This window comes from Candidatus Roseilinea sp. NK_OTU-006, assembly GCF_012931985.1.
Lineage (GTDB): Bacteria > Chloroflexota > Anaerolineae > J036 > Brachytrichaceae > JAAFGM01.
In genome coordinates this window covers 57672-170623 of record NZ_JAAFGM010000003.1, presented here as the reverse complement: position 1 = coordinate 170623, position 112952 = coordinate 57672, and the positions used below count along the sequence as shown (strand labels likewise).

Sequence of the window (112952 nt, the reverse complement as noted above, 5' to 3'; positions counted from 1 at the left end):
GCGCCCCACAAGAACGCAGCGATGAGGTACTTGGCAGGTTCCTGTTCGAAGCGATCTATGCCGTGCACCAGGCGCGCATACCCGTAGGTGGGAATCGCGATGAAAAGAGCCGAAAGCCAGACCGGCACAGCGCACCCATTATACTGAGCATCGCCCGTACTCGCATTTCGCTATCTCTGAATCTCTGAGGTTCCTTGTGTCTGACTTCCGTCAACAGCACGTGATCCGGGCCAGCGACATCGGCCAGTATGCCTACTGCGCGCGCGCGTGGTGGCTTATCAGCGTGGTCGGCGCGCCTTCGGCGAACGCGGCCGAGCTACAGCGCGGCGCAGCGATGCACCGCCGCCACGGACGGGCGACGTGGCTATCCGGCGTGTTAGTCATCGCCGCAGCGGCGCTAGCCGGGCTGGCGCTCCTCATCCTCATCGCCAGCATCATCGCCCGATGAGCCTTCGGCCTATGCTCCCCCGTCGGATGGCGATGCGGGTCGTGCTCATCGCCACGGCGATCGCGCTGCTGCCGGCGCACGCCCAATCACCTGCACCGACGCGATCGGCGCGCCCCCGCGTCATGGTCGCGCTGGTTTTCGGCCAATCGAACGCCGGCAACTGGGGCGAGAGCCGGCGCACCGCCGGGCCGCGTGTGCTCAGCTTCTTCCGCGGGCGCTACAGCCGCGCCCGCGACCCCTTGCCCGGCGCAGACGGCAACGGCGGCAGCGTGTGGACTCGACTCGGCGATCGAATCATCGCCGCCAGGCTCTACGATCGCGTGGTGTTCGTGCCGGCCTCGATCGGCGCGACAGAGATCGCGCAGTGGGCGCCGGGGGGCATCTTGCACAAAGACTTGCTGCGCAACGTTCGCGAAGCTCAGCAGGCCCGGCTGGTCTTCACCCACCTGCTGTGGCATCAGGGCGAGAGCGACGCTGCGTTGGACACGCCGGCAGAGGACTACCAACAACGCTTTCGGGCCATGCTGAAGGCCATCCGCGCGCTGGGCGTGGATGCGCCGGCGTTCGTGGCAATCGCTACGCGCTGCGGCCAGTATCTCCCCCACGAGACGATCCGCACCGCCCAGATTGGGCTGGCCGATCCCAAGCTGGGCATCTTCCCCGGGCCGGACACCGATCAGCTTGGACCAGAATATCGCTACGACGGCTGTCACTTCTCCGACGCCGGTTTGGAAGCACATGCCGAGATGTGGCTGCAGGTGATTCGGGAGCACAAGGGCAAAATGGAAGCGACGCAACGCCGGCCCGGCTGACACGCGGGTGTGATTAGAATCGCCCCGCAATGCGCCTGAAGACTCTCACGCTCAACGGCTATAAAACCTTTGCCAGCAAGACGCGCTTCGAGTTCGGCGAAGGCATCACCTGCATCATCGGGCCCAACGGAAGCGGCAAGAGCAACATCGCCGACGCCATCCGCTGGGCGCTGGGCGAACAACAGTTCTCCTTGTTGCGTGGCAAGAAGACCGACGACATGATCTTCGCCGGCAGCGCTCGGCGCCCCCGCGCTAGCATGGCGGAGGTCATCCTCACCTTCGACAATAGCGATGGCTTCTTCCCGATCGAGTTCAGCGAGCTGGAGATCGGCCGGCGGGCCTACCGCGATGGCACCAACGAATACGTGCTCAACGGCAACCGCGTGCGCTTGCGCGACGTGACCGATCTGCTGGCCCACAGCGGTTTAGCTGAACGCACCTACACGGTGATCGGCCAGGGCCTGGTAGACGAGGCGCTGGCGCAAAAGCCGGAAGAGCGCCGGGCGCTGTTCGAAGAAGCCGCCGGCATCGCCGGCTATCGCGACCGGCGCGAGGACGCCCTGCGTAAGCTGGAAGAGACCAACCACAACCTGGCGCGCGCCCGCGATATCCTCAACGAGATCACGCCGCGCCTGAAGCAGCTCGAACGGCAGGCCGAGCGCGCGCGCCAGCATCGCGCGCTGGCCGACGAATTGAATCAGCTTGCCCGCATGTGGCTGGGCTACCACTATCGGCGCATCCGATCGGCCATCGAAATGGCTGCCGCCGCCCAACGCGACGCGCAACGCGCTGTCGCCGAGGCGCTGGATGCGATCCGCACACTGGATGAACGCAGCGTCGCATTGCGCGAGGCGCGCCGGACGCTCCAGATGCGCTTGGCCGAGATGCATGCCCGGCGCGACGCGACGCGCCAGGCCGCCGAGGTTGCATCGCGCGAACTGGCCGTGATGCGCGAGCGCGTCGCCGCGCTGGGAGGGCAGGCCGCCGAAGCCCAGCGCGAACTGGACGAGTCGGCTGCTGCAGTGGATGCGCTCACCGCGCGCGTTGACGAGGCGCAGGCCGCCCTGGCGGCGGCGCAGGCCGCCTGCCGGGAGCGTCAACGTGAGCTTGAACTCGCTGAGATGGCTGCGTCTGAGCAGCAGCACGAGCGCGCCGTGCTGGAAAGAGGACGCGCCGAGGCGGAGCAGCGCCTGAGCGAAGCCGGCGACGCCGTGCAGGCAGCGCGCGACCACATCGCCGGCCTGCGCGCCCGACAAGATGCACTGCGACAACAACTCGACACGCTGTCCAGGCGCGCGGCCGACCTGAGCGCACAGCGCGAAGCGGAGTTAGCCGCGCTGGACGAGATGCATTCGGCCATGGAACGCGAGGCATCGCAGATGAACCTGTTCGAGGCGCAGTACGAGTCGGCGGTGCAAACGCTTGAGTCGGCGCGGGCATCGTTGGAACAAGCGCAGTCGGTTCTGGCCGCGGCAGAGGCAGAAGAGCGGTTGACCTCGCGCATGACGCTCTTCGCCGACATGCGCGCCCGGGCTGCCCGCAGCGCCGATGAGCTGGCCGCCATGGCAGCGCAGGCCGATCTGCCCGGCGCGCGCGGCGCGCTCTCGTCGTTCATCCAGATCGCGCCGGATGACCAAAAGGCTGTCGAGGCGGCGCTGGGCGAGTTGCTCGGCGCTGTCGTCATCGCGTCCGACCGGCCGGAGGAGGGCGAAGCCGGCTTGACGCGCCTGCGCGCCTGGCTCGTCGAGCAAGCATCCGGCCGGCTCGCCGTGATCCTGACCCACGCGCTGCGCGCCTTTGACGACGAACCGGATGCAGAGGATCGAATCTTGAGCGAGCGCGCCCGCGCATGCCACGCCCGCCCACTGCTCGACGCGATCGGCGCCCCGGCGTGGATAAAACCGGCCCTGCGCATCATCGCCGGCCGAATGTTCATCGCGCGTGACCTGGACGCCGCGCGCACGCTGGCCGCGCAGTTGCCCGCCGGCTGCCTATGCGTGACGCGCGACGGCGAAGTAGCCCACGCCATCGGCACGTTGTCGCTATCGGCCGGCGCGCGCTCGCCCATCGTCCCCAGCATGGAAGGCGAGGCGCTGACCGCGCCGGACTACGAAACCGCGCTGGCCAACCTCGAGCGCGCCCGACAACATCGCGACCAGGCGCAGCACGAATTTGAAGCGGCGCGTCGCCTCTTGGCACAAACCAGCCAAGCGCGCGACCTCTTCAACCGCGAAAGCGCCAACCGGCGCAACCGCATCGAGGCGATGCAGCGCAAGATCAGCTTGTTGGAGGAATCTCTGGCTGCGCTGGCCGGCGACATGCAACGCCTGACCGAAGAGGTCGAGTCGCTCGACCGGCAACTGACGGAGGCCCGCGACGCGCTCGCCCAGCGCGAAGCAACCCTCGCCCAAGCGCAGCAGGCGCTGCGCGAACTGGACGCCCGCCTGAACGAGCAGCTCCAAAGCGGCTGGCTGGAGTCGCTCACGGCCGCACAAGCGATGCTCGCGGCCGCGCAAGGCGCGCTGCAAAACGCCGAATCGCTCAGCCGTGAACGCGCTACGGCGCACGCCGAGGCGCTGGCGCAGCGCGAAACACGCGCACGCCGCCTGGCCGAACTGACCGCGCAACTGCAAGCGGCTGAGGCTACGCTTCAACACATGGCCGACACGGTCGCTCAGACAGAAGCCGCTTGGCGCGAGGCCGACGCCGAGATCGCGCCGTTACAAAGCGAGATCGCCGCAGTCGAGGCGCAACTCGCCGAGTTGGATGAGCACCGGCGAGCTGCCGAACGCACGCTGCGCGAGCGCGAATCCCACCTGAACGCGATCACGCTGGAACTGGCGCGACACAACGATGAGTTGGAGAATTTGCGCCAACGCGCCCTAGTCGAAGTTGAGCACGAAGCCCCGAAACCGGAACAAGCAGAGGACGCCGCAAGCGCCGACGGGATAGCCGCAAACCCGGCGCACATCCTGGAGACGTTGCCTTTCGTCGAAGCATTGCCCACCGGCATCGAGGAACGCATCGCCCAATTGCGCGGTCAGATCAAACGCCTGGGCGCAATCAACTACGAGGCGCAGGCCGAGCTCGAGGCATTGAGCGAGCGGCACCGCTTCATCACCACGCAATGCGACGACCTGGAGAAAGCCTCGGCGTCGCTGCGGCAGGTGATCGCCGAGCTGAACGACGTGATGAAAGACACCTTTCGCCAGACGTTCGAGGCGATCGCCAACGCCTTCCAGAACACATTTAAGACGTTGTTCGGCGGCGGCCAAGCGCGGCTCGCGCTCGTCAACCCAGACAACATTGACGAATGCGGCGTGGAAATCCACGCCCAACCGCCCGGCAAGCGCCCGCAATCGTTAGCGTTGCTCTCTGGCGGTGAGCGCTCGCTCACCGCGACGGCGCTCCTGTTCGCCATCCTACAGGTGAAGCCGACGCCATTCTGCGTGCTAGACGAGGTGGACGCCGCGCTGGACGAGTCGAACGTCGGGCGCTTCCGTGCGATGCTGGAGAGCCTGAGCAACGGCACGCAGTTCATCATCATCACCCATAACCGGCGCACGGTGGAAGCTGCGACGACGATCTACGGCATCAGCATGGGCGCCGATGGCGCCAGCACCGTGCTGAGCCTGCGGCTGGACGAAGTCAAGCTCGCCGACGGACACCGCACATGAAGACGGACGTTATCGTCATCGGCGCCGGCATCGGCGGGTTAAGCGCCGCCATCCGGCTGGCCGCACACGGCTACCGGGTCACGCTCCTCGAAAAGCTCGATCGCCCCGGCGGCAAGATGGGCGAGGTGCGCGCAGAGGGATTCCGCTGGGACACCGGCCCGTCGGTCATCACCATGCGACACGTCTATGAGGGACTGTTTGCCGATGCCGGGCGCGACTTGCGCGACTACCTCGATCTCGTCCCGCTACAGCCGATCACGCGCTACTTTTGGCGCGATGGCGCAACAATTGACGCCGTGGCTGACGAGGAAGCCATGTGCGAGAACATCCGGCGCGCCTTCGGCCCGCGCGATGTGGATGGCTACCGCCGCTTCATGCGTTACACCCGGCGTCTTTACGAGGTGGTGAGCGGTCCCTTCCTCTATCGGCAAAAGCCCACGCTGCGCGACTTAGCATCGCTGCCGGTGGGCGATGTGCTGAGGATTGATGCGCTGCGCACGATGCACCAGGCCATCCGTGCGCACTTCCGCGATCCGCACCTGGTGCAGCTCTTCGACCGCTTCGCCACCTACAACGGCTCATCGCCCTATCGCGCGCCGGCCACGCTCAACGTGATCGCCTACGTGGAGATGGCGCAGGGCGCATGGTATCCGCGCGGCGGCATCTTCCGGCTTGCGCGAGCCTGGGAACGGTTGGCCAGCGAGCTGGGCGTGGAGCTGCGCTACAACAGCCCGGCGCAGGAGATCTGCATCGCATCCGGCAGGGCCTGTGGCGTGCGGCTGATGAGCGGAGAGACCATCCGCGCCGACGCAGTCGTATGCAATGTGGACTACACCTGGGCGCGTGAGACGTTGATTCCAGACCGCGCGCGCCGCAAAGACACGCCCGAACCCTCCTGCAGCGGCTTTGTGCTCCTGCTCGGCATCCGCGGAGCGCACGACGCGTTGGCGCACCACAACATCTTCTTCACCCCAGATTACCGGCGCGAGTTCGACGACATCTTCGTCCGGCGCATCGCGCCGCGCGATCCGACGCTCTACGTGTGCATCACCAGCAAGACCGACCCCGATCACGCGCCGCCGGGCTGCGAGAACTGGTTCGTGCTCATCAACGCGCCTTACCTGAGCGAAGCCTATGACTGGCGAGCCGAGGCCGAGCGCTACGCGCAGCACATCAAAGGATTGCTGGTGGCCAACTTGGGGCGCATTGCTCCGCTATCGGACGCGCAAGGGCTGGTGCAGGTGGAACGCCGGCTCACGCCGTTAGACTTGCAGGCGACCTACGGCGGCCATCAGGGCGCGATCTATGGCTTCTCATCAAACACGCGCACAGCGGCATTCATGCGGCCGGGCAACCGAGACGGCACGATCGGCCGGCTCTACTTCGCCAGCGGCAGCGTGCACCCCGGCGGCGGCGTGCCGTTGGTCACGCTGTCGGGCATTGCAGCGGCGCAGTGCGTCGAAGAGGACTCGCAATAAGCAGCCGCCGGCCTGGCTGAGCGCTAGAAGCGCACTCGATCGTCCCGCAGGTCGTCTCCGACGGCGCTCGGTTCAAGCGACGCCTCGATCTCCTGCGCCTCGCCCGACTCGCCGATGAGGTAGAAGCGGCGCTGTGTTGCGGGCAACACATACTCCGGCGCAGCATCGGGCGCGCGAAACTGCGGGGCCGGCGATGGCGTGCGAATGTCGTAGGACACATCGGACGGCGTCGGCATCACCCAATACGGCGGCGGGCTAGGCGGCATATAGGCGTACCGTGGCCGGTCATAGCGCTCGCGGCCGGCGTCATCGCGCTGCCGGAAGATGATGATGACGACCAGCAGCGTAAGCGAAGCAAGCATGAGCAGGGCGATGAACATGCCGAACAAGAGCGAGACGGCGAACAAGTCGATGCGCGAGCCGACGAACGCCGCGAGGACAGCCGAAAACGTCACCAGGCTTACAGCGGCCGCTTTGTTGAGTCTATCCATGTCGCCCTCTCAGATTGGCATCGCTGCTTGGAAGCGGATCACTCGCCCGGACGCGACTGCGATGAAATCGCCGTTGCCCATCAGCTTCTCCGCGCCGGTGGCGGGCATCCCGGCCGCCACGCGCGCGTCGTCCGCCGACACGACGCGCCCCACCAACCGCAGCGGCAGATTCGCCTTCAACAATGTGCCGATCACCCGCGCGGAAGGCTTCTGCGTGCAAGCGATCAGGTGAATCCCGGCTTCGCGCCCGCGCTGGGCGATGCGTGTAAGCAGATCGGTGATGCGCGCGCCGCCCGCCTGCACCAAGTCTGCCATCTCATCCACATAGACCGCGATGCGAGGCTGTGGGTCGCTCAGGTTCGTCCGCCGCTCCATCACATCCACCACGCGCATCAGGGCCGCGTTTGCCTCGTCCGGCGTGTGCGCCACGCCGAGAAGCATGTGGCGTTCCACCGCTCGCGAAAACGCCGCATCGTGGCTGCGCTTGGGATCCAGGATGACCAGGCCGAATTGGCTGGGACGATGGAATCGGCAGAGGCTGATCAAGATGCTGCGCGCGAGCGAGGTCTTGCCCGAACCGGTGGCGCCAGCAATCAGGATGTGAGTCACCTCGGGCGAGGACAGACAAGCCATCAACGTTGCGCCGTCCTCGGCCAGGCCGAGCACGGCCGTATACGGCGGAACATCCCTGACCGACGCCATCAGCGTCGTCAAGCGCACCGGCGCGCGCGTCTCGCGCGGAATCTGGATGGCCAGATGAGCGCCGCTCTGCGTAATGCGGACGTTTGCGTTACCCAGGGCCAGGGCCAGATCGGCCTGGAGGGCTCTGACCTGGTTCACCTTCGTCCCCGGCGCAGGCTGCAACAGCATCTCGACGAAGCCGGGCAACACTTTGCCGCCCACAACGGCAACCGGCGCTTTGCGTTCGCGCAACACCGCTTCGATCTGATCGGCAGTCTGGTATAGCTTGCGATACATCCCGGAGCCATCCTGTAAATTGAGTGTTCTTCACATCAAATTATCTAGAACATGTGTTCTAGCGTCAAGTGTCACCGGCGAAATCCTCGAATTTTGGAAAAGCCGCGCACAGGTTGCGATTTCGCGCCGGACGCCCAATACAATTGCCGTATGCCGCGTGCAACTGCTCGCCACCCGCTTATCGTGGATGCGCATCTCGACATCGCCTACAACGTGCTCTACAAACAGCGCGACTACCGTCGCTCGGCCCTCACGACGCGCGCGATCGAGCGCAACAGCCCGGTCGAGAAACAATCCGGCCAATGCACGGTCGGCCTGCCGGACATGATCCGCGGGCGCGTCGGGCTATGTTTTGGCACAATCTTCGTCGAGCCGTATTCGCGCAAGCTGGGCGAAGGCTGGCCGGCCTATCGCGACGCGCGCGAAGCGCACACCTTGGGCATGGCACAACTGGATTTTTACCGGCGCTGGGCCGAGGCGTACCCCTCTGTGACGCTGGTGACGACGCAGAGGGAGCTGGCGGCCGTCTGCCGGCGATGGGGTGTCGAGGAGAGCCGTGAGGCATCTTCGGTCGGCTCCCGATTCTCGACGCCCCACTGCGTCGGCATCGTGCTGCTCATGGAAGGCGCCGACCCGATCTTGGAGCCGAAGGAGCTGGAGCGCTGGTACGAGCGCGGGCTGCGCATCGTCGGGCCGGCTTGGGACACGACGCGTTACGCCGGTGGCACGTGGAGCGGCGGGCGGCTGAGCAAGCTTGGCCGTGAGCTGCTGGATGTGATGGCGCAATTCGGCGTCATCCTCGACGTCAGCCACATGTCACACGCGTCGCTCTACGAAGCGCTGGACGCCTTCGAGGGCCGCCACGTCATCGCCAGCCATAGCAACCCCTACCGCTACGCGCCGACGCCACGCCACCTGCCAGATAGGGCCATCGAGATGATCGCTGAGCGCGGCGGCGTGATCGGCGTGGTGCTCTACAACCGCTTTCTCAAGAAGGATTGGAGCGGCAAGAAGGAAGATGTGACGCTCGATGACGTGGTGCGCATGGTTGATCACATCTGCCAGGTGACCGGCAGCGCCGACCACGTCGGCATCGGCAGCGATTACGACGGCGGGCTGGGCTACAACGATATCCCGCGTGAGCTGAACACCATCCGCGACCACTACAAGATCGGCGACGCACTGCTCGAACGCGGCTTCACCGAGCAACACGTGGCACAGATCATGCGCGGCAACTGGCTGCGCATCCTGCGCGAGGCGCTGCCAACGTAGGGTAAATTACGAATCATCAGTCGTGATTGATGATTGACGACTGGGGATTAGAGATTGGAGATTGAAGGTCGCCTCGATTACATCATCGCCGGGGCAGGCGCCGCGGGGCTGAGCCTAGTCTATTACCTGAACCAAGTCGGCCTGACCGACCGGCGCATCTTGCTGCTCGACCGCGCGCCGAAGACGGCAAATGACCGCACGTGGTGCTTTTGGGAAGTCGGCGAGGGCATCTTTGAGCCGATCGTCTTCCGCCGATGGGAGCACCTGGCCTTCCACGGCGAAGGCTTCTCCACCGTGCTGGAGATCGCGCCCTATCGTTACAAGATGATCCGCGGGACAGACTTCTATCGCTTCATGGACCAGTGGCTGGACGCGCAGCCAAACGTTGCGCGTGCCTACGCCGAAGTGACGAGCGTGACCAGCGATGGTGATGAAGCCATCGTGCGCACGCGCGACGGACACACCTATCGCGCCGCGTGGGCCTTCAACAGCATCTTGTTCGATCCACCGGTTCGGCGAACAACATACCATTACCTGCTCCAGCACTTCCTGGGCTGGGTGATCTACACGCCGGCGCGCGCGTTCGATCCGCAGATTGCGACGCTGATGGACTTTCGCGTGGATCAAGCAAGCGACACGCGCTTCGTCTATGTGCTGCCGCTCGATGCGCATACGGCGCTGGTGGAATACACCGTGTTTTCGGGTGAGCTACTCCCCCGCGCCGAATATGTCCGGCAACTGGCCGGGTACATCAACGACCGCTTGCGAATCGCCGACTACGAGGCGCAGCACGAAGAGTTCGGCGTGATCCCGATGACCGACGCGCCCTTCCCCGCCCGGCACGGCGCGCGTGTGATCAACATCGGCACGGCCGGCGGCTGCACCAAGCCCAGCACGGGCTATACCTTCCAGCGCATCCAGCGACACGCGCGGCGCATCGCGCAGGCGCTCAAGGCAACCGGCCGTCCCCACGTCGCAACGCCGCTGCTCCACAGGCGCTATGAGTTGTTCGATAGCGCGCTGCTGAACGTGCTGGACGAGGGGCGCGAACGCGGCCGGCGTGTGTTCACCGACCTGTTCGCGCGCAACCCGCCCCAGCGCGTGTTTCGCTTCCTGGATGAGGACACGACGCTGCTGGAGGACCTACAAGTGATGAGCAGCGTGAACATCCCTGTATTCATGGCCGCGACGGCCGACGCGCTGCGCCGCCGGCTTGCCCCGCCTAGAAGTCACCCGCTTTCACATACGGATAGCTCCACAGGATGACCTGCACGATCACCGATTTCAGCCAGGCTTGATACATGCCCTCCACGTCGGCAGGGCTGTGACCTTTCTTGGCCAGGAAGGGCTTGAGCGTGAAGGTGATCGGGTAGATGAACGCCGGCAGGTAGCGATAGCTGACGTTCTCTACCGAGCGTGCGCCGTCGGTCTTGTTTTTAGCCGAGCGATGATGCCGCCGGCCGATCTCGAACTGATAGTCCAGCCAGGCTTGATCGTAGTTGGCAGAAGCGGTATCGAGGATCCACCGGCCGAATCGCTTGCGCACGGCAGCCAAGTAATCACCTAGCGGCGCGCCAGTGGCCTTGTCCGTGAAGTAGTACACCAGGTGCGGATGCGAGGCGACGAACCCATACCACACGTCCAGCACGGCCTCGATCTGATCGGCCAGCACGTCGCGCGACATGCGCAGGTATTTCACGTCCTCGTCGGAGAACAGGACGGCGGTTTTGATCTTCTCGAACTCCTCCAGGCTGATCGGCGCGCGCGGCACAGCCGGCGTGCCATAGGTGTAACCGGCAATGGCAGTTTGCGTCATAGCGTTCACCCCTGTTGTTAAAATCTCCGTGCAATAGCTTAACGAGATGTGCCGACGATTCAAGCAGGCACAAATCGGTAACCTAGGCACAAAACGGTAAGGATTGGCCAGATGAACACGACCACGACCGCGAACCCCACCCAGCACACGCCGGTCAGCCGGATGGTGGAGGATGTCGTCGGCTGCAAATGGTCGCTGGCGATCTTGCAGCACGTGCGCCGAGGCGTATGCCGGCCAGGTGCGTTGGAGCGCAACATCCCCGGTCTGACGACCAAGGTGATGAACGAGCGGCTGAAGAAACTGGTCAGCTACGGCATCCTCGAACGGTCGGCGTATCCGGAGGTGCCACCGCGCGTCGAGTATCGCCTCACGCCGTTCGGTGAGAAATTCATGGTGATCCTCGATGCCATTGAGCAACTGGAGGCGGAGACGCAATGAAACGCGTACAAAGCGATCACCTGCACTTGCCAAGTTGCCATAGGTCAACTAAAAGTATTGTGCTATGGCAACCATCACGAACAAACGGCCCACCCTCGGTGTCATCGTCGGCAACCGCGGGTTTTTCCCCAAACATCTATGCGTCGAAGGCCGCAAGGCCGTGCTCAACACGCTGAGCGAGCTGGGCATCGAGGCGGTGATCGCGCCGGAGGATGCGACGGCTTACGGCTCAGTGGAGAGCATGAACGAAGCGCGGCTCTACGCCGACCTGTTCCGGCAACACCGCGACGACATTGACGGCATCCTGGTCACCCTGCCCAACTTCGGCGACGAGCGCGCCGTCGCCAACACGATCCGCTGGGCCGACCTGGGCGTGCCGGTGCTGGTGCACGCGTTCAACGACGACGCCGCCAAAATGACCATCGCCGACCGGCGCGATAGCTTCTGCGGCAAAATGAGCGTGTGCAACAACCTGGCGCAGTACGGCATCCCGTTCTCGCTCACAACGCTGCACACGTGCGACCCAACCAGCGAGCACTTCAAGGCCGACCTGCGCAACTTCGTCGGCACGTGTCGGGTGGTGAGGGGCTTGAAGCACGCCCGCGTGGGCGCGCTCGGCGCGCGCCCGCAAGCATTCAACACCGTGCGCTACAGCGAGAAGTTGTTCGAGCGGAGCGGCATCAGCGTCGAGACGCTGGACCTGAGCGAAGCCTTCGGGCGCATTGCCAAGCTGCGCGACGACGATCCGGCGGTGAAGGCGTATCTCGACCGCATCCGCGCCTACGCCAAGGTCGGCCCGAACGTGCCGGCGGAGGCGCTGACCAAGATGGCCAAGCTCGGCGTGGTCATTGAGCGCTGGATGGACGACACGCAGCTCGACATGACGGCCATCCAATGCTGGACCGCGATGGAGGAATACTTCGGCGTGGTGCCATGCACAATCATGAGCATGATGAGCGACCGGCTACAAAGCAGCGCATGCGAGACCGACGTGGCCGGCGTGGTCGGCATGTATGCCATGGCGCTGGCCAGCGGCAAACCCAGCGCGCTGGTGGACTGGAACAACAACTACGGCGAGGATCCCAACAAGGCGGTGGTCTTCCACTGCTCCAACTTACCCGCGCAGGTGTTCACCGACATCCCGGTGATGGATTACCAGGAGATCATCGCCGGCACGGTGGGTGCCGAGAACACCTACGGCACGATGTATGGCCGGGTGAAAGCCGAGCCCTTTACTTTCTGCCGTGTGAGCACCAACGACGCCAAGGGGCGCATCGAAGCCTACGTAGGCGAAGGCGTGGCGACCGACGATCCACTCAACACCTTCGGCGGCTATGGCGTCGTGCAGGTGGAGAACTTGCAAGCGCTGCTGCGCTATATCTGCGAAAACGGCTTTGAGCACCATGTGGCCATGAACATGAGCCGCTGCGCCGACGCTGTCGCCGAAGCGCTGGGCAAGTATCTCGGCTGGAGCGTATACCGGCACCGGTAGGATTGGATTGGAAAGGGGCGATCGCGTGCGATCGCCCCTAGTCATGATCCTCGGCCAGCAGCATCATATTGCGGAATTTGAGCGCCTCGATGTTGCGCTCGATGTTGCCGCAGCCGCCTTCGCCGCTGGGCCGCACGTGCGCCGCCACGCGCTCTTCGATCCCCTTCCACGCATACGGGTCCACTCCCGCAATCATCACGATGTCGCGATAATCAAGGCCGGCGATTGAGCCGTAGGGCTTGTCGCCCCAATGCCAGGGCAACAGCGACTCGGCGCTCATGTAGTGGTTCACCAGCGCGCGCCGGTAGCCGCTGCGGGCATAGTTCGGCAACGAGCGGTGCAGGAGATAACCGTTGAAGAACACGATGCTGCCGGCCTTCACCTCGACCGGCACGGCGTCGGCGTCCGTATAGGGAAACATGGTCGCCTCGCCGGCGCAGTCGAAGCGCGGGTCGCGCTGTTGATGCTGTGGCCAGAGGATGCCGTGCTTGTGCGAGCCGGGGATCACCCACAGGCAACCGTTCTCGACCGTGGCGTCATCCATGGCGATCCATGCGCCGGTCAGCGAACGATCGCGCGTAGGGATGTAGAACTCGTCCTGGTGCCAGGCCTGGCCTGGCTTGCCGCTGGCCTTGATGAATAGCATGCTCTGCATGCACTTGACATTCGGGCCGATCACGCGCGTGAGCACCTCGACGATCGCCGGCAACGACAGCGCGTCATACATCACCCTGGATAGCTTGTGCGGGAAGTGGATGCACAAGTAGCGGCGCATGACATCGTCGTCGCTTTCATTCGGATCGGCCGGCGTGACGCCCTTGATCGGCCCTCGATCGCCACGGCACAACGCAACGGTCTCGCGGATCAGACCGTGCAACACATCGGGATTGGCGCCGTCCTCGATCACCAAAAAGCCGTTGTCCTTGTAAAACTGCGCCTTGTCGGGCGTCATCGGTAGGTTGAACCAGCCCGCCGGCTGCCCGGCTTGCCACGAGCCGAAGGGCGGGAAGGGCAGGCGTGGGTCGAGCGAATCGGTTTGTGTTTCTCGCATGGACATGCGAGACTTAATAGCGCGTTTCCCACTCGTGCGCCATGTCTGCGCTGATTCAGAATTTATCCAGCGTTCATCGCATCTGCACCACGGGCACGGTCACGTTTGGAGACGTGACCTACCGGCCGGGCGGACAGTGCGGGCCGCGCGTGCAGCAGGACTTCCAACTGGTCGCCGTCTACGAGGGCGAAGCTTACATCCAAGTGGATGACGCGCTGCGTCACTTGCCCAGCCAGCACATCGCCCTGATGCAGCCCGGCCACGCCGAGTGGTTTCGATTCGCTGTTGCGACACGAACCCATCACACTTGGTGCGCCATGCACCCGTCGCTGGTCGAAGCGCCATTGCGCGAGGCACTGACCGCAGCGCCGTTCTGCCTGCCCATCACGCCGCGTTTGCACGGTTTGATTGAGATGGGACTCTCGTTTGCGCCAAGCGACCTGCCCTCGGCTCAGGCGCTGCTGACACAACTGGGGCTGAGCGCGCTGCACGCCTACGCTTTCGAGACCGAATGCGCTACGCTGAATTCGCTCACGCCCGAAGTCATCGTGAAGGCACAACGATTCATCGAGTCCAACCTGTCGCAACCGATCACACTGGACGAAATCGCTCGCGCGGCCAACGTGTCGCCCGCTCACCTCATTAAGCTCTTCCGCCGGCACCTACACACCACGCCGATGCGTTACGCGTGGGACACGCGCGTCCGTCGCGGCGCGCAATTGCTCATCCAGAGCGGCCTGCCGGTGTGTGAGATCGCCATGCAGTGCGGCTTCCGGACGCCGTTTCACTTCTCGCGGCTCATCAAGCAACGCTATGGCTGCGCACCGCGCGAACTGCGCCGACGCGCCTGGAGGTGAGCTGCTCACAGGGGAGATCGCCGCGGGTGAAGGCGGCGGCAAGCACACCCTCGCCGATGCGTTGCGCAACGCAGATGCCGCCGGACGACGGAACCTATCTGCAATGCTTCTGCAATGTTGCGATGCTATGATCCGAGCGCGCTTTCCAGGTGTGACGCTATGATCCAGGCCGATATCAAGACCATCCCGAACGCCAAGAGTCTGCGCACCTACACCGTAACGTTGACCTATCCGGCCTTTCGCTGCCGCTACGAGATGGAGCCGGAGAAGACGAACTTCGCTGTGATGACGATCACTTACGCGCCGAACGAGGTGATCTTCGACTTCCCCAGCTTCATGGCGTACCTGCGCTCATTCGAGGACACGCCCATCTCATTGGAGAGCGCCGCCAACCGGGTGCTCGATGACATGTTCGAGCGCCTGCGGCCGATCTGGGCGCGGGTGCACGTGCGCACCGAGCGCGAACACGGCGTGGTCATCGAGATCGCGGCTGAACATGGGCAACCGGTCCGGTGAAAGGGTACGCCGATGCTCCCTCCCCTATTCAAATCCATCCTCCGGCACCCAGGCAATGGCCACCTGGTTGACGAAGATATCGCTCTTCTTGGGCGCAAGCGGCACTTCGACCACGTCGCCGAGCGCACGCATCCACTTGTCGCTCACTTGCCCCAGGGCAACCTTGTAATCCTGCGCCAGCGCCTCCAGGTCGGCATTCAGTTTGGCGATCGCTTCTTCTGATTCTCGCACTTCGCGTTCGGCAGACTCGACCTCGCGCCGACGGCGCGCGCCAAACGCCACCGCATAGCTCTGCCGGCGACCGACGAGCAGATTGAACAGCGATTCGACGCCGCCCAGCAGCTCCTCGCGCTTGCGCGCGCTGAGCTCCACCCGGTCGGACTCCAGCTCACGATGCTCGCGCGCGAGTTTGTCCTGCAGCGCCTGCATGCGCCGATCGAACTGGGCATGCAGCTTGAGCGCTTCGGCGTCGCGCCGCTCGCGGGCTACAGCTTCGCAGCGCCGGCGGAAGTCGAGTTGGGTCTCACCCGGCTGGCCATACACCTTGAGCGTCCGATTGAACAGGATGGGAGTTGCGCCGCGAAGGTAGATGTGCTCGATTAAGGCGCGTTCCGCGCGTTTCATCCAGCGCGCATCAATGCCCGGCGGCATCGGCGCAAACTGCGCGCCGGCGACCGGCTCGCGCGCAAACGCCGCCGGCGACAGCTCGGGCATGATGCGCGCCGACGTGAAATCCGGCACGTAGGCTGCGGCGTCGAGCGGCAGCAGATAGGTGTAGCGCTCGTCGTGATTCACGCCGCTGGCGCGGTCGGCAATGCGCACCGAAGCGCTGGCAAGCAGATACGGCACATATCGCATGCGCCGCCCTGCACTCAGGGCGCGCCCGATGTTGTTCAAGAAGACTTCGTTCACGCCGGGCGGCAACGCGGGGCGCGCATCGCCGGATGCGAAGAACGGCGCGTCAATCGAACTGCCGCCTGAGATCGCACCACCTGAGACGAAGGGGGGAGCCGAGGACGGCCGCGGCCTATCTTTGCCGACCAGGATCGCCACCTGGTCGCGCGTGAGCGGGCCGCGCAGGAAGCTCATCGCCCAGCGCGAGTGGAAGAAGCGCGGATCGCCGGCCGCGCTTTGCAACAGGAAGACGCGCGGCGGCAGCGTGCTCAGCGGGGCTTCAAAACGCGCGCGGTCGAAGCCGGCGCCCGCGCCTTCCAGCCCTTCGAGCGCGCGGTCGCGGTCGCGCCCCGTGCGCAGGCGCCCGATGAACCACGTGCCGATGTTCGCCAGGCCTTTGTAATCCAGATCGGCTGGGTTCTGCGTAGCAAGGAAGGCCCCCAGGCCGGCGGCGCGCCCCTGTTTGATGATCGTCATCAGCGGCGTCTTGGTCGGCGGATTGCGCGGGAAGGGCGGCGCATAGCCGAACACCTCGTCGAAGTACACCAGGGCGCGCAGCAACGAGGTGCCGGCCTGCGCCCGCATCCACAATACCAACTGCGAGAGCAACAACGCGACGAAGAACTGTCGCTCGGCTTCGCCCAGATGGGCAAGGTAAAAGATCGCGGCGCGCGTTTTGCCGATGGGGGATGTCCCGCCGGCGCTGCGGTCGGGTGCGATCATGCCGGCGATGTCGAGCGGGACGCCCCGCGTCCACGCAGCAAACGACGGCGATGCGACCAGGTTGTTCAGCGCCATCGCCAAACGGAAGCGCTCGGCGCGCGGATAGAACACCTCCATATCAAACGCGCCAATGCGACGGACGGGCGGGTCTTGGACTTGGCGGATGAGCGAGGCGATGTCGAGGGATTGGCCGGCGCGCCATGACGCCTCGAAGACGTTGGCCAGCAAGATGTGCTCGCGACTCTTCAGCGGGTCGGCCTCGAACCCGGCCAGGCTCAGGATGGCCTGGACGACCTGAGCGATGCGCTCACGCAGGACCTCGGCACTCCTAGTCCAGGTCAGGCTGGGGTCGTTCGGTGGGGCGAGGCTCTGTAGCACGTTCACCGAGATACCGGCATCGCTGCCCGGCGTGTAGATGTCGAACGTCACGCGGTCGCGCAGCATCGCGATGCGCTCCGGCGCAATGCCCCATTGGGCCAGCCCGGCCCGCCACCGCTGCGCCGTTGCCGCAGCCATCTGATCACGCGTCATGTCCTGGCGCGTTGCTTCCTCGGCATCCAGCCAGGGGTAAAAGTCGGCTGGCTGCATCTGGGGGAAGCTGAGCGCAAGGTTGGTGATGTCGCCCTTTGGGTCCACGATGATGCACGGCACACCCTGCAGCAGCGCCTCTTCCAGCACGACGACGCCCAGGCCAGTCTTGCCGGTGCCGGTCATACCTAGGCATACCGCGTGCGTGGTCAAATCGCGTAAGCTGAGAAAGAGGGGGTCGCCGGTCGGCTGACCGGCGTCGAAGTCGAATTCACGGCCCAGATACAGTTTTCCTGGCCGGTCGAATGCTGAAAGCGCCTGGGGCATTGTATGCAGCATTGTAGCGCCCGTGGAGCGTTATGGCTTGGGCGCAAGCGTAATCTCGAACAATTTGGGCCAGAGCTTGCCGGTGACGAACAAACGACCGTTCTGCGCGTCGTAAGCAACGCCGTTGAGCACATCGGCGCTCCGGCGCTCCTCGGGCGCGAGCAAGCCGCTCAGGTCAATCCAACCCAACACGCGTCCGGTTTTTGGGTCAATGCGCGCTATCCGGTCCGTCTGCCAGACATTGGCGAACACCTCGCCGTTGACGTATTCCAATTCATTGAGCCAGACGACCGGCCGGCCACCATCGGTCACCAGCACTTCACGCTGTACCTGGAAGGTAGTCGGATCGAGGAAGCGCAGCCTGGCGCTGCCGTCGCTCATGATCAGGTGCGCGCCATCGTGCGTCAACCCCCAGCCCTCGGTGGGATACGTCCACGTCTGCTGTAACGCGAACGACGCAGCGTCGTACACAAAGCCGATGTGGTTCTGCCAGGTGAGTTGGATCAGCCGGCCGTCGAACAGGGTCAAGCCTTCGCCGAAGTATTCCGCGGGGAGGTCGTGGTGTTGCAGCACCTCGCCGGTTTCCAGGGCAACGCGGCGCAGGCTGGAGCGCCCATACAGCCCGGTGCTCTCGTAGAGCACGCCATCGGCATAGACCAGGCCCTGGGTAAACGCGCCGGGGTCGTGTGGGTAGGCGTTGACGACGGCGTAGGTGTAGGTGACGACGGCAGGCGACGACTCTGGGGTGGGCAGCGGCGAGGCGAGCAGTGGTTCGGCCGGCGCAACCGCAGACGTGGAGGTCGCCAAGGGAGTGACAACAGTCATGGATCGCATATCGGGAGGCGCGGCGCAGGCTGCCAGCGCGACAGTCAAGACCAACCCCATACCGACCCAGATACGCTTAGGACCAATCATCGGACTCCAGCACCTGCTTGAGCTTGCGCAGATCGTTCTCGAACATCGTAACGAGCACCTGGCGCGCTGTCGGCTCAACCATGAAGAGCAGCGGCGGGATGACCACCTCACCGCTCTGCGTCACGCGGGCGCCGGCGTCCACGGGATCGAAGCGCAGCCCGCTGTGAAAGGGGATGCCGAACATCTCGCCGCGGAAGCTGAGGCGCACCGGCGGCTCGAAGTGCACCATCTCGAACAGCAGGTCGAAATGCCGGCCCAGCGCCCGCCGGGTGATGCGCGCCCGCGTCCCCACGCCGACGCGCCGACCGTTCAGCAATTCGGCCTTCACCACATCGGTAGACCAGCGCGTGAAGTTATCAAAGTCCGACACAAACGCGAACACTTCCTCCACCGATCGCGCAATCATGATGTCCCGCTCCACCTTCAACATAGCGCGAATGATGCCACATGCGCGTGTTGGCGGATCGCGGCGGAGGTCCTCGCGAGGATAGTGCAGATCGCCTAGCCCCAGCCAATCGCGCCGGCCCACGGCTACATCCCGCGCGAGCGCAGCGTACTGCGGGATGAAACGCCGGTTGCCGAAGGTCAGCCGCCACTTCACGTTCTCCCCGCCATGCCGGCAGATCGCGCGCCCTTACAATTCGACCCATGACGCTCGCGCCGCGCGTCTCGCTCGTCATCTACAACCCGATCCTCGAAGCCGAGGGAGACAGACGGCTGAACCGCGCCCTCGGCTGGAACGACCCCGACCGGCTCTGCGCGCAATACATCGCCGACGTGGAGGAAGCCAGCCATGGCTACGTGCGCTATCAGGTCGTCGAGCGCATCGAGTTGGACGAGTATCCGATCAAGCAAGATGGCTTTCGCTACGACGACGCCAGCTACCTGAGCGCTTGGCGCGCCCGCAGCGGATTCCACCAACCTGACACGGCCAACTATCTGGCGATCCTGCAACGCTGCGACTTCGTGCGCAAGCTGGAGGCCGGCTTAGTGGACGAACTGTGGATCATGGCCTTCCCCTACGCTGGCCTGTACGAGTCGTGTATGGGCGGGCGCGGCGCGATCTGGTGCAACGGCCCGGTCATCCCCAGCACAGCGCAGGTCGCGCGTCGCTTCGTGGTGATGGGCTTCAACTACGAACGCGGCGTAGGCGAGATGCTGGAAGACCTCGGCCATCGCGCCGAGAGCATCATGGAGCATGTCTTCAGCGATATTCCGGATGAAGCCGGCGCCCCCGGAAGCGAGGAGGGAGAGTCGCGACACGGTCGGTCGTGGTGGGATCGGCTGCTCGGGGCAATCGACCGGCGACGATCGGCGATCGTCAATCGGCCGTCGCCCGCCGTCAACTTGTCAGGGAACTTGTGGAAGCAGTTCACACGCTATGACAAACTTCACCCCGGCAGGGCAGCGTGCGGCAACGTGCACTTCGCGCCCAATAGCGAGACCGACTACGATTGGGGCAACCGCCGGCCAGTATGGAGCAATGCCGACGACTGGTTGAATTACCCTCATTTCACCGGACAGATGCGCGAGATGAGTTGCGCCGATTGGGGCAACGGCGACATTCGCCAGCATCACCTGTGGTGGATGAAACGCTTCCCACACGTCGAGGGGACGACGCCCACGGGCAAGCTGAACAACTGGTGGCGCTATATCGTCGGGCTGGAATTTTGAATCAGCCGCCGGGGCGCAGCCGGCGTTCCAGCGCATCCAACTGCGCGCGGTATTCGGGCGTGTTGAAGTGGACGATGGTCATCAGCAGCGCATCTTCGCGATTGTCTTGATAGTAGGCTTTGCGCCGGCCGACTTCCTCGAAGCCATACTTGCGATACAGGTGCTGTGCAGCGACGTTACTCACGCGCACCTCCAGCGTGACGATCTCGGCGCGGCGGCGCTGCGCTTGGCGCAGCAAGTTGATGAGGAGGCGCTCGCCGATGCCGCGCCGGCGCCAGCCGGGATGCGCGGCGATCGTGGCGATGTGCGCCTCGTCCACATGCATCCACATTCCGGCAAATCCCACAACCGCATGGGGCGCACATCGCACCGGGGCGCGGCTCCGCAAGCCCAGACGCTGCGCCAGGCGTTGCCAATGCGAGCGCGCCGACGCCGGCGTCGCCTCAACCTCATACGCTCGCGCGACGACGAAATAGGCTTCGGGGTTCTCGCTCAACTCGTAGCGGTAGGCGTGCTCCGGCCAGGGCCGTGGGAAGGAGGCACGCTCAATCGCCATGACGGCCGGGATGTCGTCCAAAGCCATCGGCATGACGACGACGGAAGCGATTCGCTCCGACGCGCTCGGTGCCTGGAGCGGATTGAGGACGACTTGACTACTCATCTCGTCTCGATCCAGCGCGATCAGCCAACACGATCATGCCTCGGGGGGATAAATGGCGGTCAACGTCATCACGTCGTCCACTTCGCCACGTTCCCAGCGAGCCATCCCCAATTCTGCCAGAAATCCTGCCCGCCGCAGGTTGAGCGCCGCCGGCGCGACCGTGACCTTCGCGCGCAGAGCAGCGATCCAGGCCGGTGGGAGGTCGCCGCAGACGTAGAGCGGCGGCTCGACGCGTTCCACCAGCTCCGCCCAGCTATGGATTTGCCACTCGCCGGCGACCGATGGCGCCCCCTCATGCCATTCGTAGGGGCAAGCAGCGACTCGGTTGCGCCCAATTTCAAGCAAGGCCAACATCGGCGCCGGCTGCCGCGGCTGCGCATGGGCGATCACGTCGAAGGCTGTCACGCCGATCATCGGCAAGTTGCGCGCCACGGCTATCCCCTTGCCGATGGCCAGGCCACAACGCACGCCGGTGAACGATCCTGGGCCGATCGCTACAGCGACACATCCGATATCCTCCGGCGCGATGCGGCACGCCCGCATCAGGTCGCGGATGCGCGCGGCGATGGCAGCCGTCTCATGCCGTTGCGCTTCCCAGGTCATCTCGGCGCGCAGCGTCGTCCGGTCGCGCAGGGCGATGCTGGCGCGCGCAGTGCAAGTGTCGAGGGCAAGCAAGACAACGGACATAGGTCACACCCCAAATGCGCTCTTTCGGAAGGCGAGCAACACCTGCCAGGTTTGCGCATCCTGTGTGGAGAAGGTCAGTTGGCGGCGCGTGTCGCTCACCAACGCCAGCTTGACATGGATCGCCTCCGGCGGGATCAGCCCGGGTGCGCGCTCCGGCCACTCGATGAGGCACGCGCTGTTCTCGTCGTCCAGGATCTCCTCCAGGCCCAGGCTAGCCAAGTCGCGCTCGTCCTCGACGCGATACAGGTCAATGTGATACAGCACGGCGTCGTCGCGCCGGCGATGATGTGCCTGCACCAGGGTGAAAGTCGGACTGCGCAGCGGCTGTTCTGCGCCCCAGCCGGCGCCCACCCCGCGCGCAAAGCTGGTCTTGCCCGCGCCCAGCGGCCCGTGCAGGGCGATCACAGCGTGGCGCGGCAGCAAGGCGCCCAGCCGCGCGCCCAGCCGCTGCGTTTGCGTCTCGCTGTGGCTGGTACACTCGATCGAGAGGGGTTCGAGGATGGCCATGCTAGGCGCAGCGTTCACATCAGCGGCGATGCTGATAGAAGAAGCCGATGGCGGCCAGGCCTAGGGTGATCACCGTGCTGACGCCACTCGGCAGTGCCATGAACGAACCCCACCCGTTCACAATTAGACTTGCGCCCAGCAAGCTGGTGAGGAGGATGATGCCGAGGTCGAAGAAGCGCGCCATCAGGCCGAAACCGATCAGCGCGCCGATGAAGGCGATGCCCCATGCCATCGGGCCGGATGCGCTGCCAAGCCACTGGACCAGCCCTAACGCGATGCCTGCGCCAGCTACGGCGCCCATAATTTGCAGCACCAGCCGCGTCCCGCTGCGCGCCAAGGCAACCAAGACTAAGCCGATGAGCGCCGCAACCACGGCGACGATCAACGCCGTCGCAAGCTCGCCAGGGATGACCCGTTGGGCGAGGCTGAAGCCAGCCAGAAAGCCGGCAGCCGCAGCGAACAGGGGCACGTTCCTACCCCACAGCAGCACAGCAACGCCCAGCGCGATACCGGTCAGGCCGCTCGTTATTCCTTCCACGCGATTTCTCCTCGATGTTCAAACGCCTCGTGTAACGGCGCGGCGCGCTTGGCGTCGAACCTGGCTTATTCTATGTGAGTCGCGGCGGGGAGACTTTCTTCAGGCTTCTCGCCATCCCCGGATCCCAGGTTACCTGCGCGCGCTGAGCGTGTAGAGCTTCACATCCCTGCCGCCGAATTTGTATTTGTATTCCTCATTGCCCTGGAGGAAATCGAACTCGCGGCAGCCGTCCTGGATGGCTTTCTGGATCAGCCGGGCGATCAGCACCTGGCCAGGGCTGAGGTAGGCATACTTCTCCGGGCGCAGGCCGGAGTTATAGACCATCACGGCGCCTTCATACACGAAGTTCATATATGCCGCCGCGCGCACCCTTTCGACCTCCAGGAAGGCGAGCTGCAACCAGCCGGCCTCAAACATGGCGCGCGCGATCGCGTGGAAGAAGCACGTCATGCGCGGCGTCATGAACGCCGCCTTATTCGGCGACGAGGCTTTCATCAACGCGATGAAGTCATCCATGTCACGCGCCAACGTCGCGGCGTCGGTGGTGAAGGTAACCGCGACGTCTCCGCTCGCCCGACGCAGCTTGCGCTGCAACTCGCGGCGCTCCTTGCCGTCCAGCATCGCCAGATAAGCATCGAACGTGTCCGGCAGCGCTATGACCGGGCAGACATCCTCGAAGACAACCTGCGCCCGCCAACCCTCAGCATTCAGCAGCTCGACGAACACGCCCAAGGTGGGCGAAGTCTCGATGAGGTTGCACAGGCTGATGGCCTGCCACGCAGGCGCGTCGCTGCTCTTGAGGAAGTCCACGACAACGCGAAAGCACGCCGGCTCGCAGCCACGAGCAAAAATGAAATCTAGGTAGTCCGACACTTCCTTGCAGCCGACCAGCGCCACTTCCACCGCACCGAGCGCATTCGTCGCGAAGAAGAGCGGCGCGATGCCGACCAACGCGCCATCTTCGCGCATGGCCAACACGCGCAGTTCGCCATCGCCCAGCTCACGCCACCACGTCTGCTGCCATTCGCGGGTGAGGAAGAGCGTGTTCGACGCCGATCGCTTCAGCAGCGCGTTCCATTCACCGGCCAATCGCTCAAACGCTTCCGGGGTCGTGTAAACATCGGTGCGCATCATTCGAGGGCTTCTGTGGCTTCTTCCTTGACCCGCCAGACGCGATCGGGCGAAACCAGCTTGTCAATATAAAGCACGCCGTCCAGATGATCAATCTCGTGGAGGAAGGCGCGCGCCACATGGCCTTCGACTTCGAACTTGACCCGGCGGCCATGGCGGTCGAGCGCGCGCACGACGATGCGATAAGGGCGCGCCACGTCGCCACGCCAGCCTGGGATGGATAGGCATCCCTCCTGGTGCTCCCATGTCTCCTCCGACTGTTTGACGACTTCGGGGTTGATGAGCTCGTAGAGCACGCCGCTGCCCGCGATGTCGTCGGCCTTTGGCACCTCGATGATGGCCACGCGCTGCGAAACGCCCACCTGCGGCGCGGCCAACCCCTGGCCATGCGCCTGGCGCATCGTCTCCACCATGTCGTCGAGAAGCCTCCACGTGTCGCGAGTGATCTTTTCGACCTTCTTCGCTTTTTTGCGCAGGATCGGATCGCCGATTTTTCGGATTTCCCTAACCATAGCTTCGTTGTGCATTGTCGCCTTTGTACGGCATAAGGATGCCGGCGCGTGAGCGCGCACGCGCCCGACGCCGGTCGCACCTGAAGCGATCGCGTTCAGCCAAGCGGCCGTCTCTCGTGGATGCGGGTCAGCTCGTCGTAGATGCCGATCCACTCGATGAACTCGCGTCGGCGGCGCGCCGCCTCCTTATCGCGTTGAGCGGCGCGATAGGCCTCCAGCCGCATCACCAGCTCGCGCTGTACGCTACGCGGATTCCACACGCGCGCGAAATTCAACTCGTTATCTACGCCGCCGGTGCGAACGACCACATCGCCTACGTTGAACAGGTTGTCCACGAGGCCTTTGGTCACTGCGGTCACATTTTGCACGTTCGCCAGGCTGGCCGTGCGTTGTGAAACGCCGAGCAACCCAAACGGCGAGCGCTTGTATTCGATTAAGCGCTCGGCCGTGAGCATATACAGGTCGTTGCGCCAGTCCTCATATTGCCAGACCCACCAGAATAACAGGACGAATCCGAGCAAGGCGACGACGGCAATGGCTGGCGTCTCGAACAGCAACCGGCGCAGCGAGGACGCACTGAACCAGACGAAGACCATCGCCGCGAAGTAGAGCAGCAGCAATAGAAACGGCATCATCGTCGCGCTGATCAACGTCAACCAGTGCTTGCGATAGACGATAATATCGGGCGCGCGCACCAGGCGCATGCGCGGCAACAACTCATTGCGCAAGTTGGCCAGCCCAGCGCCCACGCGACGCACGAAAGGCAGCCCTTGCGTCCCCTGATTCGCCTGCGCGGCACGCCGGGGTGGTGGCGCGGGCGCCGGCAACGGTTTTATCCCCACCTCCATTTCCCGGCGCAGTTCGCTGCGCACTTTCGCACGTTCGATTGCCGCGACCTCGACGCGCGCGCGAGCTTGTTGGTCGAGGATGAGCTTCGAGACCTTATTCGGCTCGGCCACCCACTCGAACCGAATGTTGGCGTGCGCGCCCATCGTCTCGATCAGGAGCGTGCCGGTGTCCAGCGCTGTGCTGACGAAATTCGGCCGTTCGACCGTCACGTTCTGCACCGCGCTGATGGGCGCTTCGTCTTGAGAATCGTAGACGACGAGGATGCGCTCGCGATGAATCACACGCTGATCGGTCACAACATAGTAGTCATTCCACCAGTCAATCAGGAACCACAGGAAGCTGGCGAAGGCCACAAATAGCAACGCCCCCACAAAAGCCGCGCCGAATGGGCCGCTGAAGATCGGACGAACCGGCGGCAGGAGAGTTGCTGCAGCGAAGACTAACATCAACACAGTCAACCATTGGCTCTGCAGGAGCACCCACCAGTGCTTGCGCCCGAACCACAGCACCAACTCGCCCGGCCGTTGTGTGTCGAAGCGCCGACGCTGCTTGATGTACTTCTCCACCTCGGGGGTGTAGGTCAGATGCTCACGAATGTGGCCCTCGCGCGCGATCAATTGCTGGAATTCGCCTCGCGGGATGTACCACAACTGCGCCGGCGTCACCGTTTCGATCGTCACCTCGCTGGGATGGCCGGTGACGAACGGCAATTCGTTCAGGATCTCGCCTGGCTTCACGAACCGAATGACCGGGTCTTTGCCGCCCTTTTCCGGCGCGCGGATGAGCATTTTCCCGCGGCGGAGGATGTAGAGGTTGGTATCTTGTGCGCCGGCCAGGATCAGAATCTGGCCCTCGTCCATCGCGCGTGCGCGCATCAAGCCGAGCACAGCCTTGAACTCCGCATCGGTGAGGCGCGAGAAGAGCGTGGATTCGCGCAATTGGCGCACCAGGGCATCCGGCGTGAGGGGTGCCTGGCCGTTGGTCGCGTCGCCAACTTCCTGAGCCATTCAACGAGATTCTAGCATCGCAGCCAAGGCGAAGCTGATGAGCGCCATCTGGCGCCGCCAACGCCATGGCTGTCGCAACAGCCGGTATAGCCACTCGAGATTAGCGCGTTGCATCCAGTCCGGCGCGCGCTTTTGCACACCGGCGATGAAGTCGAACGCGCCGCCCACCCCCATGCCGACGATCCCGCTCGCGCCATCCGTCGCAGCAGGCGCCAAGAGCGGCAAGTTGCGCGCCAGCCACTTGTCCTGCGCCGGCGCGCCGTAGGCGACGAACAGGAGCTGCGGCCGCGCCGCACGCACGCGCGCGACGAGCGCCATCTCCTCCTCGCGTCGCGGTGAACCGGCATAGGCGCCCGCCACCGTCAATCCTGGGTAGGTCAGCACAAGCGCCGCCGCCACTCGCTCGGCCACGCCGGCCTGTGCGCCCAGGAAGAATACCCGCCAGCGATAGCGCGCCGCCCAGTCGCACAGCTTCAGCATCAGGTCCACGCCGGCCACGCGCTCGCGCACGTTTAACCCGCGCCGCCGAGCGGCCCACACCACGCCGGCGCCGTCCGGAACGTTGAGCGCCGTAGCGGCCAGCACCGCCCGGAACTCCTCATCGCGCCTGGCCGTCATGACGAATTCGGGGTTCACCGTGGCGAACTGGTGCGCGCCGCCCTGCTGAATCAGCGCTGCGGCGATCTCGCACGCTTCGCGATAGGTGACGCCATCCACCCGCACGCCCAAGACCTCAACCGACTGTGGCCTCATCGTCTCTGTCATCCAATCCTAACCTTACCGCTTTACAATCGCGCTCATGAGCACGACGCGCAGGCCAATATATCTGGATTACTCAGCCACGACGCCTGTCGCGCCCGAGGTAAGCGCAGCCATGCAGCCCTACTGGAGCGACCTGTTCGGCAATGCGTCTTCGCTGCACCACTTTGGGCGCGACGCAGCCGCCGCGCTGGACGAAGCACGCGCTGTGATCGGCTGCGCGCTCGACGCGCGCGCCGGCGAGATTGTATTCACCGGTTGCGGCACCGAGGCCGACAACCTGGCCTTGCGCGGCGTTGCCTTCGCCGCGCGCCGCGCCAACAGCGGCTCGCCTGGCCACATCATCACCACGCCCGTCGAACACCACGCAGTCGAAGCGACCGCGCGCCAACTGCACACGCTATTCGGCTTCGACTTGACGCTGTTGCCAGTGGACGGCTGCGGACAGGTCAACCCCGACGACGTGCGGCGCGCCATCCGCCGCGACACCGTGCTCGTCAGCGTGATGCTGGCCAACAACGAGGTCGGCACGCTCCAGCCCGTGAGCGAGATCGGCGCGATCTGCCGCGAGCACGGCGTGCCCTTCCACACCGACGCCATCCAGGCGCCGGCTTATTTGCCCATTCACGTCGGCGAACTGAACGTGGACTTGCTAGCGCTTTCGGCGCACAAATTCTACGGCCCGAAGGGCGTCGGCGTGCTCTATATTCGCGAGGGCACGCCGTATGTGCCGCCGATGACCGGCGGCGGGCATGAGCGGGGACGACGCCCCGGCACCGTCAACGTCGCCGGCGCGGTCGGTGCCGCAGCAGCGATCCAATACAGCGCGCGCCAGCGCGACGCGCAGGCTGCGCGCCTGACCCGGCTGCGCGACCGGCTGATCCAAGGCGTCTTGGCCAGCGTGCCCGACGTTCGGCTCAGCGGCCATCCCACCGAGCGGCTGCCCAATCACGCCAGCTTCGTGTTCAAGCACGTGGACGGCGAGTCGTTGTTGATGGCGCTGGACGTCGAGGGCATCGCCGTCAGCACCGGCTCGGCCTGCACGAGCGGCAATCCTGAACCCTCATCGGTGCTGTTGGCGATGGGCATCCCACGCGAGTGGGCGCTGGGCAGCCTGCGCGTGACGCTGGGATACCACACCACAGAAGAAGAGATCAACATTTTGTTGGACGTGTTGCCCCGCTGCGTCGCGCGCGCGCGCGCAGCGAGCCTGGAGTTTTGAACCCGTTCACGTCTCGACAGGGAAAGGCGGATGGAGAGGGTGCGCGTAGTGGTAGCCATGAGCGGCGGCGTGGATTCGTCGGTCGCGGCAGCCTTGCTGGTGCAGCAAGGCTACGACGTGATCGGCATTATGATGCGCCTATGGGCCGAGGAAGCGCGCGCAGATGCGGAACACAACGCCAATCGTTGCTGCGCGCCGGAAGCCATCGCCGATGCGCGCGCCATCGCGAAGTTGCTCGGCATTCCCTTCTACGACATTCACGCCGAGCATGTCTTCAAGCAGCGCGTCGTGGACTCGTGGATCGCCGGCTACGCCGACGCCACCACGCCCAATCCGTGCTTCACCTGCAACCGCGCGATCCGCTTCGGCTTCCTGATGCAGAAGGCGCTCACCCTCGGCGCGGACTATCTGGCGACCGGCCATTACGCGCGCGTGGATCAAGCGACGACAACAGCCGACGCCGCGCCTCTGCTACGAGCACGCTATCGCCTTCTCAAAGGGAAAGACGCGCAGAAAGACCAGAGCTACGTCCTGCACGTCCTGGGCCAGAAGGATTTGGCGCGCGTGATGTTCCCGGTCGGTCAGTACACCAAGGAAGCGGTGCGCCAAATGGCGCGGGACTTCGGCCTGCCGACCGCCGAACGCCCGGAGAGCCAGGATCTGTGTTTTCTGACGCAGGGGGACTATCGCGGCTTTTTGATCCGCAACGCGCCAGGGGTCGCCCGGCCAGGGCCGATCGTGAACACGCGCGGGGAAGTGATCGGCCGGCATGAGGGGCTGCCCTTCTACACCGTCGGTCAGCGCAAGGGCCTGCATCTGGCGACGCGCTCCGCCCACAGCGCGCCGCTCTACGTGCTGCGGCTGGACGTGACGAATAACGCCCTCGTGGTCGGCAGCGCTGATGAGTTGGGCGCGCGCGTCGCGCGGACGCGCAAGATGCACTACGTCGGCGGCGAGCCGCCAACCGAGCCATTGCGCTGCACGGCCAAGATCCGCTACAAGGCCAGGGAGGCCCCTGGTTGGCTCAGGCCGCTGCCGGATGGCGGCGCCGAGTTCATATTCGACACGCCGCAGCGCGATGTGACGCCCGGCCAGGGGCTGGTGTGCTACTTGGGCGATGAGGTGATTGGCGGCGGGGTGATCGCGCGCGAATGACGCTCTGCTCACCGCTGCGCCAGGGGAATGAAAACCTCGCCCTGTTTAGGCAGAAGGGCGATCGCTTCGTTCCACCCCCCTGTAGTGGACCACAGGCCAATCTCGCGCAGCGCCGGCAGCCACGCCCCCTCCTGCGGCCACGCTTCGAGGCGGTAATCGCCCAACGGCAAAGTCAACGATACCCCCCACTGACTGCCCAAGGTCGGCGAAACCACCTCCAGCCCTTGGGCATTGCGCAATCGCAGCCACGACGCTACGGTTGTCTCATCCTGGTCCTGGATGCCGTTGCGGTTTTGGTCGCCGAAGACGGCGGAGACGGTCAACTGCAAGCTGACCTGCGGCGTGGCGCACTGCGCCGGCGTCCAATCGCTCAGTTGGCCGGTGCGATCCCAGGCGCGCACGCGGAAGCACCGCGCGCCGGGTTGTGGGGCGCGCAACACGGCCGCAGTCGCTGGAGTGCGGGTCAGCCAGGCCGTCCAGGCCGATTCGGGCGGCGCGCGGTGCTGCACATCGTAGCGCCACACGCCAGATGTGGCGTCGGCGCCCGCCCACCGCACGGTGAACGTCACTACGCCGGTTGGCGTCACTTCCAGCAACTGGGCGATGGGCGAGTCGGCGTCATGCTCGATCAACAGGTAGGTTCGGCCGCCGATGATGTAGTCGGCATTCGACAAGCCATTGTTCGCCGTGGCGCCGGGCAAAAGCAGCGCGTAGTTTCCCCCGGCATCGGGCGTGATCACCTGAGCGTATCCATCTTGCGCGATCAGTGTGGCCGTGGGTACCACCAGCGGATACACCACCGTCGTCGGCGTCGGCTGAGTGTTCCACAGCACGCTCACCTTGCCGCGCGGCGTGCCCCAGAAGGAGACTCGGCGTCCGCCGCCGGTGTAGTTCCAGTAACTCACCCAGGTGGGCGAGATGAGGTATTGCGTCGCCAGTTGATAAGCGGCGTAGGCCGGGCGGGCCGAGAGGTTGTCGCGCACCAGGCCATACATCTCGTGCATACCGGCATACGGGCCGTCGTCGGCGCACGAGCCGTTGCCGTTTTTATCACACCAATCGTCATGGGCGCGGAAGAAAATGTAGCGCTCAATGCCCATCAGCCGCGCATTGGCAAACGACTGCAACACGAACGAAGCCGCTTCCGCTTGCCGAGCGGACCAGATATACGGCGACGCGCTCGGGTGAACGCTGAAGTCATCCCACACCGGCACGCCGGTTTCGGTCAGCCAAATCGGGCGTTCGACGGACAGGCGCTGGCGCATGTCGGCGCGCACGACGTTCGTCACATCCACAATGCTGGATGGCCGGCTGTAGAGGTGCAAGCCGAGCGCATCGAAGAAGTAATTGTGCTGCGGCGCTGTAGGGTCGTTGGCGATGGCCGTGAACGCCTGGCGATAGAAATCCGGATTCGCATAGAACGCCACCCCCCCGAACAATACGCGACATTCCGGGCAGGCCGACTTGATCGCCTGATAAGCCACCTGGAGCAATCGCGCGTATTCGGCGGGTGAACCGCTCCAGAACCAGGTCAAATCCGGCTCGTTCCACACCTCCCAGTGCCGTATCTGCCCGCGATAGCGGATGGCCAACTCGTAGGCAAAGCGCCCCCAGTAATTGGCCGGGTCGCCGTCCGCCTCACTCCAGTCGTCCCATGCTTCCGACAGGCCACGCGGCGGTCGTGTAGCGCAGGGCGCCAACGTCACCGACTGAGGGCTGGGAAGAATTTGAAACCGGAGGCTGAGCGGCGGCCGGCGCAGCTCGGCAAGCTGTTGGTAGGAGTACAGGTTGCAAGCGCCCTCTGCGGCCCAGGTCGGCGTCCAAAGCAAAATACCGAGGATATCCAGGCCGGCCTGACGCACGTCCTGCACCAGCGCATCTTGCGCCATCCAAGACCACTGCCCCGGCGCAGGCTCAAGTTGCGACCAGGGAAAGTCGAGGCGCTCCCAGCGCGATCCGGCAGTGTGCATGAGCGGCAACAACGGACGTGTGGGAGCGCCCGGAGGCAACGGGTAAAAGGTGTAGGCTGTGCCGGCAAAGCCATCGTTGCCAGCAACGGCGGCGCCGGGACTCGCCAGCAGCGCACCGAGGCAGGTGAGGGCAATCACCGCCGCCCTGAGCCCGTGCACTTGGTTAGTCTAGCGCCGATCCGGCAGCACGGCAATTCCCGGCAGCGTCTTGCCTTCGAGGAACTCCAGCGAAGCGCCGCCGCCGGTGCTGATGTGGGTGATCTTGTCGGTCAGGCCGGCTTGTTCGATCGCCGCCACCGAATCGCCGCCGCCGATAATGCTGATCGCGTTCGACTCGGCCACGGCTTGGGCGATCGCGCGTGTGCCCGCCGCAAACCGATCGAACTCGAACACGCCCATCGGGCCATTCCAGATGATCATACGCGCGTTGCGCAGCTCGTGACGGTACTTCTCCACTGTGTGCGGGCCGATGTCGAGCGCGCGCCAGCCTGGCTTGATCTGCCCAACGGTCACCGTTTCGCTGCGCGCGTCGTTGCTGAAGGCGTCGGCAACAACGACATCCACCGGCAACATGAGCTTGCCGCTGCAGCACAACAGCAGCTCACGCGCTTGTTCGATCGCGTCTTCCTCCACCAACGAGTCGCCCAACTCATAGCCCTCCGCTTTCAGGAAGGTGTTGGCCATGCCGCCGCCGATCATGATCTTGTCGGCCAGCGACATCAAGTTGTTAATCACCGGCAGCTTATCGCTAATCTTGGCGCCGCCGAGCAACACCACCACCGGATGTTCAGGGTCGGTAAACACTTTGCCCAGGAACTTGATCTCCTTCTCCATCAAGAAGCCGGCTGCGGCAGGTAGGAAGTGCGCCACAGCCTCGACCGAGGCGTGCGCGCGGTGGGCGCTGCCAAACGCGTCGTTCACATACACATCGCCCAGCGCTGCCAGTTGCTTGGCAAAATCCGGGTCGTTTTTCTCCTCCGCTTTGTGGAAGCGCAGGTTCTCCAGCAACAACACGTCGCCGGGCTTCAGCGCGCGGGCCTGCGCTTCTACCTCAGGTCCGACGCAGTCGTTCGCAAATTGCACCGGCCGCTTGAGCAACTCACTCAGGCGCCCGGCGGCAGGTCGTAGGCTCTGCGAGGGATCAACGCCTTTGGGCCGGCCGAGGTGCGACATCAGCACCACCGACGCGCCCTGGTCGAGCGCGTACTGAATTGTGGGCAACGCTGCACGAATACGGGTATCGTCGGTGATGGCGCCGTCCTTGAGCGGCACATTAAAGTCCACACGCATCAACACGCGTTTGCCGTTCAGCGAAGGGAAGTCTCGAATGGTCCGTTTGTTGAACACGTTTTCTCTCCTCGGTGTCATCCGCCGCTCGCTTGGGCGACCGGCGACCTTTCCGCGCGAATTGTAGCGGTTGAGATGCGGTATCGTCTGACGCGCCACAGGAGATGACGGAGAACGAGATACAAGACGCCGCGCGCCGGCTGGGCGTCGCGCTGGACGCTCGGCAGGCCCGCGCGCTGTTGCGCTTTCGCGACCTGTTGGTGGAAGCGAATCAGCGCTTCAACCTGACCGCCCTCACCGATGATGCTTCCATCCTCGCGCTGCACTTCCTGGATTCGCTAACCGCGGTCCAGGTCATTCGCGGCCTCCAGGCCAACCACAGCGCTGCGCTGGAGTTGATTGATGTCGGCGCCGGCGGCGGCTTCCCGGGCATCCCACTCAAGATCGCTCTGCCTGAGCTACGCGTGACGCTGATGGATGGCACGGCGAAAAAGGTGCAGTTCTGCGCCGAGGTGATTCGCACGCTGGCGCTGCAACATATCCGCGCCATCCAAGACCGCGCCGAGGAAGCCGGCCACCGCCCGGAGCACCGCGAGCGCTACGACGTGGCGATCGCCCGGGCCGTCGCGCCGATGCCGACCCTGGCCGAGTATCTGCTGCCGCTCACGCGCGTGGGCGGAACGTGCATTGCCATGAAAGGCAGCGACGCTCAGGCCGAAGCCGCGCGCGCCGCGGGCGCGATCGCCAGGCTGGGCGGCGCGATCGCCGCCGTCACGCCGGTTACCCTGCCCGGCCGCGATGAGCGGCGCGCGTTGATCGTGATCAACAAGCTGCACCCCACGCCCCAGGCCTACCCGCGTCGCGGCGGCGCGCCGCGCAAGTCGCCCCTGCCGTGACCCTCGCGCCGACAACCCCAATTGCCGCTAAAATCTAAGTATGACGCCAACGCCCGAAGCGACACGTCCGCTGCGCATCTTAATCGCCAAGCCCGGCCTGGACGGTCACGACCGTGGCGCCAAGGTGATCGCACGCGCGCTGCGCGACGCCGGGATGGAGGTGATCTACACCGGCCTGCGTCAGACGCCGGAGATGATCGCCGCGGCTGCGTTACAAGAAGACGTGGACGCGGTCGGCCTGAGCATCCTCAGCGGCGCGCACAACACCTTGCTGCCGCGCGTGGTCGAACTGTTGCGTCAAAACGGCATGGGGGATGTCCCCGTGTTCGCGGGCGGCATCATCCCCGACGAAGATGTGCCCGGCCTCAAGGCCGCCGGCATCGCCGCAATCTTCGGGCCGGGCACCCCCCTGTCGGAGATCGTCGCATTCATCCGCGAACACACGCCGTCGCGGCATCCGATAGCCAATCGCGATTCTTGAGCGACTACGGATGACCAGCGATACGCGCCCCCCTCGCCTCACCAAGCGCGATTTGGCGCGCTTGATCACCGGCATTGAAAACGGCGATCTCAACGCATTGCGCACGTTGCACGAATGGTATGGCCACGCGGGCGGCGCGCATATCATCGGCGTCACCGGTGCGCCTGGCAGCGGCAAAAGCACGCTGATCGCTGCGCTGACCCGACTGGCGCGCAGCCGTGGTCAAACGGTGGCCATCGTCTCAGTCGATCCGAGCAGCCCATTCACCGGCGGGGCGATCCTGGGCGATCGCATTCGCATGCGCGAACTGTTCGAGGACGACGGCGTGTTCATTCGCAGCATGGCCAACCGCGGCGCGCTGGGGGGGATCGCCCGCTCGACGGCCGACATCGTCACGGCGCTCGATGCCGCGGGCTACGACCTGGTGTTCATCGAGACGGTCGGCGCGGGCCAGGCCGAGGTCGAAGTCGCGCACGTGGCCGAGACGGTCATCGTCGTCGAGGCGCCTGGGCTGGGCGACGACGTTCAGGCCATCAAAGCCGGCATCCTGGAAATCGCCGATATCCTGGTCGTGAACAAAGCCGACCGCGAAGGCGCAGAGCGCGCCGTAAGCACGCTGCAAGCGGCCCTGGAGCTGGCCGTGCCATCGGCCGGTGCCGCCGGCCATCATGGCTACGGCGCGCTGCATCGCGTCGAATCGCCGGCGATGGCTCCCCCCGACTGGCGCATCCCCATCTTGAAGACGATCGCAACCGAAGGCGATGGCGTTGCAGCCGTGCTCGATGCCATCGCGCGTCACCGGCAGTATCTGGAGCAGGGCGCCGGCGCACGACGTCGGGCGCAACGCCTGGAACACGAAGTGACGCTCCGGCTGCGCGACCTTCTCTTGAAGCGCGCGATGCAACAGATCGGGCCAACACGCTATCACACCTTGATCGAGGCGTGCGTCGCTCGCAAACTTCATCCTCAGGAGGCGGCTCAGGAATTGTTGAACGCGTTGGTGCGCGACGACGGCCACGCACCGGCCGAGTGACGAACGCGGACAACCCCACCTTCACCGACCACCGCGCCATGCTCACCGCCTACCTCGTCCGGCACGGACAAACCGCATTCAACGCCGAGGGCCGCATACAAGGCTGGCTGGATGTGCCGCTGGACGACGTCGGCCAAATTCAGGCGGAATGCCTGGCCCGCCGCTTCAGCGAGCAGTCCGTCCAGGCGATCTACTCCAGCCCCTTGGTGCGCGCCGCCGACACCGCGCGCGTCATCGCGCAGGCCTGCCGTCTCGAGCTCGTCTTAGACGAGCGGCTGCGCGAGTACCACATGGGCGACTGGACCGGACTGACCGCCGAGGAGATCCGAATGGCAATGCCGACGACACCTCTGGACGATCTGGAGGCAACCATCCCGAACGGCGAGAGCGCGCAGCATATGCGCGAGCGCGTCGCTGCATTCCTGCGCGACCTGATCGCGCGTCACGACGGCGAGGCGGTCGTCCTCGTTTCGCATGGCGGCACGCTCGGCGCTATGGTGGGGGCCATGCTGGGGCTGCCGGTCATGCGGCGCCACCCATTCGCCTTCGGCAACGCTTCGCTCACCGAGGCCGATTACGAGCGGGGGCGATGGCGATTGCGCAGCTTGAATGACCGCTGCCATTTGCAGGGGTAGCAGGGCGTCCTATCGCAGCCCGGCAGCCGACGGTGCTGTCATTTCCGCTTCCACCGGATCCATGCCGCCATACGCGCGGTGCGGCAATATGGCGCCGATCGCATCCACGATGTGATCGAAGGCTTCCTGCACACGGCGCAGGGGCGGTTTCTCCGCGAAGTGCTCGGCATAGTCGGCCACGGCTTCCTCCGGGGGCACATCGCAACCGCAGTGTTCCTTCAAATAGTGCTTGTGATCGATGATCCACAGATACAGGTCGGCTTCGGTGCGGCCGGGGAAGTCGCGCAGGATGCCTTCTTTGCGGATTGCCTCGACGATGGGCAGATAGACGTTGTCGTACCAATCGGTCACAGCCTCGTCTTCGCTCACCTCGCGCTGGAGATCCAGACCCATGAAATAGCGATGCACGGCGATGTGCTCGAGCAAGCGCGCGTAGCCGCCGCCGATGGAGAAGCGAATGTTCTGCTCGGGCCGCAATACGTCCAGTCGCGTGCGTTCGAGAAACTCGGTGTATTCGCCCAGCAACTCGAGCGCGTCCGCATTAATATCCTCGGCCGTGACCGGCACCGGCGTCATTGCCTCATGAACCTCGGCATCTATATATTTCACGCCATGTTCACGGGCGACCGACACGCGATGGTTGCCATCTAGCACAAAATACACATCTCCGACTTTGTAGAGCACGATCGGCGGCAAGCTGACGTCGTCATAGAAGGCGCGGTTGATCTTGCGCCAGCGGCTGCTGCTGCTGTCGTTGGTCGGCAGGAAGGCGTTGTCAAAGTCGTGATAGCGCCCGACGCTGCCCTTGATCTTATCCACGGGCACCGCCTGGATGCCACGTCGGATGAACCCGCGCAGCTTGAGTTTGTCGCGCACCTCGTCCCATGCCATCAGCTCGGTGTTCTGTCCAGACAGCAATGACCACACCCTACGCAGAAAGCCTTTCGAGCGCGCCCGGCGAAAGTCCAGGTAATCCTGAGTCGAGAATGCTTGCGACATCCAAGAGGACTATATCACCTGGACGCGAACCCAGTTTTGCTTCTGGCCGGTTGTCAAGTTGCCAATTCCTTGACAGCCCACGCCGGCAAGCCGAAGCGAACCAAGCCGGCAAAACGTGGACGATTTCGTCTTTCCAACGCTGGCCGAACAAGGCCATCCAGACGGGCTTTCAGAGCGCCGGAGCGCCCGACCCGGCGCTTGAGCGGAGAGCGGCGCGTCGCGGCTCGGCCCGCCGCCGGGCGCCGCCGGCTGTGGCATAGCGTGATGAGCCGCAGTGGCTTTGCACCAAGCGGCTTGCCTGCCATCGTGTTCGTCACCCTAGCCTCCCCCACTGCGCCGGCGAGCAGGATATTCACGAACGAGCGCTAACTACCGGCGTTGCTCGTGAAGATCGGCAAATGGCCCAGCGCGATGACGTTGTTCCAGCGAGCGCGATCACCCTCGGTGAAGATGGCCGCTTCGGCGATTACCTCTGCGCCGGCCTTTTGCATGATCAGCCGCATGCCCTGAAGCGTGCTGCCCGTGCTAATCACGTCGTCCACCAGCACCACTTTCTTGCCTTTGATCGCCGCGCGATCTTTTTCATCCAGGAACAAAGTTTGTGGCTTGTTCGTGGTGATGGAGAGCGTCTCGGCAGAGAGCGCATCGCCCATATAGGGCTTGTGCGACTTGCGCAGCACAATGTAGGGCAAGCCGGATTCGACTGAAAGCGCGTGGGCGAGGGGAATGCTTTTCGCTTCCGCAGTGACCAGATAGTCCGCGCCCTCAGGCAACTGAGCGGCCAACGAACGCGCCGCTGCCTGCACCAATTCGGTGTCGCCCAAGATGTTGAGCACGGCGATCTTCACGCCGGGCGCCACTTCCATCAACCGCAACCGGCGCTGCACGCCGGCCACGTTCACAGGGTAGAACTCATTGTCGCTCATAACACTTCGCCAACTTCGCGTGAAAGCTACTGAGCGGGATTATCCATCAGGCACAGGCCAACGCTCGTCATCCCGCTCACGGTATGAGCAGCACCTTGCCGCGAGTTTGGCGCGCTTCCATGTAACGGTGGGCATCGGCGGCCTCGCTCAGCCCAAACGCGCGATCCACCCGCACGTGGAGCTGGCCGGTTGCCATCCAGCGGAAAAGGTCGCCGGCGCGCCCGAGCAACTCGGCGCGCGTAAGCGTGTAATGGCCCAACGTCGGCCGGGTGAGGAAGAGCGACCCCTTCTGGCTGAGCACTTGTGGATCAACCGGATCCACCATCCCGCTGGACTGGCCATACAGCACCATGTAGCCGCGCGGACGCAGCACGTTCAGGCCCTTGAGGAAGGTATCCTTGCCCACCGAGTCGTACACGACGTGCACGCCGGCGCCATCGGTCAGGCGCTTCACCTCGGCTTCAAAGTCCTGCTCGCGGTAGAGGATCACGTCGTCGGCGCCGGCGGCCTGGGCCAGCGCAACCTTATCGGCTGCGCCCACGGTGGCGATGACCCGCGCCCCAAGCCGCTTGGCGATCTGGATGAGCAACTGGCCCACCCCGCCCGAGCCGGCGTGCACCAACGCCACGTCGCCCGACTTCAGCGGATAGGTAGTGAGCGCCAGGTAGTGCGCGGTCATGCCTTGCAGCATCACCGCCGCAGCCTGCTCGATAGATACGCCGGGCGGAATCGGCACCAACCGGCTCGCCGGCACGATGGCATACTCGGCATAAGCGCCGAGCACCATTGCGTAGGCGACGAGGTCGCCGGGCTTGAACTCGGTCACCCCTTCGCCAATCGCGTCTATCACGCCCGCGGCTTCCTGGCCGGGGGTAAACGGCAGCGACACTTTATACCAGCCGCGCCGCTGGTAGATGTCTATGAAATTCAAGCCGGCCGCGCCGATCTTCACCCGCGCCTCGCCCGGCCCCGGCTCCGGCATCGGCGCGTCCTCGTATAACAGGACGTCCACATCACCGTATGTATGCACCCGAATTGCTTTCATCTGATGAAGCATCTCCTTGGCCATTGCCATGAACATGAACGCTGCGCCAGTCAGCTTATCAATGCGATCAGGCGCGCCACATCCTGCTTGAGATTGCGCCCGCGCGCCTCCGTTGCCGGGCCCACCGGGCCGACGCAGGATGGGCAGCCGCGCTCGCACGGGCACTCGCGCGCGCGCTGCGCCGCCATTTTCATCAATTCTGCATGATGCGCCATCAGCTCTTCGGCCAGCCCGACGCCGCCAGGCACGAGTTCATACAGGGTAATGGTCGGCAGGCGCGTATGTGGGCTGACGATGTCGAACGTAGCGGCGATGTCGCTCGGATCGCACATGACGAATAACGGCGCCAGGTGGCCGAGCAAGTAGCACAGGCCGCCCAACGCCTGATTCATCGGCTCCGCGGTCTCGATCTTAGCGTGACACGACGGGCACACCGTCATCAGGTTGTCCAGGTCGTTCGCCTGCAGGTAAAAGTCATTTTCACCGCGCGCGTAGCCGAAAGTCCGAAACGGCCGGCGATGATGCACATGATGTTGTCGGTGCGGGCTCTCCGGCTTGCCACAGACCACGCAGCGATAGCCATCGCGCGCACGGGCGGCGCAACGCTGCTGCTCCCAGTTCGGCCCATAATCGTTCGGCAGGCCGATGATGCCCTCTTGCTCCAGTTGCCGACACACGACCTCAGGGATGGCGAACCAGCAGCCGGTCGTGAGCAGCTTTTGCGGCGGCAAATCCACATCGCCCCACCCTAACGTCTCGTGCGTGCTGAAGCGCACCTGCCGATAGCGGGCAACGGTGGTCGTGACCTCAATCTCGCCACACGCCGGCGCGCAGACGTCGCCGACGGGCGGCTGCGCCGAGCCGGGCCGGTCGAATTCGCGCAACACGATCACCTCGGACACGACGCTGGCTTGCGTGTAGTAGTCCACATCCACGCGGCGCACCAAGGCGCGCCCCATCTCCCAATCCAGTGCGGTCACCAAATAAGGGGCGCCCTGGTGCAGATAGATCGCCCCCGGATGAACGCGCGCCGGAGCCGTATGGCGCTCGGTCTCGCCGATCAAATTGCCCTGCTCGTCAACGATGCTCACGCGCTGGCCCCCACCTCGCAGACTCACCCGATCAGCCGGATAGCCCTCGCCCACCCAAGTGTAGCGCGTCGCCGGCTGTCCGCCGTCTGCACCCCTGAACAGCGGCAGCGCGCCGACGCCGCTGGCGTGCACCTCGCCTGCTTCGGCCAGCGCATCGAGCAGCTCGCGCACGTCGGCGCTGCCGAATCGTTCGCCGCGGACGAACGGCAGCTCGAACGTCGCGCAGACGACGTGATCCGCCAACACGCCGAGGCTATCCGGCGCAATCCGCGCGTGCTCAGGCGACTGCTGGAAGAGATAGCTAGGCTGGGCAGCCAGGAATTGATCGAGTGGGTCGGGAGTAGCAACCATGACGGCGACGCTGGCCCCCCGTCGCCGGCCGACGCGCCCTGCCTGCTGCCAGAAGCTGGAGACGCTGCCCGGATAGCCGAGCATCACGCAGGCATCCAGCGCGCCGATGTCAATGCCCAGCTCCAGCGCATTGGTCGCAACCACCCCCTGCACATGACCTTCGCGCAGCCCTTGCTCGATCGCGCGCCGCTCCTCGGGCAAGTAGCCGCCGCGGTAGCCGCTGATCACGACCGGAGACTGCGCCGCAGCGCATGCCGACCCGTTGCCGGCATTCAGCCCCATTGCGCGCAGATAGGCCAGCAAAATCTCAGCCTTGTTTCTCGACCGCGCGAAGCAGATCGTCTGAAGCCCCTGGCCGATGAAACGCGCGGCGATGTCGCGGGCGACGAAATCGGCGCTGCGGCGCAGGCCGAGCTGCGGGTCGGTCAGCGGTGGGTTGACGATGATGACGTGGCGCTCGCCATGCGGACTGCCGTCGTCATCCACCAGCATCACCGGCGACTCGATCAGACGCTCGGCGTGTTCTTGAGGGTTCGCAATCGTGGCCGAAGCCAAGATGAACACCGGATTTGCGCCGTAGAACGCGCACAGGCGCTTCAGCCGGCGGATGACGTTGGCGACGTGGCTGCCGAAGACGCCGCGATAGGCGTGCATCTCATCAATGACGACGTAGCGCAGATGCTGGAAGAACGCCGCCCAGCGCGTATGGTGCGGCAGGATGCCGACGTGCAGCATGTCGGCGTTGGTGATGAGCACGCGCGCGTCGCGGCGGATCTCGGCGCGCAGGGCCTGCGGCGTGTCGCCGTCGTAGGTGTAGACGACGGACGATCGGCGATCGCCGATCCCGTCGGCGACCGGCGGGCTATCCATCATCGCCTGCAGATGCGCGCGCTGGTCCTGCGCCAGCGCCTTGGTGGGAAAAAGACAGAGCGCTCGCGCGTTTGGATCACGCAGCAGGGCGTCCAGGATTGGCAAGTGGAAGCACAGCGACTTGCCGCCGGCGGCATGGGCGGCTACGACCACGTGCCTGCCCTGCAACGCCGCCTCGGTCGCCTGCGATTGGTGCGTATAGGGCTGCTCGATGCCGCGCCGTCTGAGCATCTCGCGCAAGCGCGGATCGAGCGCGGCAGGGAATTCGGCGAATCGTGCGGGGCGCGCCGGCGCGCACTGCCAGTCGCACACGTCGCGCATAAATTCGCGATCGGCGCGCAGGCGGGCGAGCACAGCGTTCACGTCGGCCATATTGGCAGCCATCGTGGCATGAACCGCTCAGCAAGATTGTAGCGCCTGCGCGCTCTCATCGCGATGAGAGGCTTGGCGTGCGCGCGTCGCTCGCACCGGCAAGCGGGCGGCTTTTAGCGGCGTGCTCGGCTGGGCCGAGGGAAACGCCGACGACGCCCGACCCAAGCGCGGTGCAGACGGGCATCGCGCGCGAGCTGGCCAATCTCCCGAATCCTAAAGACAGCTCCGCGTGATGCCGTGGTGCGCTTGCAAGCTGCGCACTTTGAAATCCTTCGCGCGCATGGCGCGGATGGCCTGCACAGCCGCCGAGGCAGCGCTCAACGTCGTGAGCAGCAGCACTTTGTGTTGAATCGCCGCCGCGCGGATCGCTTGGCCATCGGTGTAGGCACGCTGACCCAGCGGCGTGCTGATCACCATGTGCACTTCGCCGCGCCGGATGTAATCCACCACGTGCGGCGCACCTTCGCTCACCTTGTTCACGGCGATCACCGGCACGCCAAAGCGATTGAGGAACTCCGCCGTGCCGCGCGTGCCCAGCAACTCGAAGCCCATCCGATGCAGGTCGCGCGCGATCTTGATGATGTTGGGTTTGTCGTTGTCGTTGACGGTGAGCAGCACGCGGCCAGCAGACGGCAGACGTTCACCTGCGCCCAGTTCGGCTTTGGCGTAGGCATGCCCGAAGGTCGAAGCATGTCCCATCACCTCGCCGGTGCTGCGCATCTCCGGGCCGAGCTGATAGAACGCGCTGGGGAACTTGTTGAACGGCAACACGACTTCTTTGACAAAAAACCCGTCCAGCTTCGGCTCGTCGAGAAAACCGATTTCTTCGAGCGTCTGGCCGGCGGCAATGCGCGCGGCGATCTTGGCCAACGGCACGCCGGTGGCCTTGCTCACAAAGGGCGTCGTGCGGCTGGCGCGCGGGTTCACTTCCAGCACGTAGACGATCTCATCCTTGATGGCGAACTGCACATTCATCAGGCCCTTTACGCCCAGGCGCAGGCCAATGCGCTCGGTGTAATCGCGGATGATGTTGAGGTGGTATTCGCTCACCTTGAGCGGCGGCATCATGCATGCGCTGTCGCCGCTATGCACGCCGGCCTCTTCAATCTGCTCCATGATCCCGCCGATCACCACGCGCTCGCCATCCGCCACGGCATCCACATCCAGCTCGAACGAGTCTTCCAGGTAGCGGTCAATCAGCACCGGCGCGTCCGGGCTTACGCGGGTTGCTTCCTCAATGTATTCCTGTAGCTCCTCCTCGCCATAGACGATGCCCATCGCCCGGCCGCCCAGCACGTACGACGGGCGCACCAGCACCGGATAGCCAATCTGGGCGGCTACCCGGCGCGCCTCGTCCAGCGACCTTGCCGTGCCGTTCTCCGGCTGAGGGATATCCAGCTCGCGCAGCACCTCGGCGAACTTCTGGCGATCTTCGGCCAGCGCAATCGCATCGGGCGATGTGCCCCAAATCGGCACGCCGTAGTCCTTGAGCGCTTGCGCCAGGTTCAGCGGCGTCTGTCCGCCAAATTGCACCAGCACGGGGGTCAGGCTGCGCGGGCGGTGCACGCCCGCGCCGGTGATCCCCGACTCGTTCTCCCACACATTCAGCACGTGCTCGAGCGTAAGCGGCTCGAAGTAGAGCCGGTCGGCGGTGTCGTAGTCGGTGCTCACCGTCTCCGGGTTGCAATTGATCATGATGATCTCGAAGCCGAGGTCGCGCAACGCGTAGCAAGCGTGCACGCAGCAATAGTCGAACTCGATGCCTTGGCCGATGCGGTTGGGGCCGCCGCCCAGGATGATGATCTTCGGTTTTTGGAACTGCGGCTCGCTCTCGTCGAAACCGTCGTAATTCGAGTAGAGATAGGGCGTGTGGCTCTCAAACTCTGCAGCGCAGGTGTCCACGCGATAAAAGGAGGGGACGATGCCAAGTTGACGACGCTTCGCGCGCACGTGAAGCCAGGAGACGGCGCCGGTCGCGCCCGGCCTCAACAGCTTGGCGATGTACGCATCGCCGAAGCCCTCTTGCTTTGCTCGCAGCAACAGCGTGTGCGGCAGCGAGTCGAGCGTGTGCTGCGCCAGCGCGCGCTCTGTCTCGATCATCTGACGGAACTGCTCGATGAACCACGGATCGAATTTCGTGGCCGCATGCACCCGTTCCGGCGTCACGCCGCGGCGCAGCGCATCGAAGGTTTGAAAGAGGCGCTGCGCCGTTGGCTTGGCGAGTTGTGCTTCAATCTCCAACGCAGACGCTGGTGCTTCGATCCCCTCCCCTGTGATTCCGATCTTGCCGATTTCCAACCCCTGCACCGCCTTATTCAAGGCTTCCTTGAAGGTTCGGCCAATGGCCATGACCTCGCCCACGCTCTTCATCTGCGGACCGAGGGTGGGGTCGGCGCCGGGGAACTTTTCAAACGCCCAGCGGGGCACCTTCACCACCACGTAGTCCAACGACGGCTCGAACGATGCCGGCGTCTTCTTCGTGATGTCGTTGGGGATCTCATCCAGCGAGTAGCCGACGGCCAGCAACGCCGCGATCTTGGCGATGGGGAAGCCGGTCGCCTTGCTGGCCAGGGCCGACGAGCGCGACACGCGCGGATTCATCTCGATCACCAGCGCCTCACCGTTATCGGGGTTGACGGCGAACTGCACATTGCTGCCGCCGGTTTCTACGCCCACGGCGCGCATGACGATCCTGGCCATGTCGCGCAGACGCTGAAGCTCCTTGTCGGTCAGGGTCATCGCCGGCGCGACGGTGATGCTATCGCCGGTGTGCACCCCCATCGGGTCGAGGTTCTCGATCGAGCACACCACCACGAAGTTGTCCTTACAGTCGCGCATCACCTCCAGCTCATATTCCTTCCAGCCCAGCACGCTTTGTTCAACCAGGACTTGGCCGACCGGGCTTTCGCGCAGGCCGCGCGCGCACTTCTCGCGCAGTTCCGCTTCGCCATAGGCCACGCCGCCGCCGCTCCCGCCCAGCGTGAACGAGGGACGAATGAGCACGGGAAATTTGAGGAGCGAAAAGTGCGCATGGAGAAAGGGCGAGTCGCCAGGCAAGGCGCTGGTATTGACGCCCACGAGCGCCAGCGCTTCATCCACCGAGCTGACCGTCGCCCCCTGCGGACACTTTAAGCCGTGGGCCTCCATGGCTTCTTTGAACAGTTGGCGGTCTTCGGCCAGCTTAATAGCGCCCACATTGGCGCCGATGAGCTGAACGCCATATTGCTTCAATATGCCCTGTGCTTCCAGCGCCGTCGCCAGGTTGAGCGCCGTTTGTGCGCCGACGGTAGGCAGGAGCGCATCGGGACGCTCCTTGGCGATGATCTTCTCGATTAGCTCTACGGTGAGCGGCTCGATGTAGGTCGCGTCGGCAAATTCCGGGTCGGTCATGATGGTCGCCGGATTGGAGTTCACCAGGATGACGCGATAGCCCTCCCGACGCAGCACCTTGCACGCCTGCGCGCCGGCGTAGTCGAACTCGCATGCTTGACCGATGACGATTGGACCGGAGCCAAGGATGAGGATGGAGTGGATGTCGGTTCGCTTCGGCATGTCGAAAGATAATGTTAAACGATTCACGCGTCGAGGCGAGCGCTGACGCCCGAATCCTCGTGCAGACGGGCAGCACCCACGTCGCTCACAATGACGGTGAGCTTAGAAACGCGGCTGAGAGCGCCGTTAATCCAAAGGCGAGGCCATGAAACCTGCTGCGAGCGCGTCTTACAACCACACCAGGCGAACAGCCTGAGCGTGCGACGCGATGAAGATGGCGTTGACGATTAAGCCCATCGGCCATTGGCGTGGTCGCCCGCCGACGCCGACCGTTCAGGGCACGCTCAACTCGTCCAGCCGTTCGTCGCTGATGCCGAAGTGGTGCGCGATTTCATGGCGCACGGTGCGCCGCACTTCTTCGCGCAGCGCTTCCAGCGAGTCACAATCCATTTCGTGCGCCCGCTGGTAGATGGTGATCAAGTCAGGCGTCACCAGGTCGTAGTGCGTCGTGCGTTCGGTCAGCGGGATACCCCGATACAGCCCATAAAGATCGAGTGGGTCTTCGACGCCGGCGTATTCCAGGTCATCCTTGGAGGGATAGGCTTTCACCTCGATTGCGAGGTTGGAGATGCGGTTGCGAATTGCTTCCGGCAGCTCATCCACTGCCTCCCAGACGAGTCGCTCGAATCGCTCCCGGCTGATCTTTATCATAGGCATCCGGTGTCGCACGCAGGGCTGGCGGAAGTATACTCGCGCATCGCGCGCCTGTGAATAGAATCCTCTGCGAGGCGAATGACCTATGATGTTGAAGGATCGGGTAGCCATCGTCACCGGCGCCAGCCGAGAGATCGGCGCAGCGATGGCGCTGGCGCTGGCGCGCGAGGGCGCAGCGGTCGTGGTGAGCTATTTCGGCGAGCCCGATCGAGCGGAGGCCGCGGCCGAGCGCATCCGTGCCGTCGGCGGACGCGCGATCACCTTTCGCGCCGATTGCAGCCAGCGAGCCGACAACTTCGCCCTCGTCGCCGCAGCCGTCGAAGCGTTCGGCCGGCTCGACATCTTCGTTGCAAACGCCGGCATCACCAAGTTCGGTCGCTTCATAGACTACAGCGAGTCCTCGTTCGACATGGTGGCCGACTTAAACTTCAAAGGCAGCTTCTTCGGCGCGCAGGCAGCCGCCCAGCAGATGCTCAGGCAGCCGCGCGACGACTACGGTGGGCGCATCGTCTTCAGCTCGTCGGTCGTCGGCAGCACGGCCGTGCCGGGCCTGGCTGCCTACGGCGCCACCAAGGCTGCCATCAACTACCTGGCCAAGGCGCTGGCGGCTGAACTCAGCCCGAGCGGCATCACCGTGAACGCCATCGGTATCGGCGCGACGACCAACCAGCGCAACCTGCGCGACGACCCGAACTATGCCGAGAACTGGGGGCGCGTATTGCCGATTGGCCGGGCGCTCACCCCGGAGGACTCGGCCGCGGCGTTGCTCTATCTGGTCTCGCCGGCAGCGTCGGCAGTGACGGGGATCACCCTGCCGGTGGATGGCGGACATGCATTGCAGTCACCGGCCCCGCGCATGGACTTCGCCATGCGGCCGGCGTGAGCGTGCGCTGCGCCCGCCAAGCCAGTCATGATTCTCGTCCTCGACCTCGGCAGCTCGTCCACGCGCGCGGCGCTCTACGATGATCGAGCGCAGGCCGTGCCCAACGCCTGGGTGCGCGCACCGGTGGATTTCGTCGTGGGCGAAGACGGCCGGTGCGAAGATGACCCGCACGCCGCGTTCGAGCGCGTCGTCGCCGTGCTCGACGCGCTGCACGCCCAAACCTCGTCAGCGACGCCGCCGATCACCGACATTGGGATCAGCGCCTATGCCGCTTCGCTGGTGTGCCTCGATGCGCACGGCGCGCCGCTCACGCCGATCTACACCTACGCCGACACGCGCTGCGCAGAGGATGCGCGCCGGCTGCGCGCGCAGCATGACGAGCTGGCGATGTTGCAGCGCACCGGCTGCCGCATCCGCGCCCATTACCTGCCCGCCAAGCTGGCTTGGATCGCACGAACGCAGCCGGAGGTCTTTCGCGCCACACGCTGGTTCGCCTCGCTCAGCGACTATACGCGCCTGCGCCTGTTTGGCCATATGCAAGCCGGCGTGTCGGTCGCTTCGTGGAGCGGGCTATTGAATCGCCACACGGGAGACTGGGACGAAGCCTGGCTGGACGCGCTGGGCATCGCGCGTGAGCAACTCCCGCCGATCGCGCGCGACGTCGAGCGTCTGGAAGGGTTGCGGCCGGAGTGGGCAACGCGTTGGCCCAAGTTTGCCGAGGCGCGCGGTCATCCGCCGCTCGGCGATGGGGCAGCGGCTAACATCGGCAGCGGGTGTGTGGACGCATCGCGGATCGCCGTGACGATCGGCTCAACAGCGGCGATGCGCGTGGTGCGGCGCTGCGCGACGAGCGAGTCGTATCACCTGCCGCCGGCGCTGTGGGCCTATCGCGTGGATCACGCTCATGAGTTGATCGGCGGCGCGACGACGGAAGGCGGCAACGTCTTTGCCTGGGCGCAACGCGCGCTCCGGCTCCCAGACACGAGCGAGCTTGAAGCCCGCCTGGCTGCCCTGCCGCCCGACGCCCATGGGTTGACGGTGTTGCCGACGTTCGCCGGCGAGCGGAGCCCCGGCTACGCCGAGGACATCCGCGCAACTTTGCACGGCCTGTCTTTGGATAGCGATTCGGTTGAAATCGCGCGGGCGCTGATGGAAGCTATCGCCTATCGTCTGGCGCACATCGGCGATGCGCTGCGCGCGTCGGGCGCGGCCAGCGCAGATGCGGCGCTGGTCGGCAGCGGCGGCGCGTTGCGGGCTTCGCCAACCTGGCGCCAAATCATCGCCGATGTCGCCGGTCTGCCGCTGCACATGGCTTCCGAACCCGAGGCGACGAGTCGCGGCGTCGCCGTTTGGGTGAGCTGTCAGGTGGCCGGTTTAGACATACAGCGCCAAGCCGCCGATCCGCTCGGCAACTTGGCGACGCATCAGCCGGTTGATGCGCACCATGCGATTTACCGCGCCGCCATGGCGCGACAAGAGGAGCTTTATGCAAAGTTGGTTCGATCTGACCGGTAAGACCGCCCTGGTGACGGGCGGCGGCGGCGTGCTGGGCAGCGCCATGGCGCAAGCTCTCGCCGATCATGGCGCGCGTGTGGTGTTGCTGGGCCGCACGCGCGAGAAGCTGGAGCGCGCTGCGCAACGCATTCAAGCGCGCGGCGGCCAAACACGCTGGATTCAGGGCGACGTGACCGACGCGCAATCGTTCCGCCAGGCACTCGAAAGCATCGGCGACGTGCACATCCTCGTCAACGCGGCAGGCACGATTCTGCCCGAGGCGATGACCGGGCCGGGTCGTTCGCTGTTCGAGTTGTCGTTGGAAGCGATGCGCGAGGTGATGGACGTGAACTGGATGGGGACGGTCATCCCCTCCCTGCTCGTGGCGCGTCAGTTCGTCGCCCGTGGCGGCGGCGTGATCATCAACGTCGCCTCGATGTCGTCGTTCCGGCCGGTGACGCGCAACGTGGCGTATTCGGCCTCCAAGGCGGCGCTGTTGAACTTCACCCAGTGGCTGGCGGTGCACATGGCGCAGCACTACTCGCCGGGCATCCGCGTGAATGCCATCGCGCCGGGGTTCTTTCTGACCGAGATCAACCGCTCGCTGCTGGTTGAGCCGGAGAGCGGTCAGCTCACCGCGCGCGGCCAGGCCATCATCGCCCACACGCCCATGGGCCGCTTCGGCGAGCCGGAGGAGTTGGGTGGCGCGACGGTCTTCCTCGCTTCGGACGCTGCGCGCTTCATCACCGGCATCGTCATTCCGGTGGACGGCGGCCACCTGGCGTTTAGCGGGGTGTAAGCCAGATGCGACGGACACCCCAATCCGGACTCGCCGAAGGGTATAATTGCGTATGCGTATTGAAGGCTGGCAAACCGCGCGAAGTGAGTTTGCCGCCGATGCGCTGCTTCGACCCCGAACCCGAGATGGCCAATAGCTGACTACGCGAACGTGAGCGAAACCGACACCAGCGCAGACAACAACGGCGCCCTCTCCCTATCCGAAGCCAACGCCGGCATCATCGAGTCGGCTGCGTCCATCGGCCGGATTCGCGAGACCGACATTGATCGCGAGGTGCGCAGCGCGTACCTCGATTACGCGATGAGCGTGATCGTGTCGCGCGCGCTGCCCGATGCGCGCGATGGCCTGAAGCCGGTGCAACGCCGCATCCTCTATGTGATGTACGACACCGGCGCGCGTGCGACAGCGCCCTATCGCAAGAGCGCGCGCGTGGTCGGCGATGTGCTTGGCAAATATCACCCCCATGGCGATAGCAGCGTCTACGAGGCGCTGGCCCGCATGGCGCAGGACTTCTCCATCCGCTACACGCTGATAGACGGACAGGGCAACTTCGGCAGCGTGGATGGCGACCCGCCGGCGGCCATGCGCTACACCGAGGCGCGCCTCTCGCGCATCGCCGAAGAGCTGCTGGCCGATCTGGACAAGGACACCGTGGATTGGATGGACAACTTCGACGGCACGCTGCGAGAACCCAGCGTGCTGCCGTCGGCGTTGCCCAATCTGCTGCTGAACGGTGCGGCCGGCATCGCCGTCGGCATGGCCACCAACATCCCGCCGCATAACCTGACCGAGCTGTGCAACGCCGTCGGCTATCTGGTGGACAACTGGGCGCGCCTGGACGACGTGTCGGTGGAAGACCTGATGCGGATCGTGCCCGGGCCGGACTTTCCTACCGGCGGCTTGATCATCGGGCGCGAAGGCATCGCTGCTGCTTACGCCACTGGCCACGGCCGGCTGGTGATGCGCGGCGTGGCCACCATCGAGGAAATGCGCGGCGGCCGACACCAAATTCTCATCACCGAGCTGCCTTACCAAGTGAACAAGGCGGCGTTCATCGAGCGCATCGCCGACTTGGTGCGCGATGGGCGCATCGAGGAGATCAGCGACATCCGCGATGAGAGCGACCGGCGGGGGATGCGCATCGTCATCGAGCTGCGGCGCGGGGCGCAACCGACGCGTGTGCTGAACCGACTCTACAAGTACACTGCGCTGCAAAGCACCTTCGGCGTGCAAACGCTGGCGTTGGTGGCCGACGAAAGCGGCCGGCTGCAGCCGCGCCTGCTGAGCTTGAAACGCGCACTGGTCATCTTCATCGAGCACCGGCGCGAGGTCATCCGCCGGCGCAGTGAGTTTGACCTGGCGAAGACTAAAGCGCGCGCTCACATTTTGGAAGGTCTGCGCATCGCGTTGAACTTCCTCGATGAAGTCATCCGCATCATCCGCAACGCGCCCGATGCAGAGACCGCCAAAGCACAACTGATCACCCAGCTCAACCTCACCGAGGTGCAGGCGCAGGCGATCCTGGACATGCAACTGCGCCGGTTGGCCGCCCTGGAGCGCCAGAAAATCGAAGACGAGTATCAGGAATGCCTGCGCACCATCGCCTACCTCGAGGACTTGCTGGCCCATCCGGTCAAGATCCTCGCGCTCATCAAGGAGGATTCACTCAAGCTGGCCGAGAAGTATGGCGACGCCCGCCGCACGCGCATCGTGCTCGATGCCCGCGAGGACTTCGATGACGAAGAGTTGATCCCCGACAAGAGCGTGCTTGTCTCGCTCACCGAGAAAGGCTATATCAAACGGACGCCGGTCGAGGCCTACCGCGCCCAAAACCGCGGCGGTCGCGGCGTGAGCGGGATGGCCACCCAAGAGGAAGACGAGGTGATCTTCCTCTTCAACGCCCGCACGCACGACACGGTGTTGTTCTTCACCGACCGCGGCAAGGTCTATGCGCTCAAGGCGCACCAAATTCCCGAAGCCGACCGCGCTGCAAAGGGCGCCTATCTGGCCAACCTGATCGCGCTGAGCGAACGCGAGAAAGTCACGGCCGCCTTGCCCATCTCGAAGCAAAGCATGGCTTTGGTGAAAGCCGGCCAGGGCGACCACGATGACGACATTGAAGCCAACGGCAACGGCGAAGGTGCGCCGTTAATGGATAGCGGTGAGGAGAACGGCAACTCCGGCGTCAGCGCAGAGGATGAATTGGCGATGGCTGTGCCCTCGTCCAACGGCCAGGCGTCGCCGACGATCGCCATGTGCACGCGCATGGGCAAGATCAAGCGCGTGGATCTCAGCGCGTTCGCCAGCATCCGCAGCAGCGGTCTGCTGTGTATGTCGCTGACCGAGGGCGATGAGCTGAGCTACGTGCGCCTGACGCCCGGCGATGGCGAGTTGATGCTGGTCACGGCTCAGGGGCAGGCGCTGCGCTTCAGCGAAACGCTCGTGCGTCGCATGGGCCGCGCCGCCGGCGGCGTGCGTGCCATGCGCTTCAAGAAGCCAGGCGACTACATCGCCGGCATGGAGGTCGTCGAGCCGGGCGGCTACCTGCTCACCGTGACTGAGCGCGGCTACGGCAAATGCACCCCACTCGACGAATACAGCGCCAAAGGCCGCGGCGGCAGCGGCATGCGCACCATGAGTAGCGCGCTGGACGTGACCGGCGAATTGGTGGCGGCGCGCGTGGTGCAGCCCGAAGACCAAATCACCATCATCAGCGCCAACGGCGTCGTGTTGCGCCAGCGCGTCAGCGACATCCCCAAGACCGGCCGCGCTACGCGCGGTTCGCGGCTGATCAATCTGCGCGAGGGCGACACCGTCGCCAGCGTCGCCCGCCTGGCGCACGTGGATTAAGCCGCCGGCTGCGAGTTCAGAAGGATAATGAAGCACACACAACAAGCGCATGACTCAACGACGCGCGGCCTCTCACCTGTTGGCCTTTTTGCCGCAACTCGATCCGCAGGCGTTGGCAGAGACGTTGGTGGCCTTCGCCAACAGCGACGGCGGCACCATCGTGCTCGGCTATGATGAGCGCGGCCGTCCGTCCGGAGCGACGACGCCGGAGGACATCGAGGCAGTCCTGCGTGAAGCAGCCGGCCTGACCTCGCCACCGGTGCGCGCAACGCTGGAGAACGCCGGCGGCGATGGCAATCCGCAATTGATCGTGCGGGTGCCGCGCAGCGTGGATTTGCACTCGCTGAAGGACGGCCGGGTGTTCGTGCGCGTGGCCGGCGAAAACCGCGCGCTCACCGGCGATGAGATCCGCAACCTCACCCAGAGCAAGTTGGCGGGCGACTACGAAGCCGAGACCGTCCCCGGCGCGACGCTGGCCGATTTCGACGATGAGATCGTGGCGGAGTACATCGCCAAGCGCGAACTGCGCACCCGGCGCAAGATGGAGCTGGCCGAGCGCGATGCACAACATGCTGCGTCGCTGCTGAAAGACATCGGCGCGCTGGATGCCCGTGGTCAGCCCACCGTCGCCGGCATCCTGCTGTTCGGCAAGAACCCGCAGGCCTTTTTGCCGCAGAGCGGCGTGGTCTTCGTCAAGTTCCCTGGCGTGGAGCCGCGCGGCGAAGGCGGGCGTGTGGGCTATGGGCGGCGCGAAGAGATCAACGGCCCGCTGGCGCGGGTGATCGAGCGCACCTGGCAAGTGATACTGGAGGAGATGCGCGTCGGCGCCATTGTGAAAGGGCTGGAGCGCGAGGAGGTGCTGGAATATCCGGAGTTCGCCGTGCGCGAGGCGCTGGTGAACGCGGTATGCCATCGCGACTACCGCCTGCGCGGCCGGCGCATCGAGGTGCGCAAATATGCCGACCGGCTGGAGATCATCTCGCCAGGCGGATTAGCCGGCTACATCACGCTCGACAACATCATCGAGGAACATTTCTCGCGCAACCCGCGCCTGGTACAGGGCCTGTTCCAATGGGGCTACATTGAGGAACTGGGCCTAGGCATCGATCGGATGATCGAAGACATGGTGGCCGCCGGCCACCCTGCGCCCAAGTTCAACGCCACGGCCTACAGCTTTACCGTGACCCTGTCTAATGTGCGCGAGCGACGCGCGACGCACAACATCACCCTGCTGCCCACCGCGGCGGCGGACGGCGCCGCGCTGCCGCCCGGGCTGACCGTGAATGAACGCCAGGCGCGCGCCTTGCAGTACGTGCGCGAGCATGGCCGCATCACCAACCGCGACTTTCAGGTGCTCTGCCCGAACGTCACGCCGGAGACGCTGCGCATTGACTTGGCCGATCTGGTGGACAAGGGCGTGCTGATGCGGGTAGGCGAGAAGAAAGGGACCTACTACATCCTGAAGTGATACAGCGTCGGCGCTTCCCGACGCTGTATCACCATTGACGCGCAAAAGCGCGGACTACGGTCAACTATTCTGCCAGCGGCAGGATCGCGCTATGGGCGGCGACCCAGGCGATGGCCGACAGCGCCACGAACGCAAAGGCGCAAGGGCCCCGCCCGATGCATCGGGCGAAGGGAAGAAGTGGAGGGATTCATGGCCGTCTCTCTTACGTGAACGCCATGCGCGGAGTCCTGGCGCGGGCTTCGGCAGCCGGGCGATCTCCTCATCGGATGGGATGCGGCCGGCGACGACGAGTTTCCCGTTGACCACCACCCCAGGCGTCTATAGCACGTCCCAATCTTTGCGTAGTTCGTGACCTTTTCGACCTCTATCGCGATTCCGATCGCGTCGGCGACTCGCTGCACGGCCTGTTCAAGCCGTTTGCAGTTGGCGCACCCCGAGCCAAGCACTTTGACATCCTTCTGGTGGATTTGCCGATTGAATGCAGTGACCCGTTAGGCTGCCTGCTTCCTGAACAGGGCCGGCGATGCCCTGCGCGTCGGCGCTGAGGCCCAGGATGCGACGATCGGCCCGCCGATAGACGATTTGCCAGCCTGCTCGCCGGCATGTCGCCAGACCTGCCCGCCGCAGCACAGCCAACTGCACGCGCTCGTAGAGGACCTTCCCACCGAGCGGGTATGCCAGCTCGCCCCACAATGTGCAGTTGAGCGTGATGCGGTGGCCAAGCAGTTACAATCGTCACGTTTCGCATCGCGTGGTGAGCACAGGTCGAACGCGCATGAAACTGAGACAAGCCTTGGTCGCCTGGGCTGCTGCGTCAGTCGTCGCGGCCTCGTGCGTGAATTCGACGCCCACGCTCGATCCCCCGTTCCCTACGACATCGCCTGCTTCGCCGACCCGCCCACCCGCTCGAAAGCTGCTCTCTGCAGCCGCGGTGGCCGACGCCTTCGTTGACGCAATCAACCGGCAAGACTTCGTCGCTGCGTTCACCTTGCTCGATGCGTCTTCGCGCGCCGAGTTGACGGACGCCGATGAGCTGCGCAGCCGCTATGAAGCCGCGCGCGCCATCGCCCTCGCTACGCGCACGGCAACGCAACTGCGCGGCGGGCTGCTGTATCAGGATGAGCGCGCCGCCGCCACGCTCGTCACGCGCTGGGAAAGCAGCTTGGTTGGGGCGTTTGAGGTGACCAGCACGCTCGGGTTAGTCTTCGACCCCTCGGCGGCCGATTGGCGCGCGAGGTGGACGCCGGACGTCATCATCCCCGGCCTCGCGAGTGGCACGCTGCGCATGGAGCGCGAAGAAAGCACCCGGGGCGCGATCTATGCCGCCGACGGCACCCCGCTCGCCACCCAGCGCGAGTTCCTCACGATCGGCGTGCAGCGCGGCGCGATTGCCGGCCCCGACGAAGAGCAGCGCCTGCTCGACCTGCTCAGCCAAATCACGCGACGCGCGCCGGAGGAGATCAAAGCGAAATACGCCAATCAACCGAAAGACTGGTTCTCGCCCATCGCCGATGTGGACGAGGCGTTGATAGACGAATACTACGATCAGATCAAACGCTTTCCGGCGATGAGCGTGCGCTCGCGCTTTCAACGACACTATCCCCACCCGGACCTCGCGCCGCACGTCGTCGGCCTCGTCGGATTTATCCCGCCGGAGTCGCTGGCGGCGTATCGCGCGCGCGGCTTCCAGGGTGATGAACAAATTGGGCTGTCCGGCATCGAAGCCGCCGCCGATGCGCTCATCGGGGGCGCGCCGGGCGGGGTGTTGAAGCTCTTCTCCGGCGGCTATCTGACCGTCCTGGCGGAGCGGCCAGCCGTCCAGGGCCGCGATGTCACGCTCACCATTAGCCCTGCCTTGCAGCTTGCGGCGCAGCGCTTGCTGGGCGAACGTCGCGGCGCGGTGGTGGTGCTGCGCGCCGAGGACTCGGCTGTGCTGGCGATGGCCAGTTCGCCCACCTTCTCGCAGACCAACATCACCGACCGAGCGATTCGGGAAGGCGCCCTGCTCAATCGCGCCACGCAAGGACAATATCCACCCGGCTCGACCTTCAAGATGGTGACGATGGCCGCCGGCATCGGCGAAGGCGTCACGACGCCCGATGAGGTGTTCCGCGACCCCGGCTTCTGGGACGGCTACGGCGTCGCGTTTCGCAAAACGTGCTGGCTGCGCAGCGGCCATGGGCGCATCAGCCTACAGGTCGGCCTCACGGCGTCATGCAACGTCGTGTTCTACGAGGTAGGCAAGCGGCTGCAGGAGAAGAGCGCCTATGTGTTGAGCGCGTATGCCCGCAAGTTCGGCTTCGGGGCGCGCACGGGCATCGAGCTGCCCGAAGCGGCCGGGTTGGTGCCCGACCCAGACTGGAAGCGGCAGGCGCTCGGCGAAGCGTGGACGGGCGGCGACACTGTCAACTTGGCAGTGGGCCAGGGCTTCATGTTGGTCACACCGCTGCAGGTCGCGCAGATGACCGCCGCCATTGCCAACGGCGGCCTCATGCGGCGCCCGTATCTCATTGCTTCGCCGCGCCCGAAGCCCAGCGCGGACCCCGTCGCCCGTCTGCCGCTTCCCCCGGCCACGCTCGAGGCGATTCAACGCGGCATGATTGGCGTGACGCGCGACGCGCGATTCGGGACGACGACGTATCGCTTCGCCGGCTTTGACTACTGCTTCGACGCCGAGGGCCGCGTCGTCCCATGCCACCGCATGCCGGCGCAGTCACGCGCAAGCGCGCGCCGGCTGATCGTCGCCGGCAAGAGCGGCACGGCGCAGGCCGGCGGTGATGCGCAGCCCTTCGCCTGGTTCACGGCCTACGCGCCTGCCGACGCGCCAGAGATCATTGTCACTGCGCTGTTGGAGAACATCGGCGAGGGGTCGAGCTATGCCGCGCCGTTAGTGCGTCAAATCATCGAGGCTTACTACGGTTTGGCGATCTCCCCCACGCCGCGCGATCGAAGAGCAAATGAGTGACGAAAGCAAACCGATAGCTCAGCACGGACGGGTGATCAAAGCGCAGAGCGGCTTCTTCACCGTGCACTGCGACGACGGCCGCCGGTTCGTCTGCAAAGCTGCCGGTCGGCTGACCCAAAGCAAGCACGAAGAGGACGCGTTGGCCGTCGGCGACCGGGTGACGGTGGAGCCGGTGAAGAGCGAGGGGCTGGTGAACGGGCGCATTATTGCCGTCGCGCCACGTGGACGCACATTGTCGCGGCTTGATCCGGTGTTCACAGCGCGCGGCAAACCGGGCCAGCAGATCCGCCAGGTGATCGTCGCGAATGTGGACATGGCGGTTTTCGTCTTCGCGTGCGCCGAGCCGGAGTTCCATCCGCGCATGCTCGACCGCTATCTGGTCGGGGCGGAGGCGCAGCAGTTATCGACAGTGATTGTCGCCAGCAAAGTGGACCTGGTGGGCTTAGACGCGGCGCGCGCGATGTTCGCGACCTACGAGCAGTTGGGCTACGAGGTGATCTACACGTCTACACATGCCGATCATCCAGCGTATGCGGGCATCGCGCGACTGCGCGAGCGACTGCATGGCAAGCTCAGCGTGCTCACCGGCAAGAGCGGCGTGGGTAAGAGCAGCTTGCTGAACGCGCTCAAGCCCGGCCTGGGCAAAGAGGTTGGGCGCATCAGCGAAGCGTTGAAGAAGGGCCGGCACACGACGGTGGTGCCGGAGCTGGTGCAGCTCGACGAATGTAGCTGGATCGCCGACACGCCGGGCATCCGCGCCTACGCCGTCTGGGACGTGCAGGCCGAAGAATTAGACGGCTACTACCGCGAGATTGCGCCGCTGGTCAGCCAGTGTGAATTCTCGGATTGCACGCACACGCACGAACCGGGCTGCGCCGTGATCCGTGCGCTCAGGCGCGGCGAGATCAGCCAGGCGCGCTACGATTCCTATTTGCGGCTGCGCGAGGAGTTGAGCCAGCAACGCAAATGGTGAGTGTGCGCAGCGGCACTTAACCTGCAACGCCCAAGACCCATGATGGACGCGCGACAGGACTTTCCCTCTCCCGCATCCTCCTCTGGGTGGCATCGTGATGGGCAGCGACAGCGATCTGCCGACGATGCGAACCGCCGCTGAAGGGTGCGAGCAGTTCGGCGTGCCTGATGAGATGCGCATCGTCTCGGCGCATCGCGCGCCGAACGACATAGCAGCCTATGGCAAAACCGCACGCACGCGCGGCTTGCAGGTAATCATCGCCGGAGCCGGCGGCGCAGCGCACCTGCCGGGCATGCGCGCTGCCTTCTCACCGCCGCCGGCGACCGCTGTTACAGAAGGCGCCCGACTACCAGGCGCGCCCGGCCGAGGAATCGCGCGCAAAGAACATCGGTCGGGGCGTTAGCGACCAGGCGTGAATCCCGGATGATTCATCCTTCGCTCCCGAGCACGAATTTCTCGATCGCGACCGCTGCGCCATCCTCCTCGATGCCGGGGGCGATCCAGTCGGCGACCGCTTTGGTCACGTCGTTGCCGTTGCCCATCGCCACACCGAAGCCGGCCCAGGCGACCATCGTGGCGTCGTTGCCTTGATCGCCGATCGCCATGACGCGCTCGCGCGGCACGCTCAGCCGGTTGGCCAACCAGCGCAGCGCGCTGCCTTTGTCAGCGCCGAGCGGGTTCACTTCCACAAAGTGGGCATGAGACTGCACCACGGTCGCGCGGTCGCCGACCAATGCGCGCAGATGCGCCAGCGCGCGCGGCGCGTCATCAGGCTCGATTGTGAACAGTACTTTGTCGGCATCGCGTCCGTCGAGCACAGCGCACAGGTCACGCACGACGGCAGGCTCAAAGCCGATCAGGCTGTGGATGTGTCGGAAGAATTCGCCGTCGCTGACGAAAATGCGCTCGTCCTGATACATCACGACGCGCCATTCGGGGTGCTGAGCTTCGAGCGCGATCAGCTCGCACGTCAGCGCATACGGCAGGGTGATGCGCAGGAGCGCAGTTTCGCTGCGGTAGTCGTAGATCACCCCACCTTGCTGGCAGATGACCGGCGCATTGGCGCCGAAAAGCGCCGCAAATGGTCGCGTGCTGGGCACGTTGCGGCCGGTGGCGATAGTCACCCGTGCGCCGCGCTGCATGGCCATCTGCGCTGCGCGCAGCACGCGCGGCGATACGGTCATGTCCTGGCGGACGGTGGTGCCATCGAGATCGAGGGCGATCAGGGCGAAGGGCGCTGTGGGGTGGCTCATGCTCGATATTGGGTCACGGACGGCAGGTGGCCCATCACTGTTGATCGCAAAGCGTCACTCATGCAAGGCGAAGGGCCAACACGCGGTCTAAGCCGGCCAGGTCTTTTTTAATCTCCGCCTGCGCCTGCGGCAGTAGGGTTCGCGCAGCCGCCAGGGCGGCCGGCCCCTGAGACGCACCGATTTCCAGAAAGGCGGCGCGCGGCTGCGCGGTGCCATCGCCCCTCGTCATGCGCGCGGCAATCTGCGCCAGCAGCCGTCGCACCAGCGCCAGGCCGTCATCGCCGCCGTCGAGCGCGATGCGTGGCTCGTGCGCTTGGATCTCCGGCGGCAATCCTTCGATTTCCTCGCGCGTGACATAGGGCAAGTTGGCCGTGATGATGGGGGGCAGTGCGACCAGGCCGTCCAGCAGGTCAGCCTGTAACAGGGTGATGCGATCGGCGACGCCGTGTCGCCTGGCGTTCAAGCGCGCTACGGCCAGCGCGTCAGCGCTGATGTCGGTCGCCAGGATGCACACATCCGGCACATGCTTGGCGATCGCAATGGGAATCGCGCCGCTGCCGGTGCCCACATCCAAGACCGAAAATCGAGCGGGGCGGCGGTGGGGGCTGAGATGGATGACCTGGAGTTCGTCGAGCGCCAGCTCGACGAGCCTCTCCGTCTCCGGCCGTGGGATCAGCACCCGCCGATCCACGCTCAGGTCGAGGCCGTAGAACTCGCGAGAGCCGAGGACGTAGGCGAGCGGCTCGCGCGCGACCACGCGCCGCAACAGCGCCCCAAAGCGCTCCCGCGCTGCAGCGTCGAGCTGCGCATCGCCATGCGCGACGAGCCACGCTTTGGGTTTGTCGAGCACGTGCGCCAGCAACAGGCGCGCCGTCGTGGTCGGCGCGTCTACGCGCGCGGCGTCGAGCTGCGCAATCGCCGCGCGCAGGGCGGTGCGAATATCTTCGTCCAAGTCCGATCTCCAACCGGCGCTCCCGATTGATCACATCCCCGCCGCCTGCAATCGCTCGGCCTGCTCGCGGACGATCAGTTCGTCAATGAACACGTCGAGGTCGCCTTCCAGCACCTCCGGCAAGCGATACACGTCCAGGCCGATGCGGTGGTCGGTCACACGATTCTGCGGGTAGTTGTAGGTGCGGATCTTCTCACTGCGCTCGCCGGTGCCGATCTGTTCGCGCTTCTGCTGCGCTAGCGCACTGGCCAGCTTGCTCTGTTCGATCTCATAGAGCCGCGCACGCAAAATGGCCATGGCGCGCAGCCGGTTTTGGGTTTGGCTGCGCTCATCCTGCACGGCCACAACAATGCCGGTCGGCTTGTGGGTGATGCGCACGGCGCTCTCGTTCTTCTGCACGTTTTGGCCGCCCGCGCCGCGCGAGCGGAAGGTCTCGATCTCGATATCGCTTGGCGGGATGTTGACCTCGACCTCATCCACCTCCGGCAGCACCGCCACGGTGACCGTGCTGGTATGGATGCGGCCGCTGGCCTCGGTAGCCGGCACGCGCTGCACCCGATGCACGCCGCTCTCGAACTTCAGCCGGGAGTACGCCCCTTTGCCCTTGACGGCAAAGATGATCTCTCTGAAGCCACCGATGCCGGTTTCGTTGGCATCAATCAGCTCGACCTTCCAACGATGGTTCTCGGCGTAACGGCTGTACATGCGAAAGAGGTCGGCAGCGAACAACGCCGCCTCCTCGCCGCCGGCGCCGGCGCGGATCTCCATGATCACGCTGCGCTCATCCCGGGGATCCTTGGGCGCAAGCAGAAGCTTGAGTTCCTGCTCCAGCGCAGCGGCGCGCTCGCGCAGCGGCTCCAGCTCCAGGCGCGCCAGCTCAGCCAGCTCGTCCTTGCCCTCGGCTAATAGCGCGTTATCGGCCAGCTCTTGTCGGACGCGCTGCCACTCGCGGTACTTCTGCACGATCGGCTCTAACTCGCTGTGCTGACGCGCAACTTCTGCGTAGCGCGCATAGTCGTTGGTCAGCTCCGGATCGGCCATCCGTTGCGCGAGTTCCTCGTATCTCCGTTCGATGCCTGCCAGCTTGTCTTCCATAGAAGCTGTGAGAAGATGTGCGGCCTTGCTCCCCGCTAGCGAGAGACGAAGAGCGCCGTCGTCAAAAAACCGCCTCGCCAATGCGACGAGCGCAGCGCCGTGACCGGCCTGCGGGCTGTCACTCGGGCGGGGCGGCTAATGCAGCATTAAAACTGCGCGACATTATAACCAGGACGCCTCTTGTCGTCTGGTAGGGAGCGAAGCTTCTGAGCAGCGCGCTGCATCTTAGCGGCTGGATGCCTGTGCCGCGTCTACCAACAGCCCGCTTTCGATGATCACGGTGCGCGCGGCGTCAACATCGCGCGGGCGAATAGCAACGCAATTCGGCGCTAAGCGCTCGACCCCCAGGCGACGCATCTGGGGCAGACGCAACAGCGCGTCCATCGTCGCGCCGTCCTGTGCGCGCAAGATCACCGTCGTCTCCAAGCTCAGCTCAGCCCCGCGCTCTTCCCAGCGGAGTAACGCTCGCTTCAGCCCGGCCGGCAGGGCCTGACCGCCGGTTTGCTCCAAGAACTCGATCACGCGACCGGCGCGGATGCCCTGCGCGCGCGCGCGCTCCAGTGAGCGTGGAGAGAGCCGATAGGCGTAGGCATCCGCGCGCGTCTCGATCCAGTCCGCTACGCGCGCAACCTGAAAACGCTCATATCTCAGATGGCGCGCAATGATGATCCGGCCATCGGCGGTCACCTGGAAGGGCGGCGTCGGCGGGTCGGCGCCGGCGTCGTCTAAGTCGCTCAACCAACGCAGCGGCTTTTCGATGATGTAGCGGATCAAGGCCCCTTCCACACGCTCCCAGTGTTCGAAGCCGTGCAGGAATTGACCGGTGCGTGCGTCGCGCACGTGCCACGTGTCGTAGCGCCCATCCGGCCGGGCAAAATCGGGGTCATGCTCGTGTACGTATGTGACGAAGGCAGAGATGAGGGATGGATCGGGAAACCGAGAGGGGGGCGTGGAGATTGGGCGAGTCGCGTCCTCCCCCGCCGATCGCCACCTTTCCCACAGGCGGACGATCCCCTGGCGTGTGCGCACAGGATCGCTCGACCAGGTGTGCGTCATCTCCAGGGCCAAGCCGTCCACGTGCGCGAGGTCGTTCCATTCAGGATCGTTCAACCAGGCGTTGAACAAAGCGTTGCGTTGGGCTTCCGGCGCGCTTTGCAACCATCGGGCGACCGGCTGTGGGGCCAACCGCAGCCGGCCCTGCTCTGTCCGCGTCCAACCCAGACGCGCAAGCAGGTGTGTGAGAAAGGCGAAGCGGCCGTTGGGATCGTTTCCGATCGCGCCGTCCGGGTCACGCAACATGGGCGCCACCGTCTGCCGCGACGCCGCATCCCACCCGCCGCCGGCCTTCGTTCGCACCTCGTGATTGCGGATGAAACACAGGAGCGTGACGACATCATCGAGGCACTTCGACGGGCGCAGGTCGGATGGCCGAGCCGGCGAAACGGCGAATTCCTCCTGAGGCGCATGCGGCTCGGCGCCCAGCAGCGCAAGCATATCGCCCGGCACGAAGACGACTTCGGTGGGTGCGCCGCTCAGCCGGTCGAAGGCGCGAAAGATGAAGCCGCGATACCATAGCTGCTCCGTGGCGTTAGCCGGCGATTGCCATGGGCGTTCGCGCTCGAGCCGGCCGGGGCCCATTGGCCGGATGCCGCCAAAGCGCCGCTCAAACGCTGCTGCGGGCATCCGCCCCCGCGCAGCCACCAAGGCATCGAGCGCGCTGCGCGCATCCGGCGGCAGTGATGCGCGGGCTGCTGTCAACCGTTCGCGCTGAAGCATGTAGAGCGCCAGCGTCCCGGCCATGTCATGCGCCGAGGTCGCCTCGACCGGCACGTCCCATAAGTCCGCTATCGCCATCAACCGTGGCAACGGCTCGTCGAGCAGACACGCGCGCAGGCTCCTCACAGGCGTTCTAAGTTTGAAAACGTGATGTCGCTCACAGCTTACAACTTTAACGCGCTCATCGTGCTGCGCACCAACGCGGCGCTCTTGTTGAGCATCTCCTGTTCGTGAGGCAGCAGCTTGATCTGGATGATTTCTTCGATGCCGCTGCGACCGAGCTTGACCGGCACGCCGAAGTACATGTCGGTCAGGCCGTATTCGCCTTGCAGGTATGCCGCGCAGGGCAAGATGAGCTTGCGATCCTTCAGGATCGCCTCGACCATTTCGGCGACCGCCGCGCCTGGCGCGTAGTAGGCGCTGCCGGTTTTGAGCAGGTTGACGATCTCCGCGCCGCCCTGTCGTGTACGCTGCACAATCGCCTCGACGCGTTCCGGCGGCAGCAGTTCGGTGATCGGGATGCCCGCCACCGTCGAGTAGCGCACCAGGGGCACCATCTCGTCGCCATGGCCGCCCAGCACAAACGCATGCGTGTTCTGCACGCTCACGCCCAACTCTTGTGCGATGAACGTGCGCATGCGCGCGCTATCCAGCACACCGGCCTGGCCCATCACGCGATTCTTGGTGAAGCCGTGCCGGCTGAGGATCGTGTAGGCCAAATACGCCATGGTGTCGAGCGGGTTGGTGACGACGATGACGATGGCGTTGGGCGATGTCGCGGCGATGTTGTTGGCGACCTCGGTGATGATCTTCTGATTGGTGCCGACCAGGTCTTCGCGGGTCATGCCGGGCTTGCGGGCTACGCCGGCGGTGACGACCACGATGTCGCTGTCCTTGGTGTCGGCGTAATCCGTCGTGCCGGTGATCTTGGTGTCGTAACCGACGACCGGGCCGGCTTCTTCCAAATCGAGCGCCTTGCCCTTGGGCATGGTTTCGGTGGCAGGGATATCGAGCAGGACGATGTCTCCCAGTTCGCGCTCGGCCAGCCAGTGAGCAGTCGTGGCGCCGACGAAACCGGCGCCGATGATGGTGATCTTGTTGCGCATGTTGGCGAAACCCTCTGTGCAAATGGCGTGATGTGCCTATCATACTCTGTGGAACGAGCGCGCATTTCTGGCAGGGGAGACGCGCAACAGCGCGGGGGATAAGCCCAGGCGACGTCTGCGCCCTCCCAAGTCTCGCCCCTCAGGAAACCCACCGGGATACACGCTCCCTTGCATGAGGCGATTTAGAATGGGACAGCAATGGCCACCTTCGCGCTTCTCTACTCCGACACAGGAGGCGGACATCGCACCGCGGCCGACAGCATTCAGCAGGCCTTCGCGACACTCAACGGCAAGCTACACCGCGTGGAGATGATCAACGCCATTGGCTATCTCCCCCGCCCGTTCAACCACAGCGAAGCCACCTACCGCGTTGCGATTAGCCATGCGCGATGGTTGCACTATTTGAACTACGTCGTGCTCGATGACGTGCAGCGGATGCAAAAGGTCGGCGCTTTGCTGAGCAAGCTGGACAGCGCGCGCCTGCGTGCGTTGTTTCGCGAGCACCCAGCCGACGTTTATGTGTCGTGCCAGCCGCACTTTAATCCGTTCGTCCCGCCGGCAATGCGCTTGTGGGCGCCTCGCGCGCGCTACGCTCACGTGGTGACCGACCTCAGTCACATCCACAGCTTTCACGTCACGCCGTTCGCCGATGTCGTCACGGTACCCACCGAAGAGGCGCGCGACGAGCTGATCACGCGCGGCGTATCGCCTCAGCGGGTGATCATCACCGGCCAGCCGGTCATCCCTTCGCTTGAAGCGCGCGTAAAGCGGGGGGCCGGCTCGCGCGCCGAGCGCGGCCTGTGCGAGGGTCGCCCAGTGGTGCTGCTCTTGGGCGGCGGCGAAGGCGCGGGGTTGCTGAACAAGACGGCGCGGGCGATTGCCCATGCCGGCTTGCCCGTGCAACTGGTCGTCATCTGTGGGCGCAATCAGGCGCTGTACCAAGCGCTGAGCAGGGACATCGCTGGACCCACGACGCAAGTGTTGGGCTTCGTGGATGATGTGCCGGAGTGGATGGGGGCATCGGACGTGCTGATCACCAAAGCCGGCTCGACTACGCTGGCCGAGGGCTTCGCTGCCGGGTTGCCGATCATTATCTTCGATGCGCTGCCCGGCCAGGAGGAAGGCCCGCGCGACTATGCCGTAAGCCACGGCGCGGCGGTATGGTGCCCCACGCCGGCATCGGTGATAGCGCAACTCAAGCAGTGGCTAAACCACCCCGATGACCTCGCGCGAGTGCGACGCGCTTCCAAGGCGCTGGCGCGCCCCCAGGCAGCGCTGGCTATCGCGCGCGCGTTGATGGCGCTATGCAAGTGATTGCATCAGCGTCAAGGAATAATGGAACGGCCCGTGGAGGCGCGTGTGGAAGTGCGCCCAGCCGGCCTGCCGGGCAAGATCGGCGGCTTCGGCCGCCGTGTAGGCGCGGCGGACTGATTGCACGCCATCGGCGCGCGTCAGTCGGTTGCGGCTGGTCAGCCGCGTCAGCAGCCAAGCACCGACGAGCGCGCTCACGTTTCGGCTCAAGTCCAGGCACACCACCCGCAGCCGAGCGACGCGACGGAGTTCGCGCAGCAGCGCGATGGTTTCCGGCGGGTTGAGGTGGTGCAGCACATGGATGCACGTCACGACGTCTACGCTCGCATCGGCGAGCGGCAGTCGCATGCCCCAAGCGCAAATCGCAAACACTTCGGGATGCATCTGGCGCGCGAGGCGCAGCACATCGGGCGATACATCCACCCCCACCCAGCGCACGGCCGGCGTGGCTTGCCGGGCATAGGCGATAAAGTCACACGATCCACAGCCGACATCCAGGCCGATGTAGCCGGTCGCGGTTGGCGGCAGCGCAGCCGTGACCAATCGAGTCGCCCGCGCAAAAACGCCCAGGCAGCGATCGTAGCGCGCCATGTCGCGCAGGTTGCCGCGCAACTCTTCCAGATCACGATAGGCGCGCTCGTCCAACAGCTCAGGCGCAAGCGAACGTTGATGCAAGAAACCGCGCATCGCTGATGCATTGGCGCCCGTCGGGTGGCTCGCGCTGGTGCAGCGCTGCGCCGGGCGGCATGGGCACCTAGACGCCCGTCAGCCGCCGCGCGTGCGGCTTACCCACACATGCCGGCCACGGGTGCCAGCCCGCAAGCAGCCGCAGGCGTTCGTCGCACCAGCGCCAATGCCGACCCGCAAGACTGCCTCAACTCTACTATGTCCACGATACCCCGCGCCGAACATTACAGCGCTGCGCTTGGCGAGTGATGGCCGGATTGGCCCAACGACCTAGCGCCCGAACCCGGCCTGTTGCAGTAGGATATTGCCGACACGATCGCCGATGCGCATCACCAGTCTGACCAACCCGCGCGTCAAGCATGTCGTGGCGCTGCGCGACAAGCGTCGGCGCGACGAAGATGGCTTGATGCTGGTCGAGGGCTTCGATCCCCTATCGCTCGCCCTGGATTGCGGCGTGCGCCCGCAGACGGTCTTCATCTGCCCTGAGCTGTTCAAGCCGGCGCACAGCCCCAACGCGCACGACAACCTACAGTGGCGCGTGCGCGATACCGGCGCTGAGTTGATCGAGACCACGCGACCGGTCTTCGAGAAGATGGCCTATCGCGATGGGCCGGATGGTTGGCTGGGCATCGTGAAACGGCCGGACTTCTCGCTGAGCCGGCTGACCCCGGCGCGCAGCCGAACGCCGCTCTACCTTGTCGTAGAAGCAGTGGAGAAGCCGGGCAATCTGGGCGCCATGCTGCGCACGTGTGACGCCGCCGGCGTAGACGCCTTTTTGTTCTGCGATCCCAAGGCCGACCTGACTAACCCGAACGTCGTGCGCGCATCACAAGGCGCGCTATTCAGCGTGCCGGTCGCGCAATGCACGAGTGCCGAGGCCATCGCCTGGCTGCGCGAGCGTGGCATACGCATTGTCGCCACTACCCCCAATCCATTACGTGGACAATTGCCGGCGAGCTACACGCAGTTCAACTTTGCCCCGCCCTGCGCGATTGCCGTCGGCGAAGAGAAATACGGGCTGTCCCAATTCTGGCTCGACCAGGCCGACGCCGCCGTGCGCATTCCCATGTTTGGTCGGATCAACTCGCTGAACGTGGCCACGAGCGCAGCGCTGGTGATCTACGAGGCCATTAAGCAGCGCGGCATGGTGTAGATGGTCCACTCCGCATCGCCCGTCCTTCCGCGCCGCCTACTCGCCGCGCTGCGTCAAACGACATCGGGGGATTCAACCTCAGCGCCAAACTCGGTCTTGGACGCTGCGGCAACATGCTCAACACGGAGAACTTCCGCTTCGCCAAATCACATGAGAGCGGCGATCCAAATGATCGCGCGCAGCAGAGAGGCCGCGCGCTCGCGCGCCACAGTTAGGCGCATGGTCAAACGGGACTCCGTATAATCCCCACGGTGGCTTTGAACGACAAGCTGCGGCAGTTGCCGAGCGTGAGCGAATTGCTCGCGCAGGCCAACGGGCTGGTCGAAGCCGAAGGACATGCGCGCGTGGTACATGCGCTCCGCGAGGTGCTCGATCGCGCCCGTCGAGCCATCCACAACGGTGCCCCGCCCCCCTCGCGCGATGAGCTGATCGCGACTGCGCGCGCCTTGTTACAGTCACTTTCCCTCGAGCGTCTGCCGACGGTCGTGAACGCAACCGGCGTGATCATCCACACCAACCTCGGCCGCGCGCCGCTCAGCCGATCCGCCCAGGAGGCGATGATGAAGGTTGGGCGCGACTACAGCCCGCTCGAATTCGACATGACTATCGGCGAACGTGGGCGGCGCGGCGAGGCGGTGGAGCAGTTGCTGTGCCAATTGACCGGCGCAGAAGCAGCGCTGGTCGTGAATAACTGCGCCGCAGCGACGGTGCTGATGCTGGCAACGGTCGCTGCCGGCAAAGGCGTGGTGATCTCACGCGGCCAATTGGTGGAGATCGGCGGCGGATTCCGCATCCCCGAGATCATGGCACAAAGCGGCGCGCGCTTGATCGAGGTGGGCACGACCAATCGGACGCGCCTATCGGATTACGAGCAGGCGATCCGCGAAGCCGAAGGGCATGCGCCGGGCGTCGGCGCGATCCTGCACGTTCACTCGTCCAATTTCCTGATGATCGGCTTCGTGGAGGCGGCGCCCATCGCGGATTTGGTTCGGCTCGGCGAGCAGTTCTCCGTTCCGGTGCTAGACGATCTGGGCAGCGGCGCGCTCGTAGATACCTCGCAGTTTGGCCTGCGTCGCGAGCCGATGCCGCAGGATAGTCTGCGGGCCGGCGTGGCCATGGTGACCTTCAGCGGCGACAAGCTGCTGGGGGGACCGCAAGCCGGCATCATGCTGGGGCAGCGCGAGTGGATTGAGCGCTGCCGGCGGCATCCGTTGGCGCGCGCCTTCCGCGCCGATAAATTCACCCTGGCCGGGCTGTCGGCGACGCTGCTGCATTACGCGCGCGGCGAGGCGCATCGCGAGGTGCCGGTGATCCGCATGTTGGCCATGTCCAAGGCAGATATTACGCGGCGCGCGACCCAGATGGCTGCGCAGATCGCCGGTTGGCTACGGGAGAACGGCCTACGGGCCGAATTGGTGGACGGTGTGAGCACGGTAGGCGGTGGGGCGTTGCCGGGCGAGACCCTGCCGACGACGTTGATCGCGCTCGCGTCAAACGCGCGTTCGCCGGGCGAGATTTTGGCCGCCTTGCGCGCCCGCGGCGTGATTGCCCGGATCAGCAACGACCGTGTCATGCTCGACCTGCGCACCGTGCTGGATGACGACGAATTGGCGCGCCGCCTGTGCTCCACGTGAACCCACGCGCGCGCGAACGTGAACGACGCGCCACGGCTTCAGAGCGGATGGGTCAAAACAGCGCCAACGTCTTCACCTGGGTCAATCGGCAACGCCTCGCCTGCGGCGAACTTGTGCGCCCAGCGCGTTGGCTCCGGCAAACGGTAGCCCCGCGCGCACTCCATGACGAAGGCCACTGCGCGCGCCGCATCAATCAAATGGCCCGGGGAGACGAAAAGCGGCTTAGCCCGTTTGCGCGTCCGCAAGACGGCCCCGATCACCTGCTTCGTCTGCGGGTCAAGCAGGTCGCTTGCGTCGCCGACGTTCGGCCCCGGTTCCTCAAAATCGCCGTATAGCCTGGACTTGCCAACGCCGATCGTGGGGCGCTCCAACCACAGCCCCATCTGAGAGGCGATGCCGATCCCTCGCGGATGCGCGATGCCCTGCCCGTCAAACATCACAAGGTCGGGTGAATGTTGGAGCTTCTCCCAGGCCGCGAGGATGGCCGGACCCTCTCGAAAGGCCAACAGGCCGGGGATATAGGGCAAGGCGAGCGGCGCGTCCGCGGTCACGCCTTCGATCGGGGTCATCTGGGGATAGCGCAGCACAACGATGGCCGCACGTGCGCGCGCTTCGCTCAGGCTCACATCCACGCCGGCAATGGTGCGCACTGCGCGGCCATCCCACCGCAACACGAGTTGCGCACGCAGTTGCGCCTGGAGCCGGATCGCCTGGTCTGGCTCGAGCGACCACGCATGCAGCGCTTTGACCATGCCGCGCATCATAGCCGCCTTTGCGGTTAAAATTGTGGACATCGGCGACGACGCGAGATGCGCGCCGGATGTGCTTGCAGAGAGCCGGTGGGCGGTGCGAACCGGCAGCCTGAAGGGTCGCGCTTCCACTCGTAGAGCTTCCTGCGACGAGCAGGACGGGAGTTCCCGTTAGCGAACCTTCGAGGTCAGCAACCGGGTCATTGGCGTCGAAAGCAAGTTTCGCGGCCAATGGCCGCGGCGCTGGCGAAGTCAGGTGGCACCACGAGCGCCCTTCGTCCTGATGCGACAAGGGCGCTTTCATTTTCGATGTGAGGACCCGATATGTTGGACATCAACTTGATCCGCAAAGAACCGGAGATCGTCCGCCAAGCGATCATCCATCGCGGCAACGACCCGACGCCGGTGGACGAAATCCTGGCGCTCGACACGCAGCGACGAGAAATCCTGGCGCGCTCAGAGCAATTGCGCGCCATCCGCAACGCAGTGAGCAAGGAAATCGGCCGCATGCGCGACGACGCCGAGCGTGAAGCCAAGAAGGCCGAGATGCGTCGCGTCGGCGATGAAATTGACGCGCTGGAGGCGGCGCTGGCCAAGATCGAAGCGCAGCTCGGCGAGCTGACGGCAGCGCTCCCCAACCTGGCAGACCCGCGCGTCCCGATCGGGCCGGACGAAACGCACAACGTCGTGTTGCGCGTGGTCGAGGGCACACGGCCGCCACAGGACTTCTCCCCTAAGCCCCATTGGGAGATCGGCGAGCAGTTGGGGATCATTGACTTCGAGCGCGGCGTGAAGTTGAGCGGCAGCCGGTTCTATGTGTTGAACGGATGGGGCGCGCGCCTACAACGCGGCCTAATCGCTTGGATGCTCGACCTGCGCATGCAGCAGGGCTATGAAGAACGCTACCTGCCCTTCATGGTAAAGGCGCAGACGTTGTTCGCCGCCGGCCAACTGCCGAAGTTCCGCGACAACCTCTATCACGACGCTGAGGAAGACTTCTGGATGGTGCCGACGGCCGAGGTGCCGCTCACTAACCTGCACGGCAACGAAATCCTCGACGCCGACGACCTGCCCCGGCTTTACGCCGCCTATACGCCGTGCTTCCGACGCGAGAAGATGAGCGCCGGCCGAGATGTGCGCGGCATCAAGCGCGGCCACCAGTTCGACAAGGTGGAGATGTATGCGTTCACCAAGCCGGAGGACAGCGACCACTATCTGGAGAAGATGCGCGAGGATGCCGAGGCCACGTTAAAGGAATTGGGCTTAACCTATCGCGTCAAGCTGCTGTGCACCGGCGACCTGAGCTTCGCCTCACGCATCACCTACGACCTCGAGGTGTGGTCTCCCGGCGTCGGCGAATGGCTGGAGGTCAGTTCGGTCAGCAACGTGGGCGACTTTCAAGCGCGCCGCGCCAACATCAAGTTCCGCCGCACCAAGGGGGCCAAGCCGGAATTCGTGCACACGCTGAACGGCAGCGGCCTAGGCCTGCCGCGCACACTGATCGCGGTGCTGGAGAATTACCAGCAGGCCGACGGCAGCGTCGTTGTGCCGGAAGCGCTACGCCCGTATGTGGGCGCCGACGTCATCCGCCAGGCGCGCCCATAGACAATCGCGCGTGTGGCTTCGATCCTCGAACACGCCCTTAATGTCGGGCTAATCGTTTCCGTTAGACTACTTGCCGCATGAGCGTTCGAGAACCCATCGTGCTGATCGGCGGCTTTGGCTCGCACTGGAGCGACTACCGCTTTGCGGCGCGCGCGCTGGCCAACATTTCGGGTCGGCGCGTCTTCATCGCCGGCATTACGCGGGTGACGTGGATGCTGGCCGGCTTGACCGACTACAGCCTGCTGGTGGACCGCGCGCACGCGGCCATCAGCCACGCACTAAAGCAGACCGGCGCGCGCAAAGTTATCCTGGTCGGTCACAGCGCCGGCGGCATCGTCGGGCGAGCCTATCTCGGCGATCGGACGCTCAAACCCCACCAGCGCTCATATCACGGCTACGAGCGCGTGTCGCGCCTGTATATGGTGGGCAGCCCGTTGCGGGCGACGCGCGCAGCGCTGCGCCGAGGAATGCGCGCTGCGGCATGGGTGGACGAGACATACCCCGGCGCTTACTACGCGCCGCAGGTCCGCTATATTAACGTGCGCAGCCGATACATCGAAGGCAAGGCCGATGGCGCGTTGCGCCAGCGCGAGGCTTACTACAACTATCGCTTCATCTCCGGCGACGGCGCGCAGTGGGGCGACGGCGTAGTGCCGCTCGCGCTGAGCGAGCTGGATGGCGCAGACACACTCGAATTAGAAGGCGTGGGGCATTCGCCGGGTTGGGGCAAGTGGTTCTTCAGCGACGCCTCGGTCATTGGTGCCTGGTGGCGTCATTTCGAACGAGGCGACGCCCCCTCGCTGAACGCGGCGGAAGCAATGGCCTGACCCGGGGCCGCAGCCCGCTACTGGTCCGGGTTCGATTGGAAGGCTGGTAGGAAGGTGCGGTAGTTCAGCACTTCATACACATAGTTGTCGGCCAGCGGCACGCCCCGCGTAGAGCCGCCGATGACGTAGAACTGTGTGGGCAGCGACGCGACGCCGATGTATCGCCAGTCTCCCATCCGTTGCGCCGGCGTCTCAAACGGCACCCACCGGTCCGCGCCGGCGTCGTATCGTTCGTTGAACCCGACGAAGCCTGATAGGCCGCCACCGACAGCATAGAGTACAGAGCCGACCTGCGCTAGGCCCAAGCCACCGCGTGGGATGGTCATTGGCGCGCACGCGGCCCACTGGCCCGTGGCGATCTGGAAGTATTCACAGGTCGCATATTCCTGTCGGCCGTCATAGCCGCCCACAGCGTAGATGCGCCCGTTGAGGACGGCAGCGGCGAGTTGGCTGCGTGGCGTGGGCAGGGACGCAAGCGACATCCATTGCCCCGACTTCACATCGAAGGCAAACATGGCGCTGTTCAGGCTGCCCAATGTGCGCCCCCCGACGACGTAAAGCCGGTCGCCGAAGGCCACAACGGCGTGGCCGGCCAGAGGGCGCGGCAGCGGCGGAAGCACCTCCCACTCACCGGTCGTTAGGTTCAGCGCCTCGACTCGGTCGGTCGCCGGGCTGTCTGCTGTGGCACCGCCGGGTACGTACAGCATATCGCCAATGACTGCAGCGCCGGTGTTCATCACCGGCGTCGGTTTGCTCGCTGCCTCTCGCCAGGCGTCCCGCTGTGGGTCGTAGATCAGCACTTCGCCCGACGGCGCGCGTCCGACTTCGCCGCCGACGACATACACATCGCCTCGGGCGACGGCGACGGCCGGCCGCGTGCGGGCCGTGCGGATCGAAGCCCGCAGATGCCAGCGTGACGATTCGACCAACGGCGTGACCATTGGGGGATCGCTCGATCCGTCGGCCGGCGCAAAATCATCCAATGCTGAACTGGCCTCAACAGCGGGGCGCTGCAACAAGATGACCATGAGCGGGAGGATGGCCAGCAGCGTCGCGAGCGATGCGATCCGTTGCCACAGGGTGGGTGATGGTAACGGTTGTGGGTTAGGGGCGACCGGCGTCGGCTGCGCAGCGGGCGCTGCCGGTGAAACCATCGGAGCAATGACCGGGATGGCCTGCAGCATGTTGAGCGTTGCTGCGGCATCGGCAACCGGCGAATCGGCGGATGCGCCAGGGGGTTGTAGTTCGGCCTGTGCCGTAATGTCCACCCAGCCGTTGCGCACCGCGATCATCGTCACCTCAGTGCGCGAGCGAGCTTCGAGCTTGGCAAAGATGTTGCGCAGGTGAACGCGCACGGTGTTCGGGCTGACGTGCAACTGCGCAGCAATCTCTTTGTTGCTGACGCCCGTCGCCAGCAACCGCACCACTTCCAGTTCGCGCTCGGTCAGTGGTTCCCCCGGCTCAGCCATTGCTGCGATTATATGGAGATGACACCTGCGAATGGCGCACGGTGAAGGCGCGTGGAGAGACGTCTATCCTGATGCTGTGCGCCAGCGCGATCTCGCCGGTTGGCGCGTCGCTGTTGAGGACATCGCGCGCCTCTTCGATCGCCGCATACGACAGGCCGGTGACGTCGCCTTGCAACCGCCGCGCGGCTTCGCGCAGGGTCGCGCGCTGCAGGCCGCGCGACAGCGCGCGCCAAGCTGAACGGTCGAACGCAATGCCCTCATGCAACGGCTGCGCCACGCGCGCGAAGGCAGCCTGGGTTGCCTGCTCGACGATTTCCATATCCGATGCAACTGTATCGGCCAACCGCGTCAGCGCCATGCGAATGTTCGGGTTGTAGCGCTCCAGGATAGGCAATAACTCATGGCGCACTCGGTTGCGGGTATGGTCTAGCGCGTCGTTCGTCGCGTCGTGGCGCGGTTGCAATCTCCGCTCCTGACAGTAGCGCTCGATCTCCGCGCGCGATATGCGCAGCAGCGGACGCACGGCCGTAAGGTGGGGGGCAGCCGGCAGCGCATCGTGCGTTTGCATGCCGCGCAGGCCCTGCAGTCCGGTGCCACGGATCAAGCGCAGCAGGACGGTCTCGGCCTGGTCATCGGCGTGATGCGCCAGCGCCACCAAGCGGGCGCCATGAGCTTCGGCCACACGCGCCAGAAATTGGTAGCGCGCGTCGCGCGCAGCCACTTCAATAGACTGCCTGCGTTCGCGCGCCAGGGCGCCGACGTCCGCTCGTTCGATGATGCACGGCAGCCGGTGCTGGGCGGCGAACGCGCGCACAAACGCGGCATCCGCCGCCGCGGCCTCCCCGCGCAAGCCATGGTCAAGGTGCGCGATGAGGGGACGCAGGCGCAGCCGCGGCGCAACGGCCAACGTCGCGTCGGCCAGGCACAATGAATCGGCGCCGCCGGACACGGCCAACACCACCCCCGGCGCTTCCTCAGGCGTCGAGGCGCAAAACGGCTCGAACGCCTGCGCGACTTCGCCGCGAATGCGCGAGACCCGGTTCGAGATCACGTCGCCTCCAAGCGCAGCAAGAACTCAGCCGCCTGGCGGCCGGCGACGCCGCGATGGCTGATGCGGTGCTTCTCGATGGGGGAGAGCTGGGCCATTGTCCGCCCGTCGTCCAGGAGGAACACGGGGTCGAAGCCGAAGCCGTTTTCGCCGCGCTGTTCATGCGCGATGCGCCCTTCGCACACCCCCTCGAAGATGTGCTCTTGGCCTTGTGGGCCGATCAGCGCCAGGACGCAGCGAAAGCGCGCCGTGCGTTGCGCGTCCGGCATGGCTACCAGCTCACGCAAGAGCGCAGCGCACCCATCGCCTCCCGGTGCGTCTTGGTGGTAGCGGGAGGACTGCACGCCCGGTCGGCCTCCCAGCGCATCCACTTCTAGCCCGGAGTCGTCGGCCAGTATCCAGAGTTCGCCCCACTTCCGGCGCCGAGCTTCCTCGCGGTATGCGCGGGCGAACGCCCTGGCTTTGATCAGCGCATTGTCCAGGTATGTCGCGCCGGTCTCATCCGGCGCGCATGTCAACCCTAGATCGCGCGGGGCAACCAGGTTCACGCTGGCCAAGCCGGCCAGGGCAAAAATCTCACGCAGCTCCTGCAACTTGTGCGCGTTGTTGGACGCGACCATCACGGCCTTGGGCATACCCGATATACTACCCCCGCCATGCGATATCTGACCACCATCGGCGACAAGACGCATATCATTGACATCAATCAGGATGGCGAAATCGTCATAGACGGCGTCAAACGTACGCTGGACCTCCGCGCGATTGACGACGACGGGCTATATTCATTGTTGCTCGACAACCGTTCGTTCGAGGCGCTGGTGGAAGGAGGCGATGGCGAGTATCGCGTGCTGCTGAACGGGGTGCTGTATTACGTGCAGGTGGCCGATGAGCGTGCCAAGCGGTTGGCGGAGGCAGCCGGCGCATTCAGCCCCACCAGCGGCGAGGTCAACATCAAGTCGCCCATGCCGGGGTTGATCGTAGCGGTGCCGGTGACGGAGGGCCAGAAGGTGAAGAAAGGTCAAGTGGTCGTGGTGCTCGAGTCCATGAAGATGGAGAACGAGCTGAAAGCCCCCCGCGAAGGCACAGTCAGCGCAGTCAAGGTGCAGCCGCGGCAGACCGTGGAGCAGAACCAGGTGTTGGTGGTGTTGAGTTGACGGCAGCGCCGGGCGAGGCGCTTCAACTCGCCGGCAGGCGCGGTAGCTTGAGCAGCAGCACGTCGAGCGCCAGCCGTGGGTTCACGTTGCGGTCGAGGTACTGCAGCGCCTGGCCCGTGGCGCGCAACAGCGCCACAATTTGGGCAACCGACAGCGCGTTCGCCAACCGAGCGATCCACTCGCGCTGGTCAGCATTCACCAGGGCTTCGGTCGGCGCATCGCGGCCGACGACGCGCGCCACATCGCGCCACAGCAGCAGCCAGGCTTCGAGCGTTTGCGCGATGCGCGCCGGCTCGGCGCGCGCCAGCTTCTCAGCGTAGGCGAAGCGCTGCGTGCGGTTAGCGGCCAGCAGCGTGCGCAGGTCGTTCAGGCGCTCGGCACGCGCTTCGAGCACTTCATCGTCCTCGACAGCGCGTAGCGCCCAGCCGATCCGTCCGCGCGACAGTCGGGCGATGAGCGCGGCGCGTTCGCGGGCAACACCTTGCGCCAGGAGCGCCTCTTCGATGGCATGCACCGGCGCCGGCCGCAGGTTGAGCGGTTGACAGCGTGAGACGATGGTCGGCAACAGCGTATCGGTGTTCGGCGCGATCAAGACGATGACGACCGAAGGGTTCGGCTCCTCCAGCGTCTTGAGGATGGCGTTCTGGCCACTGTCGGTGATGAGGTGTGCATCGTTGACGACGGCCACGCGATGCCGGCTCTCGACCGGCGCCAGGATGAGCGCATGCAGTAGCTCGCGGATTTGATCTACTTTGATCGTCTCGCCATCGCCCGTCGGCTCGACCCATAGCAGATCGGGATGCCGGCGCTGATTCACCAGCGCGCGCGAGCGATCATCGCCGCCCAACAAAGCGCGCGCCAGTGCCAGCGCCAGCGTCGCTTTGCCGACGGCGGGCGGGCCGACGAACAGGTGCGACTGCGCGAGTTGTCCGCGCTCGATGGTGCGCTGCAGGCGGCGCACCGCCCAGTCATGGCCGATGACGCCCCAGTCGTTCATGAGCCGTTTGCCACACCGGGCAGCTGCATCAGGTCGTTACGGTCGGCTGCGCCGTGCGCGGCGCGCGCAACCGGCGGGCCCGCTTGATCAGCCGGTAGGCGAGATAGCCCAGCAGCGCGGCGAACAGCAGGAACAAGATCGGAAAGAAGATGGCCAGCAGCGACCCAATCGTCGCCAGGACATCCTCGGCGACGCTGATGAACGGCGCGCCGATGCCCATCGTCGCGCCGTTGACGACCGGACGCGCTGCGGCTTTCGTCGCATGTACGCCGGATGCCAGCATCAGCCCACAAATGAACGCAAGCGTGGTGTCCACGCCCGATACGACGCCGGTGTTCGCAGCGAAGAGGATCGCGCCGGCAGCCGGCCGCACGAAGGTTTGGATGGCATCGTTGATGTGATCTGCGCCGGGCACCTTGTCGGCTACGAACTCGATGGCGCCGAGCACGACCAGCGCAACGATGGCCGGCCAGCTCGCCAGCGCATCGAACGGCGGGCTGAGCTGAAGCATGTCCAGCCGAGCCAGGATGGCCACAATGAGCAAAGGGATATAGGCGTTGAGTCCTGCTGCGCCGGCCAGCCCAAACGCGCCGATCACATTTGCAAGCGCCATTTCAAAGAGGATTGTATCGCTAAACAGCGAATGGTGGGAGGCAACGTCACAGCCTGCACTACCCGTCTGCCCTCCCCCGCTGTTTGACCGCGTGGGCATGCGCGTGCAGCCCTTCGGCCTCGGCCAGCTTGACGGCGACCGGCGCGAGTTGCCGCGCCGTCGCTTCGTCCAGCGCGATGACGTTCATCACGCGCATGAAGTCGAGCACATTCAGCGGCGGCGCAAAGCGCGCCGTGCCGCCGGTCGGCATGACGTGGCTGGGGCCGGCAACGTAGTCGCCCAGCACTTCGTAGGAATGCTCACCCACGAACACGCCGCCGGCGTTGCGAATCTTATCCACCCACGCCCATGGGTCTCTGACCGACAGACACAGGTGCTCCGGCGCGAAGTCATCGGCCAGCGCAACCGCCTCCAGCAGGTCTTCGGTGATCACGGCGCCGCTGCGTTGGGCAAACGAGTCACACACGTCAGTGCGATTGGGTTCAGGGAGATCGGAGATTTGAGATTGGAGATGGATGTTGACGGCCTTGGCCAGGCTGCGCGAGGGCGTGAGGAGCAGCGCCATGCCGGCGGTGTGTTCGGCCTGCGCCATCATGTCAGCAGCGACCCAGGCGGGGTTGGCGCTCTCGTCTGCCACGATCACGGTCTCGGTCGGTCCGGGTAGCGCATCAATGCCCACGACGCCATACACTTGGCGCTTGGCCAGCACGACGAACGTGTTGCCCGGCCCGCAGACTTTATCCACCCGCGCAATGGTCTCGGTGCCGTAAGCCATGGCGCCAACGGCCTGCGCGCCACCGACGGCATACACGGCGTCCACCTCGGCGATGTCCGCGGCGACAAGGACAAGCGGATGGGGCAGCAGTGAACCCTGCTGCGGCGGCGAGCACACGATCACTTCTTCGACGCCGGCCTGTCGCGCTACGACGGCCGTCATCAGCAGCGACGAGGGCAGCGGCGCCGCGCCGGCCGGCACATATACCCCCACGCGCGCCAGCGGTCGGATGAGCTGACCGAGCACGCCGCCCAACTCGGTCATCATCCAGGATTGCGCAACCGGCCGCGCGTGAAACCGAGCGATGCGCTCCGCAGCGCGCTCCATCGCGGCAACCACTTCGCCATCCACGCGGTCATAGGCGGCGGCAATGTCGGCGTCGCTCACCTCGAGTTGCTCGGCGCTGAGCGCGATGCCGTCCAGTCGTCGCGTCCAGTCCACCAGGGCGGCATCGCCCCGCGCGCGCACATCGCGCAAGATGCGCCGCACGGCTTCTTCGGGATGCAGGTCTTCGCCGAAGGTCGCGATGGTGCGCCGGCGCATCCCTTCGGTGACAACGACTTCGTCAATCGGCGGGCGACGCAACAGCTCTTCCGTCGCCCGGTCTAGGTCCATGATTCTCAACATCGGGCAGGCATTTTAGAACCGACGCACCGGATCGCCCGACCGGCTAACCACTCGGCCAGGTGTGAAACACTTCACGGAGTGGATGCCAACGCGCTCACCACATGCATCATATGCATCAACAAAGTGTGCAATCACCGCACCCGCAGCAAGGCAGAGAGATGGCGATGACCGGACTGCTCACGACACACCAGGTTCAAGACCTGCTCAAAGTAGATCGGACGACGATCTACCGAATGGTGGAGGCCGGCCGGTTACCCGCCATTCGCGTCGGCAAGCAGTGGCGCTTCGAGGCCGACGAGGTTGAGCGTTGGCTGCACGAGCGCGCCACCCTTGCGCCGCTTGAACGCCGGCTGCGCGCGCCGGACGAGCCTGCGCCGGATGGTCTGCGCGCGCTGCTGCCGCTGGAGTGCGCTCAGATGATTCAGGACGCCTTCGCCGAGGCGCTGGACGTGATGATGGTGACGACCGACATGGACGGCCAGCCGATCACGCAGGTGAGTCATCCATGCGGTTTCTTCATCGCCCTCATGCAAGACGCGAATGCCGTCGAACACTGCGTCGGCACATGGAAGCAGCTCGCCGCCGCGCCCGCTATCGAGCCGCGACCATCGCCCAGCGAGATCGGGCTGCTGTGCGCGCGCGGGTTGATCCGCGTGGGCAACGCACTGAAAGGCATGGTGCTCGTCGGCGGCATCGCGCCGGAGCGTTGGCCGCCCAGCGATGACCGGCTGAGCGAATTAGCGCGGACGTTCGGCGCAGATGAGGCGCGCGTCAAAGCGAGCACCAAGGGCGTGTACCGCCTCGACCATGAACGATTGGCCAGGGTGCTGCGCGGCGTGCAGCGCGTAGCCGACATCTTCTCGCACATCGCCATGATTCGTCAGGGGAGCGACGGAACGCCGCTGCCCAAGGAGTAAGCGACATGAAGAAGCTGTTGATTTTGGGCGCCGGCACCGCCGGCACCATGGTGGCCAACCGGCTCAGCCGCATGTTGGAAGACGGCGAATGGAAGATCACCGTCGTTGACCAGAGCGAGACACATTACTATCAGCCCGGCTTCCTCTTCATCCCGTTCGGCATCTACAAAAAGCACGACGTGGTGAAGCCGCGACGCGACTTCATCCCACCCGGCGTCGAACTGATCATCTCGCCGGTGGAAATGATCGAAACGGAGCGCAACCGCGTGCGGCTGGCCAAAGACGGGCGTTATCTCGACTACGACTTCCTGGTGATCGCCACAGGTGCGCACATTCGCCCCGATCAGACGCCCGGCATGGCCGAGCACGAGTGGCGCCGATCCATCCATGACTTTTACACGCTGGAAGGTGCGCTGGCGCTGGCGCGATACCTGCGCACCTGGCCGGGGGGCCGACTGGTGGTGAACGTGGTGGACAACCCGATCAAGTGTCCGGTGGCCCCGCTGGAGTTCCTCATGCTGGCCGACTGGTTCTTCCGCGAGCGCGGCATGCGCGACCGCGTCGAGCTGATCTACGCCACGCCGCTCTCCGGCGCATTCACCAAGCCGATCGCTTCGAAGCTCTTGAGCGGCCTATTGGAGGAGAAAGGCATCCAGGTCGTGCCCGATTTCATGATCGAGCGCGTCGAGCCGGACGCGAAGAAGATCATCTCCTACGACGAGCAAGAGGTGGCTTACGATTTGTTGGTGAGTGTGCCGTTGAACATGGGCGACGAGGTCGTCGCGCGCTCCGGCCTGGGCGACGTGCTGAACTACGTGCCGGTGGATAAGCACACCTTTGTCTCGCCAACATATCCGAACGTGTTCGCACTGGGTGACGCGGCAGCCGTGCCCACCTCGAAGGCCGGCTCGGTGGCGCACTTCGCGGTGGAATGCTTCGCTGAGAACTTCGTGCATTACACGGATGGCCTGGAGATGCCCCACAAGTTCGACGGCCACGCCAACTGCTTCATTGAGTCCGGTTTTGGCAAGGGGCTGCTGATTGACTTCAACTACGACGTGGAGCCGTTGCCCGGCCGTTATCCGTTGCCCGGCGTCGGGCCGTTCACACTGTTGGAAGAATCGGAAGCGAACCATTGGGGCAAGCTGCTGTTCCGCTGGATGTACTGGCATCTCCTGTTGAAGGGCAAGGAGCTGCCGCTGCCGGCGCTGATGAGCATGGCCGGTAAGCAACGTCTCAACTGAGGAGGGCGTCATGGAGACCGAGTTGATCCGCCCCAACGGCGCGACTGCGGCCGACGGCGCAGCAACCGTGGCTGAACTCAGCCGAAAGATAGACGCGCTGGCTGCGCAGGTGCAATACTTGACCGAGCAGGCGCAAATCGCGGAGCGCGAACGCCAAGCACGCCATGAGTTGATGCGCGACCTGACGCCTATCCTCAACGATGTGTTTCGCCTTTCCGCTGCGCAACTCGAGGAGGTGCAGGACGACGTGGATCCGGCCGATTTACTGCGCCTGCTCAAGCGGCTGCTGCGCAATGGCCGGAACATCGAATGGTTGCTCGACCAACTCGAGAGCGTGAGCGATCTGGCCGACGCCGCTGCGCCCATCGGCAAAGATGCTTTCAACCGGGCTGTAGCGGTGTTGGCTGAGATGGAGCAAAAGGGCTACTTCGCCTTCCTGAAGGGCGGCCTGCGCATCGTGGACAACATCGTCACCTCGTTCACCGAGGAGGATGTCAGGCAACTTGGCGACAACATCGTGCTCATCTTGCGCACGGTGAAGGAAATGACTCAGCCGGAGGTGATGAACTTCCTGCGCAACACCGTCACGCTGACCGAGCAGGAGGCGAGCGCGCCGGTGGACATTTCGTACCGCGCGCTGTTGGCGCAGATGCGCGACCCAAACGTGCGGCGTGGCTTGGCGCTCACCATGCGCATGCTCAGCAATATAGGCGCACAGGCGACGGCAGATTCGCGATGACCGTTGCGAGTGACAAGTTACAGGCTGCAAGTTGCACCTGCGGAGGAGGTAGATATGACGACGCGAGTGATTTCAGGCAAGACCGTTCAGGTGAACGAGGAGGGCTTTCTCCTCTCGCCGGACGAATGGACCAAAGAGATCGCCATCGAGATCGCGAAAGAAGAGGGCATCCCAGAGCTGACGCCGCAGCACTGGAAGGTGATCGAGTGGTGCCGCCAGAATGCCGTGAACGGGCGCTCGCCGACGCTGCGACAGATCACCGCCGGCACCGGCATCAGCACGAAGGAAATGTTCGCGCTCTTCCCCAAGGGCCCTGCGAAGAAAGTGGCGCACATCGCCGGGCTGGGCAAGCCGGAAGGATGCGTATAGAGGAGGCGTGAAATGACCGACGAAACCCGCAAGATGGCCTTCATTTGCTCGAAGGGCACGCTCGACATGGCCTATCCGGCCCTGGTGATGGGTTGGGCGGCGCTGGGCAACGGCATAGACGTGACGATCTTCTTCACGTTTTGGGGACTGGACATTATCCGCAAGTCGCGCCAGGACCACCTGGAGATTGCGCCGGTGGGCAACACGAGCATGAAGATGAGCATGATGGGCATTCACGCCGACAACGCCGGCATCCCCAACGCGATCGGCGTGTTGCCCGGCATGACTGCGCTGGCCACCAAGTTGATGAAGGACAAAATGAAGGCGCTGGGTGTGCCGCCGGTAAGCGAGTATCTGCAAATGCTGGTGGACGGCGGTGCCAAGCTCTACGCCTGCAAGCTCTCGGTGGACATGATGGGGCTAAAGAAAGAGGACTTCGTAGACGGCGTGCTGGACATCGTGACCGCGGCTGACTTCATTGACATGACCGAGGGCGCGCAGATCATCTTCATTTGATGCGCAGGGCAACAGCAGTGGTCGGGCCGCTCGATCCGACCACTGCTGTTGCTTTTTGGCAGGCATGGCGTTTAATGCCCCTGGAGCTGATTTCGCTATGCCGATTACGATCACGAACGTCAAGTGCATCCTGACCGCGCCGGCCGGCATCGGCCTGGCCGTGGTCAAAGTCGAAACGTCCGACGCCGGACTCTATGGCGTCGGGTGCGCCACCTTCACCCAGCGCCTCACGCTGGTCAAGGCCGCGGTGGAGGATTATCTTCGGCCGCTGCTGATCGGGCGCGACGTCTCGCGCATCGAGGACATCTGGCAACTGTGCTATCAGAATAGTTACTGGCGCAATGGGCCGGCGCTGAACAACGCCATCAGCGGCGTAGATCAGGCGCTGTGGGACATCAAGGGTAAACTGGCGAAGATGCCGCTCTATGACTTGCTGGGCGGCAAAAGCCGGGATGGTGTGGCCATCTATCGCCACGCCGACGGGCGCGACCCGCAGGAGGTGTTGGACAACGTCTATCGCCTCAAGGAGCAGGGCGTCATGTACATCCGTTGCCAGCTCGGCGGCTACGGCGGGCCGGCCAAGCAGGACCAAGCCCTCGGCAGTCGTGCGAAGCGCACGGCGCGCAAGACGGAGAGACCCTACAACAACGTCAGCGTATACGGCGGCATCAAGGGTCAGGCGCGCAGCCCCGAAGGCGCGCTGCCGGGCGAATACTATGACCCCGACGTGTACATGCGGTCGGTCGAGAAGATGTTCGACTATATCCGCAGCAAGATCGGGTTCGAGACGCCGCTGCTGCACGACGTGCACGAACGCTTACCGCCGATCGAGGCGGTGCGCTTCGCCAAGGCACTGGAGCCGTATCGGCTCTTCTTCCTAGAAGATGCCTTAGCGCCGGAGGATATCGAGTGGTTCCGGCGAATCCGGCAACACGCTACCGTGCCGCTGGCGATGGGCGAGTTGTTCACCCATCCGCTGGAGTGGAAGCCGTTGATCGTGGAGCAACTGATTGACTTCATCCGCGTACACATCAGCGACATCGGCGGGATCACACCGGCGCGCAAGCTGGCGGCGCTGTGCGAGGCCTTCGGCGTGCGCACGGCCTGGCACGGGCCGGGGGATGTGTCGCCGGTCGGCCATGCCGCCAATGTGCATCTCGACCTGCACCTGCACAACTTCGGCATTCAGGAGTTCAGCGGCTTTCCCGACCCGCTGCAGGAGGTATTCCCGGGTTGCCCGGAATTGCGCAACGGCTACCTCTACGCCAACGACAAGCCTGGCCTGGGCATTGACGTTGACGAGAAACAGGCCGCGAAATATCCCATCCACGGCGATATGGGGCAGTTCAAGGGCGGTGTGATCTACTGGACGCAGAGCCGGCTGCCGGACGGCACGCTCTGGCGGCCATGAGTCCGACTGAAAGAACCTATCGAACGTTCCGCCGAGGACGTGACGAAACTCACTTGCGTCTCAGTCGGATTGCATACAATGCCGATTACATCAGAGGTGGCAGATGAAACCCAAATTTGTGTTTGGCATCGGCCTGATCGGCATGGCGGTGATCGCTGTGATGGTCTTCACCATCATCGGCAACAGCAGCATGGAGGTTCAGGTCAATGACCTGATCGCCAAACGAAAGGCGGGTCAGATTACGCCGGATCGGTCGCTCAAGCTGATCGGCTGGGTGGTCGGCGACAGCATCGTGTATGACCCGAACTCGCTGCACCTGGAGTTCGACGTCGTGCACGCACGCGAAGACCTCTTCGACAACCTGCCTAACGCGCAGCGTGTTCGTGTGATATATCGCGGTGTGAAGCCCGATACGCTGATGCACGAGGCGCGTGCGATCGTCACCGGCAAGATGAACGGCGACGGCAAGTTCTACGCCGGCAACTCGCCCGACGCGTTGCTATTGCAGTGCCCGACCAAATACGAGAACGCTGCTAAAGAAGCCAGCAAGTGACCGGCAACAGCGCCCAGCGTGGCTTCGAGCACGCTGGGCGCTCGAGCGACTCACGGTTTCACCACGCCGATCGTGAGCAGGATGTTCGCATAGGTGCGCTGCTCGCCGGTGGCGATGACGAGCGCCGTGTCGGGATCACGACACAGGTCGTAAAAAGCGAAGCGCTCGTGTCCGCGCACCGGCACATCCTTCGGCAAGAGCGCCCGAAATTCGGCGATGATGGGTGCCTCCGTCCCCTCAGCCGTTAGCATGATGTCAGCGGCCTCGATGGGGATGGCCCCCACCAACACGCGCAGCACCTCCACAGCGTTCACCAGGCCCGGCGCCAGGTTAAGGTAAACGCGCCGCGCCGCCGGATAAGCTCGCGTGCTGAAGGGGTAGTTGCCGTCGGCGATGAGGATTTTGGAGCCGTGGCCGGCTCCGCCAAGCGCTTCGAGAATTTCGGGGTGGAGCAGGTTGTACTTCAACATTGTTGCACCTGTGTTTTACCACGAGCAGCCGCAAAGGCTCAAGGCGCTGCATATCACAGCGTCGTTGCCGCGCGTCGCTCATGGACGAACCTCTTTGTGATACGGCAGCCACCACGGCTTGGGACGCGCCTCGATGTCCCAGTGCACGTGCTTGGTCTCGCGGAACTCGTCCAGTCCCTCTTCGCCCAGTTCGCGCCCGCCGCCGGTGTACTTCATCCCGCCGAACGGGCCGGCATAGTTGTCGGTCAGCGGGTCGTTGATCCAAATCGTGCCGGCTTTCACATCCTCGAAGAAGCGGCGCGCCTTCTTGGCGTCGCTGGTATAGAGGCAGGCGCCCAAGCCGTAGATGCTGTCGTTGGCCAGTCGAATCGCCTCGTCGAAGCTGTCATAGGTCATCAGCGGGATGGCCGGCCCGAACGTCTCCTCGGTCATGATCTTCATGCTGTGGTTGACGTCCACCAGCACGGTCGGCTCGTGAAAATAACCGGGGCGATCCGGCGCGCGCCCACCGGTCAGCACGCGGGCGCCTTTGGCCTTGGCGTCGGCAATATGGTCTATGACCTTCTGGCGGTATTTGTCGCCGATCATCGGGCCGATGTCAGTCTCGGCATCCATGCCGTCGCCCAGGCGGAGTGATTTCACCAGGTCCACCAGTTGATCGGTGAAGCGCGTTGCCAGGCGCTGGGGCACGTAGACGCGCTCGGTGCTGGTGCATACCTGGCCGGCGTTGATCAGCGCGGCGTAAGCCACGGCGCGCGCGGCCAGCTCGGGGTCGGCGTCATCAGCAATCACGAAGGCGTCCTTGCCCCCCAGCTCGAAGTGCGTCTTCTTCATCATCGGCGCAGCGATGCTGGCGATCTTTTGGCCGGTGCTCAGCGAGCCGGTGAAGGCGATCATCGGCACATCCGGATGACGCACCAGCGCTTCGCCGGTGCGTCCATCGCCCGTCACCACATTGACTACGCCGGGGGGCAGATGATCGAAGGCAATCTCGCACAGTTGCAGCGCGGTGAGCGGCGTCATCTCGCTGGGCTTGATGACGACGGTGTTGCCGGCGGCCAGCGCCGGCGCGACCTTCCAGGCCAGCAGCAGCAGCGGGTAGTTCCACGGCACGATGCAACCCACCACGCCGTACGGCTCTTTGATCACCATATTCAGCACGCCATCCTCGGTGCTCGGCAGCACGCGGCCGCGCGAATGCCGGCCCAGTTCGGCGTAGTAGTCGAAGGTGGAATATGTCCAGACGACCTCCTCCTCGTTTTCGCTGAGGGGTTTGCCCTCCTCGCGCGTGAGCAGCTCGATGAGTTCGTGGGCATGGGCGCGCATCTTGCGGCTGGCCTCGTGCAGCAGTTCAGCTTTCTCGCTCGCGCTGACGCGCTTCCAGGCGTCGAATGCGCTTTTGGCTGCCTGCACGGCAGTGTCTATGTCTTCCGGTGTGCCCAGCGGCACATGGCCGATGATTTGGCCGTTGGCCGGGTTATCCACGGCGATGGTTTCCGTGCTGGCGCCTCGGGTAAATTGGCCGTTAATGTGATGTAGTTTCTCCATGACAGATAAGGGGCGAAACGCGCGCCGGGCGCATTTCGCAGCTACAGGTAATCTCGAATGTTGTGCGCTGCGGCGTAAGCCGCCGCCTCCGCGCGGTTGTTCACGTGCAGCTTGGCAAAGATGCTGCTGACGTAGTTGCGCACCGTGCCTTCGCCCAACACCAGGAGGTCGGCGATCTCGCGGTTGGTGCGGCCCTCGGCCAGATGCGCCAGCACGCGCAGCTCTTGCTCGGTGAGCAACGCAAACGCGCTCTCTTCGCGCTTGCGGGCGATCTCGCGCATGCGGGCGAACACCCGCGATGTCGTCGTCGGGTCCAGCGACGCTTCGCCCCGGCCCACGTTCTCGATCGAGCGGATCAGCTCGTCGCTGCCGATCTGCTTGAGCACATAGCCTGACGCCCCGGCGGCGATGCTCTCGAATAACGTGTCGTCGTCGCCGTAGGACGTGAGCATGATGACCTTGATATTCGGCGCGGCTTGAGTGATCTCGCGGCAAGCCTCGATGCCGCTCATGCCGCTCAGCCGGACGTCCATGATGACGATGTCCGGCCGGTGCATCAGCGCTTTGCGCACGGCCTCCTGGCCGGTCGCTGCTTCGTCCACGACCTCGAAGTCGGGGTGGCGCGCCAGTAACGTGCGCAGCCCGATCCGCACAACTTCGTGGTCATCCACTAAGATCAAGCGCAGCCTCGACATATCACTTACCTCCCACCTGTGGGATCACCAGAGTCACCGTCGTGCCTTTGCCTGGTTCGCTTTCCAGGTTGAAGTCCGCGTTCAGGAGCGCGGCGCGCTCGCGCATGTTCAACAGCCCGCGCCCGGTGCGTATGACCGGTTGGACAATACCCCGCCCATTATCGCGAATTTGCACCCGCACAGCCCGCGCGCCGGCGTGATTATGGCAGGGGTCGTATCGCAGCTCCACTTGCGCGTGCGTGGCCGAGGCGTGCCGTGCGATATTGCTCAGCGCTTCACGCACGATCTGGTATATGTGTTGGCGCTGCTCAGGGGAGAAGTAGGCTGTGCCGCATCCCTCGACGTTCCAGTCGGTCGGGATCGCGGTGCGAATCCGGAACTCGGTCACGATGTCGAGCAAGCCGCGCGCCAAGTCTTCATCTCCAGCCACCGAACGGCGCAGATCGTAAATGTAGCTGCGTATCTCCTCATTGGTCTTGTTCAGCACCGACAACACGGCACCTAACTGTTCTCGCGCGCGTTCGATCAGCGGGCCGGCGCCATTGTCGGATTGCGCAGCCAGTTGTTCAATCGTATGCCGCGCGTTGTCCACCATCAGCCCGGCAGCGTAAATGGACTGAATTGTGCCATCGTGTAGATCGCGGCTGATGCGTTCGCGCTCGGTCATCAAAAATTGCTGCTGCTGCAGCTTCTCGTTCAGCCGGTCAGCCTCGATCCGGAAGGCGTCCAGCGACAGGAACAGAAACAGCGCAATGACGGCGCCAACGATGCTGCGGTAGATGCCGATTGGCACACCAGTGATCTGGAAGACCTGCGCACTGTTGATGACATTGGCGGGGAAGATCGGCGCCGCCGGCGCAAACACGCCCTCCACCAGCGCGTAGAAGATGAAACCGAAGCCGGCTACACGTAGCACGTTGATCAGGCGCTCGTTCTTAAGCGGGCCGACCAGGCGGCCGGCTTGCAAGCGCAACCCATAGGCGACCAGCAGCGCCGATGGCAAACACAGCGCATAGCGCAGCAGCGCTTCGACCGTGGCGTTGTTGACCATGTCCACGCCGCGGGTCAACGCGCGGTTCGTGGCCAGGATGGCCGTCGCGACCAGCACCACTACCAGTGGCACATACACTGCGGCCCAGGAAGGCACGGCCGGTTCGCTCAGTCGCAGGCCGAATCCGAGCAACGTGGCAAATGTCAATAGATGCACCAACAATTGCAGGAAGCGCAAGTTCTGGATGGTATCCGGCGGCAACAGGCGTTCTTGCAATGGGATGAAAGCGTTGCCCCACACGGCAACCGCCTCCAGCGCGCCGAACGCCGCTAGCCAGGGCAGGGCGCGGGCTAATTCGAGCCGGCTGCGCTGCATGAACCATTGCACGCCCATCATCACCGCCAGCGAGAAGAAGACCTGGCCGTGCACGAATTGCACGATCGAGTCGTTGATCGTGAAGAAGACTTTAAGCTGGTCAACCACCGTCGCCTATATTATTAACGAGCAATCCTGATGATTAGGTGAGAGTAAGCACGGCGTCGGGCGCCTCCCACCGCATCTGCGCGCTGAATCCTCATCGCCGGTTGTCCGCACTTGCCGGTCGCTGCGCGGTCTGACCTCGGCGGGGATCGCCCGACGCTGTGGCATCCGTATAATTTCGGCGTTGTGATTCCTGCGTCCAATCTGCTCGGCATCACCGCAGGCCTCATCGCTTTCATCGCGCTGCTCATCTTTCTCAACGCGATCTGGGTCGCTCGCCGGGCGCAGCGAGCTGCTTACTACAGCGTGCGCCGCAACGCACAGCGCATTGCCCATCGAAGGCTCACCCTCTCGCTCTCGACCTTTGTGCTGGCGGGCGCGCTGACGGTGATCAGCCGGGTCTTGCCGGATGAAACTGCGCGATCCCTACCACCGGCCGAGGCCATTGTCGCTCGCGCGGAGGCCGGCGAAACTGTCGTATCGGCCGCCGCGCTGTTCAAAGCTACCCCGGCAGCCACCCCCACGAGCACATCAATTGCGCTGACGCAATCGGCCGTCGCCGCTGCGCCGCCGCCAACGGCCTGGGCCACGCCCATCGCAGAGCCAACATCTACGCTGATCGGTGCGTTGGCGACGCCGGCGGACATGCCCACGCGCCCCAGCGCAGCGCAAGTTGCCCCGGACAAGCGCCTGACGCTCAACGCAATCGCCAGCAGCATAGATGCCAATGGCGCGCCTGTTGGCATCAGCACGACGTTCACGCCGGGTGTCGAGACGATTTATATCTTCTTCGACTTCCGCGACGCGCCGCCTAGCGCGCTGTTGAGGCATTCTTGGTTCCGCGACGGCGGCAGCGTATTCTTTCGCTCCAGCCGACTGGGGAAGAATGGCCAGGGCACGGCGTATATCTCCTGGTCGCCGCCAGGTGGATTCCCGCCCGGACTCTATGAGGTGCGCGTCGCGCTCGGCGGCGTGCCACAATTCGTCGCCAATTTCGAAGTCCGTTAGGGGCAACGATGACTGTCGAGACATTCACTTCGCCTTTCTCCCAACGCTACGGGAGCGAGGCTATGCGCGCGATCTGGGGCGAACGTTACAAGCGGCAGCTCTGGCGCCGAATCTGGGTGGCGCTGGCCGAGGCCCAGTGCGAGCTGGGTATCGTCTCACGTGAGCAAGCGGATGACCTGCGCGCGCATATGGAGGAGGTGACCGAAGCCAGCATCGCCCGCGCGCTGGAGATCGAGCGCGAGATCCACCACGACTTGATGGCTGAAGTGCGCGCTTACGCCGAGCAGTGTCCCGTCGGCGGCGGCATCATTCACCTCGGCGCGACTTCGATGGACATCGAAGACAACGCCGACGCGTTGCGCCTGCGTGAAGCGATGAACCGGGTGCACGCTGCGCTGATCGAGCTGATCCGAACGCTGGCCGGCAAGGTGCTGCAATATGCCGATCTGCCGGCCATGGCCTTCACCCACCTGCAGCCGGCCGAACCGACCACCGTCGGCTATCGCCTGGCGCAGTATCTGCAGGACCTGCTCATAGACCTCGACGAAGTCGAACGCGTCCGGGATGACATCAAGGGCAAAGGGTTCAAAGGCGCCGTGGGCACATCGGCGTCGTATGCGGAGCTGTTGGGACCGGGCGCGGGGAGATCAGAGAGTGAGAGATTAGAGATTCAAAGATTAGAGAAGATTGGGAGATTGGAGATTGGAGATTTATCTGATGAGGCTCAATCTCCGATCTCCGGTCTCCAATCTCTCGAACAACGTGTGCTCGCCAAACTCGGCCTCGCTGCTTTCCCGGTGACTACCCAGACCTACCCGCGCAAGCAAGACTGGCGGGTAATGAACGTGCTGGCCGGCATTGCACAATCGCTCTACAAATTCGCCTTCGATCTGCGCATTTTGCAATCGCCGCCGATCGGCGAATGGAGCGAGCCGTTCGGCGCGAAGCAGGTTGGTTCGTCGGCGATGCCGTTCAAGCGCAATCCGATCAACGCCGAGAAGATAGATTCGTTGGCCCGGCTGGTTGCTGCGCTGCCGCGCGTGGCATGGGACAACGCGGCGCATTCGTTGCTGGAGCGCACGCTGGACGATTCGGCCAACCGGCGCGCGATGCTGCCGGAAGCCTTCTTGGCTGTGGACGAAATGCTTGCCGTTGCCCTGCGGGTCATCCGAGACCTGCGCGTGAACGAATCGCAGATCGCGCGCACCATGCGCCTCTACGGACCGTTTGCCGCCACCGAGCGATTGCTTATGGCCGTCACGAAGGCGGGGGCAAATCGGCAGGAGATGCACGAGCGCATCCGAGAACATGCGCTTGCAGCGTGGGCGAGGGTAAGCGCGGGCGAGTCGAATCCGTTGATCGCTTCGTTGTGCGCCGACGCCCAGATCACTCGCTATATCAGCCCGGAAGCTGCCCGCGCGCTGCTCGATGCGAGCGACTACGTGGGGGACGCGCCGCACCGCGCGCGCGACCTGGCCCGGGCTGCGCTCCGGCGCGTGGGCGACGGTGAGGCGTGAGCGGTGTAACGGAGAATTCATTGACGGGGCACATGACACGCGATACGATTACAACACGTGAATGATCCCCGCGACGCGAAGTGGCGTCGCTTATTCGGCGGTCTGCTGGTCGGCGGGCCGGTGCTCGCAGGGATGATCGTGCTCGGCATCACCGGCCAGCTCAGCGCGCTGCTCCTTAGTGCGGCGATCTTCTTCGCACCGATGCTGCTAGGCGCCTGGCTGTTGCTGCGCAAGCCGCCGGATTGAGAGAGGTGAACATGACAACGATGCACAGCGCGACCGTCTCGGTCTCCGGCCTAGCCAAGGCGTTCGGGCAGGCGCAGGCCGTGCGCGATGTGAGCTTCGACGTCCATCGCGGCGAAATCTTCGGCTTGCTCGGCCCGAACGGCGCCGGCAAGACCACCACGCTCCGCATGATCCTCGACATCTACAAGCCCGACCGCGGCGAGATCAATGTGCTCGGCGGGCCGATGACCGAAGCCAAGAAGGCGCGTATTGGCTACTTGCCGGAGGAGCGCGGCCTCTACAAAGACTTGCGCGTCGAAGAGTGCGTGCTGTATCTGGCCGAGCTGAAGGGCCTCTCGCGCCAGGAAGCCCGCCGGCGCGCCGATGCCTTCTTCGAGCGATTGGGCTTGGCCGCCGAGAAACGCAAGAAAGTGAGCGAGTTCAGCAAAGGCATGCAACAAAAGGTGCAGATCATCACGGCGCTGATTCACGCTCCGGAAGTCATCATCATTGACGAACCGTTCAGCGGCCTCGATCCGGTCAATACACGGCTGGTGCAGGACCTCCTGCTCGAAGAGCATCGCAAAGGCACGACGATCATCATGTCCACACACCAGATGCACCAGGTCGAGGAAATGTGCGACCGCATCGTGCTGATTGACAAGGGCGCGTCGGTGCTCTACGGCAGCGTGGACGAGATTCGCCGGCAGTACGCGGACAACGCCGTCCGGGTCACCGCGCACGGCGAGCTGCCGCACATCCCCGGTGTGTTGGAGACCAGCCGCAAGGGCAACACGCACACGCTGTCGCTGCCCGGCGACATGGACACCCAAGCGCTGCTGGCGCAGTTGGCGACCACGCCGGGCTTGAAGATCGAGGCGTTCGAGCTGGCCCTCCCGACGATGGACGACATCTTCGTGCGGGTGGTGTCGGGGAGACGAACGTAAACGCAAAACGCAAGACGCAAACTGTAGCGCCACCATGTCAAAGATCCTGTTGATCGCCTGGCACGAGTTCAAGCGCCACACCTTCCGGCGGCGCTTCATCGGCATACTGCTAATGCCGTTGATCATCCTCGCGATCGCAATGGTGAGCAGCTTCATCAGCGCGTCGGCAGCGGCGCGCTTCGAGAGCGGCGCGATCGGCTACGTTGATCCGAACGGCGCGCTTCCGCAAGCGACGAATCCGCCGGACGCCGCGTTTACCTTCACGCGCTTCGACGACGAAACGAGCGCGCGCGCTGCGCTGGAGCGCGGAGAGATCACCGCCTATCTCGTGCTCACGCCGGACTTCCTCAGCAGCGGCGATGTGCGACTGATCTACTGGGAGGACGAGCCGAGCAGCGATGAATTGGTTCAGGCGTTCGAGCGCTATCGCAACGCGCAACTGCTGGCCGGCCAACCCGCATCCATCGCCCAGCGCGTGCTGGAAGGATCGCGCTTCTCCTTCGAGACACCGGATCGCGCCCGCGCGATCCGCGACGACGACCTCCCTTCTTTCTTGCTCCCCCTGGTGTTCACCCTACTCTTCATCACGGCAGCCTTCAACAGCTCGGAGTACTTCATGCAGGCGGTGCTGGATGAAAAGGAGAACCGCACGATGGAGGTGGTGATCACCTCGGTGACGCCCACGCAACTGATGGCCGGCAAGGTGTTCGGCCTGAGTGCGGTCGGCCTGCTGCAGATGGCGATCTGGTCTATCGCCGCATTCGTCGCGCTATCGGTGCTGCGCCCGCGACTGCCCTTTCTGCGAAATATCTCGCTTGAACCGGGTTTCATCGTGCTCACCCTGGTGCTGTTCACGCTGTACTACGTGATGCTCGGCGCCTTCCTGGCCGCCATCGGCTCGATGGTCGCGGACGCCAAGCAGGGGCAGAACTACGCTTCGCCCATCATGCTGATCGCCGTGATCCCGCTCTTCTTCCTTGTGGTGATCTGGTTCGACCCGAACGGCGCCTTTGCGGTGATCTTGAGCCTGATCCCGTTCACATCGCCGCTTACGCTGTTGATGCGCTATGGCATGGTGAGCGTGCCGGCATGGCAGATCATCCTCGCGTTAGTGCTGCTTGCGGCCGGCGCCGCCGGCGCGATCTGGCTGGCCGGGCGTATCTTCCGCATCGGTATGCTGCGCTTCGACAAGGGCGTGAAGTGGAGCGAGCTGGCAGCGAGCATTCGGTTCTGACCATTTCCGACTCCCGGCTCCCACTTCGCCCGCAGGGGTGAATCGGGAGTTGGGCGTAGGGGGTGAACACATGTCCAAGACCTGGGTCGTCCTGAAGCACGAGTTCCGGACCATCGTCTCCAAGCCGAGCTTCTGGTTCGGCATCATCGGCCTGCCGATCATCATAGGCGCGGTGATCGTCGTCATCAGCCTCATCAGCGGCGTTGCGACAGCGGCGGTGGCCACGCAACGCACGAGCCAGTCGAACCTGCCGCACGGGTTCGTGGATTACGCCGGCATCGTTCGCCGGGCCGACGACGGCTTCGAGCGATTCGCCGGCGAGCCGGAAGCCGAACGCGCGCTTCGATCTGGCGCGATCGAGGCGTTCTATGTCATCCCCGCGGACTACATGCAGACCGGCCAGGTGCGCATGGTGACGAAAGAGCTGGATGACAGCCCGCTCGGTCCACGCCGGAGGGTAGGCGCCTTTCAGCGCATGGTGAACCGCAACTTGTTGGACGACGAGGCGTTGTGGACGCAACTCGACCGGCAGGTGAATATCACGCAGAGCGAATCGGTTGCCACGGTGCGGACACGAACCGGGCCGTCGTTCGGCGGGTTCTCCCCGCTGGTATATGGCGTAGCCGTGCTCTTCTTCACCATCCTGATAACGGCGTCGGCGTATCTGATGCAATCAGTGACGACGGAGAAAGAGAATCGCGTGATCGAGATCCTCATGTCGTCGGTCTCACCCGCCGATTTGCTGGCCGGCAAGATCCTCGGGCTGAGCCTGGTCGGCCTGATTCAAATGGTGCTGTGGTTCGGCTCGGCCATCCTGGCGCTCACGCGCCTGCCCTTCCTCAGCGAGGTGATCGGCCCGATCTCACCGGCCGCCGTGCTGCTGACGGCGCTGTTCTTCGTGTTGAGCTACTTCGTCTATGCCAGCCTGCTGGCCGGTCTGGGCGCGTTGATGCCCGGCTCGCGCGAGGCGGCGCAGTACACATTCCTGGTATCGCTCCCGCTCTTCGTGCCGCTCTACCTGAACACCGCCATCACCGCCGAACCGAACGGGCCGCTGGCCGTCGCACTCAGCCTGATCCCTTTCACCTCGCCGCTGGTGATGCCGATGCGCTTGTTCGGAACGAGCGTGCCGCCGTTGGAAGTGGCAATCAGCCTAGCGTTGCTGGCCGGCCTGGTCTATCTGGCGATCCAGGCCAGTGCGCGCGCCTTCCGCGCTCAGGCGCTGTTATCCGGCAGCAAGCCGACCCTGAAGCAGGTGATCGCTGCCTTTTTTCGTTGAAGCACACAGGCCGGCGTTGTCGAGATGCACATCGTCCTCGGCGCGTATCTGCTCAGCGGCGCGCCCGGCTACCGACAGGCCGGCGTGCATCGCTACGCGCAACATCTCTTACGGGGAATTGCCGGTGTCGCCGCGCGTCATCCGGAGGCGTACTTCACGGCGCTCATTAGCCCCGCGGTTGCGCCTCAGGACCTATTAACGACCGATGCGCGACTGACGGTCCTCCCCGCCTCGCGCAGCACCGAACGTCCGCTCAGCCGTATTCTCGTCGAGCAAACCGAGACGCCTCGCGTGCTGCGCGAACGCAGAGCCGACTTGTACCACGGCCTGGGCTTCGTCGCGCCGCTGCGCGCGCCGTGCCCCACGGTGGTCACCGTCTTCGATCTGAGCTTCATCACGCAACCGCGAGCGCACAAGCGGATGAACCGCATCTACCTGTCGTTGTTCACGCGCCGGTCGTGCCGGCGCGCTGCGCGCGTGATCGCCATCAGCGAGTGGACCCGACGCGACGTGGTGCAGCACCTGGGCGTCGCGCCGGAGAAGGTCGTTGCCATCCCGCTGGGCGTGGATCACGACCACTTCAAGCCCCAGCCGCCGGAGGCCGTGGCCGCTTTCAAGGTGCAGCACGGCATCGGTGACCAAGCCATCTTCTACCTGGGCAGCCTGGAGCCGCGCAAAAATCTTCCTCGCCTGATCGAAGCTTTCTCCGTCCTGAACGCCCAATCGTCGTTCTCCCATCTCCAGTTGTTCGTGGGCGGGAGCTTGGCCTGGAAATACGACGATATATTCACACGCATCCGCCGACTTGGCCTCGAAGAGCGCGTCCGGCTGATCGGTCGTGTGAGCGATGAGGACTTGCCGAAGTGGTATAGCGCATGTGCAGTGATGGCCTACCCGTCGCTGTATGAGGGTTTCGGCCTGCCGCCGCTGGAGGCGATGGCGTGCGGCGCGCCGGTCGTCACGTCGAACGTCACCTCGCTGCCGGAGGTCGTCGGCGAAGCCGGCATCACGGTGGACCCCACCGACGTTCGCGCGCTCGCCGAGGCGCTGCATCGCGTGCTGAGCGACGATGCGCTGCGCGCTGCGCTGCGCGCGAAGTCGCTGGCGCGCGCAGCGCAGTTCACCTGGCAACAGACGGCTGAGCGGACGGTGGCATGTTATCTCGACGCCGTAAAATGAGCGACGCGCGCGACTACGGCCTCCACTTCGAGCAGACTGAGTCGGTGGTGCGTCGCAAGACTTAAATTGGTTCCATGCGTTTTGCGATCCGGCCCTACCAACCGCGCGACTTACGCGCGCTCTACGCCATCTGCCTGAAAACCGGCGACAGCGGCGCTGATGCAACCGCGCGATTTCGCGATCCGGATCTCCTGGGTCATTACTTCGCGGCACCCTACGGTGTGCTCGCGCCGGAGACGTCGTTCGTCCTGGTTGATGAGCATGATGAACCCTGCGGCTATATTCTCGGCGCACGCGACACCGCCGAATTCGCCGCACGTTGCGAGCGCGAGTGGTTCCCCGCATTGCGCGCGCGTTATCCCCTGCCGTCGCCCGACGATCACTCGCCCGACGCGCAGATGATCCGCGCCATCCATGCCGGAATTAAGGTGGACGAGATCGCGCGCGAGTACCCGGCGCATTTGCACATAGACATCCTGCCGATCGCTCAGAAGCAGGGTTGGGGACGTCGGTTGATGGAGACCTTCTTGGCGCGGCTGCGCGAGCTGGGCGCGCCGGCGGTGCATTTGGGCGTGGGCGCGCGCAACCTCAACGCCATCGCCTTCTACAAACACATGGGCTTTCAGCGCCTCCGAGAGGATCAACACGCCATCATGTATGGAATGCGGCTGTGACCTCGTCGCGCTTCAGGCCAACGTCAGCGCGAAGTGCACCTCCCCATCGCGGCGCGCGACGATGCGAAAGCCGTGCTTCAGGTAGAACGCGATCGCGTCATCCCACGTCTCGGTCGTCTCCAACACGATCGTGCGATACCCGCGCGACCGCGCCTCGTCGAGCAGCGCCTGCAGGATGCGTGCGCCGATCCCGCGGCAGCGGTGCGACCGAGCGACCGACATGCGCACAATTCGTCCTGTCCTCTCGCCCTCCGGCAGCAACGCGCCTGTGCCGACGAGTTGTCCCTCCCACCGCGCGACGAGAAAGATGCCTCCGGCGTAGTTTTTGGCGATGTCGTTCAGGTCGGGATTGAGCGACGGGTCCAGGGCGCCCCAACGCTCCTCCATCCCGGCCAGGATCAGCGCCTGCGCCTCGGGCTGATCGGCCGGCGTGAATCGCGCGATGACCAGGTCGCTCATCTACAATTGAGTTTATGCGAACGTTGGGCCGGATGTGTCGCGCAGGCGCAGTGGTGCTGAGCGTGGTCGTGCTCCACGGCGCGCCGGCAGCCGCCGTCATGCCGACGCCACAAGCGGCGCGCCTGCTCTCTTTCACGCTCGACCAGGCTGAAGCGGCCAAAGGCGAAACCGTCATCGCGACTTATCAGCTTGATCGGCCCGCGCGCCGCGTGACGCTCATCGCTATGACGCCGGGCGGCGCGCCGGCGGGATTTCGCCTGCCGCAGCAGATTCGCAGCACACCTTCACGCGATGCCGGTGCGATCTCGTTCACCGTGCCCTCAGAAGCCAACGCGATTAGCCCGCTCTGGCTGATGTTGAACGTGGACGGCCAACTGCGCGGCGCGCAGCGCCTCAACCTGGCGTGCGACTATCCCTGGTTCTTCGAACCGCGCGTGGAAGGATGCCCCTTTGCGCCCGCACGCGCGACGCCGGCCGCCTTCCAGCGCTTCGAGCGCGGCGCGATGATCTGGCTGGCCGAGATGGACTCGATCTATGTGCTCTACGATGCGCTGCACTCTGCCAATGCGGCCAGACTCGAACGCTACGACGATGTGTTCATCGAGGGCAGTCCTGAGCCGCCGCTCACCGCCGAGCCGCCCTCCGACAGGTTCGCGCCGGTGCGCGGCTTCGGCCTGGTGTGGCGAACACGGGAGCACGTGCGCGACGCTTTGGGCTGGGCATTGGCGCCGGAGCAGGGCTATACGGCGTGTCTGGGCTATGCGCATTACGGCGGCAAATCCATGCGCACTTACGTGACCACTGTTGATCGGAGCTTACTCGAATTCGAGACCTACTACGTTCCCGTGCGCTGGCGTGCGCTGCGTGAGATTGACGGCCGGCCGGTCGCGGTCGCCCAATGTTGATCGTTGATTGTGGGTCATGAGTTCAACCGACGATCCACGATCCCGCTTTACGTTTCACACTTCACGCTTTACCGCATGTCCCCCTCACCCTACAGCGTCCTACAGGCCAAGTTGCAAGCATGGCTGGTCAACCTGCTCACCGTGGTCGTCGAGGCGTATGAACTGGGCGCCGTCATCGGCAAAGGCGCGCGCGTCGTCGTGGGCGACGATGTGCTAATGCCGGACGTGCTTTACGTGCCGAACAGCGAGCGCAGATCCGTCAAAGCCGATGCGATCTACAGCCCGCCAGCGCTGGCCGTAGACGTGCTACACAGCGGCACAAACGAGGGTGAGCGCGCAGCGCTCCGGCGACGCTACGCCGCTGCGCATGTGCTGGAATACTGGCAGATCGAGGCCGACAAGGGGCGCGGATTTTGCTATCAGGCCGATGCGAACTGGAACTACGATCTGATCCCGCCGGACAAAGGCGGCCTACACTACTCTGCAGCCATCGTGCAGTTAGCCTTCCCGGTAGAGTGGTTTCACAAACAGCCGGGCTTGCTCAAGCTCATGGAGTGGTGGGGGATCGTGGAGACCGAGGAATGAAATCGCCCTCTGCTGCATCGAAGGGGAACAGAGGGCGATTTGTTTTGCATGCTTACCGCTTGGCTAAAGCGGCTTCGATATCGGCTTTCAACCGCTCGTAAGTCTGCATGCCGTTGCGCGAGGCGACGATCTCGCCGTTCGGCGCGACGACGACGAACTGGGGTTGACCGACGAACTTGTATTTCGCCATCGCCTCCTTGGAGCTGGTTTCGTCAATATTCAGCGCTCTGAATTCCACCCGATCGCCGAATTCCTCTTCGAGCCTGCTCACGACAGGCTTCATCGCCATGCACGATCCTCACCAGGGTGCATAGAAGTCAATGAACAGCGGACGATTAACTTCGATTGACGCTACGACGGGGGCGGCAGTTGAAGCGACCGGCGTTGCTGTCGGCGTCGCCCGGGGCGAGCCACATGCCGACAGCGCGATCATCGCAGCCGCCATGACCGCTGCAGCAATCATTCGGGACGTTGGCATCATCGTTTCTGAAAATCCTCCTCACCCAAATATGCGCCGGATCATAGGGCGCGAGGATTACAACTCGCTGAGAATGCGTCGGCAAAAGCACGCCTCTATGATCCCCTTACATCGCTGCGCACAAAACGGCCGTAAGGTGAGTTCGACATACCGGTTCCGGCTCGTGTGGCCGGGCCTGCCTCAGCCGGGCGAAGGTCATCTCCACTTGTTCATTGGCGTGCCGGCCAGCGCGATCGCCGATGGCCAGATCATCCCGCTCGACCAGACCGACAAATACGTGCACATGGGCGCGCCGCCGTTCACCACGCGCACGCTCGCGCTTTTGCCGGATATCCAGCCGCCCCAATCACGTGCGCCGAATACCGGCTGGCACGCACGCGCCCTACGCTACAATGGCGCTCTTCATGAATAACTCCCGATCCAAATCCATCGCGCTGAATTCCGCACAACCCCGCGTCTATCGCACCTTTGAAGACTGGCAAGCCGAGCAGTTGCGGGATATTCGCACTCCCGAAGAACGCGGCGTCCACGTCGGCTCGTCGGTCATGTGGCGCCACAAAGATAACGGCATCATCGTGACCGATCGCGCTACGGTGACCGCAATTTCCGGCAACACCATCACGTTGCGGGTCAAGGATGTCCAAGAACGGACATGTCAGGCAGACATTGCCGAGATCGTCGTCAGCGACGATGACAAGTCCGGCGCGGCGCGCCGGTAAGCAGGCCGCTCATCGCCACTCGACGTCATACCAGCGTGTCCAGCCGATAGCGGCATTTGCGCAGCTCGCCGCTGAGGTAGATCGGGTTGTTCAGAGGAAGGTCTACGATCTCCACCAGACGCGCGCCAGCCAGCTCACATGTGCGGCGCGAGGCCCAGTTGTCCGGGTTGCAGGTCATCCAGAGGGGGTGCAGGCCGTGCCGGCGTGCCAGCGGCAGCGACAGCCGGCAACTTCGTGCGGCCAGATGCCGGCTGCGATAGGCCGGCTCGACGTGGTAGCCGATGTGGCCCAGATATGGACGATGTGGTTGGTGTTGGCGATGCGCGGGTTGATGCTCCCCACAGCATGGCGCGCGCCCTGCAGACGCATGTCAAAGCGGTACAGGGGAACGACCTCTCGCCGACGTGGGTGGGATAATTGCTTTGCACGCGCGCGGATCGTATGAGCAAACGGACACCTGCGCAGGTTTACTTCGATGGGTGGGGTGCGCTGACGCGCCTGAGCATCGCATCATTGTTAGCGCTAGCGCCGCTGATGTGCATCGCGTTCTGCCATATCGTGGACGACATTCATCGTGCTGCGCCGGCAACCGTCTTTCGTTGCGACCTCTTTTCTCTGCATCATCCACTTGATTCCCCTGACGACGGTCGCGCGCCGCTCAGTGACCTGCAGCAGTTGATCCGCGCTGTGACGGAATGCGCCCCATCGTCGTCATCAGGGCTCGCCGCATTGATCATCTTGGCAAGCCTGACGCTTATCAAGGTCTCACCCCCGATCTGCATCGGGCAGCAACCCCCCAAGCCGCCTCCTCGTCGCGCTGCCTAAGCTCCGGTTCACCGTTGCATTCGAATCAAACGTTCAGGCGCGCGTGTCGTTGCGCAGCCGTCTCGCGTGCCTGCACACAGAACAGGGGCTGCGCTTTCAGGAGGATAGAACGATGATCAGGAAGATGATTTTTGCGACCGCCGCGGCGCTCTCGCTCGTCGCTTGCGCCGCGCCGGCGACGCCCGCCCAAAACGCAAGTGGGCAAAGCGACATTGCGATTCGAGACGCCTGGGCGCGCCCAACGATGGGCATGGTGGGAGCCGGCGAAGGCCACTCACACGGTAGCCATGGCGGCGCGGACAAGACCGACACTGCTAAGGGCAGCGTGAACAGCGCCGCCTACATGGTGATCGAAAACAAGGGGAACGCGCCCGACAAGCTGCTCAGCGCATCGGGCGACGTCGCCGATACGATCCAGGTGCACCAGACCAAAGAGAAGGATGGCATGATGATGATGGAAGAGGTGGCCGGCGGCTTGGAAATTCCCGCCAACGGCAGCGTGGAATTGCGGCCGGCCGGCTATCACATCATGCTGATGGGCGTCAAGCGCGAGCTGAAGCCGGGCGACGCGTTCCAGCTCACGCTCACCTTCCAGTCGGGCAAGACTGTCGCCGTTGACGTGACCGTGCGCGAGCCCTGAGCGCATCGCGGCGCGAGAGGCCGGATGCCCCTCGCGCCGCTCTCATCTTTCCATGCGAGCATATCCCTATGAATACCCGGAGTGATGGTTTCAAAGTGTTGTTGGGCGTATTGGGCGGCATGGCAGCCATCGTGACCTTCGGTTTGCTGCTCAGCTATGCGCCGCAACTGGCCACCGGCCCAATCCCGACGCCGACGCCCGGCGGCATTGCTATCGGCCAATACCGCACGATTTCCAACTTTGTGCTTACAAATCAGGACAATCAGCCGATGCCGCTTAGCGCGTTGCGCGGCAAGCCTACGCTCATCGCCTTTGGCTACACCTTCTGCCCGGACGTCTGTCCGTTGACCATGGTGGACTTGCGCCGGGTGAAACGCGCGTTGGGCGAAGCGGGCGAACAGGTCAATTTCGTCTTTATCTCAGTGGATCCCCAGCGCGACACACCGGAGGTCATCCGCCGCTACGTGACGGCTTTCGATCCAGCGTTCATCGGCCTCACGGGCGACGAAGCCACGCTGAAGAAGCTGATCTACGAATTCGATGGGCTGTTCGAGAAGCAGCCGCCGCAGAGCAACAACCCGGAGAGCTACTTGGTCGCCCATACCAGCTTCATCTACCTGCTCGATGCGCAGGGCAAGTGGCGGATGAAGTACTCCTTCGGCACGCCGGTCGAGGTCATCGCGCAAGACGTGCAAGCGATGCTGCGCGAATCGTGATAACACGGAGCGCTCCCATGTTAGCTCTCGTCGAGTAACCGGGTCACAATTCGGACAATCTCAGGGATCGCCACGCCGTCTTGCACGAAGTAGAGCAGGCGGCCTTGCCGGTCGAGCAAGTAGATGAACGGCGCGTGGGGAGCGAGCACGCCATCGCGGTTCTCGTACATGTGAATGCCGAAACGCAGTGCGAGCTGGCGCATGTCGCTGCGCTCGGCTGTCAGCCCGACAAACGTCGGGTCGTAGCGGCTGAGATGCTGCTTGAGGGCGCTTGGCCCATCGGCAACGCGATCGGTACCCACCATGACGAAGGTCAAGTCGGCGCTGCGCGGCCCGAGCATTTGCTTAATCGCCTGGAATTGGGGCAGCGCGTTGACACAGGATTCACGACAGCGGATGTTGCTGAAGAAAATCAGCACTAGCCGGCCTCGAAAATCGCTCAATTTGGCCGGGCGCCCGTCTTGGTCCAACATGGGCACATCGGGCGGCGTGATCGGATAGTCAACACGAATGGCGCGCGGCGGGAAGGTGGGCTCCGGTGTTGGCGCGGGCGCAAAAGCAGCGCATGCGCCGAGCAACAGCATGGCTGCCAATGCGCCTCCCATCAAGGCAAGCTTCATGCCTCAACTGTCGCACATGTCGCTGAACGCGCGTTGAGAAGGAACATGCCAACGCTTCATCCGGGCGCATGGGCGACAGACAGCCCGGGCCTGGCGGCTGTAGAGCGGCGGGGCAATGCCCTCTCGGGGTCAATGGCGAAAGCGGTCACTCGCGCCGTATGGGGCACCCGTCATCGTCAGCATCTTTGCCCCAACCATCTCCGATTTCGGCTGAACCTGGCGCGGCCAATCGGCACATTGGGACGTTCCGTGGCAGGGCGCGATGCTGCGGGGGCATCGCGGGTCAAACGCTTCGGCGACGTGAATGTTAGAATCGCGTCGCTATGGCCTTACAGTCGCCGCCTGGCGCGCGCCTCACTGCAGCATGGCCTGGCGTGATTGAACACTATCGCGCTCGACTCGAGATCACGCGGGAAGTTCCCCCGGTGACGCTGCTAGAAGGCAATACGCCGCTCATCCCGGCGCCGCGTTTGGCGCGCGCGCTGGGCGGCGGCTTTGAGTTATATCTGAAATACGAAGCCGCCAACCCCACCGGCTCGTTCAAAGATCGCGGCATGACGGCTGCGATGACGCAGGCGGTGGCCGACGGCGCCAGGGCCGTCATTTGCGCCAGCACCGGCAACACCGCCGCCAGCGCCGCCGCGTATGCCGCGCGCGCCGGGCTTAAGTGCGTGGTGCTTGTGCCCGATGGCAAGATCGCCGCCGGCAAGCTGGCCGGTGCGCTGAGCTACGGCGCGCAGGTGATCGCGATCAACGGCAACTTCGATGACGGCCTGCGCATGGTGCGCGAGGCGACCCGGCGCGCTCCCATCGCCCTGGTCAATTCCATAAACCCGGCGCGCTTGCAGGGCCAAAAGACGGCTGCCTTCGAGGTGTGCGACGCCCTCGGCGATGCGCCGGACTGGTTGTGTTTGCCCGTCGGCAACGCCGGCAACATCACTTCCTACTGGATGGGTTTCGCCGAGTACTTCCGCGACGGCCTGACGTCGAAGCGTCCGCGCTTGCTGGGCGCGCAGGCCGCCGGCGCTGCGCCCATTGTGCTGGGCAGGGTCGTGGAACGCCCCGAGACGGTTGCCACGGCTATCCGCATCGGCAACCCCGCTCGATGGCGCGAAGCGGTCGCGGCGCTCGACGAATCGGACGGCCACATCACGGCAGTGGGTGACGATGAGATCCTGGAAGCATACCGCCTGGTTGCCAGAGCCGAAGGCGTGTTTTGTGAGCCGTCGTCTGCGGCCGGCCTGGCCGGCCTGGCCAAGGGCCTGCGCGAGGGCTGGCTGGACGCGCGCGATAAACGCATCGTGTGCGTGCTAACCGGCCATGGCCTAAAAGATCCCGATACGGCGATCAAAGGCAGCCCCACGCCGCTGACGATCGAACCGCAGATCGAGACGCTGCTCGAAGTGATCGGCTAGGGATGCGCTGGCCATCTCGCGCGCGTCTGTTGTCGTCAGCGACCGATGAAAGCGGCAAGCGCCGACGATGCCCGATGACAAAACTGTTGACCGTCCGCATTCCCGCTACCAGCGCCAATCTCGGCCCCGGGTTCGATTGCATGGGCCTCGCGCTCGACTTGTGGAACACCTTCGAGTTGCACCGGGGTAACGGCGCAGGCATTACCGTTGAATCGCACGGCGAAGGCGAAGACGTCCTGCCCAGAGACAAGAGCCATCTGGTAGTGCGCACGATGATCGAGGAGCTGACCACCTTCATCCCGTTCAACCCGGATCGCCAGGCTTACCACATCGTTTGCCGCAACGCGGTGCCGTGCGGGAGCGGCCTCGGGTCTAGCTCAACCGCCGTGTTGGCCGGGTTGATCTTCGCCCATGCCGTGCTCGATCCGCAAGGCTTTCACGGCCCGGCCGGGTCGGCGCGCATCCTCAACCGCGCCTTCGAGATTGAGGGACACGGCGACAACGTTGCGCCGGCGCTGCTCGGCGGCTTGGTGATCGTCGTCGGCCGGGACGGGGAGGTGATCACGCATCGCATCACGCTGCCGCCCACCCGCGTGGTGGTGTGCGTGCCGCGCTTCCACTTTATGACTTCGCATGCGCGATCGGTGCTTCCGCTGCACTATTCGCGCAGCGACGCGGTGTTCAACGTCGGACGAGCCATGCTGGTGGTCGAGGCATTGCGCAACGGCGATGCGTCGCTGCTGTCGCGAGCGATGGATGACCGGATTCATGAGCCGTACCGCCTGCCGGCTATCCCGGGCGCCATCGAAGCCAAGCGCGCGGCCCTGGCGCGCGGCGCGCTGGCCGTCACCTTAAGCGGTGCCGGGCCGGGCATCCTGGCCTTTGCGCGAGAAGATCACGACGCGATCGGCCAAGCGATGCAGTCGGCGTTCGCAACCGCCGGCGGATTGCCCGCGCGTTACTGGGTGCTCGACGTCGCCTCATCCGGCGCGCAGGTCTTTGTTTGACGCGTACACCAGGCATATATACAATCTCGCCTGTGTTTGTAGCTTTTGCTCTTGGGAGGATTGCTGCATGGCAAGTGTGACCTATGAACATGTAACCAAACGCTTTGGCGATGTCGTCGCGGTGAACGATCTGAACATCTCCATAGCGGATCGCGAATTTCTCGTATTCGTCGGCCCTTCGGGCTGCGGCAAGACGACCTCGCTGCGCATGCTGGCCGGCCTGGAAGAAGTCACCGAAGGCAATATCTACATCGGCGACCGCATCGTCAACGACGTGCCGCCCAAAGATCGCGACATCGCCATGGTCTTTCAGTCGTATGCGTTGTATCCGCACATGTCGGTGTACGACAACATGGCGTTCGGCCTCAAGCTGCGCCGGGTGCCCAAAGCGGAGATTGATCAGCGCGTGAGAGAGGCGGCGCGCCGTTTGGGCATCGAGGCCCTGCTCGACCGCAAACCGAAGCAGCTCTCCGGAGGCCAGCGCCAGCGCGTGGCTGTGGGCCGCGCCATCGTGCGCAACCCGGCCGTATTCCTGATGGACGAGCCGCTATCGAACCTGGACGCCAAGCTGCGTGTGCAGGCACGCGCGGAGATCAGCAAGCTGCATATGCAACTCGGCACCACCTTCATCTACGTGACGCACGACCAGGTCGAGGCGATGACGATGGGCACGCGCATCGCCGTGATGAAGGACGGCGTGTTGCAGCAGATTGACACACCACAGGTGCTGTACGATCGCCCCGACAACGTGTTCGTGGCCGGCTTCATCGGCAGCCCCTCGATGAACTTCTTCGACGCCACGCTCACGTCCAGCGGCGGCGACCTCTACGTGGACACCGGCGCCTTCCGCGTCAAGGTGCCCGAGAACAAGGTGGAACCATATCGGGCGCATGTGGGCAAGCAGGTGATCTTCGGCATCCGCCCTGAGGACATCCACGACCCAGAGTATGCGCCGCCCGGCATCCACCAGGCCATCGTGGAGTCGAAGGTGGATGTCACCGAGTTGATGGGCAACGAGGTCATCGTCTATCTGATGACGTCGAACAACAAGCCCTTCCTGGCCCGCGTGGATCCGCGCACCAAGGCCAGCGTCGGCAACACAATGGGCATGGCCTTCAACCTCGACAACATGCACATCTTCGACAAACAGACGGAGAAGGCAATTCGCTGATCAGGCGTACATCCGCCCAACGGTGTGATGTCGCGGGCGCTCCGGCAGAGGCGTTTATGCGTGCATCCCTCGGCGGCCGGCAAGCCCTGCGACAGGCATAAGCGCTGCGCCACTGCGGCGAGCCTGAGCGTCTCCGCACTTAGCGGCAAAACCCACCATCCCCGCGCAAGCGGCGTTGACGATGCGAACGCCGGAGATGTTGGCACTGTCAACGCCGCCATTGGCGACCGGCAGCCTGTGGAGCAACGCGCGTTCAGCGTCTTGAAACAGCCCCCCGGCGCCAACTGCCAAACCATTGCTGCGCCCCCTTGGCGCTGACCAGCGGCGCGACACCGACGCATCGGCCTACGCCGCGCAGCCCGGCACCGGTTGCATCCCACCGGCGCGTTGCATCGCCGACGACCGGCGCAGCGTTGGCGACGTGGGCGTAGAATGCCGCCGGAAGGTGGCAGCCCCGAACCGCGTGCATCCGATATGCTATCTTCAGTCCCTGCCGCAGCCGGCTTTCTTGCCGGCGCCGACCTCAGCGCCAATGCCATCGAACGTGCGCGCCGGGCGTCGTCCGGTTACCTCGACCTGACCAGCGGCAACCCCACACGCCACGGCTTGATCTTCCCGCCGCAGGTGCTGCGCACTGCCGCCGAGCCTTACTGGGCGACGCGGCGTTACGATCCCGACCCGCTTGGCCTCCCCGCCGCGCGCGAGGCGATCACCCGCTATTACCTCGGCCGCATTCCCCCGCTCCGCTTGCAGCCAGACCAGGTCGTGATCACCGCCAGCACCAGCGAAGCCTATAGCCTGCTGTTCACGCTACTGGCCGATCCGGGCGATAACCTGCTGGCGCCCGACGTGACCTACCCGCTCTTCGAGCACCTGGCCGCTGCGCATCATGTCGCCCTGCGCACCTATCGCCTGGACGAATCACGCGGCTGGCAGATAGACGAAGCGTCGTTGTTGGCACAAGCCGACTCACGCACCCGCGCCGTGTTGATTGTCTCGCCGCACAACCCCACCGGCATGATCGTACAACGCCCGGTCGTCGCGCTCGACCAGCTCGGCCTGCCGGTGATCTGCGATGAGGTGTTCGCCGATTTCACCTACCGCGCGCCGCACACGCCGCCGTTTGCGACGCTGCACCCGGCGCTGCCGGTCTTCACGCTCAACGGCATCTCCAAGATGTTCGCCCTGCCCGACCTGAAGTTGGGCTGGATCGCCATGAACGCACCGGCCGCCGCAATGTTCGGCGCGCGCCTGGAGATCCTCAACGATCTCTACTTGGGCGCGAACTCGCTCACCCAGGCGATGCTGCCGGCGCTCTTTGCGAACAGTGCGGAGTTCACCGCCGCCATGCGCCGGCGCATTCGCGCATCGTTGGATATGGCGCTGGCGATGCTGGCCGGCTGCCCGGTCCTGCGCGCTCAGCCTCCCGATGGGGGGTACTACCTCTTCGCGCACGTGCAGAGCTGGGACGACGAAGAGGCATTAGTCCTGCATCTGCTCGAACGCGGTGTGCTGGTCCACCCCGGCTTCTTCTACGGCTGTGAGGATGGCGCGCATCTCTTGATCTCCTGCCTTGTTGAGCCGGAGATGCTCAAACGCGGAATCGAGATTATCATTCAGGCATTGACGCCCGGATGAGTTTGGACCAAGCGAGGACGATCGCCGAGCAGCGCGCCGGCATCTCCTTCGTGCGCGCGATGCAGGCCATCAGCCATTGGACGTCCGGCGCAGCGTTGGCGCTGCAACCGGATAACGCGCTGGCGGCGACCATTGCTGAATGGCGGCCCAAGGACGACCCGACGCGCCGGCGGGCGATCTGCATATACGCTTCCTCGACCATGGCCAGATCACTGCCCACGCACGCACCGGCGAGGAGACAGAAGCAGAACGCAAGGGCCGGCCTGGCGTCATAGAGAAACATGCCCAGATCGCGAATTAAACACGAGACAACACCTGAAGTTCAAAAAGCCTTTCTTGTCGGCGTGGAGTTCAAGGACCCCGCCTACCGAGCCCGAGCAGGCGCGCGTTTGCCACTCGAATCCTCAATGGAAGAGCTGGCGCTGCTGTGCAAGACCGCCGGCCTGGAAGTCGTCGGCCAGACCACGCAGACGCTGGACGCGCCGAACCCGAACACGTTCATCGGCCCGGGCAAGCTGGAAGAGCTGATCGCTTGGCGCAGTGCGCTCGACTTCGACGTGGTGGTGTTCGACGATGAACTGTCGCCGCGCCATCTGCGCGAGCTAGAAGAGGCGCTGGGCGAGGACGTCATCGTGCTGGACCGCACCGGTCTGATCCTCGACATCTTCGCGCAACATGCCCGCACGCGCGAAGGCGCGCTCCAAGTCGAGCTGGCGCAGTACGAATACCGCAAACCGCGGCTGACCCGACAATGGACGCACCTGGCGCGGCAAGCTGGCGGCGGCGCCGGCCGCAGCGGCACCGGCGGCGTGGGCCTGCGCGGCCCCGGCGAGACTCAGCTCGAAATTGATCGTCGCCGGATAGACGAACGCATCGCCCGGCTCAAGCGCGAACTGGAAGAGGTGCGCAAACAGCGCGCGCAACATCGGGCGCAGCGCAAACGCGCCGAGATCCCCGTCGTCGCCATCGTCGGCTACACCAACGCCGGCAAGTCCACGCTGCTCAACGCCATCGCCAAGGCGGACGTGCTGGCCGAAGACAAGCTCTTCGCTACGCTCGACCCGACCACGCGCCGGGTGCGATTGCCACACGGCCACCTGGCGCTATTCACCGACACCGTCGGCTTCATTCAGAAGCTGCCGACGCAACTGGTGGCCGCCTTCCGCGCCACGCTTGAAGAGATCACCGAAGCCGATGCACTGCTGCACGTGGTGGACATCACCCACCCCAGCGCTTTCGAGCAAGCCCAGACGGTCATAGACACGCTGAGGGAACTGGGCGCCGGCGCCAAGCCGGTCGTGACGGTGCTGAACAAGGCCGAGCAGCTCTCGCCGGAGCAGCGCCGGCGCCTGGCGACCGGCGCGCTCGGCGAAGGCATCTTCATCTCCGCGCTGCGCCGGGAAGGCCTGGATACACTGCTGGCCGAAGTAGAAGCCGTACTGTTCGAGCGGCTGGTGCCGATACGGGTGCGGCTGCCCTACAAAGCCAGCGATCTGATGGCGCTCTTCCGGCGCGAGGGCGCGGTGGACAGCGAGCTGCCTGAAGAACGCAGCGTGGTGCTCAGCGGGCGCATCCCCGGCCGATTGCTGGAGGTGTTCATGCCTTACGCCGCCGGCAGGTCGGCGCCTTGAATGCTTCCGCGCGATTTCCCATCCGGGCATCGCTCGCCGAGCGTAACAACAAGCTTATTCGTCCTCGCCCACCTACAGCGATATCCCGGGTCAAGAAAAGGGTGATAACATCTAACAAGTTCTATGGGCTGGTCATTCAACATTGCCCGCGTGCGCGGCATTGACATCAAGGTTCACGCCACCTTCTTCCTCATCCTGATCTTCGGCGCGCTGCAGTGGGCCGGCAGCGTGCCCGGCAACCCTCTAGAAGGCGCGCTGTTCGGCATGATGCTCATGATCTTGCTCTTCACCTGCGTCACGCTGCACGAACTCGGCCACAGCATCGTCGCCCAACTCTTCAATATCCCGGTGCGCGAGATCGTGCTGCTGCCGCTGGGCGGCGTGGCGATGATCGCCAAAAGCCCGGAGAAGCCATGGCACGAACTGCTGATTGCCGCAGCCGGGCCGGCGGTGAACGTACTCATCGCCGCCCTGTTGTTCCTCGCGACTGGCGGCATCGGCGTCAATTTGGATGTGAACGCGCTATTGGTGACGCTGCGTGAGCCATCGCTCATCACCATGCTGATCTGGCTGTTATTTGCCAACATCAGCCTCGTGGTGTTCAACCTGATCCCGGCTTTCCCGCTCGATGGCGGGCGCATCTTGCGCGCCGTGTTGGCCATGGGCCTGGGCAACGCGCGCGCCACGCGCATCGCTTCGACCATCGGCCAAATTTCCGCCGTGCTCCTCGGCATCCTCGGCATCGCCAACGGCCAGCTCTTGCTCACGTTGATCGCGCTGTTCATCTTCTTCAGCGCCGGACAGGAGCGCGGCTTAACCGAGGCGCGGACTGTGTTGAACACGCTGCGCGTTGGGGACGCCTACAACAAACACGCCCTGAGTTTGCAGATCGGCGATCGCGTAAGCACCGTCGTGGAATACATCCTCACCAGCTACCAGCCCGATTTCGCCGTCATGCAAGGCAACCAAATCATCGGCGTGATCACCCGCAACGATGTGCTGCGCACGCTGGCCACCGACAGCATTGACCGCTACGTGACCGAGATTATGCAGCGTGACTTCCTGCGCGTCGAAGCGCACAGATCGCTGGACGAGGTGCGCGAAATCTTGATGGAAAGCGGCGCACAGTTGGCTGCCGTGTTCGACGGCTCGCGCTACCTGGGCTTGATCAGCCTCGATGACATTAGCGAGGCATTCACCGTGCTTACCTTCGTCCGCCGTCAAAATGGGCTGCGCCGACAGGGCAACGCAACACTTTGAAACGCTGCGCCACATTGGGCGCTCGCTTCAATGATGAACAGCGCCAAATCCATCCCCCGCCAAGAGCGCAAATCGCCGATTCAGCGCATGCAACTTACTTTTGCCGACCACCACGCCGGCCTTGCCTGGGAAGTGCTGCGCATCACCGCCGAGTTTGTGCAAGGGTTCGAGTTCCTCTCCAACCTGGAGCGCACGGTGACGATCTTCGGCTCGGCGCGCCTCACTGAAAAGGACGTTTACTACGGGCTGGCGCAGGAGCTTGGCCGGCGGCTGGCCCGGGCCCACTACACGGTCGTGACGGGCGGCGGCCCGGGCATCATGGAAGCCGGCAATCGCGGTGCAACAGAGGCCGGCGGCCACTCCGTCGGGTTGAATATTCAGTTGCCCACGGAGCAGAAACTCAACCCCTATGTCAAGGAGGGCATGGGCTTCCAGTACTTCTTCAGCCGTAAGTTCATGTTGGACTACTCAGCCTTGGCCTACGTGTTCTTCCCAGGCGGCTACGGCACGCTGGATGAGCTCTTCACCATCCTGACCCTAGTGCAGACCGGCAAGTCCAACGGCGCTGTGCCGATCATCCTTGTCGGCCGCGAATTCTGGCAGCCGCTGCTGGACTGGATCACCGGCGCGCTGGCGGCGCGCCGGTTGATCGGCCCAGATGACCCTGCGCTGCTGCACCTGACCGATGACCTGGACGAGGTCATGCGCCTGATCCGCGCCGCCGACGACTGTGCAGACGAGGTTTGAACATCGGCGCATCGGCGAACACATGGCGAGGCCGCTTCCAACACGGCGTGCGGGGGAGACGCCGGACGACGCGGGATTGATAAAATGGCCGGCGTGCGATGAAGCAGGATGCGCCCATGCTCATCATTGAAAGCGGCCAGTTAGCCGGCCATCGCTGGCTCATCGCCAGCGATGTGTTGATCATCGGTCGCGAAGTGGGCGTTGTTGACCTGATGCTGCCCGAGCGCCAGGTGTCGCGTCGCCACGCCAAGATCGAACGCACCCCGCAAGGATTTGTGCTGACCGACCTGAATAGCAAGAACGGCACATTCCTGAACGGCAAAGAGGTGAAGGAGCCCAAGTTGCTCCAGGATGGCGACGAGATCCAGATCGCGCTGTGCGTCAAGATCATCTTCGTCGGCAGCGACGCAACCGCGCCGCTCAATGCCCGCAGGGCTACGCAGCCGGGAGTGCGCGGCATTTGCATTGACAAAGAGAGCCACCGCGTTTATATCGTCGAGCGGGAGCTTGAGCCGCCACTCTCGTTGCAGCAGTATCGCCTGCTGGAGCTGCTCATGGACGCCAACGGTGGTTTGGTCTCCCGTCAGGACATCGTCGAGCATGTGTGGGAGGACGAAAGTGCCTGCGGCGTGAGCGAGCAGGCGATTGACGCGCTGGTGCGACGCCTGCGAGCCCGCATCGCCGAGTACGACTCCGACCACGAATACATCGTCACCGTGCGCGGCCACGGCTTTCGGTTCGAGAACCGCTGCGAATAAGCGCCGCGCCTCTCAGCGCGCGGCCGAGCGTCTTGGCGCGGCTATTACCTCGGCGGCTGGGCAATAGCGCCGCCCCTGCTGACTCGCGCTCTGCTATCATCCCCGATCAAACACGAGCAAGTGCAAGTGACGTTTATGGCGGTTGGCATCTCTTTGCCGCGCATAGACGCCCGCGCAAAAGTCACCGGCCAGGCGCTCTACCCGGGCGACCTCACCCTACCGGGCATGGCACACGCCAAGGTGCTATTTGCGCGACGGCCGCATGCGCGCGTCAAGTCCATTGACCTGCGGGAGGCGCTCGCACTACCCGGCGTTATCGCCATCTTCACCGGCGCAGACGTGCCGAACAACGAATACGGCCTGGTGCTCTTCGACGCGCCGGTCATGGTAAGCGCTGAGACGCAACTCCCGACTCCGGCCTTCCCAGATGGGAAGTGGGCAGTCGGGAGTCGGGCTGCAAAACCGTTCGACGGCGTCGTCCGCCATGTCGGCGAAAAGCTGGCTTTCATCGTGGCCGAGACCGAGCGCATCGCCGAACGCGCGCGCGATCTGATCCGCGTGGAATACGACGACCTGCCGCCGTTGACCGACATGCACGCCGCGCTGCAGCCCGATGCGCCGCAGATTCATCCACATTACCCCGGCAATGTGATGAAGCGCTATCGCATCCGCAAGGGCGACGTCGCAGCCGCATTCGCGCAGTGCGATGTCATCGTCGAAGACATCTACACCACCGGCGCGCAGGAGCACGCCTATTTACAACCCGAGGCCGGCCTGGCTTACATGGACGGATCCGGCTGCGTCACCGTTCAGGTGGCCGGCCAGTGGGCGCACGAAGACCAGCATCAGATCGCGCATGCGCTGGGCCTACCGCTCGATCAGGTGCGGGTGATCTACCCGGCCATCGGCGGCGCATTCGGCGGGCGCGAAGATATGAGCGTGCAGATCGTGCTGGCGCTGGCGGCGTGGAAACTGCGCCGGCCGGTCAAGATCGTCTGGACGCGCGAAGAGAGCATCATCGGCCACCACAAGCGCCACCCGATGTGGTTCCATGCCAAGCTCGGCGCGACGCGCGACGGCCGGCTGCTGGCTGCGCAGGTCGAGGTGCGCGCCGACGCCGGCCCGTACGCCTACACCTCGACCAAGGTGCTGGGCAACACGACGGTGACGTGCGTCGGGCCATACGAAATCCCGAATGTCGCGGTGGATGCGTGCGCCGTGGTCACCAACAACGTGCCCAGCGGCGCATTCCGCGGCTTCGGCGCGCCGCAGGCGCTCTTCGTGGCCGAGACGCAGATGAACAAGCTGGCCGAGAAGTTGGGCATGGATCCGATCGCGCTGCGCCTGAAGAACGCCCTGCGCGACGGCAGCCTCACCGTCAACAACACGCCCATCCCGCCCGGCTGCACCATCGCCGACGTGATCGCGCGCTGCGCCGCGCAAATTGAAAAGGAAGAAGTGCCTCCTTCTCAATTCTCAATTCTCAATTCTCCATTTCTCCGGCGTGGGCGCGGCTTCGCCTGTGGGCACAAGAACGTCGGC

General features: G+C 64.5%; 110 protein-coding genes and 1 pseudogene (2 of these 111 cut by a window edge). 63 read left to right on the top strand and 48 right to left on the bottom strand.

Features of this window, described 5'->3' with window-relative positions; translation table 11 throughout:
- Window positions 1-128: the 5' end (the start) of a PrsW family intramembrane metalloprotease gene (locus GXH28_RS03395; RefSeq protein ID WP_169237601.1), read on the bottom strand. It extends 877 nt beyond the left edge of the window; only the first 128 of its 1005 coding nucleotides appear in the window; its start codon is at window positions 126-128; its stop codon lies off the left edge, out of view.
- 68 nt (window positions 129-196) lie between these two features.
- On the opposite strand from GXH28_RS03395, the gene GXH28_RS03390 reads away from it, so the two are divergent.
- Genes GXH28_RS03390 through GXH28_RS03375 form a run of 4 tightly spaced genes read left to right on the top strand, consistent with a single transcriptional unit; the run spans window position 197 to window position 6415 of the window.
- Window positions 197-448: a hypothetical protein gene (locus GXH28_RS03390; protein WP_169237600.1), complete on the top strand. Its 252-nt coding sequence runs from the start codon at window positions 197-199 to the stop codon at window positions 446-448.
- Between the two features lie 11 nt (window positions 449-459).
- A complete protein-coding gene (locus GXH28_RS03385) occupies window positions 460-1260 on the top strand; it encodes a sialate O-acetylesterase (protein ID WP_169237599.1) in 801 nt (266 codons plus the stop codon).
- Between the two features lie 29 nt (window positions 1261-1289).
- Window positions 1290-4937, top strand: coding sequence for a chromosome segregation protein SMC (smc, locus tag GXH28_RS03380; protein ID WP_169237598.1), 3648 nt, complete (start codon window positions 1290-1292; stop codon window positions 4935-4937).
- On the top strand, window positions 4934-6415 hold the full coding sequence (locus tag GXH28_RS03375; RefSeq protein WP_169237597.1) for a phytoene desaturase family protein: 1482 nt from the start codon (window positions 4934-4936) through the stop codon (window positions 6413-6415). Before smc ends, GXH28_RS03375 begins: the two co-directional genes overlap by 4 nt.
- 23 nt (window positions 6416-6438) lie before the next feature.
- On the opposite strand, the gene GXH28_RS03370 is transcribed toward GXH28_RS03375, so the two are convergent.
- Both GXH28_RS03370 and GXH28_RS03365 read right to left on the bottom strand, forming a co-directional pair.
- Window positions 6439-6906, bottom strand: a complete 468-nt coding sequence (locus tag GXH28_RS03370; protein ID WP_169237596.1) for a hypothetical protein — start codon at window positions 6904-6906, stop codon at window positions 6439-6441.
- A gap of 9 nt (window positions 6907-6915) precedes the next feature.
- The gene (locus GXH28_RS03365; RefSeq protein WP_169237595.1) at window positions 6916-7884 is read right to left on the bottom strand and encodes a DNA translocase FtsK; all 969 of its coding nucleotides are present in this window, start codon (window positions 7882-7884) and stop codon (window positions 6916-6918) included.
- Window positions 7885-8034: 150 nt separating this feature from the next.
- Between GXH28_RS03365 and GXH28_RS03360 the strand changes: the two genes are divergently transcribed.
- Window positions 8035-9156 (top strand): dipeptidase, encoded by a 1122-nt coding sequence (locus tag GXH28_RS03360; protein WP_169237594.1) that lies wholly within the window; start codon window positions 8035-8037, stop codon window positions 9154-9156.
- Between the two features lie 54 nt (window positions 9157-9210).
- Window positions 9211-10422: a lycopene cyclase family protein gene (locus tag GXH28_RS03355; protein WP_206156698.1), complete on the top strand. Its 1212-nt coding sequence runs from the start codon at window positions 9211-9213 to the stop codon at window positions 10420-10422.
- Here the strand turns inward: GXH28_RS03355 and GXH28_RS03350 are convergent.
- Window positions 10379-10972, bottom strand: coding sequence for a protoglobin domain-containing protein (locus GXH28_RS03350; RefSeq protein ID WP_169237593.1), 594 nt, complete (start codon window positions 10970-10972; stop codon window positions 10379-10381). The two genes, GXH28_RS03355 and GXH28_RS03350, sit on opposite strands and share 44 nt — an antisense overlap.
- Before the next feature lie 111 nt (window positions 10973-11083).
- On the opposite strand from GXH28_RS03350, the gene GXH28_RS03345 reads away from it, so the two are divergent.
- Window positions 11084-11410: a winged helix-turn-helix transcriptional regulator gene (locus GXH28_RS03345; protein WP_240550141.1), complete on the top strand. Its 327-nt coding sequence runs from the start codon at window positions 11084-11086 to the stop codon at window positions 11408-11410.
- A gap of 64 nt (window positions 11411-11474) precedes the next feature.
- Window positions 11475-12902 (top strand): L-fucose/L-arabinose isomerase family protein, encoded by a 1428-nt coding sequence (locus tag GXH28_RS03340; RefSeq protein ID WP_169237592.1) that lies wholly within the window; start codon window positions 11475-11477, stop codon window positions 12900-12902.
- Window positions 12903-12939: 37 nt separating this feature from the next.
- Here GXH28_RS03340 and GXH28_RS03335 read toward each other — a convergent pair whose 3' ends face one another.
- Complete coding sequence (locus tag GXH28_RS03335) at window positions 12940-13953, bottom strand: phytanoyl-CoA dioxygenase family protein (RefSeq protein WP_240550140.1); 1014 nt, start codon at window positions 13951-13953, stop codon at window positions 12940-12942.
- Window positions 13954-13994: 41 nt separating this feature from the next.
- On the opposite strand from GXH28_RS03335, the gene GXH28_RS03330 reads away from it, so the two are divergent.
- Window positions 13995-14810 (top strand): AraC family transcriptional regulator, encoded by an 816-nt coding sequence (locus tag GXH28_RS03330; RefSeq protein WP_169237591.1) that lies wholly within the window; start codon window positions 13995-13997, stop codon window positions 14808-14810.
- A 159-nt stretch (window positions 14811-14969) separates the two neighbouring features.
- Window positions 14970-15326 carry a hypothetical protein gene (locus GXH28_RS03325; RefSeq protein ID WP_169237590.1) on the top strand — a complete coding sequence of 119 codons (357 nt, stop codon included), beginning with the start codon at window positions 14970-14972 and terminating at the stop codon, window positions 15324-15326.
- A gap of 24 nt (window positions 15327-15350) precedes the next feature.
- On the opposite strand, the gene GXH28_RS03320 is transcribed toward GXH28_RS03325, so the two are convergent.
- The 3 genes from GXH28_RS03320 to GXH28_RS03310 form a co-directional block, all read right to left on the bottom strand.
- Window positions 15351-17798 carry a helicase HerA domain-containing protein gene (locus tag GXH28_RS03320; protein WP_169237589.1) on the bottom strand — a complete coding sequence of 816 codons (2448 nt, stop codon included), beginning with the start codon at window positions 17796-17798 and terminating at the stop codon, window positions 15351-15353.
- 30 nt (window positions 17799-17828) lie between these two features.
- Window positions 17829-18623: a glutaminyl-peptide cyclotransferase gene (locus tag GXH28_RS03315; RefSeq protein WP_169237588.1), complete on the bottom strand. Its 795-nt coding sequence runs from the start codon at window positions 18621-18623 to the stop codon at window positions 17829-17831.
- A 76-nt stretch (window positions 18624-18699) separates the two neighbouring features.
- Window positions 18700-19314, bottom strand: coding sequence for an SRPBCC family protein (locus tag GXH28_RS03310; protein ID WP_169237587.1), 615 nt, complete (start codon window positions 19312-19314; stop codon window positions 18700-18702).
- 47 nt (window positions 19315-19361) lie between these two features.
- Here GXH28_RS03310 and GXH28_RS03305 point away from each other — a divergent pair, with 47 nt between their 5' ends.
- Window positions 19362-20387 (top strand): hypothetical protein, encoded by a 1026-nt coding sequence (locus GXH28_RS03305; protein ID WP_169237586.1) that lies wholly within the window; start codon window positions 19362-19364, stop codon window positions 20385-20387.
- 1 nt (window position 20388) lies between these two features.
- Here the strand turns inward: GXH28_RS03305 and rimI are convergent, their stop codons facing one another.
- From rimI to GXH28_RS03265, 8 genes are all read right to left on the bottom strand, one after another.
- Window positions 20389-21048: a ribosomal protein S18-alanine N-acetyltransferase gene (gene rimI, locus GXH28_RS03300; RefSeq protein ID WP_169237585.1), complete on the bottom strand. Its 660-nt coding sequence runs from the start codon at window positions 21046-21048 to the stop codon at window positions 20389-20391.
- Window positions 21049-21081: 33 nt separating this feature from the next.
- The gene (gene tsaB / locus GXH28_RS03295; RefSeq protein WP_169237584.1) at window positions 21082-21735 is read right to left on the bottom strand and encodes a tRNA (adenosine(37)-N6)-threonylcarbamoyltransferase complex dimerization subunit type 1 TsaB; all 654 of its coding nucleotides are present in this window, start codon (window positions 21733-21735) and stop codon (window positions 21082-21084) included.
- Between the two features lie 3 nt (window positions 21736-21738).
- Window positions 21739-22242, bottom strand: a complete 504-nt coding sequence (gene tsaE, locus GXH28_RS03290; RefSeq protein ID WP_169237583.1) for a tRNA (adenosine(37)-N6)-threonylcarbamoyltransferase complex ATPase subunit type 1 TsaE — start codon at window positions 22240-22242, stop codon at window positions 21739-21741.
- 19 nt (window positions 22243-22261) lie between these two features.
- On the bottom strand, window positions 22262-22780 hold the full coding sequence (locus tag GXH28_RS03285) for a hypothetical protein (RefSeq protein ID WP_169237582.1): 519 nt from the start codon (window positions 22778-22780) through the stop codon (window positions 22262-22264).
- A gap of 129 nt (window positions 22781-22909) precedes the next feature.
- Complete coding sequence (locus tag GXH28_RS03280) at window positions 22910-23914, bottom strand: GNAT family N-acetyltransferase (protein ID WP_169237581.1); 1005 nt, start codon at window positions 23912-23914, stop codon at window positions 22910-22912.
- Complete coding sequence (gene def / locus GXH28_RS03275) at window positions 23911-24438, bottom strand: peptide deformylase (protein ID WP_240550139.1); 528 nt, start codon at window positions 24436-24438, stop codon at window positions 23911-23913. Before def ends, GXH28_RS03280 begins: the two co-directional genes overlap by 4 nt.
- An 80-nt stretch (window positions 24439-24518) precedes the next feature.
- A complete protein-coding gene (locus GXH28_RS03270) occupies window positions 24519-26279 on the bottom strand; it encodes a cyclic nucleotide-binding domain-containing protein (RefSeq protein WP_169237580.1) in 1761 nt (586 codons plus the stop codon).
- Complete coding sequence (locus GXH28_RS03265; RefSeq protein WP_169237579.1) at window positions 26280-27032, bottom strand: WecB/TagA/CpsF family glycosyltransferase; 753 nt, start codon at window positions 27030-27032, stop codon at window positions 26280-26282.
- A 46-nt stretch (window positions 27033-27078) separates the two neighbouring features.
- Here GXH28_RS03265 and GXH28_RS03260 point away from each other — a divergent pair, with 46 nt between their 5' ends.
- Window positions 27079-28260 carry a cysteine desulfurase family protein gene (locus GXH28_RS03260; protein ID WP_169237578.1) on the top strand — a complete coding sequence of 394 codons (1182 nt, stop codon included), beginning with the start codon at window positions 27079-27081 and terminating at the stop codon, window positions 28258-28260.
- A gap of 39 nt (window positions 28261-28299) precedes the next feature.
- On the top strand, window positions 28300-29415 hold the full coding sequence (mnmA, locus tag GXH28_RS03255; RefSeq protein ID WP_445082638.1) for a tRNA 2-thiouridine(34) synthase MnmA: 1116 nt from the start codon (window positions 28300-28302) through the stop codon (window positions 29413-29415).
- Window positions 29416-29423: 8 nt separating this feature from the next.
- Here mnmA and GXH28_RS03250 read toward each other — a convergent pair whose 3' ends face one another.
- On the bottom strand, window positions 29424-31544 hold the full coding sequence (locus GXH28_RS03250; protein WP_169237576.1) for a hypothetical protein: 2121 nt from the start codon (window positions 31542-31544) through the stop codon (window positions 29424-29426).
- Window positions 31545-31553: 9 nt separating this feature from the next.
- Window positions 31554-32732, bottom strand: coding sequence for a phosphoglycerate kinase (locus GXH28_RS03245; RefSeq protein WP_320447902.1), 1179 nt, complete (start codon window positions 32730-32732; stop codon window positions 31554-31556).
- A gap of 104 nt (window positions 32733-32836) precedes the next feature.
- On the opposite strand from GXH28_RS03245, the gene rsmG reads away from it, so the two are divergent.
- The 4 genes from rsmG to GXH28_RS03225 are packed head-to-tail and all read left to right on the top strand — an operon-like array spanning window position 32837 to window position 35717.
- Window positions 32837-33568, top strand: coding sequence for a 16S rRNA (guanine(527)-N(7))-methyltransferase RsmG (rsmG, locus tag GXH28_RS03240; protein WP_169237574.1), 732 nt, complete (start codon window positions 32837-32839; stop codon window positions 33566-33568).
- A 40-nt stretch (window positions 33569-33608) separates the two neighbouring features.
- A complete protein-coding gene (locus GXH28_RS03235) occupies window positions 33609-34049 on the top strand; it encodes a cobalamin B12-binding domain-containing protein (protein ID WP_169237573.1) in 441 nt (146 codons plus the stop codon).
- 10 nt (window positions 34050-34059) lie between these two features.
- Window positions 34060-35082: a methylmalonyl Co-A mutase-associated GTPase MeaB gene (gene meaB / locus GXH28_RS03230; protein ID WP_169237572.1), complete on the top strand. Its 1023-nt coding sequence runs from the start codon at window positions 34060-34062 to the stop codon at window positions 35080-35082.
- Window positions 35079-35717, top strand: a complete 639-nt coding sequence (locus tag GXH28_RS03225; RefSeq protein WP_169237571.1) for a histidine phosphatase family protein — start codon at window positions 35079-35081, stop codon at window positions 35715-35717. The genes meaB and GXH28_RS03225 overlap by 4 nt, the downstream gene beginning before the upstream one ends.
- 9 nt (window positions 35718-35726) lie before the next feature.
- Here GXH28_RS03225 and GXH28_RS03220 read toward each other — a convergent pair whose 3' ends face one another.
- From GXH28_RS03220 to GXH28_RS03195, 6 genes are all read right to left on the bottom strand, one after another.
- On the bottom strand, window positions 35727-36716 hold the full coding sequence (locus GXH28_RS03220; protein ID WP_169237570.1) for a DUF4032 domain-containing protein: 990 nt from the start codon (window positions 36714-36716) through the stop codon (window positions 35727-35729).
- Between the two features lie 365 nt (window positions 36717-37081).
- On the bottom strand, window positions 37082-37642 hold the full coding sequence (locus GXH28_RS03215) for a phosphoribosyltransferase family protein (protein ID WP_169237569.1): 561 nt from the start codon (window positions 37640-37642) through the stop codon (window positions 37082-37084).
- 76 nt (window positions 37643-37718) lie between these two features.
- Entirely contained in the window at window positions 37719-38687 is a 969-nt protein-coding gene (locus GXH28_RS03210) for a quinone oxidoreductase family protein (protein WP_169237568.1), read from the bottom strand.
- Between the two features lie 50 nt (window positions 38688-38737).
- Complete coding sequence (locus GXH28_RS03205; protein ID WP_169237567.1) at window positions 38738-41383, bottom strand: DEAD/DEAH box helicase; 2646 nt, start codon at window positions 41381-41383, stop codon at window positions 38738-38740.
- A gap of 201 nt (window positions 41384-41584) precedes the next feature.
- The gene (gene carB, locus GXH28_RS03200) at window positions 41585-44923 is read right to left on the bottom strand and encodes a carbamoyl-phosphate synthase large subunit (protein WP_169237566.1); all 3339 of its coding nucleotides are present in this window, start codon (window positions 44921-44923) and stop codon (window positions 41585-41587) included.
- Between the two features lie 273 nt (window positions 44924-45196).
- Complete coding sequence (locus GXH28_RS03195) at window positions 45197-45574, bottom strand: metallopeptidase family protein (protein ID WP_169237565.1); 378 nt, start codon at window positions 45572-45574, stop codon at window positions 45197-45199.
- Window positions 45575-45662: 88 nt separating this feature from the next.
- On the opposite strand from GXH28_RS03195, the gene GXH28_RS03190 reads away from it, so the two are divergent.
- The 5 genes from GXH28_RS03190 (at window position 45663) to GXH28_RS03170 (ending at window position 53071) form a co-directional block, all read left to right on the top strand.
- Entirely contained in the window at window positions 45663-46460 is a 798-nt protein-coding gene (locus tag GXH28_RS03190) for an SDR family NAD(P)-dependent oxidoreductase (RefSeq protein ID WP_169237564.1), read from the top strand.
- Window positions 46461-46487: 27 nt separating this feature from the next.
- On the top strand, window positions 46488-47975 hold the full coding sequence (locus GXH28_RS03185) for a gluconokinase (protein WP_169237563.1): 1488 nt from the start codon (window positions 46488-46490) through the stop codon (window positions 47973-47975).
- Window positions 47947-48753, top strand: a complete 807-nt coding sequence (locus tag GXH28_RS03180; protein ID WP_169237562.1) for an SDR family oxidoreductase — start codon at window positions 47947-47949, stop codon at window positions 48751-48753. The genes GXH28_RS03185 and GXH28_RS03180 overlap by 29 nt, the downstream gene beginning before the upstream one ends.
- 150 nt (window positions 48754-48903) lie before the next feature.
- Entirely contained in the window at window positions 48904-51603 is a 2700-nt protein-coding gene (gene gyrA, locus GXH28_RS03175) for a DNA gyrase subunit A (protein ID WP_320447901.1), read from the top strand.
- Between the two features lie 49 nt (window positions 51604-51652).
- The gene (locus tag GXH28_RS03170; RefSeq protein WP_169237561.1) at window positions 51653-53071 is read left to right on the top strand and encodes an ATP-binding protein; all 1419 of its coding nucleotides are present in this window, start codon (window positions 51653-51655) and stop codon (window positions 53069-53071) included.
- Window positions 53072-53160: 89 nt separating this feature from the next.
- On the opposite strand, the gene GXH28_RS16780 is transcribed toward GXH28_RS03170, so the two are convergent.
- Window positions 53161-53472 carry a hypothetical protein gene (locus GXH28_RS16780; protein WP_320447904.1) on the bottom strand — a complete coding sequence of 104 codons (312 nt, stop codon included), beginning with the start codon at window positions 53470-53472 and terminating at the stop codon, window positions 53161-53163.
- Window positions 53473-53846: 374 nt separating this feature from the next.
- Here GXH28_RS16780 and GXH28_RS03160 point away from each other — a divergent pair, with 374 nt between their 5' ends.
- The 3 genes from GXH28_RS03160 to GXH28_RS03150 all read left to right on the top strand — a co-directional run bounded on the left by GXH28_RS03160 (window position 53847) and on the right by GXH28_RS03150 (window position 57412).
- On the top strand, window positions 53847-56036 hold the full coding sequence (locus tag GXH28_RS03160; RefSeq protein ID WP_169237560.1) for a penicillin-binding transpeptidase domain-containing protein: 2190 nt from the start codon (window positions 53847-53849) through the stop codon (window positions 56034-56036).
- Window positions 56029-57009, top strand: coding sequence for a ribosome small subunit-dependent GTPase A (gene rsgA / locus GXH28_RS03155; RefSeq protein ID WP_169237559.1), 981 nt, complete (start codon window positions 56029-56031; stop codon window positions 57007-57009). The genes GXH28_RS03160 and rsgA overlap by 8 nt, the downstream gene beginning before the upstream one ends.
- Window positions 57010-57106: 97 nt before the next feature.
- Entirely contained in the window at window positions 57107-57412 is a 306-nt protein-coding gene (locus GXH28_RS03150; RefSeq protein ID WP_169237558.1) for an AIR carboxylase family protein, read from the top strand.
- Window positions 57413-57437: 25 nt separating this feature from the next.
- Here the strand turns inward: GXH28_RS03150 and GXH28_RS03145 are convergent, their stop codons facing one another.
- The 5 genes from GXH28_RS03145 to mdh form a co-directional block, all read right to left on the bottom strand.
- Window positions 57438-58262 (bottom strand): Cof-type HAD-IIB family hydrolase, encoded by an 825-nt coding sequence (locus tag GXH28_RS03145; RefSeq protein WP_169237557.1) that lies wholly within the window; start codon window positions 58260-58262, stop codon window positions 57438-57440.
- Between the two features lie 58 nt (window positions 58263-58320).
- The gene (gene prmC / locus GXH28_RS03140) at window positions 58321-59214 is read right to left on the bottom strand and encodes a peptide chain release factor N(5)-glutamine methyltransferase (RefSeq protein ID WP_169237556.1); all 894 of its coding nucleotides are present in this window, start codon (window positions 59212-59214) and stop codon (window positions 58321-58323) included.
- Window positions 59215-59244: 30 nt separating this feature from the next.
- On the bottom strand, window positions 59245-60309 hold the full coding sequence (prfA, locus tag GXH28_RS03135) for a peptide chain release factor 1 (protein WP_169237555.1): 1065 nt from the start codon (window positions 60307-60309) through the stop codon (window positions 59245-59247).
- Window positions 60310-60534: 225 nt separating this feature from the next.
- Complete coding sequence (locus tag GXH28_RS03130; protein WP_169237554.1) at window positions 60535-62211, bottom strand: helicase-associated domain-containing protein; 1677 nt, start codon at window positions 62209-62211, stop codon at window positions 60535-60537.
- Window positions 62212-62249: 38 nt separating this feature from the next.
- Window positions 62250-63191, bottom strand: coding sequence for a malate dehydrogenase (mdh, locus tag GXH28_RS03125; protein WP_169237553.1), 942 nt, complete (start codon window positions 63189-63191; stop codon window positions 62250-62252).
- A 198-nt stretch (window positions 63192-63389) separates the two neighbouring features.
- Here mdh and GXH28_RS03120 point away from each other — a divergent pair, with 198 nt between their 5' ends.
- Window positions 63390-64505: an MGDG synthase family glycosyltransferase gene (locus GXH28_RS03120; protein WP_169237552.1), complete on the top strand. Its 1116-nt coding sequence runs from the start codon at window positions 63390-63392 to the stop codon at window positions 64503-64505.
- Here the strand turns inward: GXH28_RS03120 and GXH28_RS03115 are convergent.
- On the bottom strand, window positions 64494-65189 hold the full coding sequence (locus tag GXH28_RS03115) for a methyltransferase domain-containing protein (RefSeq protein ID WP_169237551.1): 696 nt from the start codon (window positions 65187-65189) through the stop codon (window positions 64494-64496). The two genes, GXH28_RS03120 and GXH28_RS03115, sit on opposite strands and share 12 nt — an antisense overlap.
- A gap of 322 nt (window positions 65190-65511) precedes the next feature.
- Here GXH28_RS03115 and GXH28_RS03110 point away from each other — a divergent pair, with 322 nt between their 5' ends.
- Window positions 65512-66342, top strand: coding sequence for a TrmH family RNA methyltransferase (locus GXH28_RS03110; RefSeq protein ID WP_169237550.1), 831 nt, complete (start codon window positions 65512-65514; stop codon window positions 66340-66342).
- A gap of 251 nt (window positions 66343-66593) precedes the next feature.
- Complete coding sequence (gene selA, locus GXH28_RS03105) at window positions 66594-67976, top strand: L-seryl-tRNA(Sec) selenium transferase (RefSeq protein WP_320447900.1); 1383 nt, start codon at window positions 66594-66596, stop codon at window positions 67974-67976.
- Between the two features lie 38 nt (window positions 67977-68014).
- Here selA and nfi read toward each other — a convergent pair whose 3' ends face one another.
- The gene (gene nfi, locus GXH28_RS03100; RefSeq protein ID WP_169237549.1) at window positions 68015-68728 is read right to left on the bottom strand and encodes a deoxyribonuclease V; all 714 of its coding nucleotides are present in this window, start codon (window positions 68726-68728) and stop codon (window positions 68015-68017) included.
- A gap of 321 nt (window positions 68729-69049) precedes the next feature.
- Between nfi and serS the strand changes: the two genes are divergently transcribed.
- Together serS and GXH28_RS03090 are read left to right on the top strand one after the other, a co-directional pair.
- Window positions 69050-70330, top strand: coding sequence for a serine--tRNA ligase (serS, locus tag GXH28_RS03095; protein ID WP_169237548.1), 1281 nt, complete (start codon window positions 69050-69052; stop codon window positions 70328-70330).
- Window positions 70331-70407: 77 nt separating this feature from the next.
- Window positions 70408-71157, top strand: coding sequence for an esterase/lipase family protein (locus GXH28_RS03090; RefSeq protein ID WP_169237547.1), 750 nt, complete (start codon window positions 70408-70410; stop codon window positions 71155-71157).
- A gap of 17 nt (window positions 71158-71174) precedes the next feature.
- Here GXH28_RS03090 and GXH28_RS03085 read toward each other — a convergent pair whose 3' ends face one another.
- The 3 genes from GXH28_RS03085 to rdgB are packed head-to-tail and all read right to left on the bottom strand — an operon-like array spanning window position 71175 to window position 74309.
- Window positions 71175-72626: a helix-turn-helix domain-containing protein gene (locus GXH28_RS03085; RefSeq protein WP_169237546.1), complete on the bottom strand. Its 1452-nt coding sequence runs from the start codon at window positions 72624-72626 to the stop codon at window positions 71175-71177.
- The gene (gene tilS, locus GXH28_RS03080) at window positions 72619-73677 is read right to left on the bottom strand and encodes a tRNA lysidine(34) synthetase TilS (protein ID WP_169237545.1); all 1059 of its coding nucleotides are present in this window, start codon (window positions 73675-73677) and stop codon (window positions 72619-72621) included. Before tilS ends, GXH28_RS03085 begins: the two co-directional genes overlap by 8 nt.
- The gene (gene rdgB, locus GXH28_RS03075; RefSeq protein WP_206156696.1) at window positions 73674-74309 is read right to left on the bottom strand and encodes an RdgB/HAM1 family non-canonical purine NTP pyrophosphatase; all 636 of its coding nucleotides are present in this window, start codon (window positions 74307-74309) and stop codon (window positions 73674-73676) included. Before rdgB ends, tilS begins: the two co-directional genes overlap by 4 nt.
- A gap of 21 nt (window positions 74310-74330) precedes the next feature.
- On the opposite strand from rdgB, the gene GXH28_RS03070 reads away from it, so the two are divergent.
- Complete coding sequence (locus GXH28_RS03070) at window positions 74331-74828, top strand: DUF2118 domain-containing protein (RefSeq protein WP_169237544.1); 498 nt, start codon at window positions 74331-74333, stop codon at window positions 74826-74828.
- A 22-nt stretch (window positions 74829-74850) separates the two neighbouring features.
- Here GXH28_RS03070 and GXH28_RS03065 read toward each other — a convergent pair whose 3' ends face one another.
- From GXH28_RS03065 to hisD, 3 genes are read right to left on the bottom strand one after another with little or no spacing between them, the layout of a single operon-like run.
- Window positions 74851-75825: a DNA polymerase III subunit gene (locus GXH28_RS03065; RefSeq protein ID WP_169237543.1), complete on the bottom strand. Its 975-nt coding sequence runs from the start codon at window positions 75823-75825 to the stop codon at window positions 74851-74853.
- Window positions 75826-75853: 28 nt separating this feature from the next.
- A complete protein-coding gene (locus GXH28_RS03060) occupies window positions 75854-76438 on the bottom strand; it encodes a DUF4126 domain-containing protein (RefSeq protein WP_169237542.1) in 585 nt (194 codons plus the stop codon).
- A 58-nt stretch (window positions 76439-76496) separates the two neighbouring features.
- Window positions 76497-77840: a histidinol dehydrogenase gene (gene hisD, locus GXH28_RS03055; RefSeq protein WP_169237541.1), complete on the bottom strand. Its 1344-nt coding sequence runs from the start codon at window positions 77838-77840 to the stop codon at window positions 76497-76499.
- A 110-nt stretch (window positions 77841-77950) separates the two neighbouring features.
- Here hisD and GXH28_RS03050 point away from each other — a divergent pair, with 110 nt between their 5' ends.
- The 7 genes from GXH28_RS03050 (at window position 77951) to GXH28_RS03020 (ending at window position 83589) form a co-directional block, all read left to right on the top strand.
- Complete coding sequence (locus tag GXH28_RS03050; protein ID WP_240550138.1) at window positions 77951-78757, top strand: PocR ligand-binding domain-containing protein; 807 nt, start codon at window positions 77951-77953, stop codon at window positions 78755-78757.
- 5 nt (window positions 78758-78762) lie between these two features.
- Window positions 78763-80001, top strand: coding sequence for a type III sulfide quinone reductase, selenoprotein subtype (gene sqr, locus GXH28_RS03045; RefSeq protein ID WP_169237540.1), 1239 nt, complete (start codon window positions 78763-78765; stop codon window positions 79999-80001).
- Window positions 80002-80011: 10 nt separating this feature from the next.
- Complete coding sequence (locus GXH28_RS03040; protein ID WP_169237539.1) at window positions 80012-80740, top strand: DUF1641 domain-containing protein; 729 nt, start codon at window positions 80012-80014, stop codon at window positions 80738-80740.
- 54 nt (window positions 80741-80794) lie between these two features.
- Window positions 80795-81109 carry a TusE/DsrC/DsvC family sulfur relay protein gene (locus GXH28_RS03035; RefSeq protein WP_169237538.1) on the top strand — a complete coding sequence of 105 codons (315 nt, stop codon included), beginning with the start codon at window positions 80795-80797 and terminating at the stop codon, window positions 81107-81109.
- Between the two features lie 12 nt (window positions 81110-81121).
- On the top strand, window positions 81122-81625 hold the full coding sequence (locus tag GXH28_RS03030; RefSeq protein WP_169237537.1) for a DsrE/DsrF/DrsH-like family protein: 504 nt from the start codon (window positions 81122-81124) through the stop codon (window positions 81623-81625).
- 97 nt (window positions 81626-81722) lie between these two features.
- Window positions 81723-83036, top strand: a complete 1314-nt coding sequence (locus tag GXH28_RS03025) for an enolase C-terminal domain-like protein (protein ID WP_169237536.1) — start codon at window positions 81723-81725, stop codon at window positions 83034-83036.
- A 103-nt stretch (window positions 83037-83139) separates the two neighbouring features.
- Window positions 83140-83589, top strand: a complete 450-nt coding sequence (locus tag GXH28_RS03020) for a cytochrome c maturation protein CcmE domain-containing protein (protein ID WP_169237535.1) — start codon at window positions 83140-83142, stop codon at window positions 83587-83589.
- Window positions 83590-83639: 50 nt separating this feature from the next.
- Here GXH28_RS03020 and GXH28_RS03015 read toward each other — a convergent pair whose 3' ends face one another.
- The 4 genes from GXH28_RS03015 to GXH28_RS16775 all read right to left on the bottom strand — a co-directional run bounded on the left by GXH28_RS03015 (window position 83640) and on the right by GXH28_RS16775 (window position 87776).
- Complete coding sequence (locus GXH28_RS03015) at window positions 83640-84059, bottom strand: RbsD/FucU family protein (RefSeq protein ID WP_169237534.1); 420 nt, start codon at window positions 84057-84059, stop codon at window positions 83640-83642.
- A 78-nt stretch (window positions 84060-84137) separates the two neighbouring features.
- The gene (locus GXH28_RS03010; RefSeq protein WP_169237533.1) at window positions 84138-85607 is read right to left on the bottom strand and encodes an aldehyde dehydrogenase family protein; all 1470 of its coding nucleotides are present in this window, start codon (window positions 85605-85607) and stop codon (window positions 84138-84140) included.
- A 41-nt stretch (window positions 85608-85648) separates the two neighbouring features.
- The gene (locus GXH28_RS03005) at window positions 85649-86302 is read right to left on the bottom strand and encodes a response regulator transcription factor (RefSeq protein ID WP_169237532.1); all 654 of its coding nucleotides are present in this window, start codon (window positions 86300-86302) and stop codon (window positions 85649-85651) included.
- A gap of 1 nt (window position 86303) precedes the next feature.
- Window positions 86304-87776, bottom strand: a complete 1473-nt coding sequence (locus GXH28_RS16775; protein ID WP_169237531.1) for a sensor histidine kinase — start codon at window positions 87774-87776, stop codon at window positions 86304-86306.
- Window positions 87777-87959: 183 nt separating this feature from the next.
- Between GXH28_RS16775 and GXH28_RS02995 the strand changes: the two genes are divergently transcribed.
- From GXH28_RS02995 to GXH28_RS02960, 8 genes are all read left to right on the top strand, one after another.
- Window positions 87960-88781: a hypothetical protein gene (locus tag GXH28_RS02995; protein WP_169237530.1), complete on the top strand. Its 822-nt coding sequence runs from the start codon at window positions 87960-87962 to the stop codon at window positions 88779-88781.
- An 8-nt stretch (window positions 88782-88789) separates the two neighbouring features.
- On the top strand, window positions 88790-90298 hold the full coding sequence (gene purB, locus GXH28_RS02990) for an adenylosuccinate lyase (protein ID WP_169237529.1): 1509 nt from the start codon (window positions 88790-88792) through the stop codon (window positions 90296-90298).
- 57 nt (window positions 90299-90355) lie between these two features.
- Window positions 90356-90544: a hypothetical protein gene (locus GXH28_RS02985; RefSeq protein ID WP_169237528.1), complete on the top strand. Its 189-nt coding sequence runs from the start codon at window positions 90356-90358 to the stop codon at window positions 90542-90544.
- A gap of 20 nt (window positions 90545-90564) precedes the next feature.
- Window positions 90565-91470 (top strand): ABC transporter ATP-binding protein, encoded by a 906-nt coding sequence (locus tag GXH28_RS02980; protein ID WP_169237527.1) that lies wholly within the window; start codon window positions 90565-90567, stop codon window positions 91468-91470.
- A gap of 34 nt (window positions 91471-91504) precedes the next feature.
- Window positions 91505-92704: an ABC transporter permease gene (locus GXH28_RS02975; protein WP_169237526.1), complete on the top strand. Its 1200-nt coding sequence runs from the start codon at window positions 91505-91507 to the stop codon at window positions 92702-92704.
- Between the two features lie 70 nt (window positions 92705-92774).
- A complete protein-coding gene (locus GXH28_RS02970) occupies window positions 92775-93983 on the top strand; it encodes an ABC transporter permease (RefSeq protein WP_169237525.1) in 1209 nt (402 codons plus the stop codon).
- Between the two features lie 24 nt (window positions 93984-94007).
- On the top strand, window positions 94008-95162 hold the full coding sequence (locus GXH28_RS02965; RefSeq protein WP_169237524.1) for a glycosyltransferase family 4 protein: 1155 nt from the start codon (window positions 94008-94010) through the stop codon (window positions 95160-95162).
- 74 nt (window positions 95163-95236) lie between these two features.
- Complete coding sequence (locus tag GXH28_RS02960) at window positions 95237-95836, top strand: GNAT family N-acetyltransferase (RefSeq protein ID WP_206156695.1); 600 nt, start codon at window positions 95237-95239, stop codon at window positions 95834-95836.
- Between the two features lie 12 nt (window positions 95837-95848).
- Here the strand turns inward: GXH28_RS02960 and GXH28_RS02955 are convergent, their stop codons facing one another.
- Window positions 95849-96295 (bottom strand): GNAT family N-acetyltransferase, encoded by a 447-nt coding sequence (locus GXH28_RS02955; RefSeq protein ID WP_169237523.1) that lies wholly within the window; start codon window positions 96293-96295, stop codon window positions 95849-95851.
- Between the two features lie 14 nt (window positions 96296-96309).
- Here GXH28_RS02955 and GXH28_RS02950 point away from each other — a divergent pair, with 14 nt between their 5' ends.
- Both GXH28_RS02950 and GXH28_RS02945 read left to right on the top strand, forming a co-directional pair.
- Entirely contained in the window at window positions 96310-97200 is an 891-nt protein-coding gene (locus tag GXH28_RS02950) for a hypothetical protein (protein WP_169237522.1), read from the top strand.
- A 75-nt stretch (window positions 97201-97275) separates the two neighbouring features.
- The gene (locus tag GXH28_RS02945; RefSeq protein WP_169237521.1) at window positions 97276-97785 is read left to right on the top strand and encodes a Uma2 family endonuclease; all 510 of its coding nucleotides are present in this window, start codon (window positions 97276-97278) and stop codon (window positions 97783-97785) included.
- Window positions 97786-97837: 52 nt separating this feature from the next.
- Here the strand turns inward: GXH28_RS02945 and GXH28_RS02940 are convergent, their stop codons facing one another.
- Window positions 97838-98074, bottom strand: a complete 237-nt coding sequence (locus GXH28_RS02940) for a TlpA family protein disulfide reductase (RefSeq protein ID WP_169237520.1) — start codon at window positions 98072-98074, stop codon at window positions 97838-97840.
- Between the two features lie 154 nt (window positions 98075-98228).
- Between GXH28_RS02940 and GXH28_RS02935 the strand changes: the two genes are divergently transcribed.
- Together GXH28_RS02935 and GXH28_RS02930 are read left to right on the top strand one after the other, a co-directional pair.
- Window positions 98229-98675, top strand: coding sequence for a hypothetical protein (locus tag GXH28_RS02935; RefSeq protein ID WP_169237519.1), 447 nt, complete (start codon window positions 98229-98231; stop codon window positions 98673-98675).
- Window positions 98668-98982: a hypothetical protein gene (locus GXH28_RS02930; protein WP_169237518.1), complete on the top strand. Its 315-nt coding sequence runs from the start codon at window positions 98668-98670 to the stop codon at window positions 98980-98982. Before GXH28_RS02935 ends, GXH28_RS02930 begins: the two co-directional genes overlap by 8 nt.
- A gap of 25 nt (window positions 98983-99007) precedes the next feature.
- Here the strand turns inward: GXH28_RS02930 and GXH28_RS16940 are convergent, their stop codons facing one another.
- Window positions 99008-99160 (bottom strand): hypothetical protein, encoded by a 153-nt coding sequence (locus GXH28_RS16940; RefSeq protein ID WP_169237517.1) that lies wholly within the window; start codon window positions 99158-99160, stop codon window positions 99008-99010.
- 3 nt (window positions 99161-99163) lie between these two features.
- Window positions 99164-99265, bottom strand: a pseudogene (locus GXH28_RS16935) (GNAT family N-acetyltransferase); the annotation flags it as partial.
- A gap of 158 nt (window positions 99266-99423) precedes the next feature.
- Here GXH28_RS16935 and GXH28_RS02920 point away from each other — a divergent pair.
- From GXH28_RS02920 to GXH28_RS02910, 3 genes are all read left to right on the top strand, one after another.
- Window positions 99424-99807: a hypothetical protein gene (locus GXH28_RS02920; protein ID WP_169237516.1), complete on the top strand. Its 384-nt coding sequence runs from the start codon at window positions 99424-99426 to the stop codon at window positions 99805-99807.
- Window positions 99808-99931: 124 nt separating this feature from the next.
- Window positions 99932-100447: a copper chaperone PCu(A)C gene (locus tag GXH28_RS02915; protein ID WP_240550137.1), complete on the top strand. Its 516-nt coding sequence runs from the start codon at window positions 99932-99934 to the stop codon at window positions 100445-100447.
- Between the two features lie 68 nt (window positions 100448-100515).
- Window positions 100516-101163: an SCO family protein gene (locus tag GXH28_RS02910; RefSeq protein ID WP_169237514.1), complete on the top strand. Its 648-nt coding sequence runs from the start codon at window positions 100516-100518 to the stop codon at window positions 101161-101163.
- Between the two features lie 20 nt (window positions 101164-101183).
- On the opposite strand, the gene GXH28_RS02905 is transcribed toward GXH28_RS02910, so the two are convergent.
- A complete protein-coding gene (locus GXH28_RS02905; RefSeq protein WP_169237513.1) occupies window positions 101184-101783 on the bottom strand; it encodes an SCO family protein in 600 nt (199 codons plus the stop codon).
- Window positions 101784-102106: 323 nt separating this feature from the next.
- On the opposite strand from GXH28_RS02905, the gene thrC reads away from it, so the two are divergent.
- The 3 genes from thrC to GXH28_RS02890 all read left to right on the top strand — a co-directional run bounded on the left by thrC (window position 102107) and on the right by GXH28_RS02890 (window position 105376).
- A complete protein-coding gene (gene thrC, locus GXH28_RS02900) occupies window positions 102107-103198 on the top strand; it encodes a threonine synthase (protein WP_169237512.1) in 1092 nt (363 codons plus the stop codon).
- A 74-nt stretch (window positions 103199-103272) separates the two neighbouring features.
- Window positions 103273-104205 carry a homoserine kinase gene (thrB, locus tag GXH28_RS02895; RefSeq protein ID WP_169237511.1) on the top strand — a complete coding sequence of 311 codons (933 nt, stop codon included), beginning with the start codon at window positions 103273-103275 and terminating at the stop codon, window positions 104203-104205.
- Between the two features lie 67 nt (window positions 104206-104272).
- A complete protein-coding gene (locus GXH28_RS02890; RefSeq protein WP_169237510.1) occupies window positions 104273-105376 on the top strand; it encodes an ABC transporter ATP-binding protein in 1104 nt (367 codons plus the stop codon).
- Window positions 105377-105629: 253 nt separating this feature from the next.
- Here GXH28_RS02890 and GXH28_RS02885 read toward each other — a convergent pair whose 3' ends face one another.
- Window positions 105630-105845, bottom strand: a complete 216-nt coding sequence (locus tag GXH28_RS02885; RefSeq protein WP_169237509.1) for a hypothetical protein — start codon at window positions 105843-105845, stop codon at window positions 105630-105632.
- Between the two features lie 5 nt (window positions 105846-105850).
- On the opposite strand from GXH28_RS02885, the gene GXH28_RS02880 reads away from it, so the two are divergent.
- The 7 genes from GXH28_RS02880 to GXH28_RS02850 all read left to right on the top strand — a co-directional run.
- A complete protein-coding gene (locus tag GXH28_RS02880) occupies window positions 105851-107014 on the top strand; it encodes a pyridoxal phosphate-dependent aminotransferase (protein ID WP_169237508.1) in 1164 nt (387 codons plus the stop codon).
- The gene (locus GXH28_RS02875; protein ID WP_169237507.1) at window positions 107011-107289 is read left to right on the top strand and encodes a hypothetical protein; all 279 of its coding nucleotides are present in this window, start codon (window positions 107011-107013) and stop codon (window positions 107287-107289) included. Before GXH28_RS02880 ends, GXH28_RS02875 begins: the two co-directional genes overlap by 4 nt.
- A 6-nt stretch (window positions 107290-107295) precedes the next feature.
- Window positions 107296-108645: a GTPase HflX gene (gene hflX / locus GXH28_RS02870; protein ID WP_169237506.1), complete on the top strand. Its 1350-nt coding sequence runs from the start codon at window positions 107296-107298 to the stop codon at window positions 108643-108645.
- 123 nt (window positions 108646-108768) lie between these two features.
- Window positions 108769-109905 carry a site-2 protease family protein gene (locus GXH28_RS02865; protein WP_169237505.1) on the top strand — a complete coding sequence of 379 codons (1137 nt, stop codon included), beginning with the start codon at window positions 108769-108771 and terminating at the stop codon, window positions 109903-109905.
- An 87-nt stretch (window positions 109906-109992) separates the two neighbouring features.
- Complete coding sequence (locus GXH28_RS02860; protein WP_169237504.1) at window positions 109993-110652, top strand: LOG family protein; 660 nt, start codon at window positions 109993-109995, stop codon at window positions 110650-110652.
- Window positions 110653-110768: 116 nt separating this feature from the next.
- Window positions 110769-111410 (top strand): FHA domain-containing protein, encoded by a 642-nt coding sequence (locus GXH28_RS02855; RefSeq protein ID WP_169237503.1) that lies wholly within the window; start codon window positions 110769-110771, stop codon window positions 111408-111410.
- Between the two features lie 135 nt (window positions 111411-111545).
- Window positions 111546-112952 carry the 5' portion of a xanthine dehydrogenase family protein molybdopterin-binding subunit gene (locus tag GXH28_RS02850; RefSeq protein ID WP_169237502.1) on the top strand. It continues 831 nt past the right edge of the window, so 1407 of the gene's 2238 nt are visible here — the first part of the coding sequence; the start codon lies at window positions 111546-111548; its stop codon lies off the right edge, out of view.

Excerpts from the sequence above, each read along its gene's own strand:
- GXH28_RS03265 (WP_169237579.1), bottom strand. The coding sequence starts at position 27,032 with ATGAGGCCACAGTCGGTTGAGGTCTTGGGCGTGCGGGTGGATGGCGTC.
- GXH28_RS03115 (WP_169237551.1), bottom strand. The coding sequence starts at position 65,189 with ATGCGCGGTTTCTTGCATCAACGTTCGCTTGCGCCTGAGCTGTTGGAC.
- GXH28_RS02890 (WP_169237510.1), top strand. The coding sequence starts at position 104,273 with ATGGCAAGTGTGACCTATGAACATGTAACCAAACGCTTTGGCGATGTC.
- GXH28_RS03335 (WP_240550140.1), bottom strand. The coding sequence starts at position 13,953 with ATGCGAGAAACACAAACCGATTCGCTCGACCCACGCCTGCCCTTCCCG.
- GXH28_RS03235 (WP_169237573.1), top strand. The coding sequence starts at position 33,609 with ATGACGCCAACGCCCGAAGCGACACGTCCGCTGCGCATCTTAATCGCC.
- GXH28_RS03015 (WP_169237534.1), bottom strand. The coding sequence starts at position 84,059 with ATGTTGAAGTACAACCTGCTCCACCCCGAAATTCTCGAAGCGCTTGGC.
- serS (WP_169237548.1), top strand. The coding sequence starts at position 69,050 with ATGTTGGACATCAACTTGATCCGCAAAGAACCGGAGATCGTCCGCCAA.
- def (WP_240550139.1), bottom strand. The coding sequence starts at position 24,438 with ATGCACAACGAAGCTATGGTTAGGGAAATCCGAAAAATCGGCGATCCG.
- GXH28_RS02940 (WP_169237520.1), bottom strand. The coding sequence starts at position 98,074 with ATGGCGATGAAGCCTGTCGTGAGCAGGCTCGAAGAGGAATTCGGCGAT.
- GXH28_RS03220 (WP_169237570.1), bottom strand. The coding sequence starts at position 36,716 with ATGTCGCAAGCATTCTCGACTCAGGATTACCTGGACTTTCGCCGGGCG.
- tsaB (WP_169237584.1), bottom strand. The coding sequence starts at position 21,735 with ATGTCCGTTGTCTTGCTTGCCCTCGACACTTGCACTGCGCGCGCCAGC.
- GXH28_RS03185 (WP_169237563.1), top strand. The coding sequence starts at position 46,488 with ATGATTCTCGTCCTCGACCTCGGCAGCTCGTCCACGCGCGCGGCGCTC.
- hflX (WP_169237506.1), top strand. The coding sequence starts at position 107,296 with ATGCCCAGATCGCGAATTAAACACGAGACAACACCTGAAGTTCAAAAA.
- meaB (WP_169237572.1), top strand. The coding sequence starts at position 34,060 with ATGACCAGCGATACGCGCCCCCCTCGCCTCACCAAGCGCGATTTGGCG.
- GXH28_RS02980 (WP_169237527.1), top strand. The coding sequence starts at position 90,565 with ATGCACAGCGCGACCGTCTCGGTCTCCGGCCTAGCCAAGGCGTTCGGG.
- GXH28_RS02930 (WP_169237518.1), top strand. The coding sequence starts at position 98,668 with ATGAATAACTCCCGATCCAAATCCATCGCGCTGAATTCCGCACAACCC.
- GXH28_RS03365 (WP_169237595.1), bottom strand. The coding sequence starts at position 7,884 with ATGTATCGCAAGCTATACCAGACTGCCGATCAGATCGAAGCGGTGTTG.
- GXH28_RS03345 (WP_240550141.1), top strand. The coding sequence starts at position 11,084 with ATGAACACGACCACGACCGCGAACCCCACCCAGCACACGCCGGTCAGC.
- GXH28_RS02975 (WP_169237526.1), top strand. The coding sequence starts at position 91,505 with ATGTCAAAGATCCTGTTGATCGCCTGGCACGAGTTCAAGCGCCACACC.
- GXH28_RS03320 (WP_169237589.1), bottom strand. The coding sequence starts at position 17,798 with ATGCCCCAGGCGCTTTCAGCATTCGACCGGCCAGGAAAACTGTATCTG.
- GXH28_RS03360 (WP_169237594.1), top strand. The coding sequence starts at position 8,035 with ATGCCGCGTGCAACTGCTCGCCACCCGCTTATCGTGGATGCGCATCTC.
- rsmG (WP_169237574.1), top strand. The coding sequence starts at position 32,837 with ATGACGGAGAACGAGATACAAGACGCCGCGCGCCGGCTGGGCGTCGCG.
- GXH28_RS03170 (WP_169237561.1), top strand. The coding sequence starts at position 51,653 with ATGACTCAACGACGCGCGGCCTCTCACCTGTTGGCCTTTTTGCCGCAA.
- GXH28_RS02885 (WP_169237509.1), bottom strand. The coding sequence starts at position 105,845 with ATGCACGCGGTTCGGGGCTGCCACCTTCCGGCGGCATTCTACGCCCAC.
- GXH28_RS03050 (WP_240550138.1), top strand. The coding sequence starts at position 77,951 with ATGCATCAACAAAGTGTGCAATCACCGCACCCGCAGCAAGGCAGAGAG.
- GXH28_RS02950 (WP_169237522.1), top strand. The coding sequence starts at position 96,310 with ATGCGAACGTTGGGCCGGATGTGTCGCGCAGGCGCAGTGGTGCTGAGC.
- GXH28_RS03350 (WP_169237593.1), bottom strand. The coding sequence starts at position 10,972 with ATGACGCAAACTGCCATTGCCGGTTACACCTATGGCACGCCGGCTGTG.
- rimI (WP_169237585.1), bottom strand. The coding sequence starts at position 21,048 with ATGAGTAGTCAAGTCGTCCTCAATCCGCTCCAGGCACCGAGCGCGTCG.
- GXH28_RS03065 (WP_169237543.1), bottom strand. The coding sequence starts at position 75,825 with ATGAACGACTGGGGCGTCATCGGCCATGACTGGGCGGTGCGCCGCCTG.
- GXH28_RS03195 (WP_169237565.1), bottom strand. The coding sequence starts at position 45,574 with ATGATAAAGATCAGCCGGGAGCGATTCGAGCGACTCGTCTGGGAGGCA.
- prfA (WP_169237555.1), bottom strand. The coding sequence starts at position 60,309 with ATGGAAGACAAGCTGGCAGGCATCGAACGGAGATACGAGGAACTCGCG.
- GXH28_RS02905 (WP_169237513.1), bottom strand. The coding sequence starts at position 101,783 with ATGAAGCTTGCCTTGATGGGAGGCGCATTGGCAGCCATGCTGTTGCTC.
- GXH28_RS03090 (WP_169237547.1), top strand. The coding sequence starts at position 70,408 with ATGAGCGTTCGAGAACCCATCGTGCTGATCGGCGGCTTTGGCTCGCAC.
- GXH28_RS03180 (WP_169237562.1), top strand. The coding sequence starts at position 47,947 with ATGCAAAGTTGGTTCGATCTGACCGGTAAGACCGCCCTGGTGACGGGC.
- GXH28_RS02945 (WP_169237521.1), top strand. The coding sequence starts at position 97,276 with ATGTCCCCCTCACCCTACAGCGTCCTACAGGCCAAGTTGCAAGCATGG.
- GXH28_RS03210 (WP_169237568.1), bottom strand. The coding sequence starts at position 38,687 with ATGAAAGCAATTCGGGTGCATACATACGGTGATGTGGACGTCCTGTTA.
- thrC (WP_169237512.1), top strand. The coding sequence starts at position 102,107 with ATGGCCTTACAGTCGCCGCCTGGCGCGCGCCTCACTGCAGCATGGCCT.
- GXH28_RS03010 (WP_169237533.1), bottom strand. The coding sequence starts at position 85,607 with ATGGAGAAACTACATCACATTAACGGCCAATTTACCCGAGGCGCCAGC.
- GXH28_RS03305 (WP_169237586.1), top strand. The coding sequence starts at position 19,362 with ATGACGCTCGCGCCGCGCGTCTCGCTCGTCATCTACAACCCGATCCTC.
- GXH28_RS02860 (WP_169237504.1), top strand. The coding sequence starts at position 109,993 with ATGCAACTTACTTTTGCCGACCACCACGCCGGCCTTGCCTGGGAAGTG.
- GXH28_RS03085 (WP_169237546.1), bottom strand. The coding sequence starts at position 72,626 with ATGGCTGAGCCGGGGGAACCACTGACCGAGCGCGAACTGGAAGTGGTG.
- GXH28_RS03325 (WP_169237590.1), top strand. The coding sequence starts at position 14,970 with ATGATCCAGGCCGATATCAAGACCATCCCGAACGCCAAGAGTCTGCGC.
- GXH28_RS03270 (WP_169237580.1), bottom strand. The coding sequence starts at position 26,279 with ATGGCTCAGGAAGTTGGCGACGCGACCAACGGCCAGGCACCCCTCACG.
- GXH28_RS03340 (WP_169237592.1), top strand. The coding sequence starts at position 11,475 with ATGGCAACCATCACGAACAAACGGCCCACCCTCGGTGTCATCGTCGGC.
- GXH28_RS03030 (WP_169237537.1), top strand. The coding sequence starts at position 81,122 with ATGACCGACGAAACCCGCAAGATGGCCTTCATTTGCTCGAAGGGCACG.
- GXH28_RS03110 (WP_169237550.1), top strand. The coding sequence starts at position 65,512 with ATGCGCATCACCAGTCTGACCAACCCGCGCGTCAAGCATGTCGTGGCG.
- GXH28_RS03005 (WP_169237532.1), bottom strand. The coding sequence starts at position 86,302 with ATGTCGAGGCTGCGCTTGATCTTAGTGGATGACCACGAAGTTGTGCGG.
- GXH28_RS02875 (WP_169237507.1), top strand. The coding sequence starts at position 107,011 with ATGAGTTTGGACCAAGCGAGGACGATCGCCGAGCAGCGCGCCGGCATC.
- GXH28_RS02910 (WP_169237514.1), top strand. The coding sequence starts at position 100,516 with ATGAATACCCGGAGTGATGGTTTCAAAGTGTTGTTGGGCGTATTGGGC.
- GXH28_RS03025 (WP_169237536.1), top strand. The coding sequence starts at position 81,723 with ATGCCGATTACGATCACGAACGTCAAGTGCATCCTGACCGCGCCGGCC.
- thrB (WP_169237511.1), top strand. The coding sequence starts at position 103,273 with ATGACAAAACTGTTGACCGTCCGCATTCCCGCTACCAGCGCCAATCTC.
- GXH28_RS03150 (WP_169237558.1), top strand. The coding sequence starts at position 57,107 with ATGGGCAGCGACAGCGATCTGCCGACGATGCGAACCGCCGCTGAAGGG.
- GXH28_RS03120 (WP_169237552.1), top strand. The coding sequence starts at position 63,390 with ATGGCCACCTTCGCGCTTCTCTACTCCGACACAGGAGGCGGACATCGC.
- GXH28_RS03145 (WP_169237557.1), bottom strand. The coding sequence starts at position 58,262 with ATGAGCCACCCCACAGCGCCCTTCGCCCTGATCGCCCTCGATCTCGAT.
- GXH28_RS03375 (WP_169237597.1), top strand. The coding sequence starts at position 4,934 with ATGAAGACGGACGTTATCGTCATCGGCGCCGGCATCGGCGGGTTAAGC.
- carB (WP_169237566.1), bottom strand. The coding sequence starts at position 44,923 with ATGCCGAAGCGAACCGACATCCACTCCATCCTCATCCTTGGCTCCGGT.
- GXH28_RS03370 (WP_169237596.1), bottom strand. The coding sequence starts at position 6,906 with ATGGATAGACTCAACAAAGCGGCCGCTGTAAGCCTGGTGACGTTTTCG.
- GXH28_RS03315 (WP_169237588.1), bottom strand. The coding sequence starts at position 18,623 with ATGACTGTTGTCACTCCCTTGGCGACCTCCACGTCTGCGGTTGCGCCG.
- purB (WP_169237529.1), top strand. The coding sequence starts at position 88,790 with ATGACTGTCGAGACATTCACTTCGCCTTTCTCCCAACGCTACGGGAGC.
- GXH28_RS02880 (WP_169237508.1), top strand. The coding sequence starts at position 105,851 with ATGCTATCTTCAGTCCCTGCCGCAGCCGGCTTTCTTGCCGGCGCCGAC.
- GXH28_RS16940 (WP_169237517.1), bottom strand. The coding sequence starts at position 99,160 with ATGACCTGCAACCCGGACAACTGGGCCTCGCGCCGCACATGTGAGCTG.
- smc (WP_169237598.1), top strand. The coding sequence starts at position 1,290 with ATGCGCCTGAAGACTCTCACGCTCAACGGCTATAAAACCTTTGCCAGC.
- GXH28_RS03070 (WP_169237544.1), top strand. The coding sequence starts at position 74,331 with ATGCGATATCTGACCACCATCGGCGACAAGACGCATATCATTGACATC.
- GXH28_RS02935 (WP_169237519.1), top strand. The coding sequence starts at position 98,229 with ATGACCGCTGCAGCAATCATTCGGGACGTTGGCATCATCGTTTCTGAA.
- hisD (WP_169237541.1), bottom strand. The coding sequence starts at position 77,840 with ATGTTGAGAATCATGGACCTAGACCGGGCGACGGAAGAGCTGTTGCGT.
- GXH28_RS03205 (WP_169237567.1), bottom strand. The coding sequence starts at position 41,383 with ATGGCTGCCAATATGGCCGACGTGAACGCTGTGCTCGCCCGCCTGCGC.
- GXH28_RS02855 (WP_169237503.1), top strand. The coding sequence starts at position 110,769 with ATGCTCATCATTGAAAGCGGCCAGTTAGCCGGCCATCGCTGGCTCATC.
- GXH28_RS03060 (WP_169237542.1), bottom strand. The coding sequence starts at position 76,438 with ATGGCGCTTGCAAATGTGATCGGCGCGTTTGGGCTGGCCGGCGCAGCA.
- GXH28_RS03020 (WP_169237535.1), top strand. The coding sequence starts at position 83,140 with ATGAAACCCAAATTTGTGTTTGGCATCGGCCTGATCGGCATGGCGGTG.
- GXH28_RS03190 (WP_169237564.1), top strand. The coding sequence starts at position 45,663 with ATGATGTTGAAGGATCGGGTAGCCATCGTCACCGGCGCCAGCCGAGAG.
- GXH28_RS02970 (WP_169237525.1), top strand. The coding sequence starts at position 92,775 with ATGTCCAAGACCTGGGTCGTCCTGAAGCACGAGTTCCGGACCATCGTC.
- GXH28_RS03035 (WP_169237538.1), top strand. The coding sequence starts at position 80,795 with ATGACGACGCGAGTGATTTCAGGCAAGACCGTTCAGGTGAACGAGGAG.
- mdh (WP_169237553.1), bottom strand. The coding sequence starts at position 63,191 with ATGCGCAACAAGATCACCATCATCGGCGCCGGTTTCGTCGGCGCCACG.
- GXH28_RS03260 (WP_169237578.1), top strand. The coding sequence starts at position 27,079 with ATGAGCACGACGCGCAGGCCAATATATCTGGATTACTCAGCCACGACG.
- GXH28_RS03040 (WP_169237539.1), top strand. The coding sequence starts at position 80,012 with ATGGAGACCGAGTTGATCCGCCCCAACGGCGCGACTGCGGCCGACGGC.
- GXH28_RS02955 (WP_169237523.1), bottom strand. The coding sequence starts at position 96,295 with ATGAGCGACCTGGTCATCGCGCGATTCACGCCGGCCGATCAGCCCGAG.
- GXH28_RS02960 (WP_206156695.1), top strand. The coding sequence starts at position 95,237 with ATGCGTTTTGCGATCCGGCCCTACCAACCGCGCGACTTACGCGCGCTC.
- GXH28_RS02915 (WP_240550137.1), top strand. The coding sequence starts at position 99,932 with ATGATTTTTGCGACCGCCGCGGCGCTCTCGCTCGTCGCTTGCGCCGCG.
- sqr (WP_169237540.1), top strand. The coding sequence starts at position 78,763 with ATGAAGAAGCTGTTGATTTTGGGCGCCGGCACCGCCGGCACCATGGTG.
- GXH28_RS03160 (WP_169237560.1), top strand. The coding sequence starts at position 53,847 with ATGAAACTGAGACAAGCCTTGGTCGCCTGGGCTGCTGCGTCAGTCGTC.
- GXH28_RS02920 (WP_169237516.1), top strand. The coding sequence starts at position 99,424 with ATGAGCAAACGGACACCTGCGCAGGTTTACTTCGATGGGTGGGGTGCG.
- GXH28_RS03280 (WP_169237581.1), bottom strand. The coding sequence starts at position 23,914 with ATGATGCGCACCGATGTTTACACGACCCCGGAAGCGTTTGAGCGATTG.
- GXH28_RS02965 (WP_169237524.1), top strand. The coding sequence starts at position 94,008 with ATGCACATCGTCCTCGGCGCGTATCTGCTCAGCGGCGCGCCCGGCTAC.
- GXH28_RS03215 (WP_169237569.1), bottom strand. The coding sequence starts at position 37,642 with ATGAGCGACAATGAGTTCTACCCTGTGAACGTGGCCGGCGTGCAGCGC.
- tsaE (WP_169237583.1), bottom strand. The coding sequence starts at position 22,242 with ATGGCCATCCTCGAACCCCTCTCGATCGAGTGTACCAGCCACAGCGAG.
- rdgB (WP_206156696.1), bottom strand. The coding sequence starts at position 74,309 with ATGCCCAAGGCCGTGATGGTCGCGTCCAACAACGCGCACAAGTTGCAG.
- GXH28_RS02865 (WP_169237505.1), top strand. The coding sequence starts at position 108,769 with ATGGGCTGGTCATTCAACATTGCCCGCGTGCGCGGCATTGACATCAAG.
- GXH28_RS03330 (WP_169237591.1), top strand. The coding sequence starts at position 13,995 with ATGTCTGCGCTGATTCAGAATTTATCCAGCGTTCATCGCATCTGCACC.
- rsgA (WP_169237559.1), top strand. The coding sequence starts at position 56,029 with ATGAGTGACGAAAGCAAACCGATAGCTCAGCACGGACGGGTGATCAAA.
- GXH28_RS03385 (WP_169237599.1), top strand. The coding sequence starts at position 460 with ATGCTCCCCCGTCGGATGGCGATGCGGGTCGTGCTCATCGCCACGGCG.
- nfi (WP_169237549.1), bottom strand. The coding sequence starts at position 68,728 with ATGGTCAAAGCGCTGCATGCGTGGTCGCTCGAGCCAGACCAGGCGATC.